The organism is Brevibacterium permense (assembly GCF_013280495.1).
Classification (GTDB): Bacteria; Actinomycetota; Actinomycetes; order Actinomycetales; family Brevibacteriaceae; genus Brevibacterium; species Brevibacterium permense.
Window position 1 is genome coordinate 459,154 of sequence record NZ_JABSSX010000001.1, and the last position, 115,343, is coordinate 574,496.

Consider the following 115,343-nt stretch of genomic DNA (forward strand, 5'->3'; position numbering starts at 1 on the left):
ACCTCGTGCTCGAGGCTCAGGAAGGCGAGGGCGAGGAGATCGCGTTCCTCGTCCAGGGCACCCTCTACCCCGATGTCGTCGAATCCGGCGGCGGATCGGGCACGGCGAACATCAAGAGCCACCACAATGTCGGCGGTCTGCCCGATGACATCCAGTTCCAGCTCATCGAACCCCTGCGCGCCCTGTTCAAGGACGAGGTCCGCGCCATCGGCCGCGAACTCGGCGTGCCCGAGGTCATCGTCTCCCGCCAGCCGTTCCCCGGCCCCGGACTGGGCATCCGCATCATCGGCGAGGTCACCGAGGAGCGCCTGAACATCCTGCGCAAGGCCGATGCGATCGCCCGCGCAGAGCTGACGAAGGCCGGCCTCGACGGAGAGATCTGGCAGTGCCCGGTCGTGCTCCTGGCCGATGTCCGCTCCGTCGGCGTCCAGGGCGACGGCCGCACCTACGGCCACCCCGTCGTGCTGCGCCCGGTCTCGAGTGAGGACGCGATGACCGCCGACTGGACGCGCATCCCCTACGATGTGCTCTCCGTGATCTCCAACCGCATCACCAACGAGGTCGACGACATCAACCGCGTCGTCCTCGACGTCACCTCGAAGCCTCCGGGCACGATCGAATGGGAGTGATCCTCCGCGACCGTTGAGGGCACTGCGCGTGTGAACGTGCGGATACCCTCGCCGAGGCGGCCTCGACCGCGACCCCGAATACCGCTCCTGAACACCGTTCAGTTACAGTGGGAGGGTGCTCGAGGCCGCCTCGGGCGTCCCCGATCACGTCGGGGAGGATCACGACCAATGGAGTACTCATGACACCGACCCACAGCACCACCTCGGCGGGGATCACCCGTCCTCGCTCGGCCGGCAGCGATATCGCCCTCGTTGCGGTCTTCGCGGCGATGCTCGCGGCCTTTGCGATGATGCCTCCTGTTCCGGTGGGTCCCCTCGGCGTGCCGATCACTCTGCAGACCTTCGCGATCGCCCTGTGCGGGATGGTCCTCGGACCCTGGCGCGGATTCGCAGCCACCCTGCTCTATGTCGTCCTCGGTCTCGTCGGACTCCCGATCTTCTCGGGAATGCGCGGCGGAATCGGCGTCCTCGCGGGCCCGAGCGCCGGCTACATCCTCTCCTTCGCGCTCTACGCTCTCCTCGCCGGACTCATCGCCCGCTGGGCAGTGCGCCGCTTCAGAGGAATGAAGCTCGGTGTGGTGCTGTTCCTCGGCGGCTTCGGCGGCAGTCTCCTGCTCAACCACCCGCTGGGCATCCTCGGCATGTCGATCAACGGCGATCTGCCGCTCGGCGTGGCTGCGGTCGCGGACCTCGCCTACTGGCCCGGTGACATTGTGAAGAACATCCTGGCCGCCTCGGTGGCGGTGCTCATCCACCGTGCGTTCCCCGACATTCTGCGTCGTCGCGGTGTCAGTGTGGAATCGGTTTCGGCCCGTCAGGAGCAGGACGCCAAGTGACACGTGAGATCCGGCTGAGCGACGTCGGCGTCGGAGTCCTCGATGACGGACCCGACGGCGATGTCGTGCGCCCGATCCTCCAAGACGTCAATCTCACCCTCACCGAGGATGTCGTCGCCGTCATCGGTGCCAACGGCTCGGGGAAGTCGACCCTGCTGCAGCTGTTCAACGGCCTGGTCACCGCGAACGCCGGAGAGGTCCTCGTCGACGGTTTCGACCCGCGCAGGCAGGCGGCGAAGGTGCGTTCTCGGGTCGGTTTCGTCTTCACCGATCCGGCCGCGCAGCTGGTCATGCCGACCCCGATCGAGGACATCGAACTGTCCCTGCGCAAGTCCGTGCCCAAGCGTGAGCGGCGGGCAGCGGCACTGGCGGTGCTCGACGAGCTCGGCATCGCCGACCTCGCCGAACGGAGCGTCTACGAGCTCTCCGGCGGTCAGCGTCAGCTCGTGGCACTGGCCGCGGTGCTTGCGGTGGATCCGCAGATCCTCGTCCTCGACGAGCCGACGACCCTGCTCGACCTGCGCAACAAGGAGCGGCTGCGCGTGCATCTCCAGGAGCTCGTGGCCAGGCGCGGGGTGCGTATCATCCTCACCACCCATGACCTCGAGTTCGCGCAGATCGCCCAGCGCGCGATCGTCGTCGACGACGGTCGGATCGTGGCCGATGCCGCCCCCGCCGAGGCGGTCGCCGCCTACCGAAATCTCATCATGAGCGATACGCCATGAGTGGGAAAGGTCCTGTCGGGGTCGGCCATACCGGCGTTGGTGCCGGTGACACCGGAAGGACGTGGCGGAAGCACGCCGGCATCAAGGCTCGACCGCAGCTCTTCGGGAAGGTGGCGCATCCTCGGGGATGGCTGCATGCAGTGCCGACGGGAGTGAAGCTGGCGGTGATCGCCGTCATCGGCATCGTCGCGCTCATCTTCCGCGATGCGGCGATCAACTGGTCGATGTTCGCTGTCCTCGTGGTCCTCGGGCTCACCGCCCGGCTGCGGGTGAAGCACTTCCTGCGCACCTGGATCTATGTGGCGGTGCTCGTGGCGATCGTCATGGGGCTGCAGTACTTCTTCGAGTCCATGGAGTCGGGGCTGGCTGTCGGTGGGACCGTGTTCGCCTGCGTGCAGGCAGCATTGATCCTCACCCTGACGGCGTCGGTGGCGCAGCTGCTCGACACATTCACGGTGCTGGTCTCGCCCTTGCGGTTCTTCGGCGCGAACATCGAGTTGATCGCGCTGGCGGCGAGCCTCATGGTCCGGGCGATCTCCCATATCTCCGGTCTGCTCGGCGAAGCCGAACGTGCTGTTCGGGCCAGGGGACTGGACTCGAGCATCAAGGCCCGAGTGGTGCCGGCGATCCTGCGGTCGGTGAAATACGCGCAGGACACCGGTCGGGCTCTCGACGCCCGCGGCATCGTGGACTGATCGTCTTCGCTGACCGCTCGAGTTTCCGTCGATCGCTCATCGCATAGCTTGACACAACGACGCTGACTTGAGCGGTCGACGATTCGCCTGCGAGAGTCTGAGCCAGTTGTGAGCCGGGACTCAGCAGAACACCTGGTGGGAGGAGTAGCCTCGGCGAAAGAGGGGACGAACCCCGCTCGAACCGAAGGAGACATGATGACCGGCACCGAGAACACAGTCCTGTTGGCCATGGACTTCCAGAACGGCATCGCCGGGGACGACGCCTTCGCCTCGACCGGCGTGCTCGAACGCGCACGTGACGCCGTCGCCGCAGCCCGCAGCCACGACATCCCCGTCGTCTGGGTGCGAGTGGCGCTGCGTGAGGGGCATCCCGAACTGGCGGCAACGGCATCGTTCGCGCAGATCGCGGCCCACGGCGACCTTGACGAGTCCCATGCCTCGACGAGCATCCACGACGCCCTCGTTCGGCATCAGGGCGAGCCGATCGTGACCAAGCGACGCATCAGCGCCTTCACCGGCAGCGATCTCGAGGTGCTGCTGCGCGGCTACGGGGCATCGTCTCTCGTGCTCGCCGGAGTCGCCACGAGCGGAGTGGTGCTCTCGACCGTGCGTCAGGCTGCCGATCTCGACTTCGAGCTCACGGTGCTCTCCGACGCCTGCGCCGACCGCGACCCCGAGGTCCACACTGTGCTCACCGAGAAGGTGTTCCCCAAGCAGGCGCAGGTGCTCACCGTCGCTGACTGGACGACAAGCCTCGGCTGAGGCGCCGGAGACCTAGTGGGGCAGTGGATTCTCCAGCCCGTAATTGACCATCGAGCTGAATCCGCGGCCGAGCACCTGCGGCGCAGGATTCTCGATCGCCCGCGAATAGTGGCCGACGAGCTGTGAGCACACGCTCTTCCAGCTCCTGGCCTGCACCTGTTCACGACCGGCGACCCCGAAGGCCCGCCGTTTCGCTTCGTCGCCGAGGAGGTCCGCCGCATGCGTTCGCATGGCACGCAAGTCCTTCGGGGTGTAGAGCCACCCGGTGCGCGAGGAGTCGACGAGGTCGAGTGGGCCGCCTCGGGCGGGAGCGATGACCGGCACCTCGGAGGCCATGGCCTCCTGAATCGTCTGGCAGAAGGTCTCGAGCTCACCCGGGGCGACCATGAGGTCGAAGCTCGCCACCGCTTGGGCCAGAGCATCCCCACCGAGGAACCCGGTGAAATGAGCCTCCGGCAGCAGCCGGTGCAGACGCGTCCGCCAGGGACCGTCACCGACGATGACGACCTTCGCCCCGGGCAGATCGGTGAGCGCGGCAAGGTCTTCGACCTGCTTCTCCGCGGCCAACCTGCCGACGAAGCCGATGATCTTCTCACCATTCGGAGCAACGCTTCGCCGCCAGGCCCCGGACCGATGACCCGGGTCGAAACGGGAGGAATCGACCCCACGGGCCCATAGTGCCACCTCGGCGACACCGAGGCTTTGCAGCTGACCGATCGTGTACGACGATGGGGCCAGCGTCAGCGAGGAATGCTGGTGGATATTGCGGACGTGGTTCCACAGCATGGCCTCGATTCCGTGCATTCCGTACCGGGCGGCATAAGCGGGAACCTCGGTCTGGTAGATCGCCACGGTCGGCAGATTCAGTGCCTGGGCGGCGAGGACGCCGCGCCAGCCGAGGACGAACGGACTGGCCAGATGGACGACGTCCGGGGCGAAACGCTGCAGCAGCCGGCGGATGCGGGTGACGCCTCCGGGAGCCACGCGGATGCGTCGGTACTTCGGCAAGGCAATCGAGGGAACCCGGACGATGCGGGCGCCGGCGACCTCCTTCGGACCGTCCCTGCGCGTGCCCGGAGCGATGACGAGGACCTCGTCGCCGCGGTCGGCCAGATGGTCGAGGACCCGCAGGAGTGAGTGGGTGACCCCATTCATATTGGGGAGGAAGGATTCTGCAATGATCGCTACTCTCACGAGCCCCAGCTAAGGCCCGCCGAGTGACGAACGCATGACCCGAAGGCGACAGGTCGGCGACATCTGGCCGAAATCGGTCCGCACTCTGGTGACTGCAGAATGCCAGGGCCGGTGCCCGGGCGCGCCCCTTCTCGGTGGCTGCTCTCAGTCGCCTCGGTGTCCGGATGATGACCTGTTCGCGACGAGTCTGAACCCCGCGTAAACTGAGGTGTCGGAAATGCTCGTGCAGCACATGGAACGAGGGGAATGGCCGTGGTCTGGTTCATCGTCGGCGGTTGCGTACTCGCCGCTCTCATCGTTCTCTTCGTCATCCTCACCGTCCTGCGCTTCAACCAGCTGTCCATGGCCCGGTCGCTGTGCGATGAAGCCAAGCGCCAGCTCATCGGCGAGATCCGCGCCCGCCATGCCCTCGTGCCGGCCTATATCGGCACCCTCCAGCAGATCGCCGGACAGGACCTGTCCCGGCTGGAACTCGCGCTCGCCTCTGCCGAACGCGCCTCCTTCGACCACCGCGGCGCCGCAGCCGAAAACGCCCTGACCGACGCCGTCGATGACGCCGCACTCATCCCCGCGGCGCTGACGGAGAGGTCCCTGACCTCGGAGTCTGCCCGTTCCCATCAGGCTGCGGTCAATGAGGAGATCGACACGACGATCCAGCTTCTGCACGGTCAGCTGCAGGTGCTCACCGAACGGATCCTCGCCGGCGCGCGTTTCTACAACACGAACGTCGAGCGCTATCACCGGCAGCGGACGCGACTGGTCTCCCGCCTCTTCGGCGGGGTTTTCAAGCCCCGAGCCCCGTTCACCGAGGCGATCGATGACGATGGTGGACTCGGAACGGCGGGCCCCGCCTCGGCGAGGATGACCCGATGACCCGCTTCCGCCTCGATCTGGGCTATCGCGGCACGGATTTCCATGGCTGGGCCAAGCAGCCGGGACTGCGCACGGTCCAGGCCGCCGTCGAATCCGGGCTGGAGAGGATCACCGGCACCGAGGTGGACACCGTCGTCGCCGGCCGCACCGACTCCGGCGTCCATGCCCGCCGTCAGGTCGTGCACATCGATCTGGGCGATGAGGCGATCGGCAAGCTGATCGGCCAGTCGAATCGATCCGCCGAGGCGGCCCTCCTGTCACGTCTGCGCGGAGTCCTCATCGCCGGTGAGTTCCACGACATCGTCGTTCACGCGGTGACCGAGGTGCCAGAGGACTTCGACGCCCGGTTCTCCGCGCTGTGGCGGTCGTATCAGTACCGGTTGGCCGATCATCGATCATTCATCGACCCGCTGCTGACCCAGGTGACGCCGCGGCACAAGGGCGAACTCGATGCCGAAGCCATGGCCGAGGCCGCGAGCGAGGTCCAAGGGCTCCACGACTTCCTGCCGTTCTGCAAACCCCGGGAGGGTGCGACGACGATCCGCACCCTCTACGAACTGCATGTCTCGCGCGATCAGGATGCTGTGATCACCATCGATCTGCGCGCCGACGCCTTCTGCCATCACATGGTCCGTGCACTCGTCGGCGGACTGATCAAGGTCGGATCCGGCAATTGGGCGGTGACCCGCCCGGCCGAACTCATCGCCGAGGCGGACGCCGGGCTGACCCCGGATGTGCCCATGTTCGTCACGCCTGCCGAAGGACTCGTCCTCACCGAGGTCGGTTATCCGGCACCCGAGGACTATGCGGTTCGCAACGCCCAGACGATGGCCCGCCGCGACCAGGAATAGGCCGACGGTTCGGCGGGTCGTCGGCAGAAGCATCAATCCGCAGCATCAAGCCGCCTTATATCGCACGAGTCGCGATCATGTGAGAATTCCTCTTTCCAGTTGTGAGAATCCTGTGTAGATTCACACTTAAGTAACTTTCAGTTCGCATTGGCACTGCAGGATGGAATCGGTCTTCATCCCCACCGGCACGGTTGATGTGCGCCTCACTGAACGATCGAAGGAACCGAATACATGTCGAAATTTGTGACCAAAGTGCTGGCCACGGGCGCCGCAGTGTCGATGCTGGCTCTGCCCGGCCTCGCGCCTGCCTTCGGGGCACCCTCTCTGGGCCACGGAAACTCCACCGACGACAGCGCTACGGCACCGAGTCAAGCGGCTCCCGCGGACCCCGACGAGTCGTCGAACGATTCGACCGAAGGCAAGTCCGCGGCGTCGGACAACGCCGGCGACGAGCAGGATTCCGGCAGCGATGCGCAGTCGGCGCCCGAGGGCACCAAAGTTCAGCTGCTCAATATCACCGACTTCCACGGACGCATCTCCGAGGCAGGCACTCAGGTCGCCTCGGTCGTCGAAGATGAGCGGGCGAAGTTCGGCACCGGCGGCGACAACGCAGGCACCGCTGTTCTTTCGACCGGTGACAACATCGGAGCGTCGACCTACACCTCCTCGTCGCAGAACGACACACCCACGCTCGATGTGCTCGACGCGATCGGCGTCCAGGCCTCTGCTGTCGGCAACCACGAATTCGACAAAGGCATCGATGACCTCACAGGACGAGTGAGCGACGAAGCCGACTTCCCGTACTCGGCGGCCAATGTCTACGACAAGGGAACTCAGAACGTCGTCGACGGCCTCGACGAGTACTCCATCGTCGACGTGTCGGGAGTCAAGATCGCCGTCATCGGCGTCGTCACCAAGGACACCGCCTCACTCGTCTCACCGGACGGCATCGCCGACCTCGACTTCGGTGACCCCACGGACGCAGTCAACCGCGTCGCCGACGATCTCGAGAACCTGCCCGAGGACGAACGACCGGATATGACGGTCGTCGAGGCCCACCTCGGCGCGTCGTCGACCGAGAGCCTGGAAGACGCGAAGGCGTCGAACGCGGAGTTCAAGAAGCTCGTCACCGAGGCCGACGCCTCGGTCGACGCCCTGTTCACCGGCCACACCCATATGCCGTATGCCTTCGAAGCACCGGTGCCCGGAGAATCCGATCGCACCCGTCCCGTCATCGAGGCCGGCAGCTACGGCGAATACGTCGGGCAGGTGACCATGAGAGTCGACGGCAACAGCGACTGGCAGGCCAGCGGCATCGATCTCATCGAGACCGAGGGCAAGAGCTATGACTCCGAGGTCGTCGGCAAGGTCGCCGGCATCGTCAGCGACGCAGAGGAGAAGGCCAAGGAGCTCGGCTCCGATGTCTCGGGGACGATCAGCGAGGACATCACGCGCGCATCGAAGGACGGCAAGGAAGACCGCGGTGCCGAGTCCACGTTGGGCAACCTCGTCGCGGATGCGCTCAAGGAAGGCGTCGAAGAGACCCAGCTGGAAGAGGCCGACTTCGGCATTACGAACCCCGGCGGTCTGCGCGCGGACCTCCTCTGCGACGACATCTACAACAACGAGGACGAGTGCGAAGTCACCGTTGCCGAACTCAACAGCGTGCTTCCCTTCGCGAACGACCACGGTGTCGTGACGATGAAGGGCGAGGACGTCATCGGCCTCTTCGAAGAGCAGTGGCAGCCCGACGGTGCGTCCCGACCGTTCCTCCACCTGGGGATCTCCGATGACCTCGACGTCGTCTACGACACCGAAGCCGACAAGGGCGAGCACGTGAAGTCCGTCAAGGTCGATGGCAAGGACATCGACCCGAAGAAGGACTACCGGGTCGCGACGCTCAGCTTCCTCGCCGCCGGTGGTGACAACTTCACCTCCTTCGCCAAGGGCGATTTCGAACAGTCGGGGCTCACCGACTTCGAGACCTGGGAGAACTACTTCAACAAGCACCAGGCCGAAGACAAGGATGTCACTCCCGACAAGAACGAACGCCAGGCCGATGCGGCCAAGGACGTCATCGACAGCGGCGACCTGAGCGCGGAGCTGACCGGTCCGAAGGCCATCAAGCCCGGTGAGAGCGCAGATTTCGCGCTCAGGACGAATGCGAAGTCCGAGGTCGCAGGCCCCATCGACGTCACCGTCGACCTGCCGGCAGGCTATACCGCCGAGGTGGCCGCGCAGTCCGAGTCCCGGTCTGCTTCCAGCAGCGCCACCAAGGGCAGGGCCCCTGAGGTCAGCGCCGAGGCGGCCAAGACCATCACCCTCGATTCGATCCCGGCGGGGGAGTCCGAGACTGCTGTGACGGTGACCGCGCCGAAGGACGCTTCCGGTGAGGTGACCGTCAAGGCCAGCGTCCAGGCAAATGTCGACGGTCCGTGGTGGGACGACAACCCGCTGCCTCTGGCGCATGAGTTCGAAGCCACAGCGGCAGTCGGTGACGATGCGAACGCCTCGGCCGGCGATGACGGTTCCGCCGACGGCGGGGACGACGCTGCCGGTGGCTCGGACGGTTCGTCGAACGCCGGCGGTGCTGATGCGTCGGCCGACGGCGGTTCGGCCGATGGCTCCGGGGCTGATGCGAACGGTTCGAAGGACGGCGGCGACCTGCCGCGTACCGGCTTCGAGACCTTCAACATCGTCGCCGCCGCCCTCGCACTCATCGTCGCCGGTACCACCACGGTCACGATCGTCCGCCGCCGCAAGCTCAGTCTCCAGAACTGAGCCAGGCTGGCGTCAGACCGGCGGGCTGGAGAGTTCATCTCTCCGGCCCGCCGTCGTATTCAGGCACATTTCTCGCTGGGCCATCCCGCACCCTGAGCGTCATCTCCGCCCGGTAGTCGCACGTCGCACCGATGCAAAGGGGCGTTGTGTCGCTGCGGGGGTGGTTTGCGAGGAAGGGTGGGTGGTAACCCTACCGGTGCGTGATGCCCGCAGTATCGGGAGTGCTGCGTTGCGTCGGCGAGACCGGCGGGCGACCGGCGCGGAAAGTCTCGAGGTGTGTGAGCACCGGGACGAGGAAGAGGATGCCGACGGCCGGCACGACGATTCCCGAGTCGTTGATGAGAGTGCCGACTCCCAGCAGAATCGCGAGGCTGATCATCGCCGCCCTCAGCAGTGGGATCCGCAGGTAGGCGTCCTGAAGCCCGTGCAGTCGGAAGCGCGCTGGATCGAGGGCCATCCAGAACACGCCGATGATGACCAGCGGCAGCACCAGAGTCATCCACGACTGGGTGAGGATGTCGATGTTCATCCCGATCTTTCGAGCCAGAACGCTGAGCGCCTGACCGCTGATGATCGAGTCGAAGAACCGTCCGAAGTGCGTGCGCTGATCAGCCGGGCGCAGCCAGTCGAGGAACAGCACGGTGAGCATGACGAACCCGGCGATGCCCACCGTCAGCCCCAGCCGTTTGAGCGAGAACCGGATGCTCGCAGCGGACAGCACGAGGTAGGCGACTCCGATGATGAGGGTCGGCACGGATCCGAATTTCGTGCCCAGACCGGGTGCGGCGAGGATGACGCAGGAGACGAGCACGGGAAGGGTGACGATGAGGACCCGATGCAGCGGCTTGGCCACCAGAGACGCGAACCCGGCGACCGCCAACAGCAGCGCACAGCAGTACAGCGCCAGCGCCGAGTTCCCGATCCCGTAGAACCGGGAGGCGATGAGCAGGGGCTCACCCAACAGCGTCGACATCTGCAGCTGGGATCCGGTGACGACGTCGTAGGCGAGGACGGCCACGGTCACGGTGGACACGAAGAGCACCGGCCCGAACTTATGCCGCCGCCAGGGGCCGAGCAGCGCCAGCACCCCGAGCAGCAGCGCCCACCCGGCCAAGGCTCCGAGCATCGCGATGTCCGGATTCGTCGCCCGCTCCCACGGCACGGTATTGACCAGATACGTCGAGATCGGCATCGCCGCGAATACGACACCGAGGCGGTACGACCCGGAATGGACGAGCTCCCGGTGGTTCTTCCGCATGAACCACGCCAAGGCCAACAGTCCGATCATGAGCACGGCGACCACGGGGAAGAACCACGTCGACAGATCGTTCTGCGTCTTCACCGCAACCTGCCGGTCGAGCACCGCCTGATAGCGCGAATGCCAATCGGACCCGTGCGCCCCCGAGGTCATCGGCGCCCCGGCCGCATTGTCCATCTCCTCGGCACCGGACAGTGCCACGAGCGTCGGTGCCAGGTCGGGCACCTGCACCAGTCCCGGCTGCCGCGTCGACGAGGAGGTGAGCAGTCCCGCCTGCTCGCCCGGGGCGACCATCATCGTCGCCTGCATCGACGACCCTTCATGCGTGCCGTCGGCGATCGATGAGAATACCACGGGAACCCGCCCCTCGCCGAGGCGGTTCGGCCGATTTGCGCTCATCCATCCCGTCGATTCGAGGATGTCCCCGACCTGAGCGTCGAGATTCTTCAGCGAGTAGCCGTCGGCGGCGGTATTGCCGAGATCGACGAGGGTGAGCTCGCCGTCCGCGGCCGATTTCGCGACGTCCGTGCCCAGGTCGGACCCGACGGGCGACCAGTTCTCGACGCGGCCGGTTGGGGTGGCCGCGGCGATGGCGGCACCGCTGCCGAATGCGCGGATATCGGGCACTGCCTCGGCCAGCGCCCCGAGGGAGGCATCGTAGTTGTCGCCGCGTGCCACCTGCGCGTACACGTCCCAATCGGCGACCCAGCCGTCGAGCGGAGAGGCCGGTTCGCGGCACTGGTCACGGGGTTCGTCGGCGGCTCGCCGCCCTGATCCGAGCCCCAGCCAGCCGTCGACCGGGCAGCTCGTCGAGCGCACGCTGCGCGGAGTGATCGTCCCGATCTGCCCGCTCTTCATCATCACCCACAGGTGCGGTGTGGTGCGCGGATCGAGATCCTCGAAGCTGAATCCGGAGACGTTGATCGACACGACCCCGGGATTCTCCGAGGCGGCCCCACCGCCGTCGTCGTCCGTGGCCGGAGCCGTGCCACCGTTCCCGCCTGCCGCCTGAGCGTCGGCCCGAGCCGACGCGCCCACGGCCGCATTCGCGCCCGCAGCAGCATCCGCGTTCGAGCCCGCGCCCGGGACCGCCTGCCCGGCTTGGGGCAGGCCGAGGACGAACAGGGCAATGGCCAGGATCCCGAGCAGAACCCGGGCGGCGGGGGAGGTCACGGGGGCTCTCATCGGTGAGCCTCCTCGGCGTGTTCAGCACTGAGCGCCAGCAGGAAGGGCAGCAGAACCATGGCTCCGGTCGAGGGCACGGCGATCCCGGAATCGGTGAGCACGAGCCCGACGCCCAGTCCGGTGACGGCGGCGAGGAATCCATAGTGCAGGTCGGAGTCGGTGAAGAGCTGGGGGAGGCGTCCTCGCCACTTGTTGACCAGGCGCCCGGTCCGGCTGCCGGCGTGGACGTGGGGGAAGTGGAGGAGGTAGCGGAGGAAGATGAGGATCGCGATGGCCGCAAGCGGGGTGACGATGGCCAGGGCCGGGTTGACCTGGATGATGTGGAGGTTCGCGCCGAGCTTGCGGCCGACGACCTGCAGGGCCTCACCGGTGACGATCTGGTCGAAGAACGTGCCGAAATGTGAGCGTGCCCCGGCCGGGCGCAGCCAGTCGAGGAAGGCGATGCCGATGAGCACGGCCAGCGAAGACAGACCGATGAGGGCGAGGCGCAGCAGAGTCAGTCGGATCTTCGACAGCAGCGCCAGCAGGACCATGAGACCGGCGAGGATGGCGATCGTGCCGCCGAACTTCGCACCCCAGGAGGGGTTGCCGGAGACGAACACGGCGGCCAGCCCGACGACGACCGGCACGATGATCACTGCTCGTCGGTGCCCGCGTGCCCGCAGCCACGAGACCATCAGCCCAAGGAAGATGAAGAGGCTGACGATGAAGATCGCCGCACCCTGATTGCCGAGTCCGTAGTAACGGCCGCCGACGATCGGGTTGTAGCCGAGCAGCGAGTTCGCCTGCAGATGGGACCCGGTGGCCAGGTCGGCGGCGAGGATGAGCAGGTTCGGCCCGGCCAGGGCGCCGACCCGTCCTCGCCAGGTCCGACCCCATGGCGGGATGAGGGCGAGAACGAACAGAACGGCGGCCGTGCCGATGACCGAGAGGAACAGACCGAGCCCGGGATCGGCCATCCTCGACCAGGGGAGGAGCCCGGCGAGGAACGCTCCCATCGGCAGGGAGGCAACGCCCAGGGACACCCAGCCGAGGAAGCGGTGGACGTGGGACGCTCGGGTGGCACCGCCTCGGCGGCCGAGGATGGAGGGGTTGAGCAGGACCGCGCACGCGATGAAGAGGATGTAGAAGATGACGTCGAGGGTGATGGAGAACGTCGAGAGATTCTGACGGATCGTCGTCGACTTCTGCGCCTCGGCGACGAGATCGTCGATGCGCTGCTGCGGATCATCATCGGTCGGGGTGGAGTCGAAGCCGACGGCGCGCGGGGAATCGACACCGAGGACATCGAGGATGCCCGGCGCCAGATCGGTGATCTGCAGCAGCCCCGGGGTACGGGTCGTCGCCGACGACAGGGACCCGGGTTCGAAGCCGGGTCCGGACGCGATGAACGCGCGCAGCTGCGGCAGACCGGAACTGTCACCGAGGCCGGCGACGATGATCGTCGGATCTGCGGCCCCGTCCTTCGCGTTCTCCCGCACTTCCTGCAGCCGCACGCCGAGGCGGCGGTCGGCTTCAGCGACGCGGGTCTCCCGGTCGTAGTTCGGCGGAACGGTATAGGAGTAGTTCGGGATCGGGTCGAACAGCCAGGAGCGGAGGCCGATCGCGCCGAGGTCGACGACGCCGAGGCGGCAATCCGTGGCCAACGCATCCTCCGTGAAGTTCGTCACCACACCGTCTTCGTCCGCGGCGGCATAAGCTGCGCCGGGACCTTCGGCTGCGACGCAGGGTTCGAGCAGAGAGTCCGCATCGGCCGCGTCGGTGCCGGCGGGCACGGTGCTGCCGGCTTCTGTGACGGCGCGCGCCAGCATGCCATAGTCGACGGAGTAGCCGGAGCCGATATTGGGCTCCTTGACCGCATCGAAACCCTCGATCCGAGCCGCCGTCGTTCCGGCCGCGGATTCGGCGTCATGAGCTTCATCACTGTTCGCCGTCTCCTTCGCCGAGGCGGCCCCGTCCTCGGCGTCCACGGAACCGTCCGTGGTGGGGGCGATCATCGTCGGGCAGCGGGCCGAGTCATCGGGGTCGGCATCCTCGGCGATGGGGGAGGGGCCGGCCTGCGCACGGGCACCCGCGCCGAAGGACAGCCAACCGGAGGCGGGACAGGTGGCCGAGCCGATCGTGCGTACGTTGAGGTTCGCTGCCGCGCCCTCGGAGAGCAGATGAAAGAGGTTCGGAGTGCGCTCGGGGTCGATATCATCGATGGTCAGACCCGGAATGCCGAAGACGACCGTCTGCCCGGCCGGGGGCCTGCTGGTGTCAGTGGACTGCGCGGAGGACGCATTCGCGTCGGCCGAACCGTCGGTCGGTGCCATGCTGTCCGTTGATGCCGAGCCGTCGGTTGATGCCGGCGCGGAGGAGGCGCCGAGTCCGAGGCCCGCCGTCAGGAGCCCGACCAGGAGACCCAGCATCAGGATTCTCAATGCGGGAAGTCGGAAGGGCAGGCTGGAGTGAGTCGGCACAGATCAATACTATCGGCTCGGGTTTCGAGCAGCCCTGAGACCGCTCTGGGCGTTTGCTCCCCGGGCCTGAGGGCATGTATATTTGATTGTCGTTGTGTGTGCTTGTCGCACTCCCTTACATAGCCTCATGCGTTGCAGGCCCGTAGGTGAGGGGAATGCGTCGATAGGTTCACCCGATTGAAGACAACCAGCGCTTGAGACCCATTGGACTCACGACCCGATGAGGATCCGGCGCTGCACTGAACACAGATACGAAAAGAAGGCTACTTTTGCGTACGTATACAGCTAAGTCCGGTGACGTTGAGCACCAGTGGCACGTCATCGACGCCACTGACCAGGTGCTCGGTCGCCTTGCTTCGCAGGTTGCACGCCTCCTGCGCGGCAAGCACAAGACCACGTTCACTCCGAACACCGACACCGGTGACTTCGTCATCATCATCAACGCCGACAAGGTCGCGCTGACAGGTGCGAAGCTCGAGAAGAAGCGCGCTTACCGCCACTCCGGATACCCCGGCGGCCTCAAGAGCGTGAACTACGCCGAGCTCCTCGCCACCCACCCCGAGCGTGCAGTCGAAAAGGCTGTCGCCGGTATGGTCCCGAAGACTCGTCTCGGACGTGCCCAGATGCAGAAGCTGAAGGTCTATGCAGGTGCCGAGCACCCGCACGCCGCTCAGAATCCGCAGCCGTACGAACTCAGCCAGGTCGCGCAGTAAGCGCCTGAGCTCTAGACATACCGAGGAGAACCGTGGCTGATACCACCAACGCGACAGAAACTGTCGAAGAAGAGATCACCGAATACACTTCCGAGACTCCCGCATCCGCTGGCCTGGGCGAAAGCACCGCCGGTGGACGTGGACAGTCCCTGACCGCTCCCGGCAACGGAGTCGGCCGCCGCAAGCAGGCAATTGCTCGTGTGCGCCTCGTCCCCGGCACCGGTGAGTGGACCATCAACGGACGTACTCTCGAGGAGTACTTCCCGAACAAGCTGCACCAGCAGCTCGTCAACGAGCCCTTCACCCTGCTGGACCTGGGCGGACGTTTCGACGTCATCGTCCGGATCTCCGGCGGTGGACCCTCCGGCCAGGCCGGCGCCGTCCGCCTGGGCGTGGCTCGTTCGCTCAACCAGATCGACGCGGAGTCCAACCGTGCCGAGCTGAAGAAGGCCGGATACCTCAGCCGCGATGCTCGCGTTCCTGAGCGCAAGAAGGCCGGTCTCAAGAAGGCCCGTAAGGCACCTCAGTTCTCGAAGCGCTGATCTCGCTGGCGAACCGACTGCGGCTGGTCTGCCACTGAGTCGCAGTCATCGACAGTTCAGCATCATGAACATGAGAATGCGGTCCCGAACCAGGTTCGGGGCCGCATTTCTCATATCCGGACTCATCTCACACGGTCACTGACGTGGTCGGCGTTGCGCGCGACCGCGGCTGCGGTCGGGTGTGCCGCCTCGGCGCATAGTCCGTCGTTCAAGGCGACGCACATCTTTCGAGCTGTGCACCGCACGATAAGCGCGCTCGGCCTTGAACGGACACTCGCGACGCCGCGATCACAACGGCCGTGGCTGCGGGTGTGCCGCCTCGGTGAGGGTGCCGACATCACGAGCGACACCCAGTGGATCGACTAAGATCGACTCCGACATTGACGAAAGGATCTCCACTATGTCTCGACTCTTCGGCACCGATGGAGTGCGCGGACTGGCCAATCGCGATATCTCGGCCAAACTCGCCCTCCAGCTCTCGGTCGCAGGTTCACGTGTGCTCAGCCGCGGCTGGACGGGTGAGAAGCGCCCCTTCGCCGTGGTCGGACGTGATACCCGCGTGTCCGGTGAATTCCTCTCCGCCGCACTGAGCGCCGGAATCGCCTCGACAGGAGTCGACGTCCTCGACGCGGGCATGCTGCCGACGCCGGGCATCGCCCAGGTCGTCAAGGACACCGGCGCCGCCTTCGGCGTCGTGATCTCCGCCTCTCACAACCCCATGCCTGACAACGGCATCAAGTTCTTCGCCGCGGGAGGCACGAAGCTCGACGACGCGGTCGAAGACGAGATCCTCGCGATCTTCGATGAGGACTGGGACCGTCCGACCGGCGCGGACGTCGGCCGCATCTCGCGCTACCCGGCCGCTGCAGACGAGTACACCGAGCACCTGGTGCGCTGTGTCGACGCTGACAATGTGCGCCCGCTGTCGGGACTCAAGGTCGTCGTCGACTGCGCTCACGGTGCGGCGTCCATCGTCGGACCCGCCGCCCTGCGCCAGGCCGGCGCCGAAGTCATCGTCTCCGCCGCCGAACCCGACGGCTTCAACATCAACGACGGTGTGGGATCGACCCACCTCGGACCGCTGCAGCGCCTCGTCGTCGAGACCCAGTCCGATCTGGGCGTGGCTTTCGACGGTGACGCCGATCGCTGCCTGGCCGTGGATTCGCTGGGGCGGGTCGTCAACGGCGACCAGGTCATGGGCATCCTGGCGATCGGGCTCAAGGAGCTCGGTGAGCTGCGCGGCAACACCCTCGTCACGACCGTCATGTCGAACCTGGGCTTGACGCAGGCGATGGACAAATACGGCATCGAGACCGTGCAGACCGCTGTCGGCGACCGGTATGTGCTCGAGCGGATGCTCGCCGACGGGTATGCGCTCGGCGGGGAGCAGTCCGGACACGTGCTCATGCTCGATCACGGCACCACCGGCGACGGAGTGCAGACCGCCCTGCATCTGATGAAGCGGATGGCCGATGCCAAGCGCACCTTGGCCGACCTCGCCGCGGAGATCCCGCAGCTGCCGCAGGCGCTCGTCAACGTCAAGGGCGTGGACAAGAACAACGTCGATCACCCGCAGGTCGCCGCCGAGGTGGCCGCTGTCGAGGCCGAACTCGCCGACACCGGTCGCGTGCTGCTGCGCGCCTCGGGCACGGAGCCGCTCATCCGGGTCATGGTCGAAGCCGCCACCGAGGATGCCGCCTCCGCCCAGGCCGAGCGCCTGGCCGCGTCGGTCAAGGAGCACCTCGCGCTGTAAACGCCGAGTCACCGGCTCCGGCGTGCGTTGCGGGGCGCCCCTCGCTCGATCAAGGGCTCGCTCAGATATGTCGCAGTCTTCCGCACCATATTCGAGCGGGCCCTTGATCGACGTTGGGAGGCGTCAGGTTTGCCGAGGGCGCAGTGCCGCGCCGATCGCCGGTTTCAGAGGGGCCCTGCCGTGGCGACCATGGGGCTGAACGACCTTCTGCCGCGGCGTTGGCCAGTCAACTGTGCGCAGATTGCACAATTTCGCCTCGAAACCGGCAATCTGCGCACACTTAACTCGAGGAAGTCTCTGACCCTGCGGCGTCGGAGCAGGGCTCGCACCGAGAGTGGTTCAGCGTCGCGCCCTCAGCTCGAGGCGAACTGGGTGGCGTAGAGCTCGGCATAGCGACCGCCGCGGCCGACCAGCTCCTCGTGAGTGCCCTTCTCGATGATGCGACCGGCCTCGACGACGAGGATCGTGTCGGCCTGCCGGATCGTCGACAGACGGTGGGCGATGACCAGAGCCGTCCGCCCGTGCATCGCCTGGGCCAGGGCACGCTGGATCGCGGCCTCATTCGTCGAATCCAACGCCGAGGTGGCCTCATCGAGCACGACGATCTCCGGAGACGCCAGCAGCATCCGGGCGATGGTCAGGCGCTGACGCTCGCCTCCGGAGAGACGATACCCGCGTTCGCCGACGACGGTGTCCAGTCCATCGGGAAGCGCATCGATGACGCCTTTCAGCTGTGCCCGGTCGATGGCATCGAGCATCTGCTCCTCGGTGGCATCGGGATTGACCAGCGCCAGGTTGGCCCGGATCGACTCGTGGAAGACATGTCCGTCCTGGGTGACGACGCCGACGGCCTCGCGCAGATCGGCGAACGACAGATCGCGAACATCGACTCCGCCGATGGTGATCGTGCCGCCCGTGACGTCGTAGAGCCGCGGCAGCAGTGACGCGATCGTCGACTTTCCCGCACCCGAGGATCCGACGAGGGCAACGGTGTGCCCGGCGGGGATCGTGAAGCTCAGGTCGTGGAGAACCTGATCGCCGCCGCGGGTGTCGAGTACGGAGACGTCTTCGAGGCTGGCCAGGCTGACCTGCGCGGCGCTGGGGTAGGCGAAGTCGACGTGATCGAACTGCACATCCAGCCCGCCGGCTGGCAGAGCCTTCGGCTGCGACGGTTCCTTGAAGTACGGCACGAGGTCGAGGATCTCGAACACCCGCTGGAACGACACCACTGCGCTCTGGATGTCCAGGCGCGCGTTGGCGAGCATCGTCAGCGGCGTGTAGAGCCGGGTCAGCAGCAGTGCCAGGGTCACAACCTGACCAGCGTTGAGGTTGCCGACGACGGCCTGTGCCCCGCCGACGCCGTAGACGAGAGCCAGCGCCAGGGCGGAGACCAGAGTCAGCGAGGACACGAACGTGGACTGCAGCATCGCGACCTTGACCCCGATATCGCGGACCTGGCCGGCGCGGTCGGCGAACTCCTCGTTCTCCTGGCGGGGATTGCCGAAGAGTTTGACCAGGGTGGCACCGGCGGCGGAGAAGCGCTCGGTCATGCGGGTCGACATGTCTGCGGAATTGTTGGCCGCTTCGAACTGCAGGGATGCGAGCTTTCCGCTGAGCATTCGGGTGGGGATGATGAACAGCGGCAGCAGCAGGATCGACAGCACGGTCACCTGCCATGAGATCGTGACCATGACGCCGACTGTCAGGGCCAGGGAGACGAAGTTCGACACGATGCCGGACAGGGTGTTCGAAAACGCCCGCTGCGCACCGATCACATCCGTATTCAGTCGGGAGACCAGGGCGCCGGTGCGGGTGCGGTTGAAGAATGCGATCGGCATCGACTGGACGTGATCATAGACGGCCGTGCGCAGATCGAAGATGAGTCCCTCGCCGATCCGTGCGGACAGGTACCGGTTCGTGATCGAGATGGCCGCATCGGCGATGGCCAACCCGCCGATGGCCACGGCCAGCCACACGACCGTGGACACGGGCCCGCCGCCGGTGATCGCGTTGACGACGTCGCCGGCGAGCACCGGGTTGAGGACGCCGATGCCCGCGGTGAGTACGGACAGCAGCAGGAAGATGATGAGTTTGCGCTTGTGCCGGGTCGCATACCCGGCGATCCGCTTGTAGATGCCCGGTTGGATGCGCGTCTCGGGGGTCTTCTTGCTCTTAACCGAGGAGTACATGAGGTGATGTGCGGACGGCACGCTCATACTGGGTCCCTTTCTGCTGCCGAAACGACCGAGCATGCACGGGGGATCCCGTGACGGTGCGAGGATCGCTCGCATCCGGTCGCCGCCGTGGGCGGGTGGCCTGTCGGCGGTGAGTAGTTCAGTGCACACTGTGCAACCGCCAGAGCGGTGAAACTATTTCCTCACCGCCCGGCGACTCTAGTCACTGGTCCCAACACAAGCTCGCCGAGGCGGCCGCCCCGTCCGAGGTCCCAGACCCACCAGCGACTACCGTCACAGCTTCCGCAGCTGCACCTTCCGGATCGTGTGGTCGGAGGATTTGTGGAGCACAAGATCGGCTCGGCCGCGGCTGGGCTGGACGTTCTCGCGCAGGTTCGGGAAGTTGATGGAGTCCCAGATCTCCGTGGCCAAGGTGATTGCTTCGTCGTCGTCGAGCTGCGAGTACCGGTGGAAGTAGGAATCCTCGTCCTGGAACGCACCGTGCTTGAGTTTGAGGAACCGCGAGATGTACCACTGGCGGATATCACGGGAGCGCGCATCGACGTAGACGGAGAAGTCGAAGTAGTCGCTGATGGCCAAGCCCACGGTCCCGTCCTGACGGGGGCGGGCGGGTTGGAGGACGTTGAGGCCCTCGACGATGAGGACATCGGGGGAGCGCACGACCACCTCGGCGCCGGGAACGATGTCATAGGTGTGGTGCGAATACACAGGCGCACGGACCTCGGGGGCCCCGGATTTCACGGCGGAGATGAACTTGAGCAGCTTGCGCCGGTCGTAGGATTCGGGGAATCCCTTCCGCCCGTTGAGGCGGCGCCGGTCGAGTTCGGCATTGGGGTAGAGGAATCCGTCGGTGGTGATGAGCTCGACGCGCGGAGTGTCGGGCCAGCGGGCGAGCAGCTCGCGCAGCACACGCGCCGTCGTCGACTTGCCCACGGCCACCGATCCGGCGACGCCGATGACGAAGGGCGTGCGCTTGGCATCCTGCGGTTCCAGCCCGCGCTCGTGCAGCGGAGAGAAGAACTCCCTGGTCAGGTCGTGCTTCGCCCGCTGTGCGGAGACGTAGAGGTTGAGCAGCCGTGACAGGGGCAGATAGACCTGGGCCACCTCGTCGAGGTTCATCCGGTCGCCGAGTCCGCGCAGCCGTTCGATGTCGCGCTGCTTCAGCGGAAGCGGCGTGGCCTGGGCGAGCGTGCCCCACACCTCCCGGTCGAATTCCCAGAACGGGGACGTCGTGTCCGGTTCGCTGCGCCGGGCGGTATTGAGTCCGGCGAGCTTGCGCGCACGGTCCAATTGAGGGTCGACATGGCTCATTCCCCCATTGTGTCATGCGTCATGTTCGCCACCCGCGTCAGGTCTTCGCCACCCGCCCCAGGTCGGCGAAAGCACCCCACCCTCACCGAGGCGGCCCCACCCTCACCGAGGTGACCGTTCCGTCTCCGGCCCCGTCAGGTGTGCCCCGACCGTCCCCTCCCGCGCCCGCGTGCGCGTGCAGTTCGTCACGTTGACCCGATCGTGACTCGCCGGAATACCCGAGATCGGCTATCAGTGCGTAAAATCTCCCTCATGTGTGGAATCGTTGGCTATGTATCCAAGGCCCCCGTTGACAATGCCGACCACTCGGCTCTCGATGTTGTGCTCGGCGGCCTGAAGAGGCTCGAGTACCGCGGCTACGACTCGGCCGGCGTCGCGCTCGTGACGCCCGACGGTCAGCTCGCCTCGGCGAAGAAGGCCGGAAAGTTCTCCGCCCTGACCGAGGAGATCGAGGCCAACCCGCTGCCCGCTGCGCAGACCGGAATCGGCCACACCCGCTGGGCCACCCACGGTGGACCCACCGACCTCAACGCCCACCCGCACCTGGCCGACGGCGGCAAGCTCGCGCTCATCCACAACGGGATCATCGAGAACTTCGCCCACCTGAAGAAGGACCTCGTCGCCGAGGGCGTCGAGTTCCTCTCCGAGACCGACACCGAGGTGGCCGCCGCCCAGCTGGCGAAGAACTACAAGGCGACCGGCGACCTCACCGCCGCGATGCGCAAGACCGCCACCGAACTCGAAGGTGCGTTCACCCTGCTCGCCGTCCACGCCGATGCTCCCGGTCAGGTCGTCGCCGCACGCCGGAACTCGCCGCTGGTCATCGGCCTCGGTGAGGGCGAGAACTTCCTCGGCTCCGACGTCGCCGCGTTCATCGACTACACTCGCACAGCCGTCGAGATCGGCCAGGACGAAGTCGTCACCATCACCCCGGAGACGGTCACGATCACGGACACCGAAGGCAACCCTGTCGAGGGCGAGCAGTTCGAGGTCGACTGGGACACCGCCTCGGCGGAGAAGGGCGGCTTCGCGTCCTTCATGGACAAGGAGATCCACGATCAGCCGCAGGCCGTGGCCGATACGCTGCTCGGCCGTCTCGACACCGAGGGCCGCCTGACGCTGGACGAGATGCACATCGATGAGAACGTGCTCAAGTCCGTGGACAAGATCGTCGTCATCGCCTGCGGCACCGCAGCGTACGCCGGTCAGGTCGCGAAGTACGCGATCGAGCACTGGTGCCGCATCCCCACCGAGGTGGAGCTGGCCCACGAATTCCGCTATCGGGATCCGGTGGTCACGGAGAAGACGCTCGTCGTGGCGATCTCGCAGTCCGGTGAGACCATGGACACGATCATGGCCGTCCGCCATGCACGTCAGCAGGGTGCGAAGGTCATCGCGATCTGCAACACCTTCGGCTCGACGATTCCGCGCGAATCCGATGCCGCCCTCTACACCCACGCCGGCCCGGAGATCGCCGTGGCCTCGACGAAGGCCTTCCTGTCGCAGGTCGTCGCCTGCTACCTGCTCGGCCTCTACCTCGCCCAGCTGCGGGGGAACAAATTCCGCGACGAGATCGGCACGATCCTGGGCGAGCTGCAGTCGATCCCTGCGAAGATCCAGCACATCCTCGACGAGACGAAGTCGCAGGTCCTCGCGCTGGCCGACCGCAACCAGGACGTCGGCTCGGTGCTGTTCCTCGGCCGTCACGTCGGCTACCCGGTGGCGATGGAGGGTGCGCTCAAGCTCAAGGAGCTCGCGTACATCCACGCCGAGGGCTTCGCCGCCGGTGAGCTCAAGCACGGACCGATCGCGCTCATCGACGACGGTCAGCTCGTCATCATCGTCGTCCCGTCCAAGCGCGGCCGGGATTCGCTGCATGCGAAGGTCATCTCGAACATCCAGGAAGTCCGCGCCCGCGGTGCGAACACCGTCGTCATCGCCGAGGAAGGCGACGAAGAGGTCGATCAGTTCGCCTCCGAGGTCATCTACGTGCCCGAGACGACGACGCTCATGGCACCGCTGCTGACGACGCTTCCGCTGCAGATCTTCGCGATGGAGCTGGCCACGGCCAAGGGCCTCGACGTCGACCAGCCGCGCAACCTCGCGAAGTCGGTCACGGTCGAATGATCCGCCGCGGTGTCGGGCGCGACAACGGTCGGTCCGACATCTGAGCGGGTCGGGTATCTGGGGAGGACCAGTATGGCGATTCTAGGGATCGGCACTGACATCGCCGACGTGCCGCGCTTCGCGGAGCACATCGAACGCGTGCCCGAGCTGCTCGACCGTCTGCTCACCCCCGGGGAGCAGCTCAAACGCAACGGCAAACGCCGGACGGATGCCTCCTTGGCGGCGCGGTTCTCCGCGAAGGAGGCGCTGAAGAAAGCGATCGGCTTCCCCGGATGGCTGCCGTGGCAATCCGCCGAGGTGGTCCCCGCGAGGTCCGGTGCGCCGAGTTTCCGTCTGCGCGGGCTCGTGCTCGAGCACTTCCGTGCCATCGGCGGGACGAACATCCACCTGTCGATCACCCACGATGCGCACCTGACGATGACTTTCGTCATCGCCGAGGGCGACGGGCCCTCATTGAGCCCCGGCATCGAAGGTGCCGCTGAGCACTTCACCCACTCGATGTACGGTAAGGGCGCTCGTCTGGGCGTGATGCCGGAGCAGTAGCCGGTCAGACAGACAGAGACTTTGTCGGCTCGGCCGGCTCATGCCCTGGTGTCTGAACGGTTGAGGGTCCATGTCGTCACAATGACGATCACTGTTGTGGCCGCTGCCGAGACGCCCGCGACGAGTCCAGCAGTGCCCGCCGAGATCCCTGCCGCATCGCACGCGGTATTGCTCGCCTCGACCAGCGACGTTCCGAGCTGTGTCGCATAGGTCGCGGTGGCGTACGGAACCGCAATGATCGCTGTCATATCGGTCAGCAATGCGGTGGTTGAGACGCCCGTGGCGACCAAGGCGACGGCCACCGGAGCCGCGAACGACCGGAAGTACATCGACAGCCCCGACTGCAGGGCTGCGACCGGTACGCTGGCGATGATCACGAGGACGCTGCTGACTACGTATCTGCCAGGCAGCATGCCGGGCAGATCGAAGGCGATCTTGCCGAACCCCACGACGGTGAGGACGAGCACGACCTGCATGAGGGCGGAGAGGATCGCGACTGCGGCGGCCTTGCTGAGCACCATAGCCGATGTCGGCACCGAGGTGCTCATGAGAGCGTTCCAGTTGCCGTTCCTGTGCTCGGTGCGCCAGGTCAGCGATGCGAGGATGGCGATGCCGACGGGCAGGAGCGCCATCCCGTAGAACCCGATCGACCGGATCCACAGGGTGTACCAGCCGTCGTCGAGACCGCCGTCCGAGGCGACCGAGCTCATCGATCCGGACGCGACGGCGATGACGGGCAGCAGGATGACGACGGCCCATGACAGCGACCGTTGGAGTTTGACGAATTCGACGCTCACGTACTTCATCACTCATGCCTCCCGGCGATCGAAGCGTGCGGTGATCAGTGTGAATAGTCCGGCCCCTGCCAGCCCCAGTGCCAAGACACTGAGGTACGGGATATCGAGGTAGACGAGGTCTGTTCCGACGTAGTCGGCGGGGACGACCAGGGAGTAGTACCCCCACGGCGTCAGCATCACCAGCCATTCCGGCAGAGCCGAAGCGAACACGGCGATGAACAGTCCGATGACGGCGATGCCCATGCACACCAGCTGGTTCTCGATCACGGCGGACAGCAGAAGGTGCACCCCGAGGACAGCCAGATTCACGACGATGATGGCTGTGGTGTAGCCGAGCCACTGTTCGACCGGCACCGGCGACGCGATGCCGACTCCGAACCCGATGGCGACGAGGATGAGGCTCTGCGCCAGCGTCGATGTGGTGACGAGGACACCAAGGGCTGCGAACTTCGCCCGACACAACCTGCCCGGAGTCACTCCCGAGGTCTCCGATAGCAGCCAGCCGTTGCCCGAATGCTCGGCTTCGACCTGCCGGCTGGCGATGGCCGCGATGATCAAGGGCGAGATCAGACCTGCTGAGAACCCGAGACCGGCCAAGAGGATCTTCCACGCGAATCCGGCAGGATCGCTGAGATCATTCGCCATCCCCGATGCCAGGCCGCGGAATGCTGTCAGCCCGACGACTCCGGACAGGAGGACGAGTGTCAGCAGCCCCAGCCGCAGGTGACGCATCTTGGCGAATTCGTTGGCGATTATTCTCATGCTCACAGCCCGCCTCCCTTGGTCAGATCGATGAAGACGTCCTCGAGAGTCTGCTCGTCCCGCCGCACCTCGAACACGTCGATGCCGGCATGGACGAGAACAGACACCGCCTGCGCGGTCGAGCCATCGTCGGCATTCGTGATTCGCGTTGTCCTGCCGTCGGAGCGGCAGTCGAGCTGCTGCCCGAGAATCGACTGTGCGCTGCGAGGGTCGGAGGACTCGATGATTATGTCCGGAGTCGACGCTGCCATCAGTTCGGCACGCGTTCCTTGGAAGAGGAGACGCCCCTCGGACAGGATTCCGAGCATCGTCGCTGTCTTATCGATCTCACCGAGAAGATGACTGGAGACCATGACGGTGACACCGGAGGAAGCGAGGCTGCGCAGCAGCTCGCGGATCTCCTCGATGCCGGCCGGATCGAGGCCGTTTGTCGGTTCGTCGAGGATGAGCAGCTGCGGCTGCCTGGCCAAGGCGAGTGCGATGCCCATTCGCTGTTTCATTCCCAGAGAGTAGTTGCGGACCCGCTTGCCCATCTGGTCCCGCATTCGCACGGTGTCGACAGCCCACTCGATCTGCCGTTGCGGAAGGTCGAGCAGACGCTGCATGATCCGCATGTTCTCCCGACCCGTGAGGTGCCCGTACCCCGGAGGGGACTCGATGAGGGAGCCGACATGGCGCAGCAGACCACGTCGCGAGGCGCGAGTCATCGGCTGTCCCAGAACCTGCACTTTCCCCAGAGTCGGGCGAATGAGTGAGAGCAGCATCTTCATCGTCGTCGACTTGCCGGACCCGTTGGGGCCTAGGAATCCGTAGACGCAGCCCTGTGGGACGCGAAGACTGAGATCGTCGACGACGGTGCGGGATCCGTACCGTTTGGTCAGATGACTGGTTTCGATCACTGTGTCCATGTCTCCACTGTCGCGAAGACGGGCGGTGCCGCACATCGCCCGGCAGACATATTCTGCGCCTATGTCTCACGGCATAGGGGAGTGAAACCGCTGCCGTCAGTGACGGCACCGGTCAGTTCGCGCGGACCAAGCCGGAGTTGAACGCGGCGATGACGATCTGCACGCGGTCTCGGGCATCGAGCTTCGTGAGGATGTTGCTGACGTGGACTTTGACGGTTCCCGGTGCCAGAACGAGCGCCTCGGCGATCTCAGCGTTGGACAGTCCCTGAGCGACGAGGCGGACCACGTCCTTCTCTCGGGCGGTCAGTTCCGCCAGCGCATCATCGTCTCCCGTCTGGACCGTCTGAACGGCACCGGAGGAGGTGAAGCGTTTGAGCAGTCGGCGCGTCGTGCTCGGCGCCACGACGGAGTCTCCGTCATGGATGTGCCTGATGGCGGAGACGAGCTCCTCGGTGCTCGCGTCCTTGAGGAGGAACCCACTGGCTCCCGCGCGCAGAGCCTCGTATACGTATTCGTCGAGGTCGAACGTCGTGAGGATGAGGACCTTGGGAGGATGCTCGAGTGAGCGGATGAGCCTTGTGGCCTCGACCCCGTTCATCGACGGCATGCGCACATCCATGACGACGACGTCGAATTCCTCTTGGTGCACCAGCTCATAGGCCCCGGCTCCGTTCTCGGCAGATCCGGCGATGGTGAGACCCGGCTGGCCGCCCAGAATCATCTCGAAGCCTCTGCGGATCATCTCCTGATCATCGACGAGGAGCAGGCGAATGGTCATGATTGGCCGCCTCCCACCGGCAGACAGGCGTGGACTTCGAAACCTCGGGAGCCGCGTGACCCCGTGTGCAGAGTCCCGCCGTAGGCATTGACTCTCTCACGCATGCCGACGAGACCATGACCGCTATGTCTGTTCCCAGGGTCCGGCTTCTGCGAGGTTCCGTCATCGGTGATGCGGACGACCACCTCGCTGCTGCTCTGCTCGATGACGATGTTCACCTCCGTCAGCTGTGGTCCGGCGTGCTTGTGCACGTTGGTCAGCGCCTCTTGGACGATGCGGTACACCGTCAGGCTCAGGCCCGCTGAGAGCGCAAGGTGCTCACCGCGGTGGTCGAAGCTGATCGGCAGTCCTGCCTTCCGGGACTCCACGACAAGCTGTCCGAGCTCAGCGATCCCAGGTTGGGGAGCCTCCTCGGCGGATTGACCCGAACGCAGCACGGCGAGCATGCTGCGCATCTCTTGGAGGGCATTGCGGCCGGTATCCCGAACATCTTCCATCGCACTCTTCGCCTGGGCCGGCTGGGTCTCGACGGTGGCCACAGCCCCATCGGCAAGGACGGAGACGACGCTGAGGCTGTGCGAGACGACATCATGGATTTCGCGGGCGATGCGTTCGCGTTCCTGTGCGGCGATGATCTGCTCCTGGGCCCGTGCTTCGCGTTCGAGCTGCTCGGCTCGTTCACGAAGGCTGCGCACATGGTCGCGTCGGATTCTCACCAGCGCACCCCACGTGCCGGTCCAGATGGTGATTGCGATGAGCACGCCGACGTCTCCGACCGACATGAATTCTGCACGGACCGGGGCCGCAGTGGCGATGATGAGGATGGTGATGACCGCTGCTGTCGCGGGAACGGAGACGTTCCAACGGAAACGCGACGACAGCGTGTACAGGGCGAAGAGGATCATGACGTCGGCGATCATCAACTCGATGCCGACAGCAAGATGAACGGCCGCGACGACGGAGATGGCGGCGAAGACCGCGAGCGGATACCTGTGCCGGATCAGGTACGGGGCGCAGAGGCCGATTGAGAAGAGGACTCCGGTGCCCGGCCACATGCCCTCGGGTACGGACGCGAACTGAATCGGCAGGTTGTAGACGAATACGGCGACGGCGATGACCGAGTTGATGAGGATCGGATGAGCCTCGACCCACGATCGGATGGAGTCATAACGACGATGCCCGCTGAGCCGTGAGCCAGCAGGTGGCGAAGGACTGCTCCATCGTTGCCTCATCAACTCAAGCCTAACGTGACCCGCCCAGCGCCGAGGTGGGGAGACCTCGCTGGCTCCGACAAGGATGGGGCGGTAGTGCAGACGTGCATTGACGTCGCCACGGTCGTGGCTCGGCGTCGCATGCGGAATGGGCTTCCCGACCCGCAAGGAGAATGACTATCAGTTCGTGGTCCGGAGCAGTCCTGCCTCTGTTCGGCGGAACCCAGACGAATCGCGATAGAAGGCGTCAAGGCGAGGTTCATAGTCGACGTGGACCCATTCGCAACCTGCAGCTTTGGCTTCATCAATCAGAGTAAGGACAAGGACTCTTCCAATACCGCGCCTCTGATGATCAGGGTGAACAGTTGCGTCGAGCACGAAAGCGTGGGCGCCGCCGTCCCAACGAGCGTGGACGAACCCCGATCAGCTCGTCGTCAGATAACGCGCCGATCCACGTCAGGCTGTGCCGTTGCAGACGCGCGGCCCACGGTTTCACCTCGTTGCATGAGTATCCGAACGCTCGTGCATGGAGCTCAGACAGGTGGGCGTCATCAACAGCAAATCGCGCACGGAATTCTATGTCCTGGGCCCTGACCATCAGTATGACCGATAGGTCAACATGGTGAGCTTCGCTGAATTCTCTGGCAGCAGCACAGAACCGGGAACCCCTGGCACAGTCGCTCCCGATCTGGGAGAATTGATGCATGGAATCTGCGGTGCTACTCGACACTGACGCAATCAGAGATGCTTGCGAAAGATTCGGTGTGGAACGGCTTCGCATTTTCGGGTCCGTGCTCACGGATCGGTTCAATCCGGAGACCAGCGACATCGACTTCCTCGTCACCTTTCAACCGGAGCGGGACAATCTGTACTACGACTACTTCGATCTGAAGGCTGAGCTGGAGCGGATCGTCGGACGTCGAGTCGATCTGGTCATGGAACGCTCGGTGAAGAACCCTTTCTTCAAGGCGGCCGTGTTCGAGAGTGCACAGGACGTGTATGCAGCGTGATACGGGCGCACATCTCTGGGACGCTGCTGAAGCGGCCAAGCTGGTCCGTGAGTTCGCTGGAGGCAAGACCGAAGCGGAATTCAATTCCGATCTCATCGTTCGCTCAGCAATCGAGCGCCAACTGGAGATTCTGGGTGAGGCGCTGAAGCGCCTCCGCAGAGACGATGCTGACACCGCTGCTCGAGTGCCCGGACTCGATCGAATCGTTGGGCTACGGAATGTCCTTGCCCATGAATACGGCGACATCAACTACGAAATACTCTGGCTGGCGACCACAACCGAAATCCCCGGCCTGATCACGATCCTCAATGAGCTCGTCGATGAGGCCAGAGGTGCTGCGGGACTGTAGCGGTACCAGTGCGAAGACTGCTGATCGATCACTGCCGACGGTAGACTTGTGCGTAATGCGCGGATTTCCAGGAAGGTTGATCGGCCCCAATCCGCCTGTGCTTGGTGGGGATTAGACTCGCTCTATGAGTTCACTCCCCAACGACACCGGTACGACCGCCACCACCACCGCAGACACCGACGAAACCACCGCAGACGACACCGTCACCCCCACGATCCCAGATCCCGCCGAGGCGGCCGCCTCCCAGGTACACCTGCCCACCGCCGATGACGCGCACGACATCGCGCCCGGTCTGGTCACCCTGCGCCGTGCCCTGCACGAGAACGTCGAGGTGGGACTCGACCTGCCGGTGACGCAGAAACTCGTCCTCGACGCCATCGATGGCCTCGACGTCGAGGTGAGCACGGGTGAGAGGCTGTCGTCGATCGTCGTCGTCCTGCGCGGCGGCGCGAGGAAGAAGGACTCGACCGGGGTCGTGCCCGCCGTGCTCCTGCGCGGGGACATGGACGGACTGCCCGTCACCGAGGCGACCGGATTCGACTTCGCGGCCACCTCGGGGAGGATGCACGCCTGCGGCCACGACCTGCACACCGCCGGGCTCGTCGGCGCGCTCAAACTCCTCCACCGCGACCGCGACTCCCTGGCCGGCGACGTCGTGTTCATGTTCCAACCCGGCGAAGAGGGCTATGACGGGGCCGGGAAGATGATCGACGAAGGCGTCCTCGACGCCGCGGGTCCCCGCGTCAAAGCCGCCTTCGGCATCCACGTCTCCGCCGACGCCGACCTCGGGGTCGCCAGTTCCCGCCCCGGGTCGTACATGGCGGCGTTTTCGAAGATGACGATCACCGTGAACGGCAAGGGCACGCACGCCTCGCGCCCGGCCACCGGCAAGGACCCCATTCAGGTCGGGGCCATGCTCGTGGGCCAGCTGCAGGAATACGTCACCCGCCGCTTCGACATCTTCGACCCGCTCGTGATCACCGTCGGCCAGTTCAACGGCGGCACCGCTCCCAATGTCGTCCCCGACTTCGCGACCTTGGTCGTCAGTGTGCGCACGTTCTCTGAAGCTGTGACCTCCCGCGCCGAGGCGGAGCTGCCTCAGCTCGTTCGTGATCTCGTCGCCGCCCATGGTCTGAGCGCCGACGTCGAGTACGAGCAGATCCTGCCGCCGACGATCAACGACGACGCTGAAGCCGAGTTCTTCCTCTCCACCTTCACCGACCTCTTCGGCGAGGAGCGGACCGTGCGCAAGGCGAATCCGCTGCCCGGTTCCGAGGACTTCTCCCGTGTGCTCGACGCCGTGCCCGGAGCTTATGGACACTTCGGAGTCGCCCTGCCGAACCTGCCGGTCGAAGAACGCGAGGCCAACCATTCCCCACGCGCCCGCCACAGCGACGACGGTCTTGCCGACCAGGCTCTGTTCCTCGCTCATCTGGCGGGGCGTCGGCTGGCGCAGCTGTCCGAGGGCTGAACGCCCGACCCCTGGCCTGGACGGTGGAAACGGCATACGGTGCAGGGATAGGTCCCGTGCAGGGCGACGTCGTATCAGGAGCAGAGTTGTGAAGAGGAATAGTCGATGAGCGTGTACGCCTACCCGAGTGAAACCATCAGGGAGGCCGAAAAGCCGCTGCTCGAGGCCGACATCCCGCTCATGGCCCGAGCTGCGCGAGCACTCGCGAACAGCGCGGCGGCCATGCTGAAGGCCGACCACGGACAGGTCACCGGCACCCGCGTGAGCGTACTGGCCGGGCCGGGCAACAACGCCGGGGACGCACTCTTCGCCGCGGCGACTCTGGGAAGGCGCGGTGCCGCCGTCACGGTCATCACCCTCTTCGATCGCACTCACGACGATGGACTGGCCGCGGCACGAAGCGCCGGTGCGCAGGTGATCGCGTTCGACTCGGCCGAGGCCGATGCGGCCCGGGCCGACGCTCTGCGCGAACTCTCCCGCGCCGTTCTCGTCCTCGACGGCATCCTCGGCACGGGCGGTCGGCGCGGACTGCCTGATCACATCTCCTCACTTATCGCCGATTGGGCCCCGCACCGGACCTGCCGCCTCATCGCCGTCGACGTCCCCTCCGACCTCGACCCGAACCACACCGGGGCAGAGAAACGACTCCACGCCGACCGCACTGTGACCTTCGGCGGCCTCAAGGCCGAACTCATCGATCCGCGTGTGGACGAGTTCATCGGAACCATCGACGTCATGGATATCGGCCTCGGCCTCGACCCCAGCTCGGCCGCCGCGGAGCTGCTCGATCATGAAGATCTCGTCGCCGGATTCCCGCGCCCCGATGCGACCGGGCACAAGTACTCCCGCGGTGTCACCGGGGTCCTCGCCGGCTCCGAGGACTACCCGGGCGCGGGCGTGCTCACCACCACCTCGGCGGTGAACACCGGAGCCGGGATGGTCCGTTACCTCGGCTCCCCGCTCGTCGCCGAATACGTCCTCGGCCTCCACCCCGAGGTCGTCAACGCCTCTGGCCGCATCGACTCCGTCGTCCTCGGCCCGGGCGATCCCGAGTCCGAATTCGTGCAGGGCGTCGCCGAGGCGCTGGCCGGCAACCGCACACCGGTCGTCGTCGACGCAGGCGGCCTCGACATGATCGCCCGCGCGGAATCGATGGCAGGCACCTGGCTGGCCGACCGCCCGCTCATCATCACCCCGCACGCCGCCGAGCTGGCACGGCTGCTCAGCCGCCTCCTCGGCGAGATCATCACCGCCGGTCGGATCGGGGCGAACCCGATGCGGTGGGCGCAGCGAGCCGCGCAGCTGACCGGCGCGATCGTCCTGCTCAAGGGCCATCACACGGTCATCGCCGCCCCCGACGGGCACGTCGTTCTGCCTGCACCGGGGCCAGGCACCCTCGCCACAGCGGGCTCCGGGGACGTGCTCGCCGGGATCCTCGGCACGCTCGCCGCGATCACCGCCGCCCACGGCCGCTACGACAGCGACGATCGGACGCGTCCACCCCGTGAGTGGGCTCGTCTGGCCGGACTCGGAGTGCTGCTGCACAACGAGGCCGGCCGGCGCGCGGTGACCGCGTCCGGATTCGCCGATGCCCTCGCCGAGGTGGTCGGCGAACTCATCCACGGCACCGACTGAATCCGCTCACCCACTTCAGTGGATGAGGATCTGCGTCTTCGTCGTGCCCTCCCACTTCATCGCCTTGACGAGGCTGGACTCGTACATCGACACACAGCCGGCGGTCTTCATCGACTCTGTGTTCGCATGCAGGAAGATCGCCGATCCCTTCCCCGGTGTGCGAGCCTCGTTGTAGCCGATGACCTGGGCATACTTGTACGGCTTCGGCTGGTAGAGGGATTCACCCTCGTACCCTTCGGACTTCCGCTGCATCGTGTTGTATCCCTCGGCCTTCGTCGCGTCACCGTCGACCCAGACATGATCGCGGGTGACCTTCGTCCACGGCTTGCCCAACCCGGGATTCGCCGAGGTGCCGAATCCATTGCGCATCCAGAACACACCCTTCGGGGTCTTGCCGTCACCTTCCCGTTTGCTCGACGTGCTGCCGTTGTAGCCGAGGCGGGCCTTGAACGGGCCGCTGTCGCGGACGTACCGGTGGCCGGACTTCTTGCACAGGTAGATATCGGCGGTGGTCGTCGACCGCTGCTTGACCTCGATGGCCTTCGCGGCCGTCACCGAGCTGTTTGCCTCAATGCCGGTGCAGTACTTCGCGGCTGCCTCGGCGGGATCGGTCTGTCCGATCACGGTGAGGCCCGCCGCGAACAGGACAGCCGTGATCACCATTGCGAGGATACGGGCTGGTGTGGTGTGCATGATGTCTCCTACTTCATCGAATGGCTCGTCGAGCCGGTCTTCGCCGACACGTCGTCGGCTGCACCTGCGACACCGGCGCCGGAGCCGAAGGCCGCGGGGGATCAGCGTAGCGAAGGTGCTGGTCGGCGGGGGTCGGCGGTAGTCTTATCCAGTGACATCTTTCGACATCCCCGAGGCTCTCGTCCGGGCCGAGATCGACGAGGCGGCCCTGTGCGACAACGCCGCCGTCCTCGCCGATCGCCTCTCTCCTGCCCGCCTCAAATGCGTCGTCAAAGCCAACGCCTACGGCCACGGCATCGACCTCGTCGCACCCGCTCTCTTCTCGGCAGGCTGGCGCGAGTTCTGTGTGGCCACGATCCCCGAAGCCCTTCGTCTGCGCAGCCTGCTCGGCCCAGAAGCGCAGATCCTCGCCTGGCTCTACGGACCGACCACCGACCTCGACGAGGCGGTGCGCGCCGACATCGAACTGGGGATTTCGACGGTCGGCGCCCTCGACCGACTCGCCGAGGCGGCCCGCCGCACCGGCGTCACGGCCCGAGCCCATCTCAAGATCGACACCGGACTCGGCCGCAACGGTCTGTCCCCGGAAGCACTCGTCCGTGCCTTCGACTGGCTGCGCCGCCACGTCGAAGACAGCCACACCGACGACTCTGGGAACCCCGAGGCCGGAGCCGATATCCGCGTCGTCGGGATCATGAGCCACTTCGCGGTCGCCGACGAACCCGAACGTCCAGAGACCGCAGCACAGAGCGCGGTCTTCTCCTCTGCCCACGGGCAGCTTCGGGCCGTCCTCGACACCGCGGACGGCCGCCTCGGCGAATCGGATGACCTGGATGTGCACATCGCGAACTCACCGGGAGCGCTCACCCTGGGTCCGTGCCCGGGCACCTCGGCGAGGGTGGGGCTCGCTCTCTACGGCCTGTCCCCGCTCGAAGACGGGGATCCGGCGGCCCTCGGGCTCCGGCCGGTCATGCGGCTGACCTCCAGCGTCATCAATCTCAAGGACATTCCCGCAGGTCACGGCGCCTCCTACGGGCTGACATTCACCGCCGCGACCGATACCCGGTTCGCGCTCGTGCCCGGTGGGTACGGGGACGGACTGCCGCGGGCGGCCTCGAATCGCGCCGAGGTGGCCATCCGGGGTCGTCGTTACCCCGTCGTCGGGCGTATCGCCATGGATCAGATGATCATCGACATCGGTGCTGGCAACGATGAGGTCGCCATGGGCGACGAGGTCGTCATCTTCGGCCCCGGTGGGCCGAGCGCGGCCGAATGGGGGACCTGGGCGAACACGATCAACTACGAGATCGTCACCCAGCTCAGCGCCCGCGTCGACCGGGTCGCCCGGAAGGGGGACGGCCGATGAGGGTCCATCTCGAGTCCTTGGAGCAGATGCGCTCGTTCGCTGGCGCCCTGGCCGAGCATCTGCACGCCGGCGACCTGCTCATCCTCACGGGCAACCTCGGTGCGGGGAAGACGACGTTCACGCAGTCGCTGGGCAAAGCCCTCGATGTGGCCGGGCGGATCACCTCGCCGACGTTCGTCATCGCCCGCGAGCACCCGTCGCGCTCGGGCGGGCCTGCCCTCGTTCACGTCGATGCGTATCGGTTGGCAGACGGGGAGGAGCTCGAAGATCTCGACCTCGACTCCGAACTGGATGAGTCGATCACGGTGGTCGAATGGGGAGCCGGCCTGGCCGAGCAGCTCAGCAGCGATCACCTCGACATCACCATCACCCCGGTGTGGGACGAAGACGCAGGGGACGATGAGTTGGTCGGTGTGGACGACGAGGACGAGGCGGAGGACGAACGGCGCACCGTCGACCTCACCGGCCGCGGGGATGCCTGGGCCGAGCGCATGCCGGCGGTTGAGGCCGCTGTCTCGGCACTGGCGGGCGTGCGAGTCGACGACCCGGCCTCTGCAGATCTGCCTGCCGAGGACTTCGCGGATGAGGGAGACGAATCATGATCATTCTGGCCATCGACACCTCGCAGTCGGCCTCTGTGGCCCTCGTGGATACGGACGCCGGTTCGGTCATCGCCGCTGAACAGGCCGATGACCAGCGTCGACACGTTGAGTTCATCGGTCCTGCGCTCGCCGGCGTGCTCACCGAGGATGCCCGACCCGAACTCGTCGTCGTCGGCATCGGGCCCGGACCCTTCACCGGTCTGCGGGTGGGTATCGCCGCCGGAATCGCGGTCGGTCAGGCCCGCGGGATTCCCGTCAAGGGCCTGCTGTCCCAAGCCGCAATCGCCGAAGAGTTCGCCCGCAGTGCCGAAGGCTCTCCAGCACTTGCGTCGGAGGTCGCCTCGCCCGCCGCGGACGCCTCCGGCCACCCCGTTCTCATCGCCTCTGATGCCCGCCGCAAAGAGGTCTATTTCAGCGTCTATGACTCCGCCGACGCCAGACTGAACGCGGGACCGTTCGTGGCCAAACCGGCCGAGGTTGCTTCAGTTCTCGCCGACAACGGCTGCCGGCTCGACACGATCGATCAGAAGCTCGGCCGCGGATTCCTCCTCTATCCGGACATCCTCGGAGCGTCGAGCACCGAGTCCCTCACCGATCCTCGTGCCGAATATCTTGCCTTCGCGGCGGCACGGGAACTCACCGCCGGCCGAGACCTTGCCGACCCGATCCCCGAATACCTGCGAGAACCCGATGCGAAAGCGACCCCGGTACGTGAGAGCTCATTGAAATGACCTCCACGACCGTCGCCGAGCTTCCCTGGTGGGACCTCGCCGAGGTGGCCGACCACGATGCGGCGATCTTCGGTCCGACCGCATGGACGCTCGGCTACTACTGGTCGGTCAAGGCGCAGAACGGCACGGTCATGCTCGCCGCCAAGACCGCCTCGGCGGGGGAAACGGATGTGGACGGCGCAGCCACGGTTAGTGAGTTCGCCGCCTCGGCGGGGGAGTTGGCAGGGTGGATCGTCATGTCGGGGGCCGGTGCGGAAGCCGATGTGATGACGATCGCCACCACCGAGGCTGCGCGCGGCACAGGCATCGGACGTGCCTTGCTGCAGGCCGGAATCGATTGGGCGAAGGAACGCGGCTGCGAGGTCGTCCACCTCGAGGTCGACGAACGCAATGCTGCGGCGCTGGGGATGTACGCATCCTTCGGGTTCGAAGAATGGGGGCGGCGCCCGGACTACTATCCGGGCGCCGCGGGAATTCTCATGCGGCTGCGGATCGGCGACTGATCCTTCTCAAATGGCACCCTAGGCGACCGGAACCGTGCGCTGCTCGGTCGCCTCGGTGAGGTCGACGAGCAGCGCTCCGTTGAGTCGGAAGGCCTCCATCGTCTCGTCGATGACGATCTGCTCGTCACCGCCGGTCGCCGCTACCTGGTCGAGGAGTCGGCGGTAGGCGTCTTTGTACGGCTTGGTCTTGCCGAGCTCAGCGAAATCCCACATCGTCAGCGAGGTCGCCGGCAGACTGTAGTGCCGGCCCATGAGGGTGCCGATCGCCTGACCGCCGGAGAGGTCCCCGAGGTAGCGCGTGTAGTGGTGGGCGATGACCTGTTCGGCCCGTTCGAGTCCCGAAAGGTGCGCGGCATAGGCGGTGGCACTGGGCATGACAGGCAGCTCGGTGCCGTCGAGCGCGGCCTGGTCGGCAGCGATGCGGTCGGCCCGGAACAGACGGGCGTCGAAGAACGGCGCGAAGACCGGATCCTCGGCGAACTCCCGTGACTTCGACTCGAGCACGCCGTAGATGACGTCGTACTGCTTGAGCAGGAGGGCGTAGGCCCTTGCGTCGAGGCGTCCTTCCATGAGGTCGACCATGAATGTGGTGTGTTCGACCTCGTCGTGGATGGTGGCGGTGCTGGCTTTGAGGCGAGCGGAGAACGGTTCAGACATGATGGGGAGTGCGGCCAACCGAATGCTGGTCTGCCGCCCAGGCGGTGTGATCGGCATCATTGCGTATCTATAGCTTAGCCTAACCTGAGTTTCGGGAGGTGGTCCTGCCCCGAAGCCGTGGAGGTCAAACGGGTAGTCTAAAGGGTATGACACGTGTGCAACTGGCAGATACCGATCTCTTCGTCCACCCTCTTCAGCTTGGCGGCAACCCCTTCGGCTGGGGTGCGGATCGGGATCAGAGCTTCGCTGTCCTCGACGCCTATGCCGAGGCAGGCGGAAACTTCATCGACACCGCCGATGCGTATTCGGCCTGGGTCGAGGGGAACTCGGGCGGAGAGTCCGAAACGATCATCGGCGAATGGATGAAGGCTCGCGGCAATCGCGACGAGATGGTCATCGCCACCAAGGTCGGCATGCACCCGAAGGGGCAGGGCCTCGATCCGGCGAACATCCGCAACTGCGTCGACGACTCGCTGCGCCGACTCGGCACCGACCACATAGATGTCTACTATGCCCACAGAGACGATGACGACGTCGACCAGGTCGCCGTCGCCGAGACCTTCGACGCGCTCGTCCGGTCCGGCAAGGTCAGCTACCTCGGGGCATCGAACTTCAGCCTCGAGCGACTGCAGAAAGCCCGGAAGATCTCGACGAAGTTCTCGCTTGCCTGCTATCGAGTCGTCCAGGACCGGTTCAACCTCGTCTCTCGTGCCGCCGTCGATCCGCAGAAGCAGGCGTACCTGCGATCTGAAGGGATGGCCGAACTGCCCTTCCACTCACTGGCCTCCGGTTTCCTCACCGGCAAGCACACCGGCGGCGACGCCACCGGCAGCGTCCGCGGTGACCGTGTCGCCGATTTCGTCGACGACCAGAAAGCCCTCGGTGCCCTCGAAATCCTCCACGATGTCGCCGCCGACCACGGTGCAACGATGACGGCCACGGCGATCGCGTGGCAGCTCACTCACGATTTCATCCCCTCGACGATCGCCTCGGCACGCGTGCCCGAACAGCTCACCGAGCTGCTCGCCGGAACGGAGATGCAGCTGAGTCCTGATCAGAAGGCTGCCCTCGACGGAGCCTGGGTGGAAGCATGAGTGCGATCAGCCCGCGCCTGGTCACCTGGGAGAACGGCACCGACCTCGTCATCGAGCTGCTCCTGGCCCGCGACGTCGAAACGGTGTGGAACGCACTGACCGATGCCGAGAGCGCACGGGCATGGTTCGCGCCGTTCCGCCTCGGCGATGAGACGGCTGCGGGGGAGTCCGATACGGCTGACGAAATTGACGCCGACGCACCCGCGTCCCGGCCGATTACGTTTGCGCTCGAGGACATCGATCTGAATGGATCTGTCCTCAGCTGCGAGGACTTCGATCACGTGCTGCTCGAACTCGACGACTTCGGAGTGCTCGGTCTCCGCGTACTGCCGATCGAGGGGGAGACCGGTCAGGAGACCCTGCTCGTGTTCACCCATACCGCGCCTGATGCCGATACCGCCCGCGGTCAGGCCGCCGAGGTGGGGCCGATGTGGGATACGCATCTGCGGCTGTTCGCCCGCACCCTCGGTGTGGACATCGCCGAGGTGACCGAACCGGAACTCGTGGCCGTCTACTCCGACCTCGATCTCGAAGTCGCGGAGTCCGCCGACGCCCGGGAGGACGGATCATGAGCGACCCACTCGTCCTCGGCATCGAATCCTCGTGTGACGAAACCGGGGTCGGCATCGTCCGCGGCCGCACGCTGCTGACGAACACCGTGTCCTCGTCGATGGACGAACACGTCCGCTTCGGCGGAGTCGTGCCCGAAGTCGCCTCCCGCGCACATGTGCAGGCCATCGGCCCGGCCATCGCCTCTGCCTGTGAGACCGCCGAGGTGGAGCTGTCCGATATCGACGCCGTCGCCGTGACCGCCGGACCGGGTCTCTCCGGTGCGCTCATGGTCGGGGTCGGCGCGGCCAAAGGGCTGGCCGCGGCGCTGGGCAAACCGCTGTACGGAGTGAACCATCTGGCCGCGCATGTCGCCGTCGACCTCGTCGCCGAGGATGTCGACGGGCTGACCACTCCGACCATCGCTCTGCTCGTCTCCGGTGGGCACACCGAGATTCTGCGCATCGGCGACCTCGTCGAGGACATCGAGCTCCTCGGCGCCACCATCGACGATGCCGCAGGTGAGGCCTTCGACAAGACCGCGCGCCTGCTGGGTCTCAACTATCCCGGCGGCCCGAACATCTCGAAGGCAGCTCTCGGCCTGCTCGACGGCACCGGGATCCCCGGCGACCGGAAGGCAGTGAAGTTCCCACGCGGACTCGCGAAGAAGCAGGACCTGCGGGACCCCGAGCGCCGGTATAACTTCTCGTTCTCCGGGCTGAAGACCGCTGCACTGCGCGAGGTGACGAAGGCCGAAACTCTGGGTGCGGACCTGCGGGTGGCCGATATCGCCGCCGGGTTCGAAGACGCCGTTGTCGACGTGCTCGTGACCAAGACACTGCTCGCTGCGGCCGATACAGGCATCAACCATGTCGTGCTCGGCGGTGGAGTCGCCGCGAATTCGCACCTGCGGGAAGTGCTCGCAGACCGCTGCGCCGAGGCTGGAGTGACGCTGCGGGTGCCGCCGCTGAAACTCTGCACGGACAACGGAGCCATGGTCGCAGCTCTCGGTGCGGAGCTCGTCTCCCGCGGAATCGGACCGAGTGACCTGTCCTTCGCCGCCGTCTCCTCTTTGGATGTCGATCATGTCCTCGTCTGAGAACGACCCGAACAGCCTCGCCGAGCGGAACGCACAGGCGGCGAAGTCAACACGTCTGCCTGCCGGTCGGCCGCCTCGGCGATCAGGTGATGGGTGGACGTACGGGTCCGATGGGAAGAAGCATTGGGGTCTGAACGGGGCCGCTGGGCTCATGCTCGTCGATCCCGAGCGCGGGGTGCTCATGCAGCACCGGGCGCTGTGGTCGGTCGAGGGCGGGACCTGGGGATTCCCCGGCGGCGCCCGCGATATGGGCGAGTCGGCGGTCGAGGCCGCTGTCCGTGAGTCTTGGGAAGAGGCCGGGGTGCCTGACCAGGACGGATCGGGCATCGAGATCCTCGAGACGCATGTCCTTGACCTGGATACCTGGTCATACACGACGGTGATCGCGAAGACCCTGCGCCGCTTCGACCCCGTCATCAACGACCCCGAGAGCATCCAGCTGGCGTGGGTGCCGCTCGATGAACTCGACGATTTTGAGCTGCACCCGGGAGTCGCCGCCGCACTGCCGACGCTCTTGGAGCTGCTGCGCCCCCACCTGTGAGCTCGGCTCGCTCGCCGGTGGGGTTGTGCCTGCGGGCCTATATGTCTCCTGCGGGCGGATCCGCCTCGAAATCTCCTTGCGAATCGTGGTGGATCCACCCCTAGGACGCATGAGGGGCTGATGCGGCCGCGGGTGGGCGCAATCGAACCCGGAAGAGCCGCCTCAGCTGTAGGAGCTGCGGAGGTCGCCGATGAGCGAGCGGGTCACCTCGGTGAGCGAACCCGTGGTGCCGAATACCTTCTGCAGGCGCTGGTAGGGCACGCCGCGTTCGATGATCGAGGTGATCGAGTGCAGCTCGTCGACACAGCCGAGGCGTTCGGCGACGGGCGAGAGCCGCTCGATCTCATCGGCGAGGCACTCGGTGACGAGACGCTCGTCGGCCGCGGCGTTCTCGATGATGATCGCGTCCATGCCGTAGCGGGCGGCGCGCCACTTGTTCTCGTTGTGGAACCAATCGGGCATCGTCGGCAGAGTCTCACCGGCGTCGAGGCGTTCGGACATGTCATCGACGAGGCACTGGATGAACGCAGTGACAGCGAGGATCTCCTCGAGGGTCGGCAGTCCGTCGCAGACACGGACCTCGACGGTGCCCCAGTGCGGGGCCGGCCGGATGTCCCAGCGAATCTCGTTGATATTGTCGATGATCCCGGTGGTGAGCATATCGTCGACGTACTTCTCGTAGTCCGCCCACTGATCGAATTGGAACGGCAGACCGGCCGTCGGCAGCTGCTGGAACATCATCGCCCGGTTCGAGGCATAGCCGGTGTCCGTACCGCCCCAGAACGGAGACGACGCGGACAGTGCCTGCAGGTGCGGGACATAGGCGAGCAGTGCGTTGACGATCGGCAGCACCTTGTCGCGTGAGTCGACGCCGACGTGGACGTGGACGCCGAAGATGAGCATGTTCCGACCCCACCACTGGGTGCGGTCGACGAGTTCGAGGTAGCGGTCCTTCGCTCGGACCTCCTGCGACTGCCACTGCGCGAACGGGTGGGTGCCCGCCGACATCAGTTCGACACCACGTGCCTCGGTCAGCTTCCGCAGCGCCCCGATCGAGGTGGCGAGATCCTCGGCGACGGTCGACACCTGTTTGTGCACGCCGGTGACGAGTTCGATGGTGTTCGTCAGCATCTCTCCGACGATGTGCTTTTCGTACTCGGGCGCATGCTCGGCCACATCCGCTAACAGAGTCTCGGCAGCCGGGGTCAGATCCAGGCTGCGAGAATCCAGCAGAGCCAGTTCCCACTCGACACCGAGGGTGGAGCGGGGAGAGCGTGCGAAATCGACCATGATCCGATCATAATCGCGCTCGCCCGATTCCCCTGTCTCAGCGGCGACATTCGAGCTGTGTGATGCCCCGCATTCCCCCGCCGAGGCGGCTCTGCCGTCCCGCGATGCGCTCGCTTTCCTTGCCCCGCCGATCACGGCGCCCGGCCCGCCGTTCACGCTGCGCGGCGTGCGTCCTCGGCCAGGCGGCTGCCCGAAGCGGTGTCGAAGAGGTGCAGGCGCGCGGCATCGGGAGCGACACGCACGGTGTCCCCGCGGCGGATCGTCGAGCGGCCGGCGACGCGAGCCACCACTGTCTTCTCGCCCCCGGCCAGGACTGCTCGACCGTGGACGTAGGCATCGGCGCCGAGCTCCTCGACGAGATCGACGGTGACCTCGAGGCCTTGCGTCTCGGTGACCTTCAGATCCTCCGGACGGATGCCGACGGTGACCGTCTCACCGGTGACCTGCTCACGCTGCTGCGCAGTCAGGGACAGCTCGACAGCGCCGAGGCGCAGCGACGTTCCCTCGACCGGCACCCCGATGAGGTTCATCGCCGGCGAGCCCATGAAGCCAGCGACGAAGAGGTTCGCCGGTCGATCGTAGAGGTTCGCCGGAGTGTCCACCTGCTGCAGCCGGCCATCGGCGAGGACCGCGACCCGGTCGCCCATCGTCATCGCCTCCACCTGATCGTGGGTGACGTAGACGGTGGTGACGCCGAGGCGGCGGGTCAGCGAGGCGATCTGCGCGCGGGTCTGCACCCGCAGCTTCGCATCGAGGTTCGACAGCGGCTCGTCCATGAGGAAGACCTGCGGGGACCGGACGATGGCACGACCCATCGCCACCCGCTGGCGCTGCCCGCCGGACAGCGCCTTCGGCTTGCGATCGAGGTACGGCTCCAGGTCGAGCAGGCGGGCGGCCTCCTCGACGCGCTGATCGCGTTCCTGCTTGGCGACTCCCGCGATCTTCAGGGCAAAGGCCATGTTCTCGCGCACGCTCATATGCGGGTAGAGCGCATAGTTCTGGAACACCATCGCAATATCGCGTTCCCTGGGGGAGAGGTCCGTGACATCGTGGTCGCCGATGCGGATGTGACCGGAATCGACGGGTTCGAGCCCGGCGAGCATGCGCAGGGTCGTCGACTTCCCGCAGCCCGAAGGGCCGACGAGGACCAGGAACTCCCCGTCGGCGATGTCGAGGCTGACCTCGTCGACGGAGGGCTTGAGTGCCTCGGGGTATTGACGAAGTGCTTTGTCGAAGGTGACTGTGGCCATTGTTCTCAACCTTTCACGGATGCGTGCGCACCCGAAGATCCACGGTGATCGGTCAGTGATTGATCGGACGATGAGCGTTGGGACGAAGAGAGCTCGGACGATGAGCGTTGGGACGAAGAGAGCTCGGACGAAGTTGGTTCCGGCGTTGTGCGATCGGGCGAGACGAGACTCGCCTTCTGCTGTGCAGCCGTCTGCGCTGCACAGGACCGGTACTGCTGCCGCACCCGCGATGGACGCGGATGCAGAGTGGCCACGAGCTCGACGGTCCAGTCCGGCAGAGACCCAGACAGTGTCCACGCCGCCTGCCGAGCCGCCCCGATGGCGACGTATTCGGCCTGTTCGGGCACGTCGATGGGCACGGTGAAGATATCGCGGGCGACCTCCCGGACGGCAGGATTGCGTGCCGCCCCGCCGATGAGCACCAGCCGTCCGGCCTCCAGCCCCTGCGCCTGCACCGCGTCGAGCCCGTCGGCCAGACCGCACAGCATTCCCTCGACGAAGGCGCGGGCGACATTCTCCGCCGCGGAGTTCGCCAAGGTCATCCCCTCGAGGCGAGCCGTGGCATTGGGCAGGTTCGGGGTGCGCTCGCCCTCGAAATACGGGACGAGCGTGAGCCCGTCCGCTCCCGGCTGGGACGCCAGCGCGAGGGCCGCGAGTTCGTCGTGGCTGACCCGCAGCAGCTTCGCCGCCGAATCGAGGACGCGGGCGGCATTGAGCGTGGCGACCAGCGGCAGGCGCCCGCCGTCGGCCGAGGCGAACCCGGCGACCGTGCCGGACGAATCGGCGATGGGCAGGTCGGTGGTGCCGAAGACCGTACCGGACGTTCCGATCGAGATGACGAGATCCCCCGAGGTGACCCCGAGTCCCAGCGCCGCGGCCGCATTGTCGCCGGCCCCGGGGCCCACGAGGATTCCGTCCGGGCTGTGCCCGGCCGCCTCGTTGGGGGCGAGGACGCGGGGAAGGACGATCGCCGAGGCGGCTCGCCCGTCCCCGTCCACGTCCGGTGAATCCGCCTCCGCGTCCGTATCCGCGGCGCAGGGCAGGCCCGCGGCCTCACGGGCGGACGCACCGAAGGCGATGCGGAAGAGATCGAGATCGTAGCGGGAGGTGGAAGGGTCGAAGTAGGCGGTGCCGCTGGCATCGGATGCGTCGGTGACCAGGGCCTCGAGCACGGGACCGCGGACGGAGGCGTCGGCAGGGCCGTACCCGAGGAAGCGCCAGCTCAGCCAGTCATGCGGCAGGGCGACGGCGGCGACCCGGGCGGCATTGCCCGGTTCGGCATCGCGCAGCCACAGCAGTTTGGCGGCGGTGAAGGAGGCGACGGGCAGCACCCCGGTGCGTGCGACGTAGTCGGCGGCTCCGACCGCGTTGATGAGGTCTCTGGCCGCGGCCTTGCTGCGCAGATCGTTCCACAGCAGGGCATCGCGGATGACCCGGCCCTCGGCGTCGAGGGCGACGAGTCCATGCTGCTGACCGCTGATGCTCAGCCCCGCGACATCGTCGAGTCCGCCGGCAGCCGCGATCGCCTCCTGCAGCGCCGTCCACCAGGCTTCGGGGGGCGACCTCGGTGCCGGGAGGGTGCGGGGACGAACCGGTGCGGATGATGTCTCCCGAGTCCGGATCGGCGATGACGACCTTGCAGCTCTGGGTCGAGGAGTCGACACCGGCGACGAACCTGCGATTCGAACTCATCGGAACTCCTCCTCGGCTGGGGCACCACCGGGGTCGGCCGCCTCGGCGAGGATCTCATCGGCCAACGCACGGTCGATGATCGCGATATCGAGGATCCCGGCGGCACAGGCGGCACGGACCGCGCGGGCGCGCTCGGCTCCGCGGGCGACGCCCACGGTCGTCGAAGCGCGGCGGAGCTGATCGAGGGTGACGGCGATGACGCGGTCGTCGATCGTGGTGACATCGGATCCGTCGGCGGCGAACAGACGTCCGGACACCTCGGCGATGGCGCCGTCGTCGATGCCCGCCTGACGTTGGGCGGGGGAGCACTTCTCCCACACCGAGGACAGGCCCTCGGCCCAGGAGGCCACGGAGACCACGGCGAGGTCGAGGTCATCGGCGGCGGCCAGGGTTCCGGAGATCTCGGGCAGGGCACGCAAATCAGCAGCGGTTCCCGCCTCGGTGACGAGCAGCGGGGCTGGCAGGCGGACCATGCTCACGGCCGGATCCTGGCCCAGCCGGGTGAATATCTCCGAGCTGGGACGGTGTGATTCCAGGCGCAGCGCCCCGGCGAGCTGGACGATCGTGCAGCGGGGCAGGGCCGGGGTGAACGCGGCCGCGGAATCCAAGGTGCGCGACCAGGACAGACCGATGCGCATCCCCGGATGGGCGTGGCGGCCGACCAGCGACAGTGCAGCCCGACCCATCTGCTGGGAGGCTTGGGTCTCGTCCGGGATGTCGGCGATGACGACCGAGTCGAGGCCCAACGCCGCGGCGACCTGTTCGGCCAGACCGTCGGCTTCACCGGCGTCGGCTTCGATGGTGATGGTCACGACTCCGGTATCGACGGCCTCCTGGAGGAGGCGGGCGACCTGGAACCGGCTGAGTCCGTTCGACTTGCCGATCTCGACCTTGGAACGCCCCTCGATGTAGTGATCGCGGGCCAGCTGCGCGAGGAAGCGACGGTGGCGGGCGGTGGGCACCGTTGACATGGGCCTCCCTTCGGCGTCGACGACTTTGTGTTCGCTCATATGTGAAGTGTTGCACATCTGATTGGATCGTGACACAGTATTGCACATATGAGCACGGATGCTCATATGATTTTCTCGCAGCGAACCGACGGCGGGCTGCGATCCCGCAAGGACGAGGGAAGGCACAACGATGAAACACCTGATCACGGGCCGGAGAGCCGCCTGGGCGGCCATCGGCATGGTGGGAGCACTGGCACTGTCCGGCTGTGGTGGTGCCGGCGGCAGCTCGGCCGGAGACGGCGGCGACGAAGTCAACGTCCTCATGGTCAACAATCCGCAGATGCAGGACCTGCAGAAGCTCACGGCCGACCACTTCACCAAGGAAACGGGCATCAAGGTCAACTACACCGTGCTGCCGGAGAACGAAGTGCGGGCGAAGATCGGCCAGGAGTTTGCCGCTCAGGCCGGCAACTACGACGTCGCCTCGATGTCGAACTACGAGATCCCGACCTACGCGAAGAACAAGTGGCTGACGCCCATGGACGAAGGCGTCGTCGATGCCGAGGGCTTCGACCAGGACGACATCCTCGCGCCGATGGCCGAGTCGATGACGGTCGACGACCAGGTCTATGGTGAGCCGTTCTACGGTGAGGGCTCGTTCCTCATGTATCGCACGGACATCTTCGACAAGGCCGGCGTGGAGATGCCGGAGAACCCGACCTGGGACGAAGTCGCGAAGCTCGCGGCGAAGGTCGACGGCGCCGAGAAGGGCACGAAGGGCATCTGCCTGCGCGGACTGCCCGGCTGGGGCGAGATGTTCGCGCCGCTGACGACCGTGGTCAACACCTTCGGCGGAACCTGGTTCGACGAAGACTGGAACGCGCAGGTCGATTCCAAGGAATTCAAGGAAGCCACGAACTTCTACGTCGACCTCATCAAGGACCACGGCGAATCCGGTGCCCCGCAGGCCGGCTACACCGAATGCCTGACGAACCTGCAGCAGGGCAAGGTCGCCATGTGGTACGACTCGACGGCCGCCACCGGAACCCTCGAGGCCGATGACTCTCCCGTCAAGGGCAAGATCGGCTACGTCGCGGCGCCGGTGAAGGAGACGGAGTCGAGCTCCTGGCTCTACACCTGGGCATGGGGCATCCAGGCCGCAGGCAAGAACCAGGACGCGGCGAAGCAGTTCGTGGCCTGGGCCTCGTCGAAGGACTACGAGGAGACCGTCGCCGAGGAGCTCGGCTGGCAGCATGTGCCGGCGGGCAAGCGGACCTCGACCTATGAGAACCCCGAGTACCAGAATGCCGCGAAGCCCTTCTACCAGCAGACCGAGGACGCCATCAACTCGGCCGATCCGGTCAGCCCAGGAGTCCAGCCGCGGCCGACGCTGGGAGTCCAGTTCGTGACGATCCCCGAATTCGCGGACCTCGCCACGGGTATCTCCGAAGACGTCAGCTCCGCCATCGCCGGTCGCACGTCGGCCGATGCGGCCCTGAAGAAGGGCCAGAAGGAAGCCGAGAAGGTCGGAGACAAGTACAAGAAGTGACCGATCGCCTCGGGGAGGGTGACGATCACCCTCCCCGAGGCGGCCACGGCCACATCCGGGCCACCGACTGACCGCACCACCCGCCTGACGAAGGATGTTCGAAGTGTCAGCTCCAGCCGCCGAGCGTGCATCGCAGCCGATCACGCCGCCGAAACCCCGTGCCAAGGACCGATGGCTCAAACGCGCGCCCATGCTGCCGGCGCTGATCTTCGTCATCCTCGTCACCCAGATCCCGTTCGCGATCACGATCATCATCTCGTTCATGAACTGGAACGCCGCCTACCCCGATGACATCAGCTTCGGCACCGTGCAGAACTACGTCACGGTCTTCACCGATGCGAACCTGCTCAAGGCCGTCATCGTCACCGTCGGGCTCACCGTCGGCGTCGTGCTGGCCTCGGCTCTGCTGGGCCTGGGCATCGCCCTGCTGCTCGATCGGAAGTTCATCGGCCGCGGATTCGTCCGCACCCTGATGATCACCCCGTTCCTCGTCGTCCCCGTCGCCGCCGCACTGCTGTTCAAGCACGCGATCTTCAACCCCTCGTACGGCCTGATCAACGGACTGCTGACCACCGTGCTCGGAGAGAACGCCCCACAGCCGGACCTCATGACCTCGAACCCGCTGCTGGGCATCGGGATCGTGCTCGTCTGGCAATGGACGCCGTTCATGATGCTCATCATGCTTGCCGGACTGCAGTCACGACCCATGGACGTCTACGAGGCGGCCCTCGTCGACGGCGCCGGGCCCTGGCAGACTTTCCGCTTCATCACCCTGCCCCACCTGCGCCGATACATCGAACTCGCCGCACTGCTGGGCACCATCTACATCGTCCAGAACTTCGACATGGTCTTCACCATGACCTCCGGAGGGCTCGGAACCGCCACCCTGCCGTACGTCATCTACCAGGAGTTCTTCGTCGCCCAGGACTACGGAGTCGCCTCGGCCGTCGGCGTCATCGTCGTCATCGCCTCCCTCATCACTGCGACCTTCGCCCTGCGCACCGCATCGACCCTGCTCAAGGAGGAGAACTCATGAGCACTCCCGACCTCACCGTGGACGACCACCCCGCACCCGGGGTGACCCCCACCCCGACCGAACCGGGCGGACCCGGATCCGCGGAGCCGCCTCGGCGAAAGGCGAACGCACCGAGGCGGCCCGGCCAGGGACGGGCGGGCAAGATCCTGCTCGGTCTGTTGGCCTGGTTCGTCGGACTCCTGTTCGTCTCGCCCCTGCTGTGGATGCTGCTGACCAGCCTGCACGCGGAGACCGACGCCTCGACGAACCCGCCGAGCTACTTCGCTCCGCTGACGCTGGAGTCCTTCGTCAACTTCTTCGGCGGCGGCAACGGCGCGAACCCGTGGCCGTTCCTCATCAACTCCGCGGTCGCCGCCATCGTCTCGACCCTCATCGTCCTCGTCCTCTCCACGATGGCCGCGTACTCATTGGCGATCCGCCGCATCGAACGCTGGTCGGACGTGCTGTTCTTCCTCCTGTCGACGAAGATGCTGCCGATGGTCGCGGGCCTCCTGCCCGTCTACCTCGTCGCGAAATCCTTCGGCATTCTCGACACCTGGCTGCTGCTCATCATCATCTACTCGGCGATGAACATGCCGATCGCGGTGTGGATGATGCGCTCCTTCCTCGCCGAGGTGCCCGTCGAAGTCCTCGAAGCCGCCGAACTCGACGGCGCCCGTCTGCCGCGCGTCTTTCTGCAGATCCTGCTGCCGCTGACCGCGCCCGGACTGGCCGCGACCGCCCTGATCTGCTTCATCTTTTCCTGGAACGAACTCCTCTTCGCCACCGTGCTCACCTCCACGGCGGCATCGACGGCACCCGTGTTCCTCACCAGCTTCGTCACCTCCCAGGGACTGTTCCTGTCGCAGGTATGCGCGGCCTCGCTCATCATCTCCGTGCCCGTGCTCGTGGCCGGAATCGCCGCCCAGGACAAACTCGTCCAGGGCCTGTCCATGGGAGCCGTCAAATGACCGCACCGACCACCGCGCTGACCCTCAACAGCCACAACCTCGCCGAGGTGGCCGACCACGGCATCGCCGTCCCCACCTATGATCGGTCGACCGTCACACCCGGAATCGTCCACTTCGGAGTCGGCGGATTCCACCGCGCGCACATGGCCATGGTCCTCGACGACCTGCTCGGGGCTGGGTTGGCCGCCGACTGGGGGATCGTCGGGGCCGGAGTTCTGCCCCACGATGTGGCCATGCGCGATGCTCTCGCGGACCAGGACCACCTGTACACGCTGACGCTCAAACACGCCGATGGAACCAAAGAACGTCGGGTGATCGGGTCGATCATCGACTACCGATTCGGGCCTGATGACCCCGCCGGACTGCTTAACCTGCTCACCGATGAGACGATCCGCATCGTCTCCCTGACCGTCACCGAGGGAGGATACAACGTCAACCCCGTCACCGGGGAGTTCATCACCGATGAGCCGACGATCGTCGCCGATGTCGAGGCGCTGCGAGCCGGTGAGCTGCCGGCCACCGTCTTCGGCTATGTCGTCTCCGCTCTGCGAGCACGGCGTGAGGCCGGAGTCGCACCGTTCACCGTGCAGTCGTGCGACAACATCTCGGAGAACGGCGATGTGGCGGCGAAGATGTTCTCTGCCTTCGCTCGCCTCGTCGATGCCGACCTGGCCGAGTGGATCGCCGAGTCCGTGGCGTTCCCGAACTCGATGGTCGACCGCATCACCCCGGCCACCACCGATGGCGACCGCGCGGACCTCGTGGCCGACACGGGAGTGGCCGATGCCTGGCCTGTCGTCGCCGAGCCCTTCTTCCAGTGGGTGCTCGAGGACGATTTCACCTCTGGTCGTCCCCCCTATGAAGAGGCCGGGGTCCAGGTCGTTGACGATGTGCAGCCCTATGAGCATATGAAGCTGCGGCTGCTCAACTCCGGGCATCAGGGGCTCGCGTACTTCGGTCTCCTCGGCGGATACACTTTCGCCCATGAGGCGATGGCGAACCCGGACATCCCCGTCTACCTGCGCCGATACATGGACGAGGAAGGCACACCGAGCCTGGCCTCGCTGCCCGGAATCGACCTGGACGCCTACAAGGATTCGCTCATCGAACGCTTCAGCAACCCGGAGATCCGCGACACCCTCGCCCGCCTCGGCGCAGAGTCCTCTGACCGGATCCCCAAATGGCTGCTGCCGGTCGTCAAGGACAACCTCGCGTCGGGCCACCCGATCGAGGTGGCCGCGGCGATCTGCGCCTCGTGGGCTCGGTATGCCGAAGGGCATGACGAATCCGGAGGTCGGTTCACCATCGTCGACCGCTATGCCGACGAACTGCAGTCGGTTGCCGCGACACAGGGCGAGGACCCGCTGGCCTTCGTCCGGCAGGAACAGTTCTTCGGACCGCTCGCCGAGGAGCCGAGGTTCACTGAACCGTATCTCAAGGCACTGACATCGCTGCACGAACGGGGAGCGAAGGAGACTGCCCGCCGTCTGGCCGCTCACGAAGAACTCTGAACAGGCGGTGAGCAGGCGGGAACGTCTAGCATGGAGACATGTTGCGTTCTCGCCTGAGCCTCCTGGCCCTGACCACGACTCTCGCGCTCGTCGGCTGTTCCGGCGGAGCGTCAGCCCCCGAATCCTCCACGGCCGAACAGAAGTCCTCCGCCGATTCGGGTTCTCAGACCCAAGCGCAGCCTGAGGCCCAGACCGAATCGTCCCTGGATGACCCCGCCGATGCCGATCCGGCCGACTTCAAGGACGAGGCTGCGGACATCGTCGGAGACTTCTCCGACGAGGAACTGGCCGGCTCCCTCATCATCGGCACCTGGGAAGGCACCGACACGCAGACCCCGGTGGACATGGTCAAGCAGAACCACCTCGGCGGGGTCATCGTCATGGGCTACAACCTGGTCGAGAACCCGACGAAGGACCAGGTCACGGAACTGACTGGTCAGATCTCCGCGGCACGGTCGAAGGGTCAGCCCGTATCGATCGGCGTCGATCAGGAAGGCGGCCCGGTGTCACGCCTCGGCACCGCCGCGCTGCCGTTCCCGCCGCTCATGGGCTTGGCCGCGACCGACGATTCCGATCTCATCACCGACGCCACGACCGTGCAGGGGCAGAACCTCACCGACTTGGGCTTCACCATTGACTTCGCCCCGGACTCCGACGTCACGGTCGGGCCGAAAGACAAAGCGATCAACGTCCGCTCGGGCGGCACCGACCACGAGGACGTCGCCGAGGTCGTCGCCGACGCCGTCGAGGGGTACCGGTCGGGTGGGGTGTCGAGCTCGGCGAAGCATTTCCCGGGACACGGCCGCCTCGGCGTCGATTCGCACGAGAGCCTGCCGGTGTCGGAGAAATCGATCGAGCAGATGGAGGACACGGACCTCCTGCCGTTCAAATCCGCGGTCAAGGCCGGGGTGCCGATGGTGATGATGGGTCATATCGGGCTGCCCGATGCGAAGACGACGCCCGCGACCCTGAACAAGAAGGCGTACTCTGCGCTGCGCGACATCCTCGACTATGACGGTGTCATCACCACGGACGCGCTGAACATGAAGGCCGTGCCGCAGAACCTCAAGGGCGGAGAGACCGTCAAGGCGCTCGCCGCTGGAGCCGATATCGCGCTCATGCCCCCGGATTCGGCAGCCGCGCAGAAGGCGATCGTCAAGGCGATGGGGGACGGGACGCTTGAGAAGAAGGACCTCGTCGAGAAGTCCGAACGCGTCGTCGCCGCACAGCTGGCCACAGCCGAGGCTCAGAAGAGCGCTCAGGCCGGGGACTCGGATGCGAAAGATCCGAAGAAGGTCCTCACCGAGGTGGCTGACAAGTCGCTGACCGTGCTCAAGGGCAAATGCTCCTTCACCGGGACCGATTCGATCTCGATCGTCGGCGGCAGCGACAAGGAGAAGGCGGCGCTGAAGGAAGCAGCCGAGGCCGAGGACCTCACCGTCGGATCCGGTGGAACCTCCGTGAGTCTGAGCCCGTCGACCTCCGCCGAGGTGGCCGTGGGCACCGCTGCTCCGTGGACGATGCGCAGCACCTCGGCGAAGTCCGCCGTGACCGCGTACGATTCGAATCCGTACGCGCTGCGGGCCGTGGCGAAGTGGCTGAAAGGCGACCTCGAGGCATCGGGTCAGCTGCCTGCCGAATACGACGGAAGCGACAAAGCTCCCGACTGCGGGTGACAACTAGGCAGCTGCGATTATGGCTGTGAACGAGCCAAGGCCGTGAACGAGCGGCGCACATAAGAGATCCCCTCGCCGGCACTGTGCCGGCGAGGGGATCCCTCGTGTATTCAGTTCTGGAAGGCGGCTCAGAGCACGCGGATGTACTGCGCGCCCTGCTGGGTCATCCAATCGACGCTGCGGTAGCTGGTGTCCACTGAAGTGTTGCCGGCGTCGTACATCATGCCGTCGCCGGCGTAGATGCCGATGTGGCCCGGCGACCAGATGATATCTCCGGCCTTCGCCTCGGAGGCCGAGACGATCTGCCCGGCGCCCTTCTGTGCCGAAGACGTGCGCGGAAGATCCACGCCCACCTTGCCGTAGACGAATGAGGTGTAGCCGGAGCAGTCCCAGCCGCTGGGTGAAGTCCCGCCCATCACATACGGCGTGCCGACGTACTGCTTCGCGATGGCGATGACCTGCTCGGCCTTCGATCCGTCCGGGACCTTCACGTCCCCGGAGCCCGAGTCCGCGCCGTCGTCCTTGCTCTTGTCGTCTCCGGAATCGGCCGGACCCTCGTCGCTGGTGCCAGCGGAGTCATCATCCGAGGACTCACTCGGTCCCTCTTCCGGCTCTTCAGCGGGAGCCGGCTCGGCGACGGTCGTCTCCGGCTCCTCCTTCGGCTCGGGCTTCGGCTTCGGTTTGGGCTTCGGCTTGGGGGCGGCCTCGGCGGTGACGACGTCCGTGTCGACGGTGACTTCAGCCTCCTGATCGCCCTTCTTCGACGCTCCGCCGGCATCGATGGTCGGTGTCTGGTTCTTGAACTCGACCGGTGCCTGCTTCTCGGACTCGGCTGCGACCTTCGCCTCGTCGTCGGCTTCCTGTCCGGCGGCGGGGAGGACTGCTGCGGTGAGCAGTCCGCCGCTGGCGGCGACGACCGCGGCACGGCGGCCGAATGCGCCGGAGTTCGCTGCGAGCAGTTCGCTCAGCTCGGTCAGTGGTGTCTTGGCCTTGGCGTTCGCGGCGCGGCGGCCGTGCTGCTTAGATGCCACGATTTCCTCTCGTTGCCTGTCTGAGTGTGACGATGTCCTCCACTGTAACGAATTCGTGATCTTCTGTCACGTTTTTGTTACAAAAGGATTTTCAGGCGAGTTTGAGGTCATAATCGCAGGTCACAGGGTTGACGCCGACAAGAATGGCTGGTGAGGGACTGGGGTTGCGTCGGATTCCGACTGTGATTCAGCGCGCAGTCTCAGCCTTGAATAACGTTTCGTGACATTCGCAAGACGCGATTCTTGGGTCGATCCACGGCGTTTTGCGCGGCCAACCACCGTGGATCGACCCAAGAATGCCGACGGCGCGGCATCGCGTGCGGATGTGGTGGTGTGCGCAAGTGCGGTGGTGACTGAGCGTCAGGCACCGGTTGTGGCTGAGCTTCAGGACCCGGTGGCGGCTGACGCTCAGCTGCCGGTCTCGACCGGTCGGTCGGGATCGGATGACCAGCCGGACCAGCTCGCGGGGTAGAGGCTCGCTTCGACGCCGAGGGTCGCCAGCGCCAGAGCGTTGTGGCAGGCGGTGACTCCCGAACCGCAGTACACGCCGACGGGACCATCGAGGGCACCCAGGTCGTCGAAACGTTCGCGCAGCAGCGCCTCGGGCAGGAACGTCCCCGCGGGGACGTTGTCCGTGGCCGGAGCGCTCTTCGCCCCGGGAATGTGACCGGCCTGAGGATCGAGCGGTTCGGTCTCTCCGCGGAAGCGCTCACCGGCGCGGGCGTCGAGCAGGACTCCATCGAAACCGGCTGCCGCCTCGGCGTCGATGACAGGCAGTCGACCCGGGCTGATCTCCACGGCACTGGGTGTGACCTCGGGGGAGTCGCCGGTCTCGAGTGTCCCGCCGGCGTCACGGAACGCTGCGAGCCCGCCGTCGAGAACGCGCGCGTTCATTCCCGCCCACTGCAGCAGCCACCAAGCCCGGGCCGCGCCGAGGGAGGAATTGTCGTCATAGACCACGACCTCGGTGCCTTCGTCGATGCCCCAGGAGCGCACCGTCTCCTGGAATGCTTCGGGGCTCGGCAGCGGGTGGCGACCGGACGTCGGATCGGTGGTGCCGTGGTCGGCGAGCTCCGTGTCGAGATCGACATAGACGGCACCGGGGATGTGCCCGGCGGCGAAGTCGTCGCGGCCATCGGGCTTCGGCAGGGTCCAGCGGACGTCGAGCAGCCTCGGCGCTGGGGAGTCGGCCATTCGGGTGAGCAGTTCATCGGCGCTGATGAGAACGTCGGAGCGGGACAATTCGATCTCCTTCACGGGCGGATTTCTTCACGGACAGGTTGAAAGGGTCACACAGGTTGGGTGAGGAGCACGACGTGCTTGTCACCGAGCCGGGTGAATACGAGCGTGGCTGTGTCGCCCTTGGGCAGTTTGAGCTGGCGTCGGACCTGGTCGGGAACGATGTCGGCCCCGCGTTTTTTGATCACGACCGAGCCGATTCCGCGAGAGACGAGCTCCTTGCGCAGACTCGGGACCTTCGCGGGCAGTACGTCGACGACCTCGTAGGTGGTGACGCCTGCGGCGGCCGGGCCGCTCGGTTCGACGTCGGTGGTCAGATACGCGATCTTCGGGTGGAGTCGGCGGGCCTGCAGCGGTGCACACAATGCGGCGACGAGTCCGGCACGCACGATCGCACCGTCGGGTTCGAGCAGATACTTCCCGAGCTCCCCGATTCCCGACTCGTCCTCATCTGGCAGGTTGTCCTCGTGGACGAGGAGGGTGCGTTCGCCCATGACGAGAGCTCCGCGGCCGGGTCGCTGCATGGCCGCACCGAAGTAGAGGCAGACCTCGACGACCTCTCCGTTGTGGGAGACCCACTGAGCTTCGCCGTCCTCGGGGACGAGGTCGTGGTCGAGCGCCGGGCCGAGCTTCACCCCGGCCGCCTTCGCCGCGCTCGCCTGCTCGATCACCCATGACAGAGAGGGGGAGAACGCCTCGGGGTCGGTGATGCGGGCGGTCGATCCGCGTTTGTCGGCCTTGCCGATGGTCCGCCGGGCCGGATCGAACCAGAGGGCATCGAATCCGTCCAAGTCGACATCCTCGGCGCGTGCGTGTTCGACGGCGGCATCGGGCAGGTGGCGGAGGTTGAAGGCGGCGATGGCTGCGGTGACCTCGTCGGCGTCGACAGCCAAGACCTGCGCGCCCATTCCGGCGAAGGCGACCGAATCCGCGCCGATCCCGCATCCGAGGTCGGCGATGCGCAACGACTCGCCCTCGGCCACGTCGCCGATGAGGCGGCGGGCGTGATGAGCGGCGACCGGCAGCCGCGTGGCCTGGGCCAGTCCGTCGCGGGTGAAGAGCATGTCCTCCGCGAAGGGTCCGAGCTTCGCTGCCGCCTCCTGACGCAGCCGGGCCTGAGTGAGCAGGGCCGCGGTCACCTCGGGGGAGAAGCCCTCCTTGCGCAGGGCGGTGGATCGGGCGAGCTCATCGCCTTCGAGGTCGTCGATGCGGTCGAGTCGGTCGAGGACGGTGACGTTGAGCAGTTCGGTCAGTGTCTGCGGATCCATAGGCTTCACCCTATCGTCTGCGCGGTGGGGTCTTCCCCTCGCCGAGGCGGCCCGGCCGAACCGCCGGGCCGCTGCGGTGATTGTGACGGCTGGGTGGTGCGGTAAGTTGTTGGCTGTGACGTTCTTGACCGCCCGCGATATCCGCGAATTAGCCGCTGACATCGGTCTGCGCCCGACGAAGCAGAAGGGCCAGAACTTCGTCATCGACCCCAATACCGTGCGCTCGATCGTCACCGCCGCAGGTCTCGAAGAGAACTCGAACGTCGTCGAAATCGGTCCGGGGCTCGGTTCGCTCACCCTCGGCCTGCTCGAAGCCGGTCACAGGGTCACCGCGGTCGAGATCGACGAACTGCTCGCCCAGAAGCTGCCGAGCACCGTCGCTAGGTTCGCCGGCAGTGATGCCCCGTTCCAGCTGGTCAACGCCGATGCCCTCCGTGTCACGACGCTGCCAGAACCGCAGCACACCACCGAACCCGCGGACGATCGGCCCGATGTCGCGAACCAGCCCGATGCGCTCGTGGCGAACCTGCCGTACAACGTGGCCGTGCCCGTGCTGCTGCACTTCCTCGAGACCTTCCCGAGCCTGACCACCGTCCTCGTCATGGTCCAGCTCGAAGTCGCCGAACGGCTCGCCGCCGCGCCCGGCTCCCGCACGTACGGCGTCCCCAGCGTCAAAGCCCAGTGGTACGGGGACGTGCAGCTGGCGGGCAAGATCGGCAAGAACGTGTTCTGGCCGGCCCCGAACATCGACTCCGGACTCGTCCGCATCGACGTCACCCGCACCGACCGCGACCCGGCCGTGCGCAGCCGTCTCTTCACTCTTATCGACGCTGCCTTCGCTCAGCGCCGCAAGACCCTGCGGGCAGCCCTGTCCGGGTGGGCCGGCAGCCCCCAGCGGTCCGAAGACCTGCTGACCGCTGCCGGAATCGACCCGAAGACCCGCGGCGAGGCCCTCACCGTCGCCGACTTCCAACGCCTCGCCGCCGTTGCCGTCGACGCCGGTGGCGCCTCCAACGGAGATGCCGCTGCACCGGCCCCGCCCGCTGAGGATCCCTCACCATGACCGTCCCGCTGCATCCGCGCATGACGATCCCGGCCCCGGTGAAAGTGCAGGCGCCGGGGAAGATCAACATTCACCTCGGTGTGGGTGCGGCGAACAACGGATATCACGAGCTCGCGACCGTATTCCAAGCGCTCAACCTCGGCGAGACCCTCACTCTCATTCCGGGTGGAACACGAACGATCATCGTCCAGGGCCGCTACGCGGATGCCGCGGTCCCACGTGATGACTCGAACTTCGCCAGACGCGCCGTCGACCTCCTCATCGCCGCGCTCGAGGGCGACCGAGATGTCGATGTGCTGCGCGACCTCGACATCGTCATCGACAAGCAGGTGCCCGTGGCCGGTGGAATGGGCGGGGGATCGGCCGATGCGGCCGCCGCCCTCGTCGGAGCCGCTCACCTCGTCGGCGGAGTCGATGAGGCGATCCTCCACGAATGCGCGGTCGCCGTCGGGGCCGACGTCGCGTTCCTCCTGCGCGGGGGCACGGCCATCGGCCACGGACGCGGGGAGAAGCTGAGCCCCGTGCTCACCCGCGGAACCTTCCACTGGGTGATGGCCACCTCGGCGTCGCCCCTGCCCACCCCGGACGTCTACGCCCGCTTCGACGAACTCAACCCCGACCCGGCGCCCGCGACCGTCCCCGATCAGGTGCTCACGGCGCTCGCCGCCGGCGACCCGTACTCGCTCGCGGATTCCGCGGCGAACGATCTCACCGAGGCGGCCGTGTCCATCATGCCCGGGATCGCCGAGGTGATGGAGGCCGGCCGGGATGCCGGAGCCGTCCTGCCCCTGCTCAGCGGGTCAGGGCCGACGATCGGCTTCCTCGCCCGCGACGCCCACCACGCCCTCGACCTCGCTGTGCTCCTGCAGGCCACGAGAGGCGTCAACGAAGCACTGCGCACCACCGGGCCCGCCCCCGGAGCGCATATCGTGGACGAAGGCTGACCGTGGGGGAGGAGAACCACACCCCCGCCGAGGCGGCCGACAGTTCTAAATCGGGCCCGGAGAATCGCGACAGGCCCGATGAAACGCTGCGCGACCCGCTCGTCACCGAGGAGAGCGGCAAGGCTCTGCTGCCGGGCAAGGGGATGGCCTGTGTCCAGGGCTTCCATGCGATCGCGGTGGGGGCGGTCGAACCCGGTTGGGGCATCGACCGCGGGGCGCTCGCAGGAATCTGGCGGGCCGGTGTATCATCCGGGCCGAGCGTGATCGCTTGGGTTCGCACACCTGAGTGCGCACCGAGCGTCCCGGGACCTTCCATACGTTGTGGTCGGGGGATCGCATCGAAGTCGGAATCTGATCGGGCCGCCTCGGTGACGGGGCACCTGACCGAATGGGCCGCCTCGGTGCAGGCCGATCCGGTCTCACCAGCCGACTGTGGTGGCCCGACCGGCGGACTGTCGATATGTTAGAGCCATGACTTTGCCACACGAAGATGTTGACCCGGACGGACTGCTCGAATACTCGGTGGTCTTCACCGACCGATCGCTCAACCACATGTCGCAGCGGTTCGTATCCGTGATGCAGGAGATCAATCGGATCCTGCGATCGGCCTACGACGCCGATTCCGCTGCCATCGTCCCCGGCGGCGGCAGCTACGCCATGGAAGCCGTTGCCCGTCAGGTCGCCACCGGCAAGAAGGCGCTGATCGTGCGCAACGGTCTCTTCTCCTTCCGCTGGTCGCAGATCCTCGACGCCGGTGCCATCGCCTCGGAGACGACTGTGCTCAAGGCTTCCCCGGACAGTGCCGAGCACCAGTCGCCGTGGTCGCCGGCCCCCGTCGCCGAGGTGGTCGCCGCCATCGAGCGCGAGGAGCCCGCTGTCGTGTTCGCTCCCCACGTCGAGACCGCCTCGGGGATGCTCCTGCCCGATGACTACGTCCGCCAGGTTGCCGAGGCCGTGCACTCGGTCGGCGGAATCTTCGTTCTCGACTGCATCGCCTCGGGTGCGGTGTGGGCGTCGATGACCGACCTCGGTGTCGATGTGCTCATCTCCGCTCCGCAGAAGGGCTGGAGCGGATCGCCGTGCGCCGGCTACGTCATGCTCAGCAAGGCCGGCCGTGCCGCCGTGGAGGCATCCACCTCGACGAGCTTCGCGATGGATCTCAAGAAGTGGCTGTTCATCGCCGACGAATACGAAGAAGGCCGTGCGCCGTACCACGCGACGATGCCCACCGATGCTCTCGCGCACAATGCCAAGCTCATGGTCGAAAGCGAGGAGCGCGGCTTCGACAAGCTCGCCGCCGCGCAGGCCGAGCTCGGGCAACGCGTGCGCGCGGTCTTCGCCGAACGCGGACTGCCCTCGGTGGCTTCGGACGAGTTCGCCTCGCCGAGCGTGGTCGTCGTCCACACCGACAACCCGAAGCTCGCGACCGGTGCCAGCTTCAAGGAAGTCGGTGTGCAGATCGCTGCCGGCGTCCCGCTGCAGTGCGATGAGCCCGAGGACTTCTCGAGCTTCCGCATCGGCCTGTTCGGTCTCGACAAGCTCGGCGACATCGACGGCACGATCGCGCGCCTCGAGGCCGCTCTCGACTCGATCGGCGTGACCGCCGAAGCCTGAGCATCACGCACCGTAACCGGCACTGCCTACAGGCAGAACGCCGGGGGAGTGCCATTGCCTACCGGTAGTCGCAGCACATACAGTCAGCGCGATAACCTCCCGTTCCGGCGAGGGGTTATGGCGCTGACTGTATGTGGTTGCGCCGAGGGTGAGGGACGCTCGGCACCTTCGTTCGCCTAGCGGTGAGCGATGTTCCCGAGTCTCACCCGTCTCTGGACACGGAAATCGGCTGCGGTCACGTTTCGGAACCGGACACTTCAGGTGCTGAACGGCCTCGCGCAGCTGCTTATGCCTGAATTGTTGGGTCGATCCACGGTGGTTTGTGGTTTCAGAGCACCGCGGATCGACCCAACAATGCTCATGGCCGGTGGCCCGCCCGTGGCTCATGATCTGAAGTGCCGGTCCCGTGGCCCGCGTGAGTGCCGCGCACCAGCCGCAGACGGACGGGCCTCAGGCAGTGTCTCCGAGGGCGACGACGTTGTCGGCGAGCCGTTCGTTGCTGCCGTACATGAAGTGGTTGGCCATGTTCTCGGAGAAGCGGCTCGCATCGGTGGTCAGCCCGACCGCCTCGGCGACCTCGCGGATGTGCATCGGGGTCGCGCCGCAGCACACTCTGATGTAGTTGACGCCCAGGTCGTAGGCCTCCTTGGCGAACGCGCCGATCTCGTAGCGGTTGGTCTGCAGGGGGTCGAGAGCGGTGGGGAACGTGCGTCCGTGCGGGGAGGCCACCTCGGCGCGGGGGTCGGAGAGGTTGAAGAACGTCGGCTCGTGCTCAGTGGTGCGGTAGGGGATCGGCAGGGCGCCGACGTGACAGGACAAGGCCGCCCGGATCTCCTTGAGCCACGGCAGCAACGTGGCAGGCCCGCGGAAGCAGTTGAGGCCGACGACGTCGACGCCGAGCTGTTCGAGTCGCTGCGCGGTCTCGACGATCCCGAGCCCGTCGGCCATCTCCTGGAAGGCCATCGGGGCGAGGGTGAGGACGACGGGCAGGCCGCTGGCCTTGGCGATCTCGGCGGCGGCGATGGCCTCACCGGCGAAATAGAAGGTCTCGCCGATGATGAGGTCGGCACCTTCCTCGACCGCCCAAGCGACCATTTCGGCGAACATGGCCCGCACCTCGGCCTGCTTGGACTCGTCGGCGGGGTCCCAGATGTTCGAGTTCGAGATGTTGCCGGCCATGAAGTTCCCGGGCTTGGCGTCGGCGACGGATCGGGCGATCTGGAGGGCGGCGCGGTTGAGCGGTTCGAGCAGATCTTCCTTGCCGATCACGCGCATCTTCTCGCGGTGCCCGTTGTAGGTGAAGGCCTCGACGATGTCGGAGCCGGCCCGCTGGAAGTCGACGTGGAGGGAGCGCAGGGCGTCGGGGAATTCGAGGGCCACCTCGGGAACGAACTCGCCGGCGGACAGATATCCGCGCTTCTCGAGCTCGAACAGGAAGCCTTCCGCGCAGATCACGGGGCCGGCATCGAGACGTTGGGTCAGGGCGTTGGTCGCGGTCATGGATGCTCTCCGATTCGATGATGTGGTCGAGCCCGGGCAAACGGCCCGACCCTGGGTATCACACCATCAACCGGCGCAGCGAGGTCCGTCACATCGACACATTTCGACCCTGAAGGCCATGAAAGAACACGACCCTCGCCGAGGCGGCCCGACCGAAAGCCTGCAATGCTGGGTTCCGGCGTGGTCCCCGTAAAGATCAGCGACCGCCGGGGCGGCCCGATCGTCAGCTGCTCTCGTCGCCGCTGAGATAGACCGGCAGTCGACGGTAGCGCATTGCCCGTTGGGCGGCGCCGGCGGGAACTTCCTGAGTGGTTTCGTAGGTGGCGTTGTTCTGCGGAACCTCATGTGAACCCGGCAGCGGGTACGGCTCGCCCGGAACCGGGGCGGGGGAGGCGAAGGACTGCTGCTGACCGGGCTGCTGTTCGTAGCCGGAGGAGTGCTGGTAGCCGACTCCGGGCATCGGCTGCAGGCCGAGTCCCTGCCGGTCCGGTCCGTCGCCCTCGCTGTACGCGTCCCCGGGGTGATAGGCGTCGCCGGGGTAGCCGGCATCTCCACGGTGACCACGCTCTCGGCGACCTCGCCCGCCGCGACCACGCTCTCCGCGATTTCGCCCGCTGCGGCGGTGGGAATCCTCCGGCCGGAGGAAGGGGAACGGTTTGAGCAGCAGGCCGGTGACGGTCGAGGACCACCAGCGCAGTGCGCGTTCGAAGGGCGACCAGGCCAGCAGGCCCGTCCAGACGACGGCAAGCGCCACACAGATGAGCAGGACGACGGCGTCGTGGAGGACGTTGCGGCTGTCGTCGAGGACCGGCTGCAGGGCGCGGACGACGAATCCGTGGAGGATGTAGACGGCGAGGCTGTTCTTGCCGATCGTCGCGATCGTGTCCTTCGTATTGCTCAACCAGGATAGAAGGGCCAGCGTCAGCAGCACCGCTCCGATGTCGACGATGAGTCGCAGTCCCACGCCTTCGGGAACGCTGACGTCGAAGTGGGCGAAGTTGAGGCTGCCGTAGAGCCAGTTGTAGTCGACCTGGTCGAGGAAGAAATATCCGACGGCCGCGAGGGCCGCGGCACTGAGACAGAGTTTCTGCCAGATCGCGAGGCTGCCCGCCCAGTCGATGATCTGTTTGCCGTAGAGCTTGCCGATGACGAAGAACGGCCAGAACGCCATCGTCCGAGCCGCGGAGAGTTCGGTGTCGAGGATCGGCAGCAGTCCGCCGAAGAGCCCGACGACGAGCGAGGCGACGAGCATCGTGCGCGGGAAGCGCTCGATGAAGGGGACCGTGATCATCCACCACGCCATCGACAGCAGGAACCACGTGTACCAGAACGGTCGGAGGAAGTCGTAGTCGGGATTGAGCCCGAAGAGCCACATCCACCCCCACATGAGCGGCAGCACCGTGGCAAGGAGGACGAAATAGGTCAGAACCCGTTCGGCCAGCTTGTTCGACTTCGCCGTGATGCCGGCGAGGAAGACGAACGCCGGCATGTGGAACATGTAGATGAAGTACATCGGTGCGCCCAGGATCGGCGACTCCCATGGGGAGGTCCTGGCGAGGAGGTGGCCCAGAACCACCAGGAAGACGAGTATTCCCTTGGCGCGGTCGATGCGATAGTCCCGTGATGACACGCCGATACACTACCGCACCCGGCAGGCTTTGGGGAAAGTTCAGACCGTCGCCGAGGTGGTCGCCCGGTCGTGTGCGACGGTGCACTCGTACGTGCGAACGGGGATGGAAACGACTAGCCGCGGGCGGCGCAGTTCACGCATTTGGCCGCGTAGGGGCGGGCCTCCAGCCGCGCCTCGGCGATGGGTCTGCCGCAGTCGATGCAGATCCCGAACGTTCCCGCGTTCAAGCGGTCCACCGCCTCGGCGATCTCATCGAGGCGATTCTCGGACTGTTCGAGCAGGGTTGCGGCCTGCGACCGTTCGAAGGCGAGCGTCGCCCCTTCCGGGTCGTGCTCGTCGTCGCTGTTGTCGCCCTCACGAGCGGCCGAGACCTCATCGATTCCTCTGGTCAGACGACTGATGAGCGCCTGCGTCTCCGCTCGTTCCGCCTCGAGCAGGTCTCGCATCGTCGCTTCGTCGACCACTCAGGCCTCGAGAGCTTCGGACGCTTCGAGCCAGCGCAGCTCGAGTTCGTCGAGTTCGTCCTGGGACTCGCGGATCGCAGCCGTGAGCTTGGCCAGTCCCTCGAAATCGGTCTGGTCGTGGGCGGCCATCTCCTCGTGCTTCTTCGCGATCTGAGTGTTCAGCTTGTCCATCCGCCGCTCGATCGACGACAGTTCCTTCTTCGCCGCCCGGGCTTCCGCACCCGACAGCTTCGGAACCGATGCAGACCCCTCGCTCGCCGAGGCGGCCCCACCGGAACCGGTCCCGTCGGCTCCCGCTGAGGCTCCGTTCGAACCGCCTGATGCCCTGCTCGAACCGGCAGCGCCGCGGCGTTCCTGTTCGGCCCGCAGCTGCAGGTACTCTTCGACGCCGCCGGGAACATGGCGCAGTCCGTTGTCGAGGATCGCGTACTGCTGATCGGTGACGCGCTCCAACAGGTACCGGTCGTGGGAGACGACGATGAGAGTGCCCGGCCAGGAATCGAGGAGATCCTCCATCGCCGCGAGCATGTCCGAGTCGACGTCATTCGTCGGCTCGTCGAGGATGATGACATTGGGTTCGGCCATGAGCAGCAGCAGAAGCTGGAGTCGGCGCTTCTGCCCGCCGGAGAGCTCCTTGACCCGGGCGGACAGATGCTCCTTCGCGAAGCCGAGCCGTTCGAGCAGCTGGGCCGGAGTGAAGTCCTTGCCTTCGATGTTGAACGAGGTCTTCGACTCTGCGAGGACCTCGCGCACACGGGATTCGGCGATGCGGGCCAGATCCTTGAACTGCTGATCGAGCACACCGATCTGCACGGTCTTGCCGCGCTTGACCCGACCCGCATCGGGTTCGATCTCGCCGGAGACCAGACCTAAGAGCGTCGACTTCCCGGCACCGTTCGGACCGAGGATCCCGGTGCGCTCACCGGGGCCGATGCGCCACGTGACATCCTCGAGGATCGTGGTCTCGGCGAAGTGCTTGGACACGTCGAGCAGATCGACGACGTCCTTGCCCAGGCGGGCCGTAGCCATCTTCTTCAGCTCGATCGGATTGCGCACCTCCGGCACATCGGCGATGAGCTGGTTGGCGGCTTCGATACGGAACTTCGGCTTCGACGTCCGGGCGGGAGCACCGCGTCGCAGCCATGCGAGTTCCTTGCGCATGAGATTCTGCCGCTTGGCCTCGGTGGCGGCGGCGATCCGGTCGCGCTCGACGCGCTGGAGGACATAGGCGGCATAACCGCCTTCGAAAGGCTCGACGATACGGTCGTGGACCTCCCAGGTCTTCGTGCACACCTCGTCGAGGAACCACCGGTCGTGGGTGACCAGCAGCAGGGCTCCGGCGTTCTTCGGCCACCGCCCGCGAATATGCTTCGCCAGCCACGCGATGCCGTCGACGTCGAGGTGGTTCGTCGGCTCATCGAGGATGAGCATGTCCCAATCGCCGATGAGCAGAGCCGCCAGAGCCACTCGGCGGCGCTGACCGCCGGAGAGCGAGGAGATCCGCGCATTCCAATCGAGGTCGGAGATGAGACCGGAGATGATGTCACGGGCCTGCGGATCGGCGGCCCATTCGTGATCGGCGGCATCGCCGACGACCGAGAAGCCGACGGTTGCCTCGTCATCGAGGTCATCGCGCTGGCCGAGCATGCCCAGACGCAGCCCGCCGCGATACGTCACGCGTCCGGAATCGGGTTCGATGGTGCCCGCGAGCATGCCGAGCAGGCTCGACTTGCCGTCGCCGTTACGGCCGACGATGCCGATCATGTCGCCGGACTCGACGCCGAGAGTGACCGAGTCGAAGACGACGCGCGTGGGGTATTCGAGGTGGAGGGCTTCTGCCCCGAGGAGATGTGCCATAGCAGTCTCTAGCCTAGTTCACCGCGGTTCGCACGAGTGACCGGACGGGTCAGTCCGGCCGGCCGCCGGCCGCATCGTTTGCCCCGTCCTTCTGTCTCAAACACAAGGCGTTTTCTGTTCGCATTTCGGACCGATAACCCCACCGCATGACGGATTATTTCTTTTTCATATCGGTGTCCGCGTTTGCGGTGCTAGCGGAGCCGCTGAAACGACTTCGGTACATTAGACTGACCGAAACTCATTAAAATATGACAGTTCGTCCAGTGGTTTCACATTTTCGGTAGGGGCAGACAGGGCCCTCATCCGTGTGCACTGTCTGTATCAGAAAAGAGAAAACGTGAAGAAGCTCGCTTCAGCGGTGTCGATGATCGCCGCATCCGCCCTCGTCCTCTCGGCCTGCGGTTCAGGCGAAGGAGGCGAATCCGGTTCGGACTACCTCGCCTGCATGGTCTCCGACTCCGGCGGTTGGGACGATCAGTCCTTCAACCAGTCCGGTCGGGAGGGCATGGAGAACGCGAAGAAGAACCTCGGCATCGAAGAGAAGCTCGCCGAATCGCAGGGCGACGCGGACTTCGGGCCGAACGTCGACAACATGGTGCAGCAGGGCTGCAACCTCACCTTCGGCGTCGGATTCCTCCTCGAGGACACGATCCAGGAAGCCGCCGAAGCGAACCCGGACCTCAACTTCGCGCTCATCGACTCCACATTCTCCGACGCCGACGGCAAGCCGGTGACGATCGACAACGCCAAGGCAGTCGTCTTCAACACCGCCGAGGCCGCGTACCTGGCCGGCTATGTTGCGGCCGCGACCTCGGAGTCGGGCAAGGTCGGCACCTTCGGCGGCATCCAGATTCCGTCGGTGACGATCTTCATGGACGGCTTCGCCGATGGCGTGGACAAGTTCAACGAGGAAAACAAGAAGGACGTCAAGCTGCTGGGCTGGAACAAGGAGAAGCAGGACGGATCGTTCTCCGGTGACTTCGAGAACCAGGGCCAGGGCCAGGAGCTGACCAAGCAGCTCATCTCGCAGGGCGCCGACGTGATCATGCCCGTGGCCGGACCCGTCGGCCTCGGTGCCGCAGCGGCGGCGAAGGAAGCCGGCGACGTCAACCTCGTGTGGGTCGACTCCGACGGCTACGAGTCGACCGAATACGGCGACATCATCCTCACCTCGGTGGTCAAGCAGATCTCGCAGGCCGTCGAAGACACCATCAAGGAAGGCACCGAGGACAACTTCTCCAATGAGCCCTACGTCGGCACGCTCGAGAACGAAGGCGTGGGCCTCGCTCCGTACCACGACTTCGAGGACAAGGTTCCCGAGGACGTGAAGAAGAAGGTCGAGGATCTGAAGAAGCAGATCGTCGATGGCAGCCTGGTCGTCGAGTCTGAGAGCACACCGAAGTAAGCTCGTCGGTTAAACTGCAGGGCCGAGTTCTTTCGGCCCTGCAGTTTTCAAGTTTGTGAGGAGAACCGGAAGCAGTGAAACTCGAGCTTCGCGGGATGACCAAGGTGTTCGGATCGTTCGTGGCCAACGACCACATCGATCTCACCATCGAACCGGGCGAGATCCACGCCCTGTTGGGTGAGAACGGCGCCGGCAAGTCCACCATGATGAATGTCCTCTACGGACTCTACGACGCCGATGGGGGAGAGATCCTCATCGACGACAAGCCGGTGAAGTTCTCCGGGCCGGGCGACGCCGTCGCCGCGGGCATCGGCATGGTCCACCAGCATTTCATGCTCGTGCCCGTGTTCACCGTCGCCGAATCCGTGGCGCTGGGCTACGAACCGACGAAGAGCCTCGGGCTCCTCGACATCAGCGAGGCGCGCAAGAAGGTCAAGGAGATCTCTTCGCGTTTCAACTTCAATATCGACCCCGATGCCCTCGTCGAGGATCTGCCGGTCGGCGCCCAGCAGCGAGTGGAGATCATCAAGGCCCTGTCCCGGGATGCCGAGATCCTCATCCTCGACGAGCCCACGGCTGTGCTCACTCCGCAGGAGACCGACGAACTCATCTCGATCATGCGCCAGCTCAAGGAGCAGGGCACGTCGATCGTCTTCATCACCCACAAACTCCGTGAGGTCCGTGCGATCGCTGATTCGATCACGGTCATCCGCCGCGGAAAGATCGTCGGCGAGGCCTCGCCGGAGTCGACCGAGACCGAGCTGGCCAGCCAGATGGTCGGCCGAGCCGTGTCTCTGACGACCGAGAAGGATGCCGCCGATCCCGGCGATGCCACCTTCCAGGTGCGCGGACTCACCGTCGTCGACAAGGCCGAGAACGTCGTCGTCGACGATGTGTCCTTCGACGTCCGTCGCGGCGAGATCCTCGCCGTCGCGGGCGTCCAGGGCAACGGGCAGACCGAACTGGCCGAGACGATCATCGGTCTCACCGAACCGCGGTTGGGCACGATCACCCTCGACGGGAAGAAGCTCGTCGGGGATTCGGTCAAGGACCGCCTCGGTGCCGGTATCGGATTCGTTCCCGAAGATCGGTCGACCGACGGCATCATCGCGGAGTTTGCGATCCGCGAGAACATGATCCTCGACGTCTACGATCGTGAGCCCTATGCCAAGGGCCTGAATATGCGGTCGAAGGTCATCAACGAAGAGGCGAAGAAGAAGGTCGAGGAGTTCGACATCCGCCTCGGCAGCGTCTCCGATCCGATCTCGACCCTCTCCGGCGGAAACCAGCAGAAAGTGGTGCTCTCCCGCGAGCTCGGCCGCGATCTGCGACTGTTCATCGCCAGCCAGCCCACCCGCGGACTCGACGTCGGATCGATCGAATTCGTGCACAAGCGCGTCATCGCCGAACGCGATTCCGGCACCCCCTGCATCATCGTCTCGACCGAACTCGACGAGGTCTACGGCCTTGCCGACCGCATCGCCGTGATGTACGCCGGGCGCATCGTCGGCATCGTGGGACCCGAGACCTCCCGCGAGGCACTGGGCCTGATGATGGCCGGCGTTCCCGCCGACGAAGCCCTCGAAGCAACGGACGACGACTCAGCCACCACCTCGGCGGAGGAGACCAAATGACGACTGATATCTCACCGGCCGCTCCTTCAGCGGCACCGCCGCCGGAGTCCGAGACCGAGGACGGCAAGGAACAGACTCTGCTCCAGCAGATCATGTCGGGATCCTGGCTGGTCTCGCTGCTGGCGATCGTTCTCGCCCTTCTGTTCGGCGGTGTCCTCATCGCCGTGTCGAACGCGGAGGTCGTCGCGGCGGCCGAGAACTTCTTCGCCGCTCCCGGCGAGTTCTTCGCCACGCTCTTCCAGACCGTCGGCAACGCCTATTCGGCGCTGTTCCGCGGAGCGGTCTTCGACTGGGACGCACGCACCACCGAACGCGCCATCCGCCCCCTGACCGAATCGATGGTCTCGGGCACCCCGCTCATCCTCACCGGTCTCGGCATCGCTCTGGCCTTCCGCTGCGGCCTGTTCAATATCGGCGGTCAGGGCCAGGTCATCCTCGGCGCGACCATTGCCGGATTCCTCGGCTACGCTATGCCGCTGCCTCCCGTCGTCCACATGCTCGTGGCCGCGATCGGCGGAATCATCGGCGGAGCGATCTGGGCCGGAATCGCCGGTGTCCTCAAGGCACGCACCGGTGCCAACGAGGTGATCGTGACGATCATGCTCAACTCGATCGCCGGCTACGCACTGGGCTACCTGCTCAAGCAGAACTGGTTCACGCACACGACCTCGGCGAACCCGCAGTCCCGCGTCATCGACGACTCCGCGCAGATGTTCCTGCTGCTGCCGCCGCCGTTCCGTCTCCACTTCGGGTTCGTCATCGCCATCCTCGCCACGATCTTCGTGTGGTGGCTGCTCGAGCGCTCGACGATCGGATTCGAGTTCAAGGCTGTCGGCGCGAACCCGCACGCGGCCCGGACCGCAGGCATCTCCGTGTCGAAGGTGACGATCCTTGTCATGATCGTCGCCGGTGCCCTGGCCGGACTCGGCGGAGCCGCTCAGGTGCTCGGCACCGAATACAAACTCACCAGCGGAATCAGCGGATCGATCGGCTTCGACGCCATCACCGTCGCCCTGCTGGGACGGTCGAAACCGCTGGGAACGTTCCTCGCGGGCCTGCTCTTCGGCGCGTTCAAGGCCGGCGGCTACCTCATGCAGTCCCAGACCGGTACGCCGATCGACATCGTCCTCGTCGTCCAGTCCGTCATCGTGCTGCTCATCGCGGCCCCGCCCCTGGTGAGGTCGATCTTCCGGTTGCCCACACCGGTGCTCAAGCGGAAGGAGGACTGAGATGACTGCTCAGACCATGGATAAGACACCTTCGACCCAGGTCAAGGCGCTTGCGCCGATAGCCTGGAAGTTCCCGATCGTCTATACGATCCTCGCTCTTGTCTCGCTCATCTTCTTCGGCCTCATCGGCCGTGACGGGGAGACGACCTTCCGGGTGGCCACCGGCGGAGACTTCTTCGCCATCCCCGACTTCGCCGTGTCCTCGACCGCGGCGGGGCTGACGCTGGGCATCCTGCTCGTCATCATGGCCGCCGTGTCGATCTACGTGGCGATCAAGCGCATCGACATCGGCTCGTGGTTCCCGATGCTCTTCGGCGTCATCTTCGTTCTCTCCTTCCTCGCCTGGGCCGGCGGCGGATCCGGTGGCGTCATCCCGCTGACGACCCTGCTCGCCGGTGCCCTGGCACTGTCCGTGCCGCTGATCTTCGGCGCCATGTGCGGTCTCGTGGGAGAACGTTCGGGCATCATCAACATCGCCATCGAAGGCCAGCTGCTGGCCGGCGCGTTCCTCGCCGCGGTGGTCGCTTCGGTGGTGAAGAACCCGTACGCGGGACTTCTCGCCGCTCCCATCGCCGGTGCCCTGGTCGCCGTGGTGCTCACCTTCTTCGCAGTGAAGTACTGGGTCAACCAGATCATCATCGGTGTGGTCCTCAACGTCCTCGTCGTCGGCATCACGAGCTTCCTCTACTCGACGGTTCTCACCCAGGACCCGGGACTGTGGAACTCCCGCCAGAAGCTGCCGAACCTCCCGATCCCGCTGCTCTCGGACATTCCGGTGCTCGGACGGGTGCTGTTCGACCAGAACATCCTCGTCTACATCATGTACGTCGTCGTCATCGCGCTGCAGATCTTCGTGTTCCGCTCGAAGTGGGGTCTGCGGATGCGCGCCGTCGGTGAGCACCCGAAGGCCGCGGACACCGTCGGCATCAAGGTCAACTTCACCCGCGTGCGCAATACGCTGCTCGCCGGTGCCATCGCCGGCCTCGGCGGTGCCTTCTTCACCGTCGGCTCAGGACTGGCATTCGGCAAGGAGATGTCGGCCGGACAGGGCTATATCGCCCTGGCCGCGATGATCCTGGGCAAGTGGAACCCGAAGGGTGCGCTGTTCGCGGCCCTGCTGTTCGGATTCTCCAAGAGCCTCGGCAACACTCTGCAGTCCATCGGCACCCCGGTGGCCAACGAGCTGCTGCTCATGCTGCCCTACATCGTCACCGTCTTCGCTGTCGCCGGATTCGTCGGTCGGGTCCGCCCGCCGGCCGCGGAAGGCGTGCCCTACGTGAAGTGAGCCCCGCCTCGGCGATGGATCGGCATTTCCCCTCGACCACCCCACAGTCACCACCCGAAGGAAGAGATATCCCCATGACTGCCCCCGAACCCCGCGCTTCCGCACCCGAGTCGACCGACCCCGTCTGGAGCGAGGAACCCACCCCGGTGAGCCCCGAAGACCTCAGCGAAGGCACCTGGGAGCTGCTGCGAGCCGAGGCGACACGGGCGATGGCGAAGGCCTATGTGCCGTACTCGAACTACCCTGTCGGAGCCGCCGGTCTCGTCGACGACGGTCGCATCGTCGGCGGCTGCAATATCGAGAATGCCTCGTTCGGGGTGACGCTGTGCGCGGAATGCTCGCTGGTCTCCGAGCTGTTCATGACCGGCGGGGGCCGCCTCGTCGCCTTCGACTGCGTGGACGGAGAGGGCAACACCCTCGTTCCCTGCGGGCGATGCCGACAGCTGTTGTTCGAACACGGCGGCAACGACCTCGTCATCAACATGCCCAGCGGACGCGCCCCGATGTCCGTGGTCCTGCCCGAAGCCTTCGGACCCGACCACCTGGCCGGGGCGCACGACGGCCATGAGGCCAAGCACTGATCGACGAGAACGAAGGATTGAGACCGTGAGCGTAGAAGCATTCGACACCGTCGACGTCATCGCCGCGAAGCGAGATGGCCGAGCCCTGAGCAAGGAGCAGATCGACTGGGTCATCGACGCCTACACCCGGGGTGCTGTCGCCGAAGAGCAGATGGCGGCCCTGGCCATGGCGATCTTCATCAACGACATGGCACCGGTTGAGATCGCGCACTGGACGCAGGCGATGATCGACTCCGGTGAGCGCATGGACTTCTCGTCCCTGTCTCGGCCCACCTCGGACAAGCATTCGACCGGGGGAGTCGGCGACAAGATCACCCTGCCCCTGGCCCCGCTCGTCGCCGTCTTCGACGTGGCCGTCCCGCAGCTGTCCGGTCGCGGCCTCGGCCACACCGGCGGCACCCTGGACAAGCTCGAATCGATTCCCGGCTGGCAGGCGGGACTGAGCAACGAGGCGATCGTCGACCAGCTCGAGGACGTCGGCGCTGTCATCTGCGCCGCCGGCTCCGGATTGGCGCCGGCCGATAAGAAGCTCTACGCCCTGCGCGACATCACCTCGACGGTCGACTGCATTCCGCTCATCGCCTCCTCGATCATGTCGAAGAAGATCGCCGAGGGCACCTCCGGGCTCGTCCTCGACGTCAAGGTCGGCTCCGGTGCGTTCATGAAGGACCTGGCGAAGGCCCGCACGCTCGCGCAGACGATGGTCGAACTCGGCAAGGCCGCGGGCGTCAACACCTCGGCGCTGCTGACCGATATGTCCACGCCTTTGGGCCTGACCGTCGGCAATGCCCTCGAGGTCCGCGAATCCGTCGAGGTCCTCGCCGGCGGCGGACCCGCCGACGTCGTCGATCTCACCGTGGCTCTGGCGGAGGAGATGCTGCGCCTGGCAGGCAAGACCGATGTCGATGTGCGAGCCGCGCTGGCCGACGGTCGGGCCATGGACAAGTGGAAGCAGATGATCCGCGCCCAGCACGGTGATCCGGACGCCGCCCTGCCGGTGGCCGAGCACACCGAGATCGTCACGGCGACCGACTCCGGGGTGCTGACGAAGCTCGACGCGCTGTCGGTGGGGGTCGCCTCGTGGAGGTTGGGCGCCGGACGGGCGCGAAAGGAAGATCCGGTCCAGGACGTGGCGGGAATCGAACTGCACGCCAAGCCAGGGGACACGGTTACGGCTGGTCAGCCGCTCATGACACTGCACACGGCGACCCCGGAACGCTTCGAACGCGCCATCGAGGCTTTGGAGTCCGCGGTCGAGATCGGCGGGGATGCCGCCTCGGTGCCGGAATCGATCATCTTCGACACGATCACCTGAGCCGAATCGCACACTCTCAGCACTGCCGCGCGGCCGCTGGCCTCGCTACGCTGGACCTGATGACTCTGCGCGGCACCTGCACGCGCAACCTTGCACGACCACGCAACCTTGCACGACCACGCAACTTCGCACGACCACTTCTGGAGGACCGAATGACCAGCCGCACCGATGTCGCGAACATCATCGACCACACCCTGCTCAAGCCCGAAGCGACCCGCGCCGACGTCGATGCCCTCGTGGCGGAGGCGAAGGAGCTGGGCGTGCTCGCGATCTGCGTGTCACCGTCCATGCTGCCGGTCACCGATCCGGGTGAGCTCGTCGTGGCGACCGTCGTCGGGTTCCCCTCCGGCCAGGTGAAGCCGGAGATCAAAGCCGCCGAGGCTGCTCAGGCCGTTGCCGACGGTGCTGCCGAAGTCGACATGGTCATCAACATCGGACAGGCCGTCGCCGGGGACTTCGACGGACTCGAGGCCGATATCCGCGGCGTGGTCGAGGCCAGCGGGGACGCCCTCGTCAAGGTCATCATCGAGTCGGCGGCGCTGGGCGACGAGCAGATCGTCGAGGCCTGCCGCCGCGCGGAGGCCGCCGGAGCCGGATTCGTCAAGACGTCGACCGGGTTCCACCCGGCCGGAGGCGCCAGCGCTCATGCTGTGTCTCTCATGCGCGAGACCGTGGGCGACCGCCTGGGAGTGAAGGCCTCCGGCGGAATCCGCACCGCCGAAGCAGCCGAGGAGATGATCGCCGCCGGCGCGTCCCGCTTGGGCCTCTCCGGCAGCGCCGCAATCCTCAACTCCCTCTAATTGCTACCTGACGGCGGCCCAGCAACCTCGCGCGAGGTAGCTGGGCCGCCGTCAGGTAGCAATGGGGTGGGTCAGAGGGGGAAGAAGGATTTGAGCTCGGTGCTGATCGAGTTCAGGCGCTCCGTCAGGGCCGGTTTGAGCGAGGCGCTGGCCGAGGCGATAGGCAGGCGCACTCCGGCGCTGGCGGCCGCACGGGCATCAGCATCGGCGGCAGCCTGGATTTCCGAGGGTTCGGCGACGACTTCGAGATAGCATTTGAGCTTCGGCTCGGTACCCGAAGGACGCACGATGACGCGCGAGTTCGACTCCGAGAGGAGCAGAATTCCATCGGTCGGCGGCAGCCCCTCATACCCGGCCGACAGGTCGTGGACCTCTGCGACCGGGGAACCGGCAAGAGTGGCCGGAGGGTTCTCACGCAGCTTCGCCATGGCGGTGGCGATGAGAGAGACATCGTCGAGACGGAAAGACAGAGGAGCAGTGGCGAAGTATCCGTCGCGATTGCGGATGCGATCGAGCTCGGCCTCGATGCTCGACCCCTCCGCTTTGAGACGCGAGGCCAGCGCTGCGAACGTTACGGCCGCGGAAATTCCGTCCTTATCACGCACTGCAGCCGGGTCGACGCAGTAGCCGAGTGCCTCTTCGTATCCGAAGACGAGTCCGGCCACGCGGGAGATCCACTTGAACCCGGTGAGTGTGTTCACTGCTCCGAACCCGTGGCTGGCAGCCGCTGCCGCCAGACCGCGGGAAGACACGATCGAGTTCGCGAAGACAGGAGCATCGGCGCCCGACGCATGATGTGTTCCCGCGGCCAGACGGGTCGCGGCATCCTCACCCAACAGCAGCCCCACCTCGTCGCCGGAGAGCTGACGGTAGCCGATGGCCGCCGACTCATCCGGGATGGCCGCAGAGAACCGGTCTGCATCCGGATCGTTGGCGATGATGAGTTCGGCACCGGACTCACGGGCTAGAGCAAAGGACTCATCGAGCGCTCCGGCTTCCTCCGGGTTCGGGAACGACACCGTCGGGAAGTCCGGATCCGGAGCCTGTTGGGAGGCCACCGGGTAGAGGTTCGTGAAGCCGGTGCGGGTCAGAGCAGCCTCGGCGACTCCGGCACCGACACCGTGCAGTGAGGTCAGCACGATCGACAGATCGGACTCCGCCCGCACATCCAGATCGTCGATTCGCGACAGATACTGTTCGACAATCGACTCATCAAGGTGCTCCCACCCTGACTCGGCACGCGGCACCGAGGCCACGGACTCGACTGCTGAGATCTTTTCGGCGATGAGCGCATCGGCCGGGCTGACGATCTGAGCTCCGGCACCCGCCTCGGCGTCGGCCTCGGACCCGATCGCCTGCAGCGGACGCTGCCCCAGGTAGACCTTGTAGCCGTTGTCGGCCGGTGGGTTGTGGCTGGCCGTGACCATGACACCGGCATCGGCTCCGCGCTGCGACAGCGCGAACGCCAGCAGCGGGGTCGGCAGCTGCTCGGGCAGCTGAATCGCGACTCCGCCTGCGGCGGTGATGACGGCGGCAGTATCGGCGGCGAACTCCGCGGACTTGTACCGGGCATCGCACCCGATGACGACTTCGAAGCCCTCACCGACGGTGTCTGCGAGGAATGCGGCCAGTCCCGCGGCGGCACGGATGAGGACGGCTCGGTTCATCCGGTTAGGGCCGGCGGCGATCTCGCCGCGCAGACCGGCCGTGCCGAAGACGAGGGGACCGGAGAACCGGTCCTCGAGATCGGCGATCGCCGCCTCGTCGCCGCTCTCGGCCTCGTCGAGGATGTGCTCCAAGGAGATGGCCGTCTGCGGGTCGGGGTCGTCGGCGATCCAGGCACGGACCACCTCGGCGTCGAATCCATTCGTGAAGCGGTCGGCTACGCGGGTCATATGAGGTCCTTTGCGAATTCGCTGTGGCGGGGCGGGAGAGTGCGGAGTGGGGCCGGCCGTCTCAGAGCTTCGCGACGATGTCGGCAAGCAGACGGGAGATGCGCGGGGCGGCCGCGGCTCCGGCTTCGATGACCTCTGCATGGGAGAGCGGGGTCTCCTGGATGCCGGCGGCAAGGTTCGTCACCAGCGAAATTCCCATGAGTTCGAGCCCGGCCTGACGTGCGGCGATGGCCTCCAACGTCGTCGACATTCCCACCAGATCGGCACCGAGGATCCCTGCCATGCGCACCTCGGCGGGGGTTTCGTAATGAGGTCCGCGGAACTGTGCGTACACGCCCTCGTCGAGCGTCGGGTCGATCTCCTTGGCGATGGCGCGCATCCGCGGGGAGTACAGATCGGTGAGATCGACGAAGTTCGCGCCCTCGATCGGAGAGGTGCCTGTGAGATTGATGTGATCGGAGATGAGCACCGGAGTGCCGGGCCCCCAATTGCGGTTGAGCCCGCCGCACCCGTTCGTCAGCACCAGCGAGGAACAGCCGGCCGCAGCGGCGGTGCGCACACCGTGGGCGACCGACCGGACGCCCTTGCCCTCGTAGTAGTGGGTGCGCGATCCGAGGACGAGCGCATGTTTGCCGCTGGCTTCGATGCGCACCGTGCGCAGGGTCGCGCCGTGGCCTTCGACGGCGGGAGCGTGGAATCCGGGGACCTCCGCCGCGGAGATCTCGGCAACGGTCTCGCCGAGGAGGTCCGCCGCCCCACCCCAACCGGAGCCGAGGACGAGCGCGATGTCATGGGCTTCGATGCCCGCGTTCGCGTTGATGGTCGTGGCCGCGGCGTGCGCGGCGGCGGTAGGATCGCTTAAGTCAGTCATGACGCCAAGATTATCAAGTTCCCCACCGCCCAAGGAGCGAGCACATGCCGATTCGAGAGCTGACCGACGGTGACGATCTGCGCCTGAATGAGGTGTTCGCCGACGCGACCACCCCGGCCGGTCATATGGCCAGGTCCCTGTTCCGTCCGTCCTCGGATTCGCCGTTGATCCGCTCCGTCATCGCCGAGGTGGTCCCCGACGTTCCCGTCGGAGCCGCCGCGATCGCCGAATCCCCGCTTCACCCCTACCGGGCGTGGGTCCACGTCGAGGTCGCCGCCGAAGAGCAGGGGCATGGTCAAGGGCGTGAACTCTTCGACGCAGTGTGCGCGGAGACGCGAGGAACCACACTCGAAGGCCTCGATCTGCGCGCCCGTGTGCACGCCGGCAGCCCGGGAGAGGGCTTCGCGCAGGCTCTCGGGTTCACCCCGCTGACGACGACCCGTGTGATCAAGGTGCCCGCCGGTGCTCTGCCTCCGGCTGGCGGCGGTCGGGCCGAGGACCTCGAGATCGTCGCCACCGGTTCGGTGAAGCTGACGAAGGCGTTCCTCGCCTGGTACACCGCCGTCAACCGCGACGATGCCGTCGGCCCGCTGACCATCGGACAGGTGAATACCGCTTTCCTCTCCGAAGCAGCCGGGGCTCATGGTGCCGCACTGTTGAACGGCGCTGCCGGAACCGCCGAGGCGGGTGGGCTGAGTGCCTTCGCCGTGTCGTATGCGCGGGAGGCCGACGAAACCGCCGGTGTTCTGCCCTCGGCCGGTGAACCGGGTGCCGGTGCGACCGCCGGCGACAGGGCCACCGTCGATCAGGTCGACGAGGAACCGCCGACCGAGCTCATCCTCGGGTCGATGTTTGAGACTCGCGACGATGCCGCAGACACCCCGGGTGAGGACTTCTCCGCGGCCGTCGCCGATGCCGAGCTCCTTTTGGCCAGACTGTCGGTCGACGCCGATGTCGTCATCGAGGTCACGAGCGGAATGCCCGTGATCTCCTCGCTCGCCGATCGACTGCTCGAAGCCGGAACCGCCACCGAGCTCTACCGCTACGAGACCCTCTCAGGACCGCCTGCCGACGTCAGCTGAATCGGGCTCGACTCCCGTTGGGCTGAAGAGGCGAACAGGGCGAGCTCGGTCCTCGGTGACGAACCAGCCCGTCCCCGGCAGTCCGTCGAGCGGGGCCTGTCGCAGCACTCCGAGCCCGGCGAGATCTTGCCTGGTATGCGCACCGAGCACGAGCAGCGGTCCGAGACTCTGAGCTTTGGCCAGTGGGGAGCCATACCCGGGAGTGAACCGTGTCGGCACAGTGAGCACATGGAATCGTCCGTCGAGCAGATCCCAGTCGACGGGATCTGAGGCCATGTGCGCATCGTCGTGAACAGAGACCCCGCCGAGGCGGCCCACATACGTCGCGAATCCGGTCTTGCCGCTCTGCGGAGAACCGCGAACGGAGAGAACCGAACCGTCTCGCCGGGGATCCCACACCACGAGGTCGTCGAAAGCATCCACGCCGACCGGGATGCAGCCCGGCATGCCGCCGCAGGGTTCTTCGCCCATGCCCACAGGTTGGCCAAGCCCCCGCCAGCGTGGAGCGAATCCCTTTCGGGACTCCGGAATGCCGGGTGGTCCGCCGAGCATGCTCGTGCCCGCCCCAGATATCGACGAATCGAATCGTGCCGCTTCAACGGGTGCGAACTGCACATCGGCACCGTCCCCGCCGGCGGCCTGCGCGCGGGGACCGCGGATGACGGCGCGGAGATCCGGCCACGAACCGGCGAATCGCTGCCGGCTGAGCCCGACGCTCGTTCCGTCTTCGCCAGCCTCGGGCGGGAAGATGATCTGGGTGGCGAATCGAGAGCTCCTGCTCGTCATATTCCGGCACCCGGCGAGCAGGAACACGAGATCCGATTCGGCACCATGTCCGAGGAGACGTTCGGCCCGTTCGGCCCAGTAGTGGTCGAGCGAGTCGACGAATTCGGCCCAATTGCTGCAGACGATCAGGCTCGGTGGCTGTGGGCGCTGCCTCGACCCAGTCGGGGAATCTGTGCTTTCACCGTCGCGCGAGAATCTGCTCGGGTCCCCACGGGCAGAAAGATGGTCGAGAATCGCCTGAATCTGCCAGCCGGAGCTCAATCCACAACTGATCTCCGCCCAGTCGAGGACCGAGGAGATTCTGCCGATGGCGATGATCCGCCGGGTCGGAGCGGCCGCTCGTGCCATGGTCGCAAGCACGGATTCCACGGTGTCCGGGCTGCCGCCTGTGAGGATCGTGGAACCGTCCACGTCCGGGTCGAATGTCCACATCTGCTGCCGTTGCTGACTGGGAACATCGATGATCCCCGTGACTGTCGGACCGAATTCACCACCTTCCGCCACCGGTCCCGCAGAGGAAGCGGCGAGCTCACCATCAGAATGGGTCAGTCCCCCTGCCGCCCAGGCCGACATCTCTTCAGGTTCCGGCAGGGGAGGCAGCACCACCTGTCGATGAGTCAAAGCGTCCTCGGCCCTGGCGATGTCGTGAGCCGCGGCGATGATGTTGTCGACGTGAATTCCGTGGGCGCCGCTGGCCAGGGACGGAACCGGCCCCGGACCCCAGGGACGAACGCGAGGGCGGAGGGCCGCCTCGGTGTGGGCATCATGTCCGAACGGAACCGCCACGCGGAACCGGGTGACGCAGATCCCGGAGTCCAGACAGGCGGCGCCGGGTTTGTCCGGGGGCAGAAACGCGCCCGCCTCGGAGCCGATGACGTCGAAGGAATCGGTCTCATCGCGCACTCGCAGGCACACGCGAATGTTGATGTTCGCCTTCATCTGCCCGGTCACGACGCCCATCGGGCGCTGAGTGGCGAGAATGAGGTGGACGCCGAGGGACCGGCCGAGGGCTGTGAGGTGTTCGAGCAGGTCGGCGGCGCGAGGATGAGTGGCCATCAGCGCATGGAATTCGTCGATGACGACGACGAGTCGTGGGGGAGGATCGGCGAGGTCGGCGACATCGGCACACCCGTGATCGGCTAACAGCCGCTCTCGATGGGTGATCTCGGCGCGCACGGAGACGAGAGCGCGAAAGGCGAGACCGGAGTCGAAGTCGTCGAGCACACTGTCGGTGTGCGGCAGATCCTGCAGCGGTGAGAACATGGCTCCACCTTTGAAGTCGATGAGGACGAAACGCAGTCGCCGAGGCGGCTGTGCCAGGGCCATCGACAGCAGCCATGTCTGCAGGAGCAGGGATTTTCCGCTGCCGGTGGTGCCGGCGACGAGAGCGTGAGGACCGTCGGAGAACAGATCGATGCCGATGTCACCGTCGGCTCCGCGCCCGATCGGCACCGGCCCCGAGGCGGGAGACCGCCACCGCGCTCTGATGGCCCCGGGCGTATCGTCGCAGAGCTCGCCGAGCCCATGGTCGGGCCAGGTGTGGGGGCCGGTATCGTCTGAGCGGCCACGGTGCAGGGTGACGAATCGCGCGGCCGGCATGAGAGTGGCGACAAGTGCCCGTCCCGGCACCGGGCCACCGGGAGCAGTCGAGGACGTGGTGCGTGCCTGCGCGAGAGAGCCCACCGTCAGTGAAACCGCGGAGCCGGCATGCGGGCCGGTGAGCGTGAGCACGGCGGGGTGGGCCGCCTCGTCGAGGATGATCGAGATGGGGTCGTCGATGCCGGAGTCTGGGCGTGATCCTGAACCGACCGTGTTCGATGCGTGGTCGGCGGAGAACTCGGTGCCTGCCAATTCCGGCAGCAGTGTGAGTTCGGGACTCGGTCGCCATCTGAATCGCCGGTCGGCCAGCCAAGCGAAGGCCATGGTGCGCAGGACTGCTCGGGTTCCGCTGACGGTGACGGTCGTCGTGCGTGGATCGATGCGGATCGGCAGATCGGTGCAGACGATCCGACCGTCGACGTGGTCGGTTCCATCCTGCAGCCGTTCGTCGATGGTGAGGTCGCTGAAGACCGTCCCGAACCCCAGACACAGGCCAGGGGAAGAGAAGATCCTGTGTCTTTGCGTCGCCTCGTGGCGGCTCAGTCTGGCTCGCGCCTCGGCAAGGGCTTCGTCGCGGTCGAGTCGGCATTGTGCGCTGTCGCGGGTGAAGCGCTTCTTCTCCACCAGGTAGGCGACCCATCCGGAGAGCGGGGCCGAGACGCTGAAGAGCAGGAACCACCACATTCCTGTGGCCACGGCCAGCACCACGCCGATGCCGACGGGGATGAGGAACGTCCACCACTGTGGGGGTCTGGCCGGCCGAGGATCGTCGATCGTCTTCGGGGCGATGTGGATGTCATTGCTGTGGTGCAGCGGCGGAGACCGGATAGGCGGAGCCAAACGGGCAGCCGAGGAAGAAGTGCCGGCTGAAGAACCGTCTGCCGGGCCCGGTGCGAGCACAGTCGCACCCAGAGCTGCGGCGGGCCCAGTCCCCGTCGCATCGAGTCGCAGCGGCTGAGGGGCGCGGGAGATGCTGGGGTCGATGATGGTCAGGCAATCGGGGTGGGGCAGTCGAGACAAGCGGGCCCGTCGTGGGTCGAGCGTCAGGGTGAATCCCGCATCCGGTCCTGCCAGGACGGATACGCTCGTCCGCGCGGAGTCGGCACAGTCGTCGGTGGTGCGCAGAACATTCGCTCCAACAACAGTGATGGGATTGAGTCTCTGCCAATGACCCCAGCTGATCGACTCGATTCTGTGGTTGTCGAGCCGGTTGCCGACGGCCAAGTCCTGGGAAGTCAGGTCCGCTCCGAGGGCAGACCGGAAGACGTCGAAGGCCGGTTGGGCTGATTCAGCTTCGATGCTCATGCTCGTGACGGCTCCGTTCGTCTCAATGCGGTGGATGAGTCCCAGGGTTCTCATGCCCACAGACTCACCGCGAGCGCATGGATTGGGCAAGAGCGAGAAAGCGCCCTGTGAACACGGTTTGGTCATCCACAGCCTCAGGATGCGTGAGTGGAGCCTGTGCCCACAGGAATCGGCGTCGAAGTGGAGTCGGCTCGGGTTGATCAGTCGAGGCGCAGGGCGCCCCGGGCATAAGCGGTGGCGTGGAGGTCGATGAGGCCGGGGACGAACGGTGAGAGCAGCGCGGGAGAATAACGGGCCTCGATGCGGATGTGCACCGAATGCGTCCCATCCGCATCGGCACTCAACCGCAGATTGCCCATGTCCTTCGGCGTCGGCACCGCGTCGAGGTACCGTCCGGCGGCGCGTTTGGCCGCCGGAGGTGAGAACAGGAGACCGGGATCGTCACCGGGAGCCGGTTCGAACGAGTCCGAGGCCGCCAGCGCCGCAGAATCGGCCAGCCCCTGCAGCTCCCGACGGGCCATGTGCAGATCGGTCAAGGCCGCGATGAGAAAGGCCAGCAGCAAGGCGATGACGACGAAGCCGATCGCCAGCGGCGTGATCGACCCGGCATCCGAAGCGTGATCCGACTCCTGACCGCGCGTCGAATCCTCACATCGCTCCAAGTCGTGCTCTCCCGCGGTCGGCATATCACTGACGTCCTGTGGCGACGACGTCGGTGTGGTTCGCGCGCAATGTGATGTGCGGAGACCGGTCGGAGCCGAAGAGGAGCGGGAACCCGGGCAGAGACACTTTCGTCTCGACTCGTGCGGTGACGAGAGAGCCGGCCTGTCCACAGGGTCCGGCGCACGAGTAGGTGATGGAAGTCGGCGCATCCCGCAGCCCGAAGTCCGCGAAATGCATCTTCGCGAAGGCATGGGCGCGAGCCTCCGAGGGATTCGCGTCGCGGGCGGCGATACGTGAGGCCGACATCGCCGCCGAGGTGGTCGCATAGCTGGCCGCCTGCAGCTGGGAGAGGGTGAGCATGAGATAGATGACCGGGATGAGCAGGACGATGGAGGCGAAGATGAACTCGATGACCGCCGTTCCTTCGTCTGCGTCGTCGGTCGAGACTCCCTGATTGACCTCTGGTTCAGTCACGGTCGACGTCCTCGACGATGGATCGTCCGCGCAGGTCCCAGACCTCGGCGGGTCCCCACAGTCCGAGGACCGGGAGCGGGGTCGTCACCCTCACCTCGACTATCTCGACGGCACCGCGCTGTGACGTCGAGACGGTGACTTTCTGGGCATAGCGCTCGCCCACGGACACTCGGATGAGGTCGCGGGTGAGCTTCTGACCGTCGCGGGGAGTCTGATCGGCCAGGCTCGCCTGCCTCGCCCCGGCGATGGCGGAGTCGATGACCGTGTTGCGGACGTGGATGACGAGGCCGATCTGCAGGGCTCCGGCCAGGATGAGGGCCAGCAGCGAGGCGATGAGGGCGAATTCGGCGACGGCGGATCCCGAATCGCTGTGCTCCTCGGCCACTCCTGCCGAGTCGTCTTTCATCCGACCCCGTTCCGTCTCTTCGTCTCCGGTCACCGCTGAGTCACCCGGCCCCGCGGACCTTGTTCATCGCGTCTTGGAACATCGAGGTGAAGGCCTCGCCGGCCAGAGCCCACAATGCGACCACCAATCCCGCAGTCATCAGGGTGATGAGGACCCAGCCGGGAACGTCCCCGCGATCGGGACGGTCCACATCGGCGGTGAGCTTCGCGTCGATGCCGGTCTCGGCCACCTCGGTGGTGGTGTTTCCACCTCGCGGAGGAGGACCCGGGATGAGCCCGAGCATGAACGGGACGAGGCGGTAGGTGAACTGGCGGAACATCGTGTCTCCTTCATCGGCGTGGTCGAGGGTTCGATCCGCGTGGTCGGTGGTGCGGGACTGACTGTGGGGCGTGGTCAGTTGTACGGGGGCTGACTGTGGGAGCGGGCGTGGTCGGTGGTGCGGAGTGCGGTCGTTACGGGCTGAGGTCGAGGACGGTCAGGGACGGGAAGACGGCGAAGATCACGGTGACGGGAAGCACGAATACGACAACCGGAACGAGCATTCCGATCTCTTTGCGACCGGACAGTTCGAGCAGCCTTCGCCGAGACTGTTCGCGCACGTCAGCGGCTTGGGATCGGAGCACCTCGGCCAGCGGGGTGCCGCGGGTCATGGACACTGCAAGGCCGTCGACGAACTGGACGATCTCGGGGATGGCGATGCGCGTGGCCATCCCATCGAGCGCTTCGACCAACGGTGTCCCGGTGCGAGTGGCAGCCAGGGCTGCGCGGAGTTCGTCGATGAGGTCGCCGGAGCAGGTGCGGCACACGCGTTCGAGAGCCTCCACGATCCCTTCACCGGCGGTGATGGACAGTGCGAGGAGTTCGGCGACGGTGGGGAATTCGGCGAGCACGCGGGATTCGTGGCGGGCGATAGCTTGGCTGAGTCGCCAATCGTTGAAGACGTGCCCGGCGATGCCGCCGCTGATGACGAGGACGACGGTGACGATGGGGGAGAAGCCGCGTTGCGCCGACAGGGCACCGGCCAGACCGCCGGCGACGATCATCCCGACGAGGATGCTCAGCACCTGGCTGATGCGGAAGCGTTCGATCGTGGCATTGCCGCCGAGGCGGTCGATGCGCAGTCGCAGAGTCGCATCCGTGGTGATGCGCGACGTCACCCACAGAGTCGAACCGATCAGCCAGGATTTCACCAGCCCCCAGAACCCCTCGGTGCGAGGGGTCGGCGGAGCGTAGATGTCGACCAGGGATTCCTGATCCCGCAGATAGGGTGCGATCCGCGACGACAGAGTCGGTCTGCGCAGCGGCGGGAGGGAGAGGACGAAGACACACAGGGCGAAGCCGTTGAAGAGCCCGAGGACCAGGACCGACAGGGGCTCGCCGAGGAGGCTCATGCCGCCCGTCCGTCCGCAGCGTCTTTGTCGTCGGCGGAGAATCCGCCACTCGCGCCGGGGCTGCCCGCGAAACGTCGGTGGGCGGCGCTGAGTGAGGACCCTTCGATGACTCTGGGTTCGGACGGGAGCCGACCGATGCGCTTCATCGCCTGATACGCCAGCAGAGAGACGACGAAGCCCGCCGCCAGGAGGATCAGCCCGGTCCGCGAGTTGTACGCCACGGCCGTTTCGGGTCGCGTGGAGAGGAACGCGAGCACCACCCACGGTGCAGCGACGGCCAATCGGGCACCATTGACCGTCCATTGCTGGCGGGCGGAGAGCTCGTTGCGGGTGCGGGCATCGTCGCGGACGAACTGAGCCAAGGCGCGGAGCATGGTGCCCAGATCGCTGCCGCCGACCTGCCTGGTGACGCTGAGCGCGACGACGATGCGGTCGGCCACCGGGTCGGCGCTGACTTGCCGAAAGCGCTCCAACGCCAATGCGAACGAACCGCTGGCCCGATATTCCTCGGCGAAGACTTCGAACAGCGGTCGCAGCGGTTCGGGTCCGCGGTGGGCCAGGGAACTCAGTGCTTCGGGCAGGGACAGACCCGCACGGACACCGGAATTGAGATGGTCGAGAGTCTCTGGCCACAGCTCCCGCCGCATCACCTGTCGGCTCCGCGCCCGGTGCTGCAGCGCCCGATGCGGCAGCCAGGAGGCGAACAGACCGAAGCACAGCGCGATCGCCCACGATCCGGTGAGCACTGTGGCGACGACTGCGACGACACAGAACGCTGCGACGGAGATGAGCAGCAGGTGTGCCGGCCGCAGCCTGGGGAATCCGGCCCCGGTGAGCATGTCATCGAGTTCGCGCACCCACCGCGACTGGGTCCGCTTGCCCTGCGGTCGCCGCCACAGCGACATCCAGATGAGGAACAGTCCTGCCCCGAGGCAGGCACCGATGAGCAGAGCGGACTGGGAATAGCTCATGCCGCCTCCAGAATGGCGTGAAGATCGCGGCCGATGGCCGCAAATCGCTCGCCGAGGTGGCCGAACCCCTGACCGCGAATGAGCTGTCCTCGTGGCGAATGGAAGATCGTGTCGAGTTCGACGACGTCGCCTTCGACTCCGCCAGGCACCGCGCAGATCTCATCGACTCGACGCACTCCGGACGGATCCCTGCGCAGGTGGACGACGACATCGAGGCTGACGGCGACGGTGGGCACGACGAACGACGAGGAGATATTCGCCCCGGCCAGAAGGGGCAGGGTGCAGATCTTCGTGATCGCCGCTCGAGCAGAGTTCGCGTGGATTGTGCCCATCCCGGGCAGCCCGGAATTCAGCGCGACCAGGAGGTCCAGGCTTTCGGCTTCTCGGACCTCGCCGACGATGATGCGCGTCGGTCGCATCCGCAGCGCCTCTTTGACCAGGGCGCGGAGGGTGACTTCGCCGGTTCCTTCCAGTGACGGCTGGCGGCACTGCATGGGAACCCAGTCGCGGCTGGGCAGATTGAGTTCGAAGACCTCTTCGCAGGAGATCGTACGTTCGCGGGCTGGAATCGAGCCGGCCAAGGCGTTGAGCATAGTGGTTTTGCCCGCCTGAGTTGCCCCGGAGACGAGGATATTGGCACCGCACGTCACGGCCGCGTCGAGGAACTCGGCGGCCCCAGGAGTCAGTGAGCCGTGAGCGACGAGGTTGGCGAGGTTACGCGGCCGGGCGATGAACTTGCGGATATTCACGGCCGGGTGGGTGCGAGTGATATCGGGCAACACGACATGCAGCCGGGACCCGTCGGGCAGAATGGCGTCGACAAATGGTTGGGAAAGGTCGACGCGCCGGCCCGAGGTGCGCAGCATCCGCTCGATGAGGTCGTCGAGTTCGCCCGAACTCAGCTTCGTCGTCGTCAGCTGGTGGATTCCGTCGACGGCGATGAAGACCTCACTCGGGGAGTTCACCCAGATCTCTTCGACGTGCGGATCATCGAAATAGTCCTGCAGGGCACCGAAACCTGAGAGCTGATTATCGATATGCCGAAACGTCGCCTCTTTGTCCTCGAGCGCGGGGAGATCGGCGACGAGGCTGCGCTCATCGTATTCGGCGATGACGGTGCGAATGAGCTCGCGAGAGCGCTGAATATCTGCGCGCGGATCCACATCGAGATCTCTGATCCGCTTGTGAACCTCGCTGGTGATGACTTCGGTGGCTTCCACTCTGAACCCTTGCCCGATCATTCAATTGACAGCGTGATTTGCTGTTTAACCTATCTGTAGTCGAAAGAAGAATCTAGTCAATTCCGAAATCTGTGGATAACTGGGAATGGGTTCTGCAAATGCTCACGGTGTAGTTTCACGAATGTCGTTGTGCGGTGTTTTCGCCTTGCGCAGGGGTGGGTTTCGGTCTATATTTTCCTCACAGTCTTCGCATGAAGCGATGTGAGCCGCGCCGCCGGCGGGATGAAACAGATCTCCCGTCGGCGGCGCTTTTTGGGGCCGGGGCGACTGATCGGGGCCCGCCTCGATCGATCAGTCCTCGATATCTCAACGGTCGACCTCCTCGGCGCCGTTTCATGCTCGAGGGAGGACATGCACTAGAATCGGATCATTATGGCCTCCACTGATTACGCTTCTGAAATCGCCAACCTCCGCCAGACGTACAAAGCGATTCTCGACGTGTCCGATCTGGACAACCTGCGCGACGAGGTCGCCGAACTCACGGAGCAGGCGTCGTCGCCGACGTTCTGGGACGACCCCGATTCGGCGCAGAAGACCTCGGCCAAGCTCTCACACAAGCAGGGCACCCTGGAGAAGCTGGAGAAGTTCGGCGAACGCATCGACGACGCCGAGCTCCTCGTCGAGATGTCCCAGGATGAAGGCGACTCGGACTCGCTCGAAGAAGCCGACCGCGACATCAGGAAGCTGCGCGATCAGCTGGCCGAACTCGAGATCTCGACCCTGCTCAGCCACGAATACGACGAGCGCTCCGCCGTCGTGACCGTGCGGTCGGGTGCCGGCGGCGACGACGCGACCGACTGGGCGCAGATGCTCACCCGCATGTACGTCCGGTGGGCGGAGAACCGCGGCTACAAGGTCCAGGAGCTCGACACCTCCTATGCAGAAGGCGCGGGCATCAAGTCCGCGACCATCCAGATCGACGCGCCCTACGCCTACGGCACGCTGTCGGTCGAAGCCGGCACTCACCGTCTCGTGCGGATCAGCCCCTTCGACAACCAGGGCCGCCGCCAGACCTCCTTCGCGGCCGTCGAGGTGGTCCCGCTCATCGAATCGACCGACCATGTCGAGATCGACGAGAACGATCTGCGCATCGACGTCTACCGGTCCTCGGGCCCCGGCGGACAGTCGGTGAACACGACGGACTCGGCCGTGCGCATCACGCACATCCCCACCGGCGTGGTCGTGAGCATGCAGAACGAGAAGTCCCAGATCCAGAACCGTGAGGCCGCGATGCGCGTCCTCCAGTCGCGACTGCTCGACCTCAAGCGCCAGGAAGAGGCCGCTCAGAAGAAGGAGCTGGCCGGCGACATCAAGGCCAGCTGGGGCGATCAGATGCGCTCGTACGTCACCCATCCGTACCAGATGGTCAAGGACCTGCGCACCGGCTACGAGGTCAACAACCCCTCTGCCGTCTTCGACGGTGATCTCGACGGACTCATCGAAGCCGGCATCCGCTGGCGCAAGGAACAGGAGATGGCCGAAGAGGCCGAGGCCTGAGCCTGATTCTTCGAGCAACGGTCCTGATTCCTCGGGCAACGGTACCGAGCCGTCTCACTCGGTCGATGGCCGACTGAGGGTCGGCCGCCTCGGCGAGGTTTCGACCATCACCGAGGCGACTGTGAACTTCATCAGATCGCAACACACGCCCGGCCGCCTCCGCGAACATCACGGAACTGTTACGTACAGTGGAAGCGGCCGAGCCACCCGCAACATGATTGAAGACCGACTTGATCAGATTCGACTCCGTTTCGAAGTCCTACGACACACGTTCCCGCAAAGCACTCGATGACATCTCCTTCGAGGCTGACCGCGGCGAATTCGTGTTCCTTGTCGGGGCGTCCGGCTCGGGAAAGTCCACGGTCATCCGACTCATCCTGCGTGAAGAGGTCCCAAGCTCCGGTCGCATCCACATCGCCGGGAAATCCGTGGTGAAGATGCCCAGCTGGAAGGTGCCCTACCTGCGGCGGGGGATCGGAACCGTGTTCCAGGACTTCCGGCTGCTGCCGAACAAGACGGTGTTCGCCAATGTGGCATTCGCCCTCCAGGTGATCGGAAAGTCCCGCGCGGCCATGTCGACTCTCGTCCCCGACGTCCTCGAGACCGTGGGCCTGGCTGGCAAGGAGAAGCGATACCCCAGTGAGCTCTCCGGCGGTGAGCAGCAGCGTGTGGCCATCGCCCGCGCCGTGGTCAACAAACCCGGAATCCTGCTCGCCGACGAGCCGACGGGCAACCTCGACCCGGCGACGAGCGCCGACATCATGAACGTCCTCGAGAAGATCAACCGCAACGGCACCACCGTGCTCATGGCCACTCACGACGGAGAGATCGTCAATCGGATGCGCCGGAGAGTCATCGAACTGCGCGAAGGCGAAATCGTCCGCGACGTCGAAGAAGGCACTTACGGAGTCGCCTCATGAGGGCCGGTTTCATCCTCTCAGAAGTCTGGTCGGGTCTGCGCCGGAACTTCTCCATGGTCATCTCCGTCGTGCTCGTGACCTTCGTGTCCCTGCTCTTCGTCGGTGCCGCGATCCTGCTGCAGATGCAGGTCGGTCAGATGAAGGACTTCTGGTACGACCGCGTGCAGGTCTCCGTGTTCCTGTGCCCGCCGGATTCGGAAGCGACGAACTGCGTCGACGGCGAGGTCACGGGCGACCAGAAGGATCAGATCCGGTCCGAACTCGAAAGCTCCGATCTGGCCCCCTATGTCGACAAGGTCTATTTCGAGGACAAGACCGAGGCTTACGAACACTTCCAGGAGCAGTTCAAGGGCACCAGCCTCGAGGGCACAGTGCCCAAGGACGAGATGAACGAATCCTTCCGGGTCAAACTCAAGGACGCCGAGAAGTACGACATCATCAAGGAGACCTTCTCGTCGACTCCCGGGGTGGAAGAGGTTGTCGACCAGAATCAGCTGCTCGACCGCCTGTTCGGGGTGCTCAACATCGCGACCATCGTGGCGATCGCGATCGCCGGCATCATGCTGCTGTGCGCGATGCTGCTCATCGCCACGACCATTCGACTCTCCGCGTTCTCGAGACGCCGGGAGACCGGCATCATGAGGCTCGTCGGCGCGTCGAACACCTTCATCCAGATGCCGTTCCTGCTCGAGGGTGTCATCGCCTCGGCCATCGGTGCGACACTGTCCGCCGGTGCTCTGGGACTGCTCGTCCACTTCGGAGTCAGCGGTTGGCTGCAGTCGCAGGCCACGGGATTCAGCCTCATCTCCGGATGGGATGTTCTCCTCATCACCCCCGTACTCATCATCATCGGCGTGCTCATGGCCGGAGCATCGTCGCTGATCACGCTCAACAAGTACACGAAGGTCTGAGATGAGACGCAGACTCGGACTCGTCCTCACGGCAGTTGCGCTGGCAGTGGTCATGCCGGTCACCTCGGTGGTGGCCGATCCTCGCGACGACAAGAGCGAGGTCGACGAACGCGTCAAGGAACTCCAGCAGGAGTTCGAAGGCCTCGATGAGGACCTCGCCCGCGTCATCGCCGAACGCGATGCCGCGCAGGAGAAGCTGCCGGATGCCGAAGCCGAATCGAAGGCTGCCGACGATGCGCTGGCTGAGGCGATCGAGAAGGACGAGGACATGGCCGCGCGCCTGACCTCGGCGGAAAACGCGCAGAAGGATCTCAAGGACACGATCAAGTCCGGCAGTGAGGAGATCGACAAGCATAAGACCTCGGCGGCCCGCATCGGAAGACAGGCCTACCAGAACTCGGGCATCACGTCCGATCTGGCGATGCTGCTGCAGATGGCCGAGGGCACGAGCGCCGACGGCGGCATCGGTCGCGTCGACTCGGCGGTGCGATCCCAGCAGCGCACGATCGACAAACTCTCCGAACAGCGGGCGCTGAACAAGAACAACGAAGAGCGGCTCTCAGGCGTGACGGATAAGATCTCCGACCTCAAGGACGAAGCCGCCGAGGCGGTGCTGGCCAAAGAGGCCGCGCAGGTCGATGCGAAGAAGAAGGCCGACAGCCTCAACGACCTCATCTCCGCGAAGGACGATGCGGAGAAGACGATCTCCGACAACAAGGACAAGACCGAGAAGCAGCTGGCCGACGAGAGGGCCGAGCAGGACCGGTTGGCCGAGAAGGTCCGGGAATGGGAGAAGGAGCAGGAGAAGAAGGGCAAGTTCGTCTTCGGCGACGGAGTCCTGGCCAACCCGGCCAAGGGGTACCCGACGACGTCTCCGTTCGGATACCGCGTCCACCCGATCACCGGTGCACGGAAGCTGCACACGGGAATGGACTTCGGCGTTCCCTGCGGAACCCCGATCCGCTCGGCCGGCGACGGAATCGTCATCACCTCCGGCTGGACCGGCGGTTACGGCAACCGCGTCGTCATCTCCCACGGCAAGATCAAGGGCAAATCGATCGCGTCGACGTACAACCACAACACGAAGCTCAAGGTCCACGACGGGCAGAGGGTCAAGAAGGGCGACATCATCTCGTACTCCGGTACGACGGGAGCGTCGACCGGCTGCCACCTGCACTTCGAGATCATGGAGAACGGCGGCTACGTCGACCCCAAACCCTTCATCTTCTAATTGCTACCTGACGGCGGCCCAGCAACCTCGCGCGCGGTTGCTGGGCCGCCGTCAGGTAGTTTTGGGAGGGGACGGGCGTGCGGAAGGGCGGCGATGGGATAGAATTGATGGCTGTGCCCGCAAACGCGTGCACAGGTGATCGGGAGCAGAGAGGGGGCCGGTCATGCCGAAAGACACAGGCAAGAAAGTCATAGCGAGGAACCGCAAGGCGCGCCACGACTATCACATCGAAGACACGTGGGAGGCCGGGCTCGTACTCACCGGCACCGAGGTGAAATCGCTGCGCGAAGGCCGAGCCTCGCTCACCGACGGCTTCGCCCTCATCTTCCAGAATGAGGCCTGGCTGGAGAACGTCTACATTCCCGAATATCTGCAGGGGACATGGACGAACCACTCGGCCCGCCGTCGTCGTAAGCTGCTGCTCCACCGCGAGGAGATCCTCAAGATCTCGCAGAAGGTCAAGGAATCCGGCCGGACCCTGGTCCCGCTGGAGCTGTACTTCGACGGTTCACGCGTCAAGGTCGAGATCGCCCTGGCCCGCGGCAAGCGCGAATGGGATAAGCGACAGGCACTGCGCGAAGCGCAGGATAAACGCGAAGCCGAACGCGCCATGAAGTCCAAGCAGTACCTGTAAGGGCCGGTCGATGGCGGGTGAGATCCCCGCCATCACCATCGTCTCTCGGCTCCTTCGCCGAGGCGGTCCGAGCGTATCCGAGCACGCCCGGTCACATATTCGCGGAGTTCGGGGAATGCAATTGGCTCGGTCTGCGTTGTACGAGTATGCTGGAGTATCTGATCGGCGCCAGCAGCCGCCTCGGCGGATGAAACACCTGATCAGTTTTGGTAACAGAATATGGGGATGATCGGTTTCGACGTCGGACACTGCGTCGGGAGAAGCGGGCCGAGAATGCAGAGTCATCTCGTTAATGTCCTCTGCAAAACAATAGGTGCTAAGTCTAACAACCGCACCGATTTCGCCCTCGCTGCCTGATAGAGCGCGAGCTGCGAATCCGTCAGCCTAGAGTTGCCTCTGCTCTAGATCCTGGCGTCGTTTAAGAGGCCACTGCTTCAGGCACATGTTGGGGGTGCCTGAGGGACTTTCACTCAACTCCGTTCGTTGGCTTACGTGTTCGTGCGATAGCCAGAACCTAAGACACTAGTTCACGAACTGCGCCCGGAGAAGTCCTGACAATCTGCCGACGGACGCGGGTTCGATTCCCGCCATCTCCACGTGTCTAAGCCCCGGATGCCGCAAGGATCCGGGGCTTTTCGCTGTCCGGAGATCCCCAGAACTGACACTTTGACCCGTCGAAGTCGACGAAGCGTCGAATAGAGCGAACACCATCGCCGAGGCGGCCGGACAGGACCGTTCACACCTGTCCCTTGGAGAGCGGCTGAGTTCAGCCCCGATGAGATACGGTGGATCCGAGTTCAGAGAGGGGACCGGCACCGATGTTCTATCCGCCGCTGATCGGCTACCTGCTCCTTGCCGTTGTCTGCGCCGTTCTCGCGGTCTCGGGGTGGCTGCTCATCCTCGGCCTCTTTGTCAGAGTCTGGACGACGGCCAACCGCCCGGCGCGGTCCGCAGACAACTGACCTGCCACGGCGACGACCGCCATACCGTCGTCTGGGCACCACAATCATGAAGAAGGCACTCATCGCCTTCGGAACCATCGTCATCGCCCTCATCGGCGGACTCATCGTGGCTGAGAAGCGTGCGAAAGGCGCACTCGAAGCCGACGTCGCCGACCACCTGGACGGCTGCGCGATCACACCCGACACGATCGACGTCCACGGTCGCCCCTACCTCCTCTACGCTGCACAGCACACCGCAGACCTCAGCTACGTCGATCTCGACCCAGCGAAGGGAACGAACAAGGATCAGGTCCTCGTCCACCACCTCGTCGACGTCCACGCCGACCGGATCACCCGCTTCATCACCTTCGACTACCCGCCAGGCCAGGTCCGCCCGGGACCGCAGCCACCGACCACGCCTGGCTCTGCTGCGCCGGTTCGCCTTCCTCGGCATCCTCGGTGGCCTCCATCAGCTCCTCCAACCCGGCGAGGCGCTGCTTCCATATGCGCTCGCCGGGATCGTCTTCCTGCTGCCGGCCGCGTGGATCGCCGACCGGTGGCGGAACGTCATCGCTACGGTTCTCGGGGTCGCTCTGCTCATCGCCGGAGTGGCCACCGGAGGCGGAATGGCCGTCATTCCGGGACTCTTTCTGCTCGGCTTCGCCATCGGCGGCAGCGACTTCCTCCGTTCCGTCCTCAACCGCCCGGGACGAGTCGCGATCGCCGGTGGGATCGCACTGATCGTGGAGATCGTCGGCTTCTCGGTGACGGACTACACGACCCGTCAGATCAACCAGTGGATCAATGCCGGCCTGGGCCTGTGCATGGCCCTGACCTCTGTATCGTCGCTATCCTGCTGCTCCTGCGCACCCCCGCCGAGGCGGTCCTGAAGTCCGTGTTCGCACCGCTGGGTCGGATGGCGCTGAGCAACTACGTCGGCGCTACCGTCATCTTTGTCGCCGTTCGGCTGGCAGTGCCCGACCTCGCCCGGTTCGACGACCACGGCGGATACGTCGCCGGACTCGTCCTCTGTGCCGCGATCATCATCGTCCAGGTCGTCGTCTCAACTCTGTGGCTGCGCCGTTTCGGACAGGGCCCGCTGGAGAAGCTGTGGCGCCTCGTCACCTGGGGCCGGTCGGCACAGCAAGACCAGCGTCTGAACCCGGGCCGCCACCAGCTGTGCAACCGGCCTGGCGCCTTCACGAGTTCACGCGAATGACCTCTTCTTGGTACGGCGCGACGATCTCACCGGAGATCCGCAGGTCGAGGAGCAGGAAGGGCCGTTCGTCGACGGGGCGGGACTGCCACTGCTCGACGACTGCGAGATCGGCCAAGGTGCGGACGGCGACCCCGTGCCCGCCAGCTGCGGTGGCGAGGGCCGCGAAATCGATCTCGTCGATGAGCATGGGCGACTTCTCCAACCCCTTAAGCCCATACAGGTTGACCTCGGCACCGTAGGCCGCGTCATTGAAGACCACAGCCATACCGCGACCGCCGGCCACCCGGATCGCGGTGTCGAGGTCGGACAGTGCCATGGCGCCGCCGCCGTCACCGGTGGTCAGCACGATCGTCGAGTCCGGGTTAGCGCGGGCGGCCCCGGCGACACTGTGCCAGCCGAGCCCGATCGACTGGAAGGCAGTGCCGACCATCGCCAGTCGGTCGGGGGCGCTGGGCTCCCAGAACATGTTCGCCCAAGCGATGAAATGTCCGCCGTCGGAGACGACGACCCGATCCTCGGGCAGAGCCTCGCCGAGGTGGTTCGCTGCTGTAAGCGGATCGAGCCGACCATCCTCGGCGAGCTCCGACCCTACGACGTAGGCACGGTCGGCAGCGGTGTCGACGGAATCGTGCCAGCGTGCGTCGGCACTGCCCGAACTCCCAGCACTGCCGGCGCCGGTCGCCGCCAGGCGCGCGATGAGTTCGGCGGCGGCGAGTTTCGCATCGGCGCGGATGAAGCCTCCGACGCGGGCGTTCGTGGCGCGGCCGTCGGTGTCGATCTGCCATACCGTCGTCGAGGGATGGAAGAGGTCTCCGAAACGCATCGTGAACTGATTGAGCGAGGCTCCGAAGACCACGGCCACATCGGCCTCGCGGACGCGCTCCATCGCGGCCGGGGCACCGAATCCGCCGGCGACTCCCAAGTCGTGTTCGGCCGCCGGGAAGATGTTGCGTCCCAGCGCGGTCGTCACGGTGAGCGCTCCCGTGATGTCCACGAGTTCACCGAGTTCGGGCTCGGCTCCGGCCAACCAGGCTCCGCGGCCCGCGAGCAGCAGGGGACGTTTCGCTCCAGCCAGATCTGCAGCAAGGCGATCAAGAGCCGCATGTGCGAATTCACCGGTCGGTGCCATCGGCGAGGGACGACTGGGACCGGGGACAACCGGGATCTCACCGAGGTCCAGAGTCGCGACATCGTAGGGAATGGCCAGGACGACGGGCATTCGATAGGTCAGCGCATGCTCGATCGCGGTCACGGTGGCTGCGGCGGCATCGACCCGACCGACGGTGTAGGTGCGCACACCCACGGCGGAGGCCATGGCGATCTGGTCCACGTCCCATGGTCGGGGCCCGGATGTGGGCTCATCCCCGACTACGAGGACGAGGGGAACCCTGGCTTGTGCCGCCTCGGCGAGGGCGGTGAGCGTATTCGTGAACCCGGCACCATACGTGGTGGTGGCCGCGGCGATCCGCCCGGAGGTGCGGAAGTGAGCGTCGGCGGCGACGACGGCGCCGGCCTCGTGGCGGACGGCGGTGTAGGTTGCCGAGGTGTCACGCAGCAGGGCGTCGAGGAAGTAGGCATTGCCGTTGCCCATGAGGCCGAAGACCTCGTCGATGTGGGCGGCAAGGGTGTGCGCGACGTGCGCGGAGGTATGAGCCATGGCAGGCCTTTCGCGAATGAGATATGGAATGAGGGATCCATATATGTCTCACACGCGCGGTTTGCGGCTTCGTGCTCCTTTTTCGAGCACCGGCTGATGTGCCGCTCGCCCTGGGCACCAATTTCCGGGGGCTGCCGCGGGCGGCTCAGCCTGACTCTCCGAATATAAGTGACTGTGGCCCTGGCCACCAAGTCGGGGGCCTCCCACCCAGACCCCACCCACCAAAACTACCTGACGGCGGCCCAGCAACCTCGCGCGAGGTTGCTGGGCCGCCGTCAGGTAGCAATTAACGGGTGATGCGTTCCTTCCACGCCGCCATGACCTCGGGCGAGGTCGGCTTCGACGCGAAGGACCCGACGAGGTAGCCGACCAGCGAGGCGATGAGACCGAGGTAGATGGCCTCGTTGGCGTAGATGCCCGCCACGATCATCACGACGATGGTGGTCACGGCACCGAGGATCATGCCGGCCATGACCCCGATGATCGTTCCGCGTTTGAACACGAGACCGCCGAGGATCGGGATGAACAGACCGGCCACCAGCAGGTTGTAGGCCACGGTCAGCGCCTCGACGACGCTGGGCATGATCATCGCGAGCACCAGCGTGACGACACCGAGCACGATCAGGTAGATGCGCGAGTCGCGCACCTCATCTCCGGTCTCGCGGACCAGCGACCGCACGAGCGTCGACTTCGCGCCGGAACCCGAGTGAGAACCGGATTCCGAGCCGGAAATGCCGGACGCACTCACCGAGGCGTCCGCACCATCCGTCGCCGTATCCTTCGCACCGGCTCCCGCACCGACGCCGCCTTCAGGAACGATGTCCTTGCGGGCGAGGATCGGTTCGACGATGTCCTGACGACAGACGGTCGAGGCGGCCATGAGCGAACCCGAGGCCGTAGACATCATCGCGGCCAGGGCCGCAGCGAGCACTATTCCGGCGAGCACCGGAGACATCGAAGCATCGACGACGGCGACGAACACATCGTCCTGGACCTCGATGCCGGGCACGATCTTCGTCGCGGCCATGCCGATGAGTGCACCGGCGACAGCGTAGAGCAGGCAGTAGACACCTGCGGAGAAGCCGCCCCACCTGGCCACACCCGGGCTGCGGGCGGTGAACACGCGCTGCCAGATGTCCTGGCCGATGAGCAGACCGAGGGTGTAGATGAGGATGTAGCCGAGGATCGCCTCCCAGCCGATGCCCACCGGAGAGGTGTGCGTGTCCGGCAGCGAGGAGAACAGCTCGGAGATGCCTCCGGACTTCGAGAGCACGAGGGGCAGCATGATGAGGAAGATGCCGATCGTCTGAATGAAGAACTGCACGAAATCCGTCAGCGTGATCGACCACATGCCGCCGAGCATCGAATAGAGGATGACGATGCCGCCGCCGATGAGCACCGACCACACCTTGTTGAGATCGAACAGGGCATGGAAGACCGTGGCGTAGGCAACCGTCGACGTCGTCGAGATCATCAGACCGTAGGCGGTCATGATGGCTCCGGAGACGAAACGGGAGCCCTTGCCGTAGCGGAGTTCGAGCATCTGCGAGACCGTGTAGATCTCGAGCTTCTGAATCTTCGGAGCGAAGAACAGCGAGAGCGCGATGATGCCCAAGCCGATCGCGAACACGAGCCACATTCCCGACAGCCCGGACGTGTAGCCGAGGCCGACACCGCCGATCGTCGACGCGCCGCCGAGGACGACGGCCGACATCGTGCCGGTGTACAGCAGTCCGCCGAGGCGGCGCCCTGCGACCAGGAAGTCCTCCTGGTTATGGGCCTTGAAGCGGCCCCAGACTCCGAATCCCACCATGGCGGCGAGATAGATGATGACTACCAAAGAGTCCACAGCGGCCCTTTCTGTTGGATCGGCTCAGTGACCGACGGTGATGTGGATGGCGGTGGGCACGGTGCGATCGAGCGCCTCGGCGATGGCCCGCGGCAGAGCCGAATCGATGTCCGCCTCGGCGATCGTCACCCCGGCCCCGCCCATGGATTCGCCGAGTTTCGCGAAGTCCGGACGGGCGAGCCTGACGGCGAAGGGTTCGATGTCGCGGTCGACCATCTGACCCTCGATCTCCGCATATCCGCCGTTGTCGACGATGACGAAGGGGATGCCCAGCCCCAGCTCGGCAGCGGTCATGAGTTCCTGGATGGAGAACATAGCTGCACCATCGCCGAGGATGCACACGACCGGTCGCGCAGGATCGGCGACCTTCGCTCCGAGGGCGGCGGGAATGCCGTAACCCAGGGTGGCGAATCCGGGCATGTAGAGCAGCTGATCGGGCGTGCTCGCTGTCAGTGCGTGCACCGTGCCGTCGTAGGTGACCTGCGAGGAGTCACCGGAGATGACGACGGTCGATCCCGCTCCCTCTTCGACGAGCCGGGTGACCCGGGCACCGATCGCATCGAAGTCGAAATCGGTGGCCCAGGTCTCCCGGATCCGGGCGACCCGATCGGCCCCTGATTCCTTCGCTGAGGCGGCCGATCCGTGTCGTTCGGACGATTCCGTTCCGTCATCGTTCGCCGAGGCGGCGCCGTCGTCTCCGATTCCGAGCGCGCTCATGAGCGCGATGAGGAACTCGCCGGTGTCCGCGCAGGCGAGGATGTCCCCGGGCAGGTTCTTGTTCAGCTGGTCGGGGTCGATATCGCAGCGGATGACGGTCTGCCCGGCAGACTCATCACGCACACCGATGCGTCTCTGCGCACCGATGACCCCGCCCCACAGGTCGGAGTCGGCCAATTCGGAGCCGAGCACGATGAGCACATCGGCGGCCCCGGACTCGGCCTGCACGCTGGGGAAGCGCACGTTCGAGCCCAGCGACAGCGGATGCGTTTCGGACACGATGCCCTTGCCGTTGGCCGTCGTCGCCAGGGGAGCGTCGAGGGCCTCGATGAGACGGGCCACCTCGGCGTGGGCTCTTCTGGCACCGCCGCCGGCGACGACCATCGGACGCTTCGCCGAACCGATCGCCTCGGCGGCGCGGGCCACGACATGGTCATCGAGTCCGGGGCGACGTCCCGCGAACGGGACCGGAACGCTGCCGTTCCAGGCTCCCTCGAGAACGTCGAGGGGAACCTCGATGTGCACGGGCCCGGGACGGGCCGAGTCGAACATGGCGAACGCCTCGGCGACGGCCTGCGCTGCACCTTCTGCGGTGCGGGTGCGCTGGGAGGACACGAGGAGGTGGCCCACCGCACCGGAGGAGTCCTTCGTCTCGTGCAGCATGCCGACGTCGGCGCGCTCGAACCCGGTGGGCACACCGGGGGAGAGGATGAGCATCGGTCGGGACTCGGCATAGGCGGTCGCGGCGGCGGTGATGACGTTCGTCAGCCCCGGCCCCGAGGTCGTGATGACGACCCCGGGTTTGCCGGAGACGAGGAAGTACCCGTCGGCACCGTAGCCTGCTCCCTGCTCGTGGCGGGGAGTCACGGCGCGGATCCCGAACTCCGGCAGGTGCCGATAGAACTCGAGATTATGGGTGCCGGGGATGCCGAAGGTCGTATCGACACCGTGGGCGGCGAGGGTCGCCACCACTGCACGACCGCCGTTGCGGACATTCGTTTCGGCACTCATTCAGATACCCAGGGCACTGCCGGACGGGCCGGAGGGAGCAGTGACTCCGTTGTTCTCCGCCGCCCAGAGGGACAGGACCTCGTAGCCGACGTGAGCGGCGGCGAGTCCGGTGACTTCGGCATGGTCGTAGGCGGGGGCGACTTCGACGATCTCGGCGCCGACGACATTGAGTCCCTGGAGCCCGCGGATCGAGTTGAGCAGCTCACGGCTGGTCATTCCACCCGCCTCGGGGGTGCCGGTGCCAGGTGCGGCGGCCGGATCGAGGACGTCGATGTCGACGGACAGGTAGACCGGAGCGTCGCCGAGGCGACCCCGCATCCGGGCGACGACGTCCTGGACGGAGGTGAACTGGTATTCGTCGCTGCGGATGATCTGGAAGCCGAGCACCTCATCGTCCTCGAGGTCCTTCTTCCCGTAGAGGGGACCGCGGATGCCGATGTGCATCGAGGCAGTCATATCGATGAGGCCCTCTTCGCTGGCGCGACGGAAGGGAGTACCGTGCGTGTAGGGCGCACCGAAGTAGGTGTCCCAGGTGTCCAGGTGCGCATCGAAGTGGAGGACGGCGATCTTGCCGTGCGTCTTGTGCAGGGAGCGCAGGTTCGGCAGGGCCAGGGTGTGATCCCCGCCGAGGGTGAGCAGCTTGGCCCCGTCGGCGCGCATGGCGTCGGCGTTGGACTCGACGGTGGTGATGGCCTCTTCGATGTCGAAGGGATTGATGCCGAGGTCACCACAGTCGGCGACCTGCTGCCAGGTGAACGGGTGGACGTTCGTGGCCTGGTTGTAGGGGCGCAGCAGCTTCGAGGACTGGCGGATGTGAGCGGGCCCGAAGCGGGCGCCGGGACGGTAGCTGACGCCGGCGTCGAAGGGAATGCCGATGACCTTGACGTCGATCTTCTCGCCGGGACGCTCGGCTTCGACTTCGTCGATGCGCGGCAGCAGTCCGAACGTCGGGGGTCCTGCGTAGCGGGGTGTCTTGCTGTAGTCGGCTGGGCCGAGCGGCTGAGACGTCACTGGCTTGCTCCTTCGTCGTAGCGGCTGACCCGACCCGAGCGGGCCGGAGGTGATGCCCTCAGCCTAGGACGTGGGTCGCACAACACAGATATCCAGTAGGGAGCAATTGAAACCACTGCTGTCCAGGATGGATAGGATCAGGTGCATGGTCACCTTGGAGCAGATCTGGTCCCGCGCAGAACTCGCGCTCGAAGTCATCGTCGATTCGCCCACCGCAGCGGAGCAGAACGTCACGATCGTGCACTCCTCGGAGCTGCCGGAGGTTGACGAATGGCTTGCCGGCGGTGAGGTGCTGCTGACGATCGGGGTCGGTCAGGACCTCGGCGGGGACACGGTCGGGGACTATGTGCGCCGCCTCAAGGCTGTCGGCGTGCACGCGCTCGGCATCGGGCTGGGCTCCGACCTGCCGTGGCAGCAGGTTCCGCCGAAGCTCGTCGCCGCCGCGCAGGAGGCTGGGCTGGCGCTGTTCGGCGTGCCTGAGCCGGTTCCGTTCGTCGCCGTCGTCGATGCCTTCACCCGCATGCGTGAGGCCGAGACCAACCGGGAGCTGACCCGGGCGAGCAGCGCCGCCCGCCGTTTCGCAACCGCATTGGCCGGGGAGGGGCCTGCGGCGCTTGTGGCCGACCTGGCAGAGACGCTGGAGGCTCCGGTCCGGTTCGTCTCGCCGACCGGCAGGGCGTTGAGCGGGGACGACGCCGAGGAAGACGTGCGTTCGGCACTCATCGAGGAGTCATTGAAGCCGACGACGGGGCCTCGCCTCATCCGCACCGGTTCGCGGATCGTCGAGGCCGTTCCGATCGGAGGTGATCATCCACTCGGGTGGATCCTCACCCCCGCCGAGGCGGCCGGATCTCCGAAGACGCGTGCCCTGCTGCTGTCGACCGCCTCGGCGCTGTTGGCGATGTCGTCGGCGGATCTGCCCGTTCCCTCCGGTCGCGCGCTGCTCTTCGACGCCGATCTCAGCGGCGACGAGGCACGTGGGGAGTGGACTCGGGTGACGGGGTTGGCACCGGTGGCGACGGTGGGGATGCGGATCTTCGGCGGTGTCCGTGGGGACTCCGCCGAACGACTCATCGCCGATATCGTCGGTCCGAGCCTGCTCACTCGCACCGGTTCGCTGCTCGGGGTGGTCGGGGCGCAGGAACGCGGACTCGATGAGCTGGTCACGAGGGCCGCCGAGGTCACCGGCCTGGACGTGCTTGCGGAGAAGAGGCTGCCGTTGGGTCAGCTCCATCACACGTGGATGCTGTGGCGGACCCAGCACGAGTCAGAGGCCTCCGAGGTCAGGGCGCTGCTGTCGGCGGTCGATGAGGAGGCTGCCGGCCGATTCGTCGATCGGGTTCTCGGCGAACTCGTTCGGGCTCGCGGCGGTCAGGAGCTGTTGGAGACCCTCCGGGCCTTCATCGCCGCGTCCGGGGCACGCGAGCGCATTGCCGCCGAGTTGGGAGTCCACCGACATACGGTGCGGGCGCGGTTGGCGAAGATCGAGAAGCTGCTCGGTCGCGACCTCTCCCGCGCCGAAACGCTGCAGGCGGTGTCGTTGGCACTCGAGCTCGCTGAACTCTAGGCACGCCTCTCAACGACCGCTCGGCACGGTGTGCTGCGCGGCGGTGCTCTCCGATCAGTCCTCGAAGTGTTCGATGTGGAAGCGTTCGGCGATCTCAAGCACTCGGGCGAGGGCTTCGTCTTCCCCGATGCTGATGCGCACACCGGCCCCGAGGTTGCGCACCGCCACGGCCTGTTCGACGCAGGCGTCTTCGAAGGCATCAGATTTCTCACCCAGCGGCAGCCAGACATAGTTCGCCTGTGCTTCGGGCACCTCCCAGCCCTGTTCGCGCAGTGCAGCGGCGAAAGCATCGCGGGTCTGGGCGATCTCGCCGGCCCGCTCGAGCACTTCGTCCCAGTGCTTGAGGGATTCGAGGGCGGCTGCCTGGCTGAGATCGGTGACGCCGAAGGGGATGACGGCCTTGAGCAGTCCTTCGATGATCCGCGGATGGGCGACGGCGTAGCCGACACGCAGCCCGGCGAGTCCGTGAGCCTTGGAGAAGGTGCGGAGCAGAACGAGATTCGGATAGTCGCGGACAAGACCGAGTCCCTCGGCTCGCCCGGGTTCGGTGGCGAACTCCCAGTACGCTTCGTCGAGTGCGACGAGGACGTGGTCAGGCACCTTGTCGAGGAAGGTGCGGACCTCGTCGTCGCGCAGCACCGGGCCGGTCGGGTTGTTCGGTGAGCACAGGATGATGAGGCGGGTGTCCTCGGTGATCGCCGCCGCCATTGCGTCGAGGTCGTGGCGACCCTCGGCCGTCAGCGGCACTTCGCGGCGGGTGGATCCGACGAGCCCGGTGGTCTGCGGATACATCTCGAACGACGGCCACGGATAGATCGCCTCGGTGGTGGCGTCCGAGGTGATCTGGGTCAGCGCGACGAGCAGTTCGCTGGCACCGGTGGTGACGACGAGCTGATCCAGTCCGACACCGAGGCGGTTTGCCAGTCCCTGACGCAGCGCCAGTGCCGCGTCGTCGGGGTAGAGTGCGGGGTTCGTCGCGTGAGCGACCATGGTCTCGAGGACTGCCGGCAGGGGAGGCAAGAAGTTCTCGTTCGAGGAGAGCTTGAACGACTTGAGCCCCTCGACCTGGCGGGGAGGTTTGCCCGGAACATAGGGCGGGAAGGTCTCCAGGGCGGCCCGCAGTCGCGGTGACGGTGCCGAGGGTGCGGAGGCCGAAGCGGTGGAGCCGGATGCGCTCGAGGACGAAGTCCCGGGCGCCGAGGTGGACGCAGAATCTGAAGAATCGGGGTCGGAGACGTTCATGGACTCATGATGTCACAGCGGATCAGCGCTGCCACCACGCCCCGGAGGGGTCAGACCTCGTCGACGAGGATCACCAGGGTTTCTCCGGGGTCGACCGGCCCCCGTCGCCGCCGGGCCCCTGCTGTTGCTGCTGTCGTTCGGAGTCCTCGCGGCGCTTCTCCAGCTCGTCCCTCTTCTTCTCACGTTCGGACTTGCCTGAGGAATCGCCCGGCTTCTCCTCATCTTCCCCGGGGTCCTGGCTTTCATCCCCGGAGGATTTCTCGTCGCCGGAGTCCTTCTCCTGCGAATCCTCGTCCTTGGACTCGCTGTCGTCGGAGCCGTCTCCCTTGGCTTTCTCGCCCTGCTTCTTGTCCTCGACGCGTTCCTTCGCCTGGCTGCTCTTCTGCTTCTCTTCGCTCTTCTTCGGCTGACATTCCTCGGGTGCGTCTTCGAGGGTCTTCAGCGAACGGTCGTAGAGTTCCTGCGACTGGTCGGGGTCCTGGGAGGCGATCTGATCTGCCTGCTTCTCATAGACAAAGGACAGGTTGATCCGCACGGCACATTCGGCCGAGGTCGGAGCGATCTCCAAGGCGGCTTCGAGATCGGCCTGGGCAGCGTCGTAGTCGCCGACGGCTGCCTCGGCAGTGCCGCGATTGAAGTAGCCGATATGGCGTTGGAACGGGCTGACCTTGAGGAATGCCGTCGCTGCCTTCTTCGCACCGGGGAAGTCATTCGAGGTGTATCTGACCTGCGAGGCTGTTCCGAAATATGTGGCCATGGCGATATAGCCGAAGACCAGGGCGAATATCGTGCCGAGGATGAGGTTGATCTTTGTGATCCGACGCAGCCGTGACCATAGATTCTTCAGGCGGTTCATCGCGGACCTCCCTGGTAGGGCACCGGCTGGTAGGGAACCGATCCGCTGGGACCAGGTGGGCCTCCGGGACCAAGCGGACCTCCGGGACCGGGTGGGCCGCCTCGGCGAGGTCGCTTGGGGGTGATCGCCTTGAGGCGAAGGTATTCGCGGACTCCGAAGACGAGCTCCACGGCGATCCACGCGAAGACGAGGATGAGCGGGACCCAATAGTATTCGTCGACGGTGACCCGGCCGTCCTTCTTCACCAGGGCCTGATCGTATTTCGGGGCGGTGTAGACGCTGGAGATCGCGCCGTTTCCGTCCCGGTGGTGGTAGTCGACGCCGAGGTCCGAGGCGATCTGGCGCAGGTTGCCCTCGTCGATCTTCGAGATCCCCGGATTGCCGTTGCGGTCCTGGATGTACTCGGGCGGTGCCTGATCGTCATCAGGGTCATCGGGGTCGCCGATGCCGGGCACATTGCCGGGATCACCGACACCGGACCCGTAGCCGAAAGGCTGGCGGTCGCGCATCTTCCCGCCGTGATCGGTGCCGTATCCGAAGACGGCGCCGCTGTCGATGCGGGAGGCGAAGGGCGACCACGACTCCGGATTCTCCGATACGGTCTGCTCACCGTCGCCGAAGTAGAACACGACGTTCTTGTTCTCCGGACGGTCCTCATCGTTCGAGGTCATCCGCTTATCGAGCTCCTCACCGGCCTCGGTGATCGATGAGCCTCTGGAATTCATGGATGATTCGGGTTCGAGGACGTCTACGGCGGAGGCGAAGGCGGCGTGATCGGTCGTCAGCGGCATCACGGTGGCTGCGGTCGAAGCGAAGGTGATGATGCTCAGCCGGGTGCCGGGGAAGGCGTCGGCGAGTTCGAGCATGTCTTTCTTGACCCCCTCGAGGCGGGTGTCGTCCCCGTCGAAATCCTCGGCGGCCATCGACGTCGTGACGTCGACGACGAAGTACACATCGGCTCGTGCCTCGTACTCCTCGGTTGAGGACTTGATGGGGATGCCGGGGCGTGCCAGTGCTATTGCGAGCACGGCGACGACACCCATGCGGGCGAACCACTTCCAGCGTGCTCCGTCGCCGCGAATGGCGGGGATGATGCACACAGTGAGCAGGGCGACGACGATGAAGCCCCAGCCGAACCAGGTGAAGACGGGATCGAAGATCATGATTTCGTCCTCCACGCCAGTATGAACACCCCGGCGAGGCCGAAGACGGCGAGTGCGAGCGGAACCACCGGCATATCGTGGACGATCGTGTACGAACGGCCGGGGGTGTTCGCCGCTTCCTGGCTCTGGATCTCCTCGACGATGCGGTCGATCGTCGAGGCCGAGCCCATGTCGAACTGTACGCCGCCGGTGCGGTCGGACACGGATCGCAGCTCCTTCGTCTGAGTGGTCGTCAACACCGAGGGAGGGGAGAGGCTGTAGACGCGGACCTTCGCGTCGACGGCGATATCGGCGGCTTCGTTGAGCTCGAAGAGCGGCTCACCGGCGAGCATGTTGTCCGTGGCGAAGATGATCGACCGGGACCGGTCCTCGTCCTGCCGGTCGAAGTTGTCGACGCAGCTGACGAGTCCGTCTCCGATGAGTGAGGAGCCGCCGATGTTCGGCGGAGAGGTCGACCACGAGTAGTCGGTGCCCTCTGCGCCCCAGGTGCGGAACCCCTCCTCGGCCTCGGCGAGGTAGTTCTGGACCATGTCATAGTCGTCTGTGAGCGGGAATGCGGAGACCGCGGTGGCATTGAACACGGTCAGGCCGATGCGTTCGCCGTCGAAGCGGTCGACGAGCTCCTGGTAGGACTCGAGCAGATCGGCATCGTAGCCGAGCATCGACCCGGACACATCGAGGCAGAGCATGACATCGCGCATCTTCCGCTCCGGGTTGACCGTCTCCACCCAAGCCGGACGTGCGACTCCCGCCAGTGCGGACAGCCCGGTGAGGACGATGACTCCGAGGAGGGCGACCGTCGTCACCAGCCGTCTGCGCATGGCCCTGCGGAAACTCGGCAGGCTCGTCATCCGCCCGCTGTGGGCCACGGCCAAAGAGGACTCCGTCGACTTCGGACGGCGGAACCAGAAGACGGCGGCTGCAGCGAGGGCCAGCAGGATGAGCGCCAGCCACCAGAACATCAGGACCATCGCGCCACCAACTTCCGGGCCTCGGCGATCTGAGGCTGCAGACCGGCCGGCTCGGCTTCGGCGAACTCCGCCTCGTAGAGGCCGAGCAGGCACTGCGCGAGGTCGTCGAGACCGGCGACTGCCGCATCGCGGTAGGTCAGGTGCTCGGCTTTGACGCCCCAGGCATCATGGGCGAATTCGCGCACGATCGTCGCCAGCTGCTGTGCTGATTCGCGCACGTCCGCCGATTTTGCGGCCAGACCCGTCTCCACGGCGCTGATTCGGGAGAGGTAGGTGCTGCGCACGGGAATCGGGATGCGCGGTCCGTCCGCTGCGGTGACTCCGGCGGCGGCTCGGAAGAGAGGGGCGAAGAGGTTTCCGCACGCCAGCAGCAGGACGAAGCAGGCTGCCACGTACCACGCCGGTGAGACCTCCAGGGGCCCGATGAGCTCAGCGGGGCCCACGGCGGTGCCTCAGCAGAAGAGTGTGCAGTCGGCCGAGGGCCGACTTCGGATGGTCGATTTCGATGTGGGCGATGCCCAGCTTTGCGAGAAGGTCGATGCGCTGCTGACGGCGGGCTGCCTCGGCGAGGGCGAATTCCTGTCGGACCTCGGGTTTCGTCATCACCGAGGTCGGCAGTCCATGGTCGGGTCGGGCGACGTCGAACGGCGCCGAGGCGGACGGCAGTCCTGCGAGGTCCGCGTCGGTGATCGTGATCCACAGGATCTCATGTTGGGCGCGCAGCCGCCGGATCGTCGCTTCGGCGTCCGGTCCCAGCGGGGCCTGATCGGAGATGACGACCAGCAGCATCCGATGGTTGATATGGCTGGTGATCCACTGCAGCTGGGTGTTGATCGACCCGGGGGAGTCGCTGCCGGTCTCGGCGAGGATCTGCTGCAGGAGGTGCTCGAGGTGGGCCTCGCTGCCCTTCCGCGGGGAAGCGGTGGTGTGACCGGCATGTCCGTGGATGAGCATGACGTCGTCGGCGTGGCGGACGGCGAGGTAGCCGACCATCCCGGCCATGAGAATGGCCAGGTGGCGTTTGTCGGCGCCGGCGGAGGTCACGGCGTCGAAGTTCCGGGAGGTGTCGACGACGAGGCCGAGGATGTGCCGACGGTGGGCGACATAGCGTTTGACCAGGGGCTCTGTGTGCCTGGCGGTGGCTTTCCAATCGATGTCGCGGATCTCGTCGCCGGGGATGTAGTCGCGCAGATCGTCGAAGTCGAGGCTGTGGCCGTGGAAGACCGAGGAGTAGTCGCCGTCGAGGAGGCGCCGGGTCCGCCGATGGGCGTGAATGGTCATCCGCGCCTTGATTCGGTTGAGCAGGACAGTCATCGCGGCAGCCGATCAGGGAGTGGGCACTGCCATGAGGAGGGCATCGACGATCTGGGCGCTCGTGATGTTCTCGGCGGCGGCTTCGAAGTTGAGTTGGATGCGGTGGGCCAGCACTCGGTGGGCGAGGTCCTTGATGTCTTCGGGGATGACGTAGTTGCGGCCGCGGATCATCGCCAGCGCCCGGCCGGCGTTCGTGAACGCGATGGAGGCACGTGGGCTGGCTCCGTATTCGATGAACGGGGCGAATCGGCCGAGGTACTTCGTCGTATTGCGGGTCGCGTGGACGAGTTCGACGAGGTAACGGGTGATGGCCGGGTCGATGTAGACGGTGCGGGCGTAGCTCTGCATGGTCACGACATCGTCGAGAGAGCAGGCCGGATCGGGCACCGAGTCCTTGTCGAAGACCCCGGAGTCGAGGCGGGAGAGGATCTCGACCTCTTCGCCGGGGTTCGGGTGGGTGAGCAGATCCTTGATCATGAATCGGTCGAGCTGGGCTTCGGGCAGCTGGTAGGTGCCCTCCTGCTCGATCGGGTTCTGCGTGGCCATGACCAGGAAGGGGCGGGGGAGTTCGAAGCGTTTGCCGCCGATCGTCGTCTGCTTCTCCTGCATGGCCTCGAGCATCGCCGACTGGGTCTTCGCCGACGACCGGTTGATCTCATCGAGGAGGACGATGTTCGCATGCACGGGACCGAGCACGGTGTTGAACGACCCCTCGTGTGCGTTGTAGATCTGCGAGCCGATGATGTCGGCCGGCAGCAGATCGGGGGTGCATTGGATGCGGGAGAACTTTCCGTCCACGGCATTGGCCAGAGCCGCGGCCGCCGTGGTCTTCGCCAGCCCCGGCACGCTCTCCAGCAGCAGGTGACCGCTGGAGAGGAGTCCGATGAGCAGGGATTCGCGCAGGCGCTGCTGCCCGACGACGAAATGGTCGAGGTAGGACTCCAGAGCCTTGAGGATCGTCTGTGCGTGCGCGATCTCCTGCGTGTTCGCCGGTGCCGTTGCCGTCATGGTCCCTCAGTCTCTCGGTGTCACTGGTGCATCGATGCCACGTGTCTTTCGGTGTCACTGTGGTCGTTCAGCCACGCCGTCTGATGCGTTTCTGTGGTCTCCAGCATATTGGCTGGCACTGACACGCAACAGCCGGGAACGTTGCAGTGCTGACACACAGAGGAGTGCCATGTACGACATGCGTCCGTCCGCCACCTGCCATTCGCAGCGCGGCCTTCCCGTGTCAGGACCGGGCTGTAGCGTCGATGGAACCGACGGACGGATGTGAGGAGGTGCTGTGATGATCGCCTCTGCCTCGACGTGATCGGTGCCGCACTAAGGAGTTCGGAATCGTCGGTCGTGGACTCCGCGACATGCCCACAGGCAAAAATTTTTCCTGTGGAAAACGGTGGAAAACCGAGGTGGAGAACGGGTCGAAAATCGGCCCTGAAGCCGCCGATTCCAGCGTCCGCGCAGGTGATCGAACTACATGATTGTCGTTCACAGCCTGTGGACGATTGTGGACGGTGATGACACAGGGTGTGGAACCTGCAAATGACACTGGTGTAACACTGGATATAGGGGTAAGGTCTAACCCGAACACAACATCTAGTGGTCACCCCTGAGCCTGCGCCTCGTGATATTCATCATGATCGAGCAGTTGACGGGACACGGTCACAGCCATCAGAATGCCGAACTGCACAGCAGAATGAAGGAGTCGTCATGATCACCGTGTACACCAAGCCAGCTTGCGTCCAGTGCAACGCCACCTACCGTGCTCTCGATGCCAAGGGCCTGAAGTACAAGTCGGTGGATCTCAGCGTCGACGAGAACGCCCTCGACGTCGTCAAGGCCATGGGCTACATGCAGGCTCCCGTCGTCGTCACCGACAACGATCACTGGTCGGGCTTCCGTCCGGACAAGATCGCCACCCTGACCGGCGAACAGTCTGCGTCCGTCGTGGCCTGACAATGCTGCTGGTCTACTTCTCCGCCAACTCCGAGTACACGCACCGCTTCGTCGCGAAGCTGCGTCACCCGGCAGTGCGGTTGCCGACGTTGACCAAGGAGCCGACGCTGCGCGTGGATGAGCCATTCGTTCTCGTCACCCCCACCTATGGGGCCGGTCGCAATCGCGGGGCTGTTCCCAAACAAGTCATCAAGTTCCTCAATGTCGAAGAGAACCGGCGCCATCTGGTCGGTGTCATCGGCGCTGGAAACACCAACTTCGGCATCGACTACTGCCGCGCGGCCTTCAAGGTCGCGGCAAAGTGTCAAGTACCCCTCATGTATCGAGTCGAACTCCTGGGCACTCAGGAAGATGTCGACGTTGTCAACCTAGGATTGGACAAACTGTGCGCGAGCTCGCTGAAGACCGCAATGTAGAGGACATCATCCGCGAAGAGACGGATCTGGATTACCACGCGCTCAACGCGATGCTGAACCTGTACGACGAGGACGGCAGGATCCAGTTCGAGCGTGACAAGCAGGCTGCCCGGCAGTACTTCCTGCAGCACGTCAACAACAACACCGTCTTCTTCCACAATCTCAAGGAGAAGCTCGACTACCTCGTCGAGAAAGACTACTACGAGCCCGAGGTTCTGGAGCAGTACTCGTTCGATTTCATCGAGCAGCTCTCGACCCGCGCCTACGATCAGAAGTTCCGCTTCCAGACCTTCCTCGGCGCGTTCAAGTTCTACACCTCCTACACGCTGAAGACGTTCGACGGAAAGCGCTACCTCGAACGCTTCGAGGACCGCGTCGTCATGGTCGCTCTGTTCCTGGCTCGCGGAGACGAGACTCTGGCCACCCAGCTCGTCGACGAGATCATCGCCGGCCGCTTCCAGCCGGCCACCCCGACGTTCCTCAACGCAGGCAAGAAGCAGCGCGGTGAGCTCGTCTCCTGCTTCCTGCTGCGCATCGAAGACAATATGGAGTCGATCGGCCGGTCCATCAACTCCGCTCTGCAGCTGTCCAAGCGCGGCGGCGGCGTGGCCTTCGCTCTGACGAACATCCGCGAGTCCGGTGCACCGATCAAGAAGATCGAGAACCAGTCTTCGGGCGTCATCCCCGTCATGAAGCTGCTCGAGGACTCGTTCTCCTACGCCAACCAGCTCGGAGCCCGCCAAGGTGCCGGTGCCGTGTACCTGCACGCCCACCACCCCGACATCTACAAGTTCCTCGACACCAAGCGCGAGAACGCCGATGAGAAGATCCGGATCAAGACCCTGTCCCTGGGCGTCGTGATCCCGGACATCACCTTCGAACTGGCCAAGCGCAACGAGGACATGTACCTCTTCAGCCCCTATGACGTCGAGCGCGTCTACGGTGTGCCCTTCTCCGACATCAACGTCACCGAGAAGTACACCGAGCTCGTCGACAACGCGGCGATCAAGAAGAAGAAGATCAACGCCCGCGAGTTCTTCCAGACTCTGGCCGAGATCCAGTTCGAGTCCGGCTACCCGTACGTGATGTTCGAGGACACCGTCAACAGGGCAAACCCGATCGACGGCAAGATCATCATGTCCAACCTGTGCTCGGAGATCCTCCAGGTCTCCGAACCCAGCAAGTACGACGACGATCTCGGCTACGACGTCGTCGGCAAGGACATCTCCTGCAACCTCGGTTCGCTCAACATCGCTCTGACGATGGACTCGAGCAACTTCGGGCAGACCATCGAGACCGCGATTCGCGGACTCACTGCGGTCGCCGAGACCTCGAACATCCAGTCCGTGCCTTCGATCGCCCGCGGCAACGACATGTCGCATGCCATCGGCCTGGGGCAGATGAACCTCCACGGCTACCTTGCTCGTGAGCACATCTACTACGGTTCCGACGAGGGTCTGGACTTCACGAACATGTACTTCTACACCGTCGCCTACCACTGTGTGCGGGCGTCGATGGAGATCGCCAAGGAGCGCGGAGAGACCTTCGCCGGCTTCGAGCGGTCGAAGTACGCCACCGGCGAATACTTCGACAAGTACACCGACGAGGTCTGGCAGCCGCGCACCGCTCGTGTGACCGAGCTGTTCTCCGAAGCAGGCGTGCACATCCCGACCCAGGACGACTGGCGCGAGCTCAAGGCTCAAGTGGCCGAGCACGGCATTTACAACCAGAACCTCCAGGCCGTGCCGCCGACCGGTTCGATCTCCTACATCAACAACTCGACCTCGTCGATCCACCCGGTGGCATCGAAGATCGAAATCCGCAAGGAGGGCAAGGTCGGCCGTGTGTACTACCCGGCTCCCTTCATGGACAACGACAATCTCGAGTACTACCAGGATGCCTACGAGATCGGCTACGAGAAGATCATCGACACTTATGCCGAGGCCACGAAGCATGTGGACCAGGGGCTGTCGCTGACGTTGTTCTTCATGGACACCGCCACCACTCGAGACATCAACAAGGCGCAGATCTACGCCTGGCGCAAGGGCATCAAGACCATCTACTACATCCGGCTCCGGCAGCTCGCTCTGCAGGGCACGGAAGTCGATGGCTGCGTCTCCTGCATGCTCTGATGATGGAATCGGCGGACCGATGTGAATCGGTCCGCCGGCCTCGTGCGGGCCCCAAACCGCCGGTTGGGCCCGCACACATGACTTTCGTTTGCCGCGCAGACAGCACGTACTTACGACGAAAAGCACCTTGGGAAGAGAGAAAGCGTTGGAGAATCTGACTCTGGCATCGCATGTCGATGCCATCAACTGGAACCGCGTCGTCGATCCGATCGATGACGAGGTCTGGGACCGCCTGACCGGCAACTTCTGGCTGCCGGAGAAGGTCCCGCTGAGCAACGACATCCAGTCCTGGGCGACTCTCACCGACGATGAGAAGACGCTGACGATGCGCGTCTTCACCGGTCTGACCCTGCTCGACACGATCCAGGGCACCGTCGGTGCGATCTCGCTCATCCCGGATGCGGTCACCCCGCACGAAGAGGCGGTGCTGACGAATATCGCGTTCATGGAGAGCGTGCACGCGAAGTCGTACTCTTCGATCTTCTCGACCCTGTGCTCGACGAAGGAGATCGACGAGGCCTTCCGCTGGTCGCGTGAGAACAAGTACCTGCAGTCCAAGGCGGATATCATCCTCAGCTACTACCGGGGTGACGATCCGTTCAAGCGCAAGGTCGCCTCGACGCTGCTCGAGTCCTTCCTCTTCTACTCCGGCTTCTACCTGCCCATGTACTGGTCGGCACACGCCAAACTGACGAACACCGCTGACCTCATCCGTCTGATCATCCGCGATGAGGCCGTGCACGGCTACTACATCGGCTACAAGTACCAGAAGGGTCTGGAGTCGCAGTCCGAAGAGCGCAAGCAGGAGCTCAAGGACTACACGATGAACCTCATGTTCGAGCTCTACGAGAACGAGGTCGCCTACACCCACGACCTCTACGATTCGGTGGGACTGTCCGAGGACTGCAAGATGTTCCTCCACTACAACGCCAACAAGGCGCTGATGAACCTCGGTTACGAAGCGATGTTCCCCAAGGAGGTCACGCAGGTCAACCCGGCCATCCTCGCGGCTCTCTCGCCCGGCAGCGATGAGAACCACGACTTCTTCTCCGGTTCGGGATCGTCCTACGTCATCGGCAAGGCCGAGAACACCGAAGACGACGACTGGGACTTCTGAGTCCACGCGCAACAGATGCCGAAACGGCCCATCCGAGCACACTCGCTCGGATGGGCCGTTGGCCGTTGTCATAGGCGAGTGTAGCCGTATTCGATGCGGCCGTGAATGACAGACGCCCACCCGCTGCTTAAAACCCGGCAGCAAGTGGGCGTCTTCTCAATCAGTGAGGATCAGGCCGACCCGGTTGGGCCGTGCTGATCCCTGCAGATCAGGGTGACCGAGGTTCGTATCAGGCGGCGGCCATCGGCGTGATCTCACGCAGTGAAGTGCCGGTGAACAGCACAACACGGCCGGTCGCATCTTCGATCGTGATCTCACCAGCAGCCTGACGGCTGATCCGGGGATCGATCATTCCTGCGTGTGCGAGTCCGCGCTGGACCCACTGTGGGAACTCAGACATGGTTCCCTCCTTTCTTCAGTTGTGAATAGCAGGCAACGACGCGCGCTATTCTTCAGGTTCTCAATACGGCGATTGGGTGGTCGCCATGGGGATCTGCGATTCGAAGAGACACAGTGTCCGGAACATTCATCTGCAAAGTCGAACCATGATCGGGGCCTACGACTTCAAAAGCTTGTCGTCAGGAGCAACGCAACGATCGGTTCGATGAACGCGGACAACTTCGAACGCAAGTTGTAAGCGTAACGCGTCGATGTCCACGTTGTCCAATTGAGGTCAGAACCCTAGGCTCAGGTCGACCGACCTTACCGCCGGCCGTCTCGCCGAGGCGGCACCGAACCCTAACGTTGATCCTCTCGCCGTGGTGGACCTGCAAATCGTTTTCGCCGGCCTCTCGCCGAGACAACCCTGAATGCTCTTATCGTCGGCCCTGCATCCGTGCCCGGATTCGCAGCCACAGGATCACCGTGGCGATGAAGAGCACGACCCCACCCGCCAGGAGGCCGAGCGCCAGGGGATTGTCCAGTGCTGCACCGACGGTCTGGGACGCCATGGATGGCTCCGACTCATCGGACTTCTGGGACTCCGTCGCTCCGCTCGAACCCGATTCGGCACCCCCGACATCACTCGAGCTGCCAGTGGCGGTGGGGGCCGCCTCGGCGGTGGCCTGAACCCCGACGGGCACCGTCTGCAGCGATTTCGGGTCCTTCTGGGCGAAATCCCAATCGAGCAGGTCGACGGCTACCTGGCGAGAGTTGTTGTCGATGCCGAGCATCGTCGCGACCACACGGTGCCCGTCACGCTCGGCCACGGCCACATACGAGCCCTTCGCAGCCCGAGTGAACCCGTTCTTCAGGCCCAGCCCGCCGTCGACCTGGCCGACGATCTTCGTATGGTTCTGGATCTCGTAGCCCTTGAACTTCTCTTTCGTCTGTGGGTTCTTTCCGCCCGGGAATTGATAAGTCTCCGTGCCGATGACCTTCATGAGGTAGTCGTCTTCGCACACCGCCCACGCGAGCTTCATGAGGTCCTCAGCGGTCGTGTACTGGCCCTTTGCATCGAGACCCGAGGTGTTCTTCGCCTGCGTATTCGACATGCCCAGCTCGGCGGCCTTCTCGTTCATCAGCTTCACTGCCTTGTCCTGGCCGCCTGCTGCACGACCCAGAGCATTCGCCGCGTCATTTGCGCTCGACATGAGCATCGCATGGAAGAGCAGATCGATGGAGTACTTGTTCGTCTGCATGAGGCCGACCTTCGTCCCATCGACTTCCATGTCCTCGAACTCGGCGGTCACTTTCTTCTTCTTGTCGTCGAACTCGTCGACGAGCGCCAGAGCCGTGAGCAGTTTGATCGTCGACGCCGGAGCGTGCCGCTTCTCCACATTCTTCGCCACATGCAGCTCCCCGGAGTCGAGGTCGCCGACAAGCCAGGACGTGCCCGTCGGCTTCGGCGGCTTCGCACCATCACCGAGGTCCTCTGGACTGACATACGCCGGTGCTGTCGACTCCGCCGGCTGCGGCACCGCGTGTGCGGGGGCGGGGGAGTGGACGAGCTGCGCGGCGAGCATCAGAAGTGCGGCGGCGAAGCCGAGGATGCTCAGAGGCAGGGCGCGTAGTGGGGAAGCAGTCGAGCCGGTGAAACGCATGCGCACCAGTCTACTTTCGCCGCAAGCAGCTCGTCCTCAGGATTCCCTCACTCGAGACGGCACCTCACCGAGACGAAGCTTGTGGTGGCAGCCCAGTTTGAGGTGGATAGCCCACGTTCAAACGTGGGCTATCCACCCTCAACTGGGCCGTGGTGAAAAGCACCCAATCACGGCGGGACAGACGAAAGCGGCCCCGCACCAAGTGGTGCGGGGCCGCTGCAGTCCGGATCAGGCTGGCGCGATCAGAATGCGCGCTGCAGGATCGCCTGCTTCACCTCGGCGATGGCCTTGGTGATCTCGATGCCGCGAGGGCAGGCCTCGGTGCAGTTGAAGGTGGTGCGGCAGCGCCACACGCCTTCTTTGTCGTTGAGGACCTCGAGGCGCATGTCTCCGCCTTCGTCACGCGAATCGAAGATGAAACGGTGCGCATTGACGATCGCGGCCGGACCGAAATACTGGCCGTCGGTCCAGAACACAGGGCACGACGAGGTGCACGCAGCGCAGAGGATGCACTTCGTGGTGTCGTCGAAGGCCGCACGCTGTTCGGCTGACTGCAGACGCTCACGCGTGGGCTCGTGTCCCGAGGTGACGAGGAACGGCATGACCTCGCGGTACGACTGGAAGAAGGGCTCCATGTCGACGATCATGTCCTTCTCGAGCGGAAGGCCCTTGATCGCCTCGACGGTGATCGGCTTGGACGTGTCGAGGTCCTTGAGCAGAGTCTTGCAGGCCAGGCGGTTGCGGCCGTTGATGCGCATCGCATCGGAGCCGCAGACGCCGTGGGCGCAGGACCGGCGGAAGGACAGCGAACCGTCGATCTCCCACTTGATCTTGTGGAGAGCATCCAGCACGCGGTCGGTGCCGTACATCGTGATGTTGTATTCCTCCCAGTGCGGCTCTGAATCGACCTCGGGGTCGAAGCGAGCGATCCGGAAGGTGCAGTCGAAGGACGGGATGGACCCGCCTTCGCCTGACACGTGTGTCGGCAGGTCGATCTTCGACGCTGGCTCTGGGGTGGTATCGGTGCTCATCAGTACTTACGCTCCATCGGCTGGTAACGGGTGACGATGACGGGCTTCGTCTCAAGACGCATGCCCTTGATGCCGTCGGTCTCCGCTTCGGGATCGAGGTAGGTCATCGTGTGGTGCATGAATTTCTCGTCGTCACGATCCGGGAAGTCCTCGCGGAAGTGTCCTCCACGCGATTCCTTGCGGTGGATGGCGGCGACGGAGATGACCTCGGCGAGCTCGAGCAGGAAGCCGAGCTCGACGGCCTCGAGCAGGTCGAGGTTGTAGCGCTTGCCGCGGTCCTGGATGCCCACGTTGTTGTAG

At 65.5% G+C, this 115,343-nt stretch carries 103 protein-coding genes, 1 other RNA gene and 1 pseudogene (2 of these 105 only partly in view); 56 read left to right on the forward strand and 49 right to left on the reverse strand.

Features of this window, described 5'->3' with window-relative positions; all coding sequences use genetic code 11:
* The 5 genes from guaA to HK353_RS02185 all read left to right on the forward strand — a co-directional run.
* On the forward strand, positions 1 to 629 hold the final stretch of the coding sequence (gene guaA / locus HK353_RS02165; RefSeq protein WP_173151789.1) for a glutamine-hydrolyzing GMP synthase. It extends 955 nt beyond the left edge of the window; the window shows 629 of its 1,584 coding nt (coding positions 956-1,584); its start codon lies beyond the left edge, outside the window; it ends in the stop codon at positions 627 to 629.
* 179 nt (positions 630 to 808) lie between these two features.
* A complete protein-coding gene (locus HK353_RS02170) occupies positions 809 to 1,465 on the forward strand; it encodes a biotin transporter BioY (RefSeq protein WP_173151791.1) in 657 nt (218 codons plus the stop codon).
* Positions 1,462 to 2,190, forward strand: coding sequence for an energy-coupling factor ABC transporter ATP-binding protein (locus tag HK353_RS02175; protein ID WP_425350533.1), 729 nt, complete (start codon positions 1,462 to 1,464; stop codon positions 2,188 to 2,190). Before HK353_RS02170 ends, HK353_RS02175 begins: the two co-directional genes overlap by 4 nt.
* Positions 2,187 to 2,885, forward strand: a complete 699-nt coding sequence (locus tag HK353_RS02180) for an energy-coupling factor transporter transmembrane component T family protein (protein ID WP_217278166.1) — start codon at positions 2,187 to 2,189, stop codon at positions 2,883 to 2,885. The genes HK353_RS02175 and HK353_RS02180 overlap by 4 nt, the downstream gene beginning before the upstream one ends.
* Positions 2,886 to 3,080: 195 nt before the next feature.
* Complete coding sequence (locus HK353_RS02185) at positions 3,081 to 3,647, forward strand: cysteine hydrolase family protein (RefSeq protein ID WP_173151793.1); 567 nt, start codon at positions 3,081 to 3,083, stop codon at positions 3,645 to 3,647.
* Positions 3,648 to 3,659: 12 nt separating this feature from the next.
* Here the strand turns inward: HK353_RS02185 and HK353_RS02190 are convergent, their stop codons facing one another.
* Complete coding sequence (locus HK353_RS02190) at positions 3,660 to 4,841, reverse strand: glycosyltransferase (RefSeq protein WP_173151795.1); 1,182 nt, start codon at positions 4,839 to 4,841, stop codon at positions 3,660 to 3,662.
* 246 nt (positions 4,842 to 5,087) lie between these two features.
* On the opposite strand from HK353_RS02190, the gene HK353_RS02195 reads away from it, so the two are divergent.
* The 3 genes from HK353_RS02195 to HK353_RS02205 all read left to right on the forward strand — a co-directional run bounded on the left by HK353_RS02195 (position 5,088) and on the right by HK353_RS02205 (position 9,346).
* On the forward strand, positions 5,088 to 5,714 hold the full coding sequence (locus tag HK353_RS02195) for a LemA family protein (protein WP_173151797.1): 627 nt from the start codon (positions 5,088 to 5,090) through the stop codon (positions 5,712 to 5,714).
* Entirely contained in the window at positions 5,711 to 6,565 is an 855-nt protein-coding gene (gene truA / locus HK353_RS02200; RefSeq protein ID WP_173151799.1) for a tRNA pseudouridine(38-40) synthase TruA, read from the forward strand. Before HK353_RS02195 ends, truA begins: the two co-directional genes overlap by 4 nt.
* 231 nt (positions 6,566 to 6,796) lie before the next feature.
* Entirely contained in the window at positions 6,797 to 9,346 is a 2,550-nt protein-coding gene (locus HK353_RS02205; protein WP_173151801.1) for a bifunctional metallophosphatase/5'-nucleotidase, read from the forward strand.
* A gap of 190 nt (positions 9,347 to 9,536) precedes the next feature.
* On the opposite strand, the gene HK353_RS02210 is transcribed toward HK353_RS02205, so the two are convergent.
* Positions 9,537 to 11,789: a hypothetical protein gene (locus tag HK353_RS02210; protein ID WP_173151803.1), complete on the reverse strand. Its 2,253-nt coding sequence runs from the start codon at positions 11,787 to 11,789 to the stop codon at positions 9,537 to 9,539.
* Positions 11,786 to 14,104 (reverse strand): alkaline phosphatase family protein, encoded by a 2,319-nt coding sequence (locus tag HK353_RS02215; protein WP_173151805.1) that lies wholly within the window; start codon positions 14,102 to 14,104, stop codon positions 11,786 to 11,788. The genes HK353_RS02210 and HK353_RS02215 overlap by 4 nt, the downstream gene beginning before the upstream one ends.
* A 416-nt stretch (positions 14,105 to 14,520) precedes the next feature.
* Between HK353_RS02215 and rplM the strand changes: the two genes are divergently transcribed.
* The 3 genes from rplM (at position 14,521) to glmM (ending at position 17,259) form a co-directional block, all read left to right on the forward strand.
* Positions 14,521 to 14,964, forward strand: coding sequence for a 50S ribosomal protein L13 (rplM, locus tag HK353_RS02220; RefSeq protein ID WP_101543309.1), 444 nt, complete (start codon positions 14,521 to 14,523; stop codon positions 14,962 to 14,964).
* Between the two features lie 32 nt (positions 14,965 to 14,996).
* Positions 14,997 to 15,506 (forward strand): 30S ribosomal protein S9, encoded by a 510-nt coding sequence (gene rpsI / locus HK353_RS02225; protein WP_025779545.1) that lies wholly within the window; start codon positions 14,997 to 14,999, stop codon positions 15,504 to 15,506.
* 400 nt (positions 15,507 to 15,906) lie between these two features.
* Positions 15,907 to 17,259, forward strand: a complete 1,353-nt coding sequence (glmM, locus tag HK353_RS02230; RefSeq protein ID WP_173151807.1) for a phosphoglucosamine mutase — start codon at positions 15,907 to 15,909, stop codon at positions 17,257 to 17,259.
* A 353-nt stretch (positions 17,260 to 17,612) separates the two neighbouring features.
* Here the strand turns inward: glmM and HK353_RS02235 are convergent, their stop codons facing one another.
* The gene (locus tag HK353_RS02235; RefSeq protein WP_173151809.1) at positions 17,613 to 19,475 is read right to left on the reverse strand and encodes an ABC transporter ATP-binding protein; all 1,863 of its coding nucleotides are present in this window, start codon (positions 19,473 to 19,475) and stop codon (positions 17,613 to 17,615) included.
* A 252-nt stretch (positions 19,476 to 19,727) separates the two neighbouring features.
* On the reverse strand, positions 19,728 to 20,765 hold the full coding sequence (coaA, locus tag HK353_RS02240) for a type I pantothenate kinase (protein ID WP_173151811.1): 1,038 nt from the start codon (positions 20,763 to 20,765) through the stop codon (positions 19,728 to 19,730).
* 252 nt (positions 20,766 to 21,017) lie between these two features.
* Here coaA and glmS point away from each other — a divergent pair, with 252 nt between their 5' ends.
* Both glmS and HK353_RS02250 read left to right on the forward strand, forming a co-directional pair.
* Complete coding sequence (glmS, locus tag HK353_RS02245; RefSeq protein ID WP_173151813.1) at positions 21,018 to 22,892, forward strand: glutamine--fructose-6-phosphate transaminase (isomerizing); 1,875 nt, start codon at positions 21,018 to 21,020, stop codon at positions 22,890 to 22,892.
* 72 nt (positions 22,893 to 22,964) lie between these two features.
* Complete coding sequence (locus HK353_RS02250) at positions 22,965 to 23,435, forward strand: holo-ACP synthase (protein WP_173151814.1); 471 nt, start codon at positions 22,965 to 22,967, stop codon at positions 23,433 to 23,435.
* A gap of 38 nt (positions 23,436 to 23,473) precedes the next feature.
* On the opposite strand, the gene HK353_RS02255 is transcribed toward HK353_RS02250, so the two are convergent.
* From HK353_RS02255 to HK353_RS16895, 6 genes are all read right to left on the reverse strand, one after another.
* The gene (locus tag HK353_RS02255) at positions 23,474 to 24,241 is read right to left on the reverse strand and encodes an ABC transporter permease (RefSeq protein WP_173151816.1); all 768 of its coding nucleotides are present in this window, start codon (positions 24,239 to 24,241) and stop codon (positions 23,474 to 23,476) included.
* A 3-nt stretch (positions 24,242 to 24,244) separates the two neighbouring features.
* Entirely contained in the window at positions 24,245 to 24,994 is a 750-nt protein-coding gene (locus tag HK353_RS02260; protein ID WP_217278167.1) for an ABC transporter permease, read from the reverse strand.
* Positions 24,995 to 24,996: 2 nt separating this feature from the next.
* Positions 24,997 to 25,902, reverse strand: a complete 906-nt coding sequence (locus tag HK353_RS02265; protein ID WP_173151820.1) for an ABC transporter ATP-binding protein — start codon at positions 25,900 to 25,902, stop codon at positions 24,997 to 24,999.
* A 112-nt stretch (positions 25,903 to 26,014) separates the two neighbouring features.
* The gene (locus HK353_RS02270) at positions 26,015 to 26,680 is read right to left on the reverse strand and encodes a response regulator transcription factor (RefSeq protein ID WP_173151822.1); all 666 of its coding nucleotides are present in this window, start codon (positions 26,678 to 26,680) and stop codon (positions 26,015 to 26,017) included.
* The gene (locus HK353_RS02275) at positions 26,677 to 27,912 is read right to left on the reverse strand and encodes a sensor histidine kinase (RefSeq protein ID WP_173151824.1); all 1,236 of its coding nucleotides are present in this window, start codon (positions 27,910 to 27,912) and stop codon (positions 26,677 to 26,679) included. The genes HK353_RS02270 and HK353_RS02275 overlap by 4 nt, the downstream gene beginning before the upstream one ends.
* Before the next feature lie 159 nt (positions 27,913 to 28,071).
* A complete protein-coding gene (locus HK353_RS16895; protein ID WP_342589783.1) occupies positions 28,072 to 28,269 on the reverse strand; it encodes a GNAT family N-acetyltransferase in 198 nt (65 codons plus the stop codon).
* A gap of 326 nt (positions 28,270 to 28,595) precedes the next feature.
* Here HK353_RS16895 and HK353_RS02285 point away from each other — a divergent pair, with 326 nt between their 5' ends.
* The 4 genes from HK353_RS02285 to HK353_RS02300 all read left to right on the forward strand — a co-directional run bounded on the left by HK353_RS02285 (position 28,596) and on the right by HK353_RS02300 (position 32,356).
* Positions 28,596 to 28,901 (forward strand): nucleotidyltransferase family protein, encoded by a 306-nt coding sequence (locus tag HK353_RS02285; protein WP_173151826.1) that lies wholly within the window; start codon positions 28,596 to 28,598, stop codon positions 28,899 to 28,901.
* On the forward strand, positions 28,891 to 29,250 hold the full coding sequence (locus HK353_RS02290; protein WP_173151828.1) for a HepT-like ribonuclease domain-containing protein: 360 nt from the start codon (positions 28,891 to 28,893) through the stop codon (positions 29,248 to 29,250). The genes HK353_RS02285 and HK353_RS02290 overlap by 11 nt, the downstream gene beginning before the upstream one ends.
* 124 nt (positions 29,251 to 29,374) lie before the next feature.
* A complete protein-coding gene (locus tag HK353_RS02295; protein WP_173151830.1) occupies positions 29,375 to 30,721 on the forward strand; it encodes a M20 metallopeptidase family protein in 1,347 nt (448 codons plus the stop codon).
* A 105-nt stretch (positions 30,722 to 30,826) separates the two neighbouring features.
* Positions 30,827 to 32,356 carry a bifunctional ADP-dependent NAD(P)H-hydrate dehydratase/NAD(P)H-hydrate epimerase gene (locus tag HK353_RS02300; RefSeq protein WP_173151832.1) on the forward strand — a complete coding sequence of 510 codons (1,530 nt, stop codon included), beginning with the start codon at positions 30,827 to 30,829 and terminating at the stop codon, positions 32,354 to 32,356.
* A 15-nt stretch (positions 32,357 to 32,371) separates the two neighbouring features.
* Here the strand turns inward: HK353_RS02300 and HK353_RS02305 are convergent, their stop codons facing one another.
* Complete coding sequence (locus HK353_RS02305; protein WP_173151834.1) at positions 32,372 to 33,049, reverse strand: hypothetical protein; 678 nt, start codon at positions 33,047 to 33,049, stop codon at positions 32,372 to 32,374.
* A gap of 151 nt (positions 33,050 to 33,200) precedes the next feature.
* Between HK353_RS02305 and alr the strand changes: the two genes are divergently transcribed.
* The 4 genes from alr to HK353_RS02325 are packed head-to-tail and all read left to right on the forward strand — an operon-like array spanning position 33,201 to position 36,251.
* Positions 33,201 to 34,415: an alanine racemase gene (gene alr, locus HK353_RS02310; RefSeq protein WP_173151836.1), complete on the forward strand. Its 1,215-nt coding sequence runs from the start codon at positions 33,201 to 33,203 to the stop codon at positions 34,413 to 34,415.
* Positions 34,412 to 35,017: a tRNA (adenosine(37)-N6)-threonylcarbamoyltransferase complex ATPase subunit type 1 TsaE gene (gene tsaE / locus HK353_RS02315; protein ID WP_173151845.1), complete on the forward strand. Its 606-nt coding sequence runs from the start codon at positions 34,412 to 34,414 to the stop codon at positions 35,015 to 35,017. Before alr ends, tsaE begins: the two co-directional genes overlap by 4 nt.
* Entirely contained in the window at positions 35,014 to 35,748 is a 735-nt protein-coding gene (gene tsaB, locus HK353_RS02320; RefSeq protein WP_173151847.1) for a tRNA (adenosine(37)-N6)-threonylcarbamoyltransferase complex dimerization subunit type 1 TsaB, read from the forward strand. Before tsaE ends, tsaB begins: the two co-directional genes overlap by 4 nt.
* Positions 35,745 to 36,251: a GNAT family N-acetyltransferase gene (locus HK353_RS02325; protein ID WP_173151849.1), complete on the forward strand. Its 507-nt coding sequence runs from the start codon at positions 35,745 to 35,747 to the stop codon at positions 36,249 to 36,251. Before tsaB ends, HK353_RS02325 begins: the two co-directional genes overlap by 4 nt.
* A gap of 18 nt (positions 36,252 to 36,269) precedes the next feature.
* On the opposite strand, the gene HK353_RS02330 is transcribed toward HK353_RS02325, so the two are convergent.
* Positions 36,270 to 36,908 (reverse strand): biliverdin-producing heme oxygenase, encoded by a 639-nt coding sequence (locus HK353_RS02330; RefSeq protein ID WP_173151851.1) that lies wholly within the window; start codon positions 36,906 to 36,908, stop codon positions 36,270 to 36,272.
* 146 nt (positions 36,909 to 37,054) lie between these two features.
* Between HK353_RS02330 and HK353_RS02335 the strand changes: the two genes are divergently transcribed.
* Genes HK353_RS02335 through HK353_RS02350 form a run of 4 tightly spaced genes read left to right on the forward strand, consistent with a single transcriptional unit; the run spans position 37,055 to position 40,191 of the window.
* A complete protein-coding gene (locus HK353_RS02335) occupies positions 37,055 to 38,002 on the forward strand; it encodes an aldo/keto reductase (RefSeq protein ID WP_173151853.1) in 948 nt (315 codons plus the stop codon).
* Positions 37,999 to 38,574 carry an SRPBCC family protein gene (locus HK353_RS02340; protein ID WP_173151855.1) on the forward strand — a complete coding sequence of 192 codons (576 nt, stop codon included), beginning with the start codon at positions 37,999 to 38,001 and terminating at the stop codon, positions 38,572 to 38,574. Before HK353_RS02335 ends, HK353_RS02340 begins: the two co-directional genes overlap by 4 nt.
* Complete coding sequence (gene tsaD, locus HK353_RS02345) at positions 38,571 to 39,650, forward strand: tRNA (adenosine(37)-N6)-threonylcarbamoyltransferase complex transferase subunit TsaD (protein ID WP_173151857.1); 1,080 nt, start codon at positions 38,571 to 38,573, stop codon at positions 39,648 to 39,650. The genes HK353_RS02340 and tsaD overlap by 4 nt, the downstream gene beginning before the upstream one ends.
* Positions 39,628 to 40,191: an NUDIX domain-containing protein gene (locus HK353_RS02350; protein ID WP_173151859.1), complete on the forward strand. Its 564-nt coding sequence runs from the start codon at positions 39,628 to 39,630 to the stop codon at positions 40,189 to 40,191. Before tsaD ends, HK353_RS02350 begins: the two co-directional genes overlap by 23 nt.
* A 162-nt stretch (positions 40,192 to 40,353) precedes the next feature.
* Here HK353_RS02350 and HK353_RS02355 read toward each other — a convergent pair whose 3' ends face one another.
* The 4 genes and pseudogenes from HK353_RS02355 to HK353_RS02370 form a co-directional block, all read right to left on the reverse strand.
* Positions 40,354 to 41,481: a glutamate--cysteine ligase gene (locus HK353_RS02355; RefSeq protein WP_173151861.1), complete on the reverse strand. Its 1,128-nt coding sequence runs from the start codon at positions 41,479 to 41,481 to the stop codon at positions 40,354 to 40,356.
* Between the two features lie 152 nt (positions 41,482 to 41,633).
* Positions 41,634 to 42,731, reverse strand: coding sequence for an ABC transporter ATP-binding protein (locus HK353_RS02360; protein WP_173151863.1), 1,098 nt, complete (start codon positions 42,729 to 42,731; stop codon positions 41,634 to 41,636).
* 194 nt (positions 42,732 to 42,925) lie between these two features.
* Positions 42,926 to 44,423: pseudogene (locus HK353_RS02365) on the reverse strand (xylulokinase); the annotation flags it as partial.
* Positions 44,420 to 45,433 carry a sugar-binding domain-containing protein gene (locus HK353_RS02370; RefSeq protein WP_173151865.1) on the reverse strand — a complete coding sequence of 338 codons (1,014 nt, stop codon included), beginning with the start codon at positions 45,431 to 45,433 and terminating at the stop codon, positions 44,420 to 44,422. The gene HK353_RS02370 and the pseudogene HK353_RS02365, both read right to left, overlap by 4 nt.
* 130 nt (positions 45,434 to 45,563) lie before the next feature.
* On the opposite strand from HK353_RS02370, the gene HK353_RS02375 reads away from it, so the two are divergent.
* The 5 genes from HK353_RS02375 to HK353_RS02395 all read left to right on the forward strand — a co-directional run bounded on the left by HK353_RS02375 (position 45,564) and on the right by HK353_RS02395 (position 52,095).
* Complete coding sequence (locus tag HK353_RS02375; protein WP_173151867.1) at positions 45,564 to 46,922, forward strand: ABC transporter substrate-binding protein; 1,359 nt, start codon at positions 45,564 to 45,566, stop codon at positions 46,920 to 46,922.
* A gap of 94 nt (positions 46,923 to 47,016) precedes the next feature.
* Positions 47,017 to 47,958 (forward strand): carbohydrate ABC transporter permease, encoded by a 942-nt coding sequence (locus HK353_RS02380; protein WP_245395712.1) that lies wholly within the window; start codon positions 47,017 to 47,019, stop codon positions 47,956 to 47,958.
* Positions 47,955 to 48,908, forward strand: a complete 954-nt coding sequence (locus HK353_RS02385; RefSeq protein WP_245395713.1) for a carbohydrate ABC transporter permease — start codon at positions 47,955 to 47,957, stop codon at positions 48,906 to 48,908. Before HK353_RS02380 ends, HK353_RS02385 begins: the two co-directional genes overlap by 4 nt.
* A complete protein-coding gene (locus HK353_RS02390; RefSeq protein ID WP_173151869.1) occupies positions 48,905 to 50,419 on the forward strand; it encodes a mannitol dehydrogenase family protein in 1,515 nt (504 codons plus the stop codon). The genes HK353_RS02385 and HK353_RS02390 overlap by 4 nt, the downstream gene beginning before the upstream one ends.
* 38 nt (positions 50,420 to 50,457) lie before the next feature.
* Complete coding sequence (locus tag HK353_RS02395) at positions 50,458 to 52,095, forward strand: glycoside hydrolase family 3 N-terminal domain-containing protein (RefSeq protein WP_245395714.1); 1,638 nt, start codon at positions 50,458 to 50,460, stop codon at positions 52,093 to 52,095.
* Between the two features lie 128 nt (positions 52,096 to 52,223).
* Here the strand turns inward: HK353_RS02395 and HK353_RS02400 are convergent, their stop codons facing one another.
* The 3 genes from HK353_RS02400 to HK353_RS02410 all read right to left on the reverse strand — a co-directional run bounded on the left by HK353_RS02400 (position 52,224) and on the right by HK353_RS02410 (position 55,633).
* Complete coding sequence (locus HK353_RS02400) at positions 52,224 to 53,126, reverse strand: NlpC/P60 family protein (protein ID WP_173151871.1); 903 nt, start codon at positions 53,124 to 53,126, stop codon at positions 52,224 to 52,226.
* A gap of 408 nt (positions 53,127 to 53,534) precedes the next feature.
* Complete coding sequence (locus tag HK353_RS02405) at positions 53,535 to 54,383, reverse strand: sulfurtransferase (RefSeq protein ID WP_342589784.1); 849 nt, start codon at positions 54,381 to 54,383, stop codon at positions 53,535 to 53,537.
* A 32-nt stretch (positions 54,384 to 54,415) separates the two neighbouring features.
* On the reverse strand, positions 54,416 to 55,633 hold the full coding sequence (locus HK353_RS02410; protein WP_173151873.1) for a class I SAM-dependent methyltransferase: 1,218 nt from the start codon (positions 55,631 to 55,633) through the stop codon (positions 54,416 to 54,418).
* Between the two features lie 115 nt (positions 55,634 to 55,748).
* Here HK353_RS02410 and rsmA point away from each other — a divergent pair, with 115 nt between their 5' ends.
* From rsmA to HK353_RS02430, 4 genes are read left to right on the forward strand one after another with little or no spacing between them, the layout of a single operon-like run.
* Entirely contained in the window at positions 55,749 to 56,696 is a 948-nt protein-coding gene (rsmA, locus tag HK353_RS02415) for a 16S rRNA (adenine(1518)-N(6)/adenine(1519)-N(6))-dimethyltransferase RsmA (RefSeq protein ID WP_173151874.1), read from the forward strand.
* A complete protein-coding gene (locus tag HK353_RS02420) occupies positions 56,693 to 57,640 on the forward strand; it encodes a 4-(cytidine 5'-diphospho)-2-C-methyl-D-erythritol kinase (protein ID WP_245395715.1) in 948 nt (315 codons plus the stop codon). Before rsmA ends, HK353_RS02420 begins: the two co-directional genes overlap by 4 nt.
* 2 nt (positions 57,641 to 57,642) lie before the next feature.
* Positions 57,643 to 58,107, forward strand: a complete 465-nt coding sequence (locus HK353_RS02425; protein ID WP_173151876.1) for a hypothetical protein — start codon at positions 57,643 to 57,645, stop codon at positions 58,105 to 58,107.
* A gap of 4 nt (positions 58,108 to 58,111) precedes the next feature.
* Complete coding sequence (locus tag HK353_RS02430; protein WP_173151878.1) at positions 58,112 to 59,254, forward strand: pyridoxal-phosphate-dependent aminotransferase family protein; 1,143 nt, start codon at positions 58,112 to 58,114, stop codon at positions 59,252 to 59,254.
* Between the two features lie 450 nt (positions 59,255 to 59,704).
* Here the strand turns inward: HK353_RS02430 and HK353_RS02435 are convergent, their stop codons facing one another.
* The 4 genes from HK353_RS02435 to HK353_RS02450 form a co-directional block, all read right to left on the reverse strand.
* The gene (locus tag HK353_RS02435) at positions 59,705 to 60,754 is read right to left on the reverse strand and encodes a homocysteine S-methyltransferase family protein (RefSeq protein WP_173151880.1); all 1,050 of its coding nucleotides are present in this window, start codon (positions 60,752 to 60,754) and stop codon (positions 59,705 to 59,707) included.
* Positions 60,755 to 60,977: 223 nt separating this feature from the next.
* Positions 60,978 to 62,384, reverse strand: coding sequence for an acyltransferase family protein (locus HK353_RS02440; protein ID WP_173151882.1), 1,407 nt, complete (start codon positions 62,382 to 62,384; stop codon positions 60,978 to 60,980).
* Between the two features lie 113 nt (positions 62,385 to 62,497).
* Positions 62,498 to 62,848 (reverse strand): TraR/DksA family transcriptional regulator, encoded by a 351-nt coding sequence (locus tag HK353_RS02445; RefSeq protein ID WP_342589785.1) that lies wholly within the window; start codon positions 62,846 to 62,848, stop codon positions 62,498 to 62,500.
* Positions 62,849 to 64,705 (reverse strand): ABC-F family ATP-binding cassette domain-containing protein, encoded by a 1,857-nt coding sequence (locus tag HK353_RS02450; protein ID WP_173151884.1) that lies wholly within the window; start codon positions 64,703 to 64,705, stop codon positions 62,849 to 62,851.
* A 337-nt stretch (positions 64,706 to 65,042) separates the two neighbouring features.
* On the opposite strand from HK353_RS02450, the gene HK353_RS02455 reads away from it, so the two are divergent.
* The 7 genes from HK353_RS02455 (at position 65,043) to deoC (ending at position 72,954) form a co-directional block, all read left to right on the forward strand.
* Positions 65,043 to 66,110: a BMP family lipoprotein gene (locus HK353_RS02455; RefSeq protein ID WP_236853137.1), complete on the forward strand. Its 1,068-nt coding sequence runs from the start codon at positions 65,043 to 65,045 to the stop codon at positions 66,108 to 66,110.
* 74 nt (positions 66,111 to 66,184) lie between these two features.
* A complete protein-coding gene (locus tag HK353_RS02460) occupies positions 66,185 to 67,744 on the forward strand; it encodes an ATP-binding cassette domain-containing protein (protein ID WP_173151886.1) in 1,560 nt (519 codons plus the stop codon).
* Positions 67,741 to 68,973 carry an ABC transporter permease gene (locus HK353_RS02465; protein ID WP_098730193.1) on the forward strand — a complete coding sequence of 411 codons (1,233 nt, stop codon included), beginning with the start codon at positions 67,741 to 67,743 and terminating at the stop codon, positions 68,971 to 68,973. Before HK353_RS02460 ends, HK353_RS02465 begins: the two co-directional genes overlap by 4 nt.
* A gap of 1 nt (position 68,974) precedes the next feature.
* Positions 68,975 to 70,258, forward strand: coding sequence for an ABC transporter permease (locus HK353_RS02470; protein WP_173151888.1), 1,284 nt, complete (start codon positions 68,975 to 68,977; stop codon positions 70,256 to 70,258).
* A 74-nt stretch (positions 70,259 to 70,332) separates the two neighbouring features.
* Entirely contained in the window at positions 70,333 to 70,839 is a 507-nt protein-coding gene (locus HK353_RS02475) for a cytidine deaminase (RefSeq protein ID WP_173151890.1), read from the forward strand.
* On the forward strand, positions 70,823 to 72,154 hold the full coding sequence (locus HK353_RS02480) for a thymidine phosphorylase (RefSeq protein WP_173151892.1): 1,332 nt from the start codon (positions 70,823 to 70,825) through the stop codon (positions 72,152 to 72,154). The genes HK353_RS02475 and HK353_RS02480 overlap by 17 nt, the downstream gene beginning before the upstream one ends.
* A gap of 152 nt (positions 72,155 to 72,306) precedes the next feature.
* The gene (gene deoC, locus HK353_RS02485) at positions 72,307 to 72,954 is read left to right on the forward strand and encodes a deoxyribose-phosphate aldolase (protein ID WP_173151894.1); all 648 of its coding nucleotides are present in this window, start codon (positions 72,307 to 72,309) and stop codon (positions 72,952 to 72,954) included.
* Positions 72,955 to 73,025: 71 nt separating this feature from the next.
* Here the strand turns inward: deoC and HK353_RS02490 are convergent, their stop codons facing one another.
* A complete protein-coding gene (locus tag HK353_RS02490) occupies positions 73,026 to 74,849 on the reverse strand; it encodes a phospho-sugar mutase (RefSeq protein WP_173151896.1) in 1,824 nt (607 codons plus the stop codon).
* 61 nt (positions 74,850 to 74,910) lie between these two features.
* Positions 74,911 to 75,720 (reverse strand): purine-nucleoside phosphorylase, encoded by an 810-nt coding sequence (locus tag HK353_RS02495; protein ID WP_173151898.1) that lies wholly within the window; start codon positions 75,718 to 75,720, stop codon positions 74,911 to 74,913.
* Between the two features lie 44 nt (positions 75,721 to 75,764).
* Here HK353_RS02495 and HK353_RS02500 point away from each other — a divergent pair, with 44 nt between their 5' ends.
* Positions 75,765 to 76,802 (forward strand): GNAT family N-acetyltransferase, encoded by a 1,038-nt coding sequence (locus HK353_RS02500; RefSeq protein ID WP_173151900.1) that lies wholly within the window; start codon positions 75,765 to 75,767, stop codon positions 76,800 to 76,802.
* On the opposite strand, the gene HK353_RS02505 is transcribed toward HK353_RS02500, so the two are convergent.
* The 8 genes from HK353_RS02505 to HK353_RS02540 all read right to left on the reverse strand — a co-directional run bounded on the left by HK353_RS02505 (position 76,776) and on the right by HK353_RS02540 (position 85,617).
* Positions 76,776 to 80,546, reverse strand: coding sequence for an FtsK/SpoIIIE domain-containing protein (locus HK353_RS02505; RefSeq protein WP_173151902.1), 3,771 nt, complete (start codon positions 80,544 to 80,546; stop codon positions 76,776 to 76,778). The genes HK353_RS02500 and HK353_RS02505 overlap by 27 nt on opposite strands.
* 146 nt (positions 80,547 to 80,692) lie before the next feature.
* A complete protein-coding gene (locus HK353_RS02510; RefSeq protein WP_173151904.1) occupies positions 80,693 to 81,178 on the reverse strand; it encodes a pilus assembly protein TadG-related protein in 486 nt (161 codons plus the stop codon).
* Position 81,179: 1 nt separating this feature from the next.
* Positions 81,180 to 81,629, reverse strand: coding sequence for a hypothetical protein (locus HK353_RS02515; protein ID WP_173151906.1), 450 nt, complete (start codon positions 81,627 to 81,629; stop codon positions 81,180 to 81,182).
* Positions 81,622 to 82,035 carry a TadE/TadG family type IV pilus assembly protein gene (locus HK353_RS02520; RefSeq protein WP_173151908.1) on the reverse strand — a complete coding sequence of 138 codons (414 nt, stop codon included), beginning with the start codon at positions 82,033 to 82,035 and terminating at the stop codon, positions 81,622 to 81,624. The genes HK353_RS02515 and HK353_RS02520 overlap by 8 nt, the downstream gene beginning before the upstream one ends.
* Before the next feature lie 40 nt (positions 82,036 to 82,075).
* Positions 82,076 to 82,318, reverse strand: a complete 243-nt coding sequence (locus HK353_RS02525) for a hypothetical protein (RefSeq protein WP_425350534.1) — start codon at positions 82,316 to 82,318, stop codon at positions 82,076 to 82,078.
* 169 nt (positions 82,319 to 82,487) lie between these two features.
* Positions 82,488 to 83,426 carry a type II secretion system F family protein gene (locus tag HK353_RS02530; RefSeq protein ID WP_173151916.1) on the reverse strand — a complete coding sequence of 313 codons (939 nt, stop codon included), beginning with the start codon at positions 83,424 to 83,426 and terminating at the stop codon, positions 82,488 to 82,490.
* On the reverse strand, positions 83,423 to 84,397 hold the full coding sequence (locus HK353_RS02535) for a type II secretion system F family protein (RefSeq protein ID WP_173151918.1): 975 nt from the start codon (positions 84,395 to 84,397) through the stop codon (positions 83,423 to 83,425). The genes HK353_RS02530 and HK353_RS02535 overlap by 4 nt, the downstream gene beginning before the upstream one ends.
* A complete protein-coding gene (locus HK353_RS02540; RefSeq protein WP_173151920.1) occupies positions 84,394 to 85,617 on the reverse strand; it encodes an ATPase, T2SS/T4P/T4SS family in 1,224 nt (407 codons plus the stop codon). Before HK353_RS02540 ends, HK353_RS02535 begins: the two co-directional genes overlap by 4 nt.
* 393 nt (positions 85,618 to 86,010) lie before the next feature.
* Between HK353_RS02540 and prfB the strand changes: the two genes are divergently transcribed.
* From prfB to HK353_RS17385, 9 genes are all read left to right on the forward strand, one after another.
* The gene (gene prfB, locus HK353_RS02545) at positions 86,011 to 87,135 is read left to right on the forward strand and encodes a peptide chain release factor 2 (RefSeq protein WP_173151922.1); all 1,125 of its coding nucleotides are present in this window, start codon (positions 86,011 to 86,013) and stop codon (positions 87,133 to 87,135) included.
* 230 nt (positions 87,136 to 87,365) lie between these two features.
* Positions 87,366 to 88,055 (forward strand): cell division ATP-binding protein FtsE, encoded by a 690-nt coding sequence (gene ftsE, locus HK353_RS02550; RefSeq protein WP_139908579.1) that lies wholly within the window; start codon positions 87,366 to 87,368, stop codon positions 88,053 to 88,055.
* On the forward strand, positions 88,052 to 88,966 hold the full coding sequence (ftsX, locus tag HK353_RS02555) for a permease-like cell division protein FtsX (RefSeq protein ID WP_173151924.1): 915 nt from the start codon (positions 88,052 to 88,054) through the stop codon (positions 88,964 to 88,966). Before ftsE ends, ftsX begins: the two co-directional genes overlap by 4 nt.
* Position 88,967: 1 nt before the next feature.
* Positions 88,968 to 90,197 (forward strand): M23 family metallopeptidase, encoded by a 1,230-nt coding sequence (locus HK353_RS02560; protein ID WP_173151926.1) that lies wholly within the window; start codon positions 88,968 to 88,970, stop codon positions 90,195 to 90,197.
* Between the two features lie 163 nt (positions 90,198 to 90,360).
* A complete protein-coding gene (gene smpB, locus HK353_RS02565) occupies positions 90,361 to 90,831 on the forward strand; it encodes an SsrA-binding protein SmpB (RefSeq protein WP_101547462.1) in 471 nt (156 codons plus the stop codon).
* A gap of 221 nt (positions 90,832 to 91,052) precedes the next feature.
* Positions 91,053 to 91,430: a transfer-messenger RNA gene (gene ssrA, locus HK353_RS02570) on the forward strand.
* Between the two features lie 186 nt (positions 91,431 to 91,616).
* Positions 91,617 to 91,793, forward strand: a complete 177-nt coding sequence (locus HK353_RS02575; protein ID WP_173151928.1) for a hypothetical protein — start codon at positions 91,617 to 91,619, stop codon at positions 91,791 to 91,793.
* Between the two features lie 119 nt (positions 91,794 to 91,912).
* The gene (locus HK353_RS17380; RefSeq protein WP_342589786.1) at positions 91,913 to 92,662 is read left to right on the forward strand and encodes an MFS transporter; all 750 of its coding nucleotides are present in this window, start codon (positions 91,913 to 91,915) and stop codon (positions 92,660 to 92,662) included.
* A gap of 5 nt (positions 92,663 to 92,667) precedes the next feature.
* Positions 92,668 to 92,991, forward strand: a complete 324-nt coding sequence (locus HK353_RS17385; RefSeq protein WP_342589787.1) for a DUF418 domain-containing protein — start codon at positions 92,668 to 92,670, stop codon at positions 92,989 to 92,991.
* Here HK353_RS17385 and HK353_RS02585 read toward each other — a convergent pair.
* The 4 genes from HK353_RS02585 to speB form a co-directional block, all read right to left on the reverse strand.
* Complete coding sequence (locus HK353_RS02585; RefSeq protein ID WP_173151930.1) at positions 92,972 to 94,648, reverse strand: thiamine pyrophosphate-binding protein; 1,677 nt, start codon at positions 94,646 to 94,648, stop codon at positions 92,972 to 92,974. The genes HK353_RS17385 and HK353_RS02585 overlap by 20 nt on opposite strands.
* Before the next feature lie 286 nt (positions 94,649 to 94,934).
* Positions 94,935 to 96,497, reverse strand: coding sequence for a sodium:solute symporter family transporter (locus tag HK353_RS02590; RefSeq protein WP_173151932.1), 1,563 nt, complete (start codon positions 96,495 to 96,497; stop codon positions 94,935 to 94,937).
* Positions 96,498 to 96,521: 24 nt separating this feature from the next.
* Positions 96,522 to 98,225, reverse strand: a complete 1,704-nt coding sequence (locus tag HK353_RS02595) for a thiamine pyrophosphate-binding protein (protein ID WP_173151934.1) — start codon at positions 98,223 to 98,225, stop codon at positions 96,522 to 96,524.
* Positions 98,226 to 99,236: an agmatinase gene (speB, locus tag HK353_RS02600; protein WP_173151936.1), complete on the reverse strand. Its 1,011-nt coding sequence runs from the start codon at positions 99,234 to 99,236 to the stop codon at positions 98,226 to 98,228. It lies immediately after the preceding gene.
* 145 nt (positions 99,237 to 99,381) lie between these two features.
* Here speB and HK353_RS02605 point away from each other — a divergent pair, with 145 nt between their 5' ends.
* Positions 99,382 to 100,803, forward strand: a complete 1,422-nt coding sequence (locus HK353_RS02605; protein ID WP_173151937.1) for a PucR family transcriptional regulator — start codon at positions 99,382 to 99,384, stop codon at positions 100,801 to 100,803.
* A 54-nt stretch (positions 100,804 to 100,857) separates the two neighbouring features.
* On the opposite strand, the gene HK353_RS02610 is transcribed toward HK353_RS02605, so the two are convergent.
* From HK353_RS02610 to HK353_RS02640, 7 genes are all read right to left on the reverse strand, one after another.
* Positions 100,858 to 102,045, reverse strand: a complete 1,188-nt coding sequence (locus HK353_RS02610) for a histidinol-phosphate transaminase (RefSeq protein WP_173151939.1) — start codon at positions 102,043 to 102,045, stop codon at positions 100,858 to 100,860.
* Between the two features lie 70 nt (positions 102,046 to 102,115).
* Entirely contained in the window at positions 102,116 to 102,901 is a 786-nt protein-coding gene (locus HK353_RS02615; RefSeq protein ID WP_173151941.1) for a hypothetical protein, read from the reverse strand.
* The gene (locus HK353_RS02620; protein ID WP_173151943.1) at positions 102,898 to 104,064 is read right to left on the reverse strand and encodes a vWA domain-containing protein; all 1,167 of its coding nucleotides are present in this window, start codon (positions 104,062 to 104,064) and stop codon (positions 102,898 to 102,900) included. Before HK353_RS02620 ends, HK353_RS02615 begins: the two co-directional genes overlap by 4 nt.
* Positions 104,061 to 105,035 (reverse strand): vWA domain-containing protein, encoded by a 975-nt coding sequence (locus HK353_RS02625; protein ID WP_173151945.1) that lies wholly within the window; start codon positions 105,033 to 105,035, stop codon positions 104,061 to 104,063. Before HK353_RS02625 ends, HK353_RS02620 begins: the two co-directional genes overlap by 4 nt.
* Positions 105,026 to 105,478 carry a hypothetical protein gene (locus HK353_RS02630; RefSeq protein WP_173151947.1) on the reverse strand — a complete coding sequence of 151 codons (453 nt, stop codon included), beginning with the start codon at positions 105,476 to 105,478 and terminating at the stop codon, positions 105,026 to 105,028. The genes HK353_RS02625 and HK353_RS02630 overlap by 10 nt, the downstream gene beginning before the upstream one ends.
* On the reverse strand, positions 105,465 to 106,349 hold the full coding sequence (locus HK353_RS02635) for a DUF58 domain-containing protein (RefSeq protein ID WP_173151949.1): 885 nt from the start codon (positions 106,347 to 106,349) through the stop codon (positions 105,465 to 105,467). Before HK353_RS02635 ends, HK353_RS02630 begins: the two co-directional genes overlap by 14 nt.
* A 12-nt stretch (positions 106,350 to 106,361) precedes the next feature.
* Positions 106,362 to 107,357 carry an AAA family ATPase gene (locus HK353_RS02640; protein WP_139908556.1) on the reverse strand — a complete coding sequence of 332 codons (996 nt, stop codon included), beginning with the start codon at positions 107,355 to 107,357 and terminating at the stop codon, positions 106,362 to 106,364.
* A 702-nt stretch (positions 107,358 to 108,059) separates the two neighbouring features.
* Between HK353_RS02640 and nrdH the strand changes: the two genes are divergently transcribed.
* The 4 genes from nrdH to nrdF all read left to right on the forward strand — a co-directional run bounded on the left by nrdH (position 108,060) and on the right by nrdF (position 111,970).
* Entirely contained in the window at positions 108,060 to 108,305 is a 246-nt protein-coding gene (gene nrdH, locus HK353_RS02645) for a glutaredoxin-like protein NrdH (RefSeq protein ID WP_025778731.1), read from the forward strand.
* Positions 108,306 to 108,307: 2 nt separating this feature from the next.
* Positions 108,308 to 108,721, forward strand: a complete 414-nt coding sequence (gene nrdI / locus HK353_RS02650) for a class Ib ribonucleoside-diphosphate reductase assembly flavoprotein NrdI (protein WP_173151951.1) — start codon at positions 108,308 to 108,310, stop codon at positions 108,719 to 108,721.
* Positions 108,722 to 108,726: 5 nt separating this feature from the next.
* Entirely contained in the window at positions 108,727 to 110,853 is a 2,127-nt protein-coding gene (gene nrdE / locus HK353_RS02655) for a class 1b ribonucleoside-diphosphate reductase subunit alpha (protein WP_342589790.1), read from the forward strand.
* Between the two features lie 145 nt (positions 110,854 to 110,998).
* Positions 110,999 to 111,970, forward strand: a complete 972-nt coding sequence (gene nrdF, locus HK353_RS02660) for a class 1b ribonucleoside-diphosphate reductase subunit beta (RefSeq protein WP_173151954.1) — start codon at positions 110,999 to 111,001, stop codon at positions 111,968 to 111,970.
* Positions 111,971 to 112,199: 229 nt separating this feature from the next.
* Here nrdF and HK353_RS02665 read toward each other — a convergent pair whose 3' ends face one another.
* The 4 genes from HK353_RS02665 to sdhA form a co-directional block, all read right to left on the reverse strand.
* Positions 112,200 to 112,370: a hypothetical protein gene (locus HK353_RS02665; RefSeq protein ID WP_173151956.1), complete on the reverse strand. Its 171-nt coding sequence runs from the start codon at positions 112,368 to 112,370 to the stop codon at positions 112,200 to 112,202.
* A 415-nt stretch (positions 112,371 to 112,785) separates the two neighbouring features.
* Positions 112,786 to 114,012: a D-alanyl-D-alanine carboxypeptidase family protein gene (locus tag HK353_RS02670; protein ID WP_173151958.1), complete on the reverse strand. Its 1,227-nt coding sequence runs from the start codon at positions 114,010 to 114,012 to the stop codon at positions 112,786 to 112,788.
* A gap of 242 nt (positions 114,013 to 114,254) precedes the next feature.
* A complete protein-coding gene (locus HK353_RS02675) occupies positions 114,255 to 115,043 on the reverse strand; it encodes a succinate dehydrogenase iron-sulfur subunit (protein WP_173151960.1) in 789 nt (262 codons plus the stop codon).
* Positions 115,043 to 115,343: the 3' portion of a succinate dehydrogenase flavoprotein subunit gene (sdhA, locus tag HK353_RS02680; RefSeq protein ID WP_173151962.1), read on the reverse strand. It continues 1,460 nt past the right edge of the window; 301 of the gene's 1,761 nt are visible here — the last part of the coding sequence; its start codon lies off the right edge, out of view — the gene reads right to left on this strand; the stop codon is at positions 115,043 to 115,045. The genes HK353_RS02675 and sdhA overlap by 1 nt, the downstream gene beginning before the upstream one ends.

Excerpts from the sequence above, each read along its gene's own strand:
- HK353_RS02170 (WP_173151791.1), top strand. The coding sequence starts at position 809 with ATGACACCGACCCACAGCACCACCTCGGCGGGGATCACCCGTCCTCGC.
- HK353_RS02180 (WP_217278166.1), top strand. The coding sequence starts at position 2,187 with ATGAGTGGGAAAGGTCCTGTCGGGGTCGGCCATACCGGCGTTGGTGCC.
- HK353_RS02185 (WP_173151793.1), top strand. The coding sequence starts at position 3,081 with ATGACCGGCACCGAGAACACAGTCCTGTTGGCCATGGACTTCCAGAAC.
- HK353_RS02195 (WP_173151797.1), top strand. The coding sequence starts at position 5,088 with ATGGCCGTGGTCTGGTTCATCGTCGGCGGTTGCGTACTCGCCGCTCTC.
- truA (WP_173151799.1), top strand. The coding sequence starts at position 5,711 with ATGACCCGCTTCCGCCTCGATCTGGGCTATCGCGGCACGGATTTCCAT.
- HK353_RS02205 (WP_173151801.1), top strand. The coding sequence starts at position 6,797 with ATGTCGAAATTTGTGACCAAAGTGCTGGCCACGGGCGCCGCAGTGTCG.
- HK353_RS02210 (WP_173151803.1), bottom strand. The coding sequence starts at position 11,789 with ATGAGAGCCCCCGTGACCTCCCCCGCCGCCCGGGTTCTGCTCGGGATC.
- HK353_RS02215 (WP_173151805.1), bottom strand. The coding sequence starts at position 14,104 with ATGGCACCGACCGACGGTTCGGCCGACGCGAATGCGTCCTCCGCGCAG.
- glmM (WP_173151807.1), top strand. The coding sequence starts at position 15,907 with ATGTCTCGACTCTTCGGCACCGATGGAGTGCGCGGACTGGCCAATCGC.
- HK353_RS02235 (WP_173151809.1), bottom strand. The coding sequence starts at position 19,475 with ATGAGCGTGCCGTCCGCACATCACCTCATGTACTCCTCGGTTAAGAGC.
- coaA (WP_173151811.1), bottom strand. The coding sequence starts at position 20,765 with ATGAGCCATGTCGACCCTCAATTGGACCGTGCGCGCAAGCTCGCCGGA.
- glmS (WP_173151813.1), top strand. The coding sequence starts at position 21,018 with ATGTGTGGAATCGTTGGCTATGTATCCAAGGCCCCCGTTGACAATGCC.
- HK353_RS02250 (WP_173151814.1), top strand. The coding sequence starts at position 22,965 with ATGGCGATTCTAGGGATCGGCACTGACATCGCCGACGTGCCGCGCTTC.
- HK353_RS02255 (WP_173151816.1), bottom strand. The coding sequence starts at position 24,241 with ATGAAGTACGTGAGCGTCGAATTCGTCAAACTCCAACGGTCGCTGTCA.
- HK353_RS02260 (WP_217278167.1), bottom strand. The coding sequence starts at position 24,994 with ATGAGAATAATCGCCAACGAATTCGCCAAGATGCGTCACCTGCGGCTG.
- HK353_RS02265 (WP_173151820.1), bottom strand. The coding sequence starts at position 25,902 with ATGGACACAGTGATCGAAACCAGTCATCTGACCAAACGGTACGGATCC.
- HK353_RS02270 (WP_173151822.1), bottom strand. The coding sequence starts at position 26,680 with ATGACCATTCGCCTGCTCCTCGTCGATGATCAGGAGATGATCCGCAGA.
- HK353_RS02275 (WP_173151824.1), bottom strand. The coding sequence starts at position 27,912 with ATGAGGCAACGATGGAGCAGTCCTTCGCCACCTGCTGGCTCACGGCTC.
- HK353_RS02285 (WP_173151826.1), top strand. The coding sequence starts at position 28,596 with ATGGAATCTGCGGTGCTACTCGACACTGACGCAATCAGAGATGCTTGC.
- HK353_RS02290 (WP_173151828.1), top strand. The coding sequence starts at position 28,891 with ATGCAGCGTGATACGGGCGCACATCTCTGGGACGCTGCTGAAGCGGCC.
- HK353_RS02295 (WP_173151830.1), top strand. The coding sequence starts at position 29,375 with ATGAGTTCACTCCCCAACGACACCGGTACGACCGCCACCACCACCGCA.
- HK353_RS02300 (WP_173151832.1), top strand. The coding sequence starts at position 30,827 with ATGAGCGTGTACGCCTACCCGAGTGAAACCATCAGGGAGGCCGAAAAG.
- HK353_RS02305 (WP_173151834.1), bottom strand. The coding sequence starts at position 33,049 with ATGCACACCACACCAGCCCGTATCCTCGCAATGGTGATCACGGCTGTC.
- tsaE (WP_173151845.1), top strand. The coding sequence starts at position 34,412 with ATGAGGGTCCATCTCGAGTCCTTGGAGCAGATGCGCTCGTTCGCTGGC.
- tsaB (WP_173151847.1), top strand. The coding sequence starts at position 35,014 with ATGATCATTCTGGCCATCGACACCTCGCAGTCGGCCTCTGTGGCCCTC.
- HK353_RS02325 (WP_173151849.1), top strand. The coding sequence starts at position 35,745 with ATGACCTCCACGACCGTCGCCGAGCTTCCCTGGTGGGACCTCGCCGAG.
- HK353_RS02330 (WP_173151851.1), bottom strand. The coding sequence starts at position 36,908 with ATGTCTGAACCGTTCTCCGCTCGCCTCAAAGCCAGCACCGCCACCATC.
- HK353_RS02335 (WP_173151853.1), top strand. The coding sequence starts at position 37,055 with ATGACACGTGTGCAACTGGCAGATACCGATCTCTTCGTCCACCCTCTT.
- HK353_RS02340 (WP_173151855.1), top strand. The coding sequence starts at position 37,999 with ATGAGTGCGATCAGCCCGCGCCTGGTCACCTGGGAGAACGGCACCGAC.
- tsaD (WP_173151857.1), top strand. The coding sequence starts at position 38,571 with ATGAGCGACCCACTCGTCCTCGGCATCGAATCCTCGTGTGACGAAACC.
- HK353_RS02350 (WP_173151859.1), top strand. The coding sequence starts at position 39,628 with ATGTCGATCATGTCCTCGTCTGAGAACGACCCGAACAGCCTCGCCGAG.
- HK353_RS02355 (WP_173151861.1), bottom strand. The coding sequence starts at position 41,481 with ATGGTCGATTTCGCACGCTCTCCCCGCTCCACCCTCGGTGTCGAGTGG.
- HK353_RS02360 (WP_173151863.1), bottom strand. The coding sequence starts at position 42,731 with ATGGCCACAGTCACCTTCGACAAAGCACTTCGTCAATACCCCGAGGCA.
- HK353_RS02370 (WP_173151865.1), bottom strand. The coding sequence starts at position 45,433 with ATGAGCGAACACAAAGTCGTCGACGCCGAAGGGAGGCCCATGTCAACG.
- HK353_RS02375 (WP_173151867.1), top strand. The coding sequence starts at position 45,564 with ATGAAACACCTGATCACGGGCCGGAGAGCCGCCTGGGCGGCCATCGGC.
- HK353_RS02380 (WP_245395712.1), top strand. The coding sequence starts at position 47,017 with ATGTTCGAAGTGTCAGCTCCAGCCGCCGAGCGTGCATCGCAGCCGATC.
- HK353_RS02385 (WP_245395713.1), top strand. The coding sequence starts at position 47,955 with ATGAGCACTCCCGACCTCACCGTGGACGACCACCCCGCACCCGGGGTG.
- HK353_RS02390 (WP_173151869.1), top strand. The coding sequence starts at position 48,905 with ATGACCGCACCGACCACCGCGCTGACCCTCAACAGCCACAACCTCGCC.
- HK353_RS02395 (WP_245395714.1), top strand. The coding sequence starts at position 50,458 with ATGTTGCGTTCTCGCCTGAGCCTCCTGGCCCTGACCACGACTCTCGCG.
- HK353_RS02410 (WP_173151873.1), bottom strand. The coding sequence starts at position 55,633 with ATGGATCCGCAGACACTGACCGAACTGCTCAACGTCACCGTCCTCGAC.
- HK353_RS02420 (WP_245395715.1), top strand. The coding sequence starts at position 56,693 with ATGACCGTCCCGCTGCATCCGCGCATGACGATCCCGGCCCCGGTGAAA.
- HK353_RS02430 (WP_173151878.1), top strand. The coding sequence starts at position 58,112 with ATGACTTTGCCACACGAAGATGTTGACCCGGACGGACTGCTCGAATAC.
- HK353_RS02435 (WP_173151880.1), bottom strand. The coding sequence starts at position 60,754 with ATGACCGCGACCAACGCCCTGACCCAACGTCTCGATGCCGGCCCCGTG.
- HK353_RS02450 (WP_173151884.1), bottom strand. The coding sequence starts at position 64,705 with ATGGCACATCTCCTCGGGGCAGAAGCCCTCCACCTCGAATACCCCACG.
- HK353_RS02465 (WP_098730193.1), top strand. The coding sequence starts at position 67,741 with ATGACGACTGATATCTCACCGGCCGCTCCTTCAGCGGCACCGCCGCCG.
- HK353_RS02470 (WP_173151888.1), top strand. The coding sequence starts at position 68,975 with ATGACTGCTCAGACCATGGATAAGACACCTTCGACCCAGGTCAAGGCG.
- HK353_RS02475 (WP_173151890.1), top strand. The coding sequence starts at position 70,333 with ATGACTGCCCCCGAACCCCGCGCTTCCGCACCCGAGTCGACCGACCCC.
- HK353_RS02480 (WP_173151892.1), top strand. The coding sequence starts at position 70,823 with ATGAGGCCAAGCACTGATCGACGAGAACGAAGGATTGAGACCGTGAGC.
- deoC (WP_173151894.1), top strand. The coding sequence starts at position 72,307 with ATGACCAGCCGCACCGATGTCGCGAACATCATCGACCACACCCTGCTC.
- HK353_RS02490 (WP_173151896.1), bottom strand. The coding sequence starts at position 74,849 with ATGACCCGCGTAGCCGACCGCTTCACGAATGGATTCGACGCCGAGGTG.
- HK353_RS02495 (WP_173151898.1), bottom strand. The coding sequence starts at position 75,720 with ATGACTGACTTAAGCGATCCTACCGCCGCCGCGCACGCCGCGGCCACG.
- HK353_RS02500 (WP_173151900.1), top strand. The coding sequence starts at position 75,765 with ATGCCGATTCGAGAGCTGACCGACGGTGACGATCTGCGCCTGAATGAG.
- HK353_RS02505 (WP_173151902.1), bottom strand. The coding sequence starts at position 80,546 with ATGAGAACCCTGGGACTCATCCACCGCATTGAGACGAACGGAGCCGTC.
- HK353_RS02510 (WP_173151904.1), bottom strand. The coding sequence starts at position 81,178 with ATGCCGACCGCGGGAGAGCACGACTTGGAGCGATGTGAGGATTCGACG.
- HK353_RS02520 (WP_173151908.1), bottom strand. The coding sequence starts at position 82,035 with ATGAAAGACGACTCGGCAGGAGTGGCCGAGGAGCACAGCGATTCGGGA.
- HK353_RS02525 (WP_425350534.1), bottom strand. The coding sequence starts at position 82,318 with ATGCTCGGGCTCATCCCGGGTCCTCCTCCGCGAGGTGGAAACACCACC.
- HK353_RS02530 (WP_173151916.1), bottom strand. The coding sequence starts at position 83,426 with ATGAGCCTCCTCGGCGAGCCCCTGTCGGTCCTGGTCCTCGGGCTCTTC.
- HK353_RS02535 (WP_173151918.1), bottom strand. The coding sequence starts at position 84,397 with ATGAGCTATTCCCAGTCCGCTCTGCTCATCGGTGCCTGCCTCGGGGCA.
- prfB (WP_173151922.1), top strand. The coding sequence starts at position 86,011 with ATGGCCTCCACTGATTACGCTTCTGAAATCGCCAACCTCCGCCAGACG.
- ftsX (WP_173151924.1), top strand. The coding sequence starts at position 88,052 with ATGAGGGCCGGTTTCATCCTCTCAGAAGTCTGGTCGGGTCTGCGCCGG.
- HK353_RS02560 (WP_173151926.1), top strand. The coding sequence starts at position 88,968 with ATGAGACGCAGACTCGGACTCGTCCTCACGGCAGTTGCGCTGGCAGTG.
- smpB (WP_101547462.1), top strand. The coding sequence starts at position 90,361 with ATGCCGAAAGACACAGGCAAGAAAGTCATAGCGAGGAACCGCAAGGCG.
- HK353_RS02585 (WP_173151930.1), bottom strand. The coding sequence starts at position 94,648 with ATGGCTCATACCTCCGCGCACGTCGCGCACACCCTTGCCGCCCACATC.
- HK353_RS02595 (WP_173151934.1), bottom strand. The coding sequence starts at position 98,225 with ATGAGTGCCGAAACGAATGTCCGCAACGGCGGTCGTGCAGTGGTGGCG.
- HK353_RS02605 (WP_173151937.1), top strand. The coding sequence starts at position 99,382 with ATGGTCACCTTGGAGCAGATCTGGTCCCGCGCAGAACTCGCGCTCGAA.
- HK353_RS02610 (WP_173151939.1), bottom strand. The coding sequence starts at position 102,045 with ATGAACGTCTCCGACCCCGATTCTTCAGATTCTGCGTCCACCTCGGCG.
- HK353_RS02615 (WP_173151941.1), bottom strand. The coding sequence starts at position 102,901 with ATGAACCGCCTGAAGAATCTATGGTCACGGCTGCGTCGGATCACAAAG.
- HK353_RS02620 (WP_173151943.1), bottom strand. The coding sequence starts at position 104,064 with ATGATCTTCGATCCCGTCTTCACCTGGTTCGGCTGGGGCTTCATCGTC.
- HK353_RS02625 (WP_173151945.1), bottom strand. The coding sequence starts at position 105,035 with ATGGTCCTGATGTTCTGGTGGCTGGCGCTCATCCTGCTGGCCCTCGCT.
- HK353_RS02635 (WP_173151949.1), bottom strand. The coding sequence starts at position 106,349 with ATGACTGTCCTGCTCAACCGAATCAAGGCGCGGATGACCATTCACGCC.
- HK353_RS02640 (WP_139908556.1), bottom strand. The coding sequence starts at position 107,357 with ATGACGGCAACGGCACCGGCGAACACGCAGGAGATCGCGCACGCACAG.
- nrdH (WP_025778731.1), top strand. The coding sequence starts at position 108,060 with ATGATCACCGTGTACACCAAGCCAGCTTGCGTCCAGTGCAACGCCACC.
- nrdI (WP_173151951.1), top strand. The coding sequence starts at position 108,308 with ATGCTGCTGGTCTACTTCTCCGCCAACTCCGAGTACACGCACCGCTTC.
- HK353_RS02665 (WP_173151956.1), bottom strand. The coding sequence starts at position 112,370 with ATGTCTGAGTTCCCACAGTGGGTCCAGCGCGGACTCGCACACGCAGGA.
- HK353_RS02670 (WP_173151958.1), bottom strand. The coding sequence starts at position 114,012 with ATGCGTTTCACCGGCTCGACTGCTTCCCCACTACGCGCCCTGCCTCTG.
- HK353_RS02675 (WP_173151960.1), bottom strand. The coding sequence starts at position 115,043 with ATGAGCACCGATACCACCCCAGAGCCAGCGTCGAAGATCGACCTGCCG.